Consider the following 115,343-nt stretch of genomic DNA (forward strand, 5'->3'; position numbering starts at 1 on the left):
ACACTACTTGTAAAATTAGCCTCTGCTTTATTTATGAAACTTTCACAGTAAGTTTCTGGAGTAACAGTGGCTTCAAAGCCTTCTACTTTTATATGTGAAGCATAACAATAACCAGTTTTATTATAAGCACAATTTGAAACAAGGCAATTTAAATTGCTATTCATAATGTACCTCCTTCATAATATTTACTTTACTATTATTATTATGATATTTTTTATAAATTTAATACAAATATGATAATTTAAGATATTTTATAATTAAAATAAAGTTAATTACAAAAAGAATTAACTAAATAGTATAATAAGATTCCTTCAGAAAATTTTGCCTATGTAAGAATATTAATAAAAAATAAAATACATGGAATACTAAAAATGTCCAGTAAGAAAGCTGCAACTAATGGAACTACTAAGTAGGCACTTTGACTATAGCCATATTTGTTTGTTACTGAACCCATATTAGCAAGGGCATTAGGCGTTGCTCCAAGGCCGTGACCTAACATACCACTTATCATTACTGCAGCATCGTAATCTTTTCCAAGTGCCCTAAAAGCAAGTGTAGTAGTAAATATAACAATAAATATTACTTGGCAAATTACTATAAAAACAATAGGACCAAATAAACTAGATAAACTAAAAAAGTCAATACTCATAAGAGCCATAGTCAAAAACATTCCAAGGGATAAATCTTGTAGAAAATTTAGTAGTTTAAAATCCATTATCATAATTTTAGCTTTATCATTAAAATTTCTAAATAATACTGCAATAAAAATACATCCAACAATACTTGGTACCACTATATGAAAATATACATTAACAATGTTTGCTAAAGCACTACCAACACTCATGGAAACCAAAACAATTAAAATTTGTTCAAAGAACAAAGTGTCATTAATATTTAAAATAGAAGTATTACTTTTTAAAATAGAAGATTTATTTTTTTTATGTATATTTGAAGACTTTAAATGATATTTTTCAATTAAAATCTTGGCAACAGGACCTCCAATTATTCCACCCATAATTAGACCTAAAGTAGCAGAGGCAAATCCTACACTACAAGCATTAGAAACACCTAAAGATTCTAAAGTCCTTCCAAAAGCTAAAGAATAACCATGTCCACCTTCCATGGATACACTGCCACACATTAAACCTAAAAGGGGATTTATATCTAAAAGCTTTGATGAAATAATGGTTATTATATTTTGAGAAAATCCTAAAAGGGCACATAATAGCCAATAAATAATTAATACTTTTCCTCCTTTTTTTAGTAGCTTAAAACTCACATTTAATCCTACTATTGTGAAGAAAAATGACATGAAATATGGCATAAGAAGAGTATTCATGGATACATTTACTAACTTAAAATATTCTAATATAAAAACGAATAATGAAAATGTGAGACCACCTACAACGGGAGATGGAATACATAATTTATTAAGTATGTAGATTTTATTAGTAAGAAAATTACCAAATAAATATAAGACCATGGATAGTATTAAAGTACCTACTATATTTAAATCCAGGTTATACATCTTTTCACCTACCTTTACATATGAAATTATTTAAAGACGCTGATAAATCAACGTCTTTAAATTTAAATAATATAATTAAAAGGAAATATTTATAGATTATATTCTAAAGAGAATACTAATATACTTGATTTTTAATAGAAACAATTTCTTTTCTATAAGCTGATGGAGTTTGATTTGTTATTTTTTTAAAGACGATTGTATAATAGTTTTGATTATTAAAACCAACTTCCAAAGCAACGTCTAATAAAGATAGTTTAGGATCTTCTAGTAACTTTTTACTCTTTTCAACTCTGAAATAATTTAAAAAGTTAGAAAATGTTTGACTAGTTGATTTTTTGAATAAGTTGCAAAAATATGATTTATTTATATTTAATTTTTCACATAAATCATCTATGGATATATCTTCGTTGTAATACTTATGTATATGATGTATTGCCTTTCTAACATATATATTATAAGAACGACTGTTAACGTCATAAATAAGATTATTTTCAATTATTTTACATAGTACATACTCTATATATTCAAAACAAGTAGCTGGTTTATAACAAACTAACTTATTAGAACTATTTGTTGATATGGGACCTAGGATGAAAATAACATTACAAGCATCTGTAATAATATAGTGAATATCGTTATCAATAGATAGAGTATAAATATCTTTGTTACTATTCATTTCATTTAATATAAAGTCATTTATTTTATTCTTTGGATATAATTCATCTAAATAATTGTTGTATCCATATTTATAAATTTCATCATATTCTTTAGATATTGCTTTAATTGGAATATTACAGCAATTATAAAATGTTTCTGAGATATAATTTATATTTAACATCTTATTTTACTCCTTAATTTCTAGTATAAATTTAATGCCAATATATTAATAAGTAAAAAATACGGACATAATAGAATGTTGTTATCAATTATAATTAATTTACAAATGAGAATAACTATCATATATAATATTAAATAAAAATAGTAAATTTGTCAATGGAAATAGGTTATAAAAGACGAAGTAAATATACCATACATTTTTTATCTGTAATCTATTTTACTAATACTAATGCAATATGATAAGATAAGTTTATATATTATGACAAAATGAGGTGTAAGATGAATAAAATAATTGGTATTTTAGCTCATGTTGATAGTGGAAAAACTACTTTATGTGAGCAAATACTTTATCATACAAATTCCATAAGAAAAAGGGGAAGGGTGGATCATAAAGATTCATACTTTGATAACAATCATATAGAAAGACAAAGAGGTATTACGGTATTTTCTAAGGAAGGCTACTTTAACTACAAAGACTCAAATTACTACTTAATAGATACTCCTGGGCATGTGGATTTTAGTCCTGAAATGGAGAGAAGTCTGAAAATCTTAGACTATGCTATTTTAATAGTAAGTGGTGTAGAAAAAGTTCAGTCCCATAGTGAAACCATATTTAATTATTTGAGAGAACATAATATTCCAACTATTATTTTCGTAAATAAAATGGACAGAGATATATCTAATAAAGATGAGATAAATATAAGTTTAAAAGAAAATTTATCTAAGGATATTTTTGATTTTACAAAAGAACTAAGCAATAATATGAGTGAAGAGTTAATAGAATTTATTGCAGAAAAAGATGAAGAATTATTAGAAAGATTTTTAGATGATAATTTTGATTATGATCTATGGTTTGAAAAAATTAAGTCATTATTTAATAGTTGTAATATTTATCCTTGTGTATTTGGTTCAGCTTTATTTGACGAAAACGTAGACAGCCTTTTAGAAACGTTGGATTGTTTAAGTGTAAAAAATTATGATGAAAATAAAAGTTTTACTGGAAAAGTATATAAAATAAAAAGTGAAGAAAACAAACAAAGATTAACATTTATAAAAGTTATGTCAGGTAAGTTAAAAATTAAAGATGAATTATGCTATATGGGGCAAAAAAATATATTAAGAGAGAAAGTAAATGAGATAAGAATTTATAAGGGTGATAAATTTATAAATAGAGAGGAAGCTTTTGCTGGAGAAATAGTAGCCATAAAAGGACCAAGTGAAACATATCCTTCAAATTTTATAGTGTCAAGTAAAGAAGAGGATATACTTTCTAAATTAAACACTGAAGATAATAATTTTATTGTGCCAATGCTTGCTACAAAAGTATTATTTGATGAAAGTGTAAATATTAAAGATGTTTACTCATATTTTAAAATTTTAGGTGAAGAAGAAATTTCACTAAATCCTATATATAGCGAAGAACTTAGAGAAATAAAGATTAATATAATGGGTAAAATTCAATTGGAAGTTTTAAAAGAAATATTTTTAGAACGATTTAATATAAATGTGGATTTTGGTCCTTGTGAAATTCTATATAAAGAAACTATAAAGGATAAAACCATAGGAATAGGTCACTTTGAGCCGCTAAGACATTATGCAGAGGTTGTGCTAAAAATCGAACCAGATAAAAGAAATAGTGGTATAAGTTTTGAAAGCTTAGCTCATGTGGATAATATTACAATTGGTCATCAAAATTTAGTAAATACTCATATATTTGAAAGAAGTCATAGAGGCATACTTGGTGGATATGAAGTTACAGATGTAAAAATAACTCTTTTAACTGGAAAAGAACACAATAAGCATACTGAAGGCGGAGACTTTAGACAAGCTACCTTTAGAGCTTTAAGACAAGGTCTAGAACAAGTAGAAAATATTTTACTAGAACCTTATTATAAATTTAAAATAGAAATAGATAATGATTATATGGGAAGGGTAATTTCAGATATACAGAAAATGAGTGGAAGTTTTAATATTAAAGATTCTAGCGATAATAAGCCAATAATAAGTGGAAGAGGTCCTGTAAGTGAGTTTATGGATTATCCATTAGAGCTAATATCATTTACAAAGGGAAGAGGGCGAATCACATTTAATTATGATGGATATGATGAATGCCACAATAGTGAAGAAGTTCTAAATAATAGAAATTATGATAAAAATAGTGATAAGCTTTATACATCCAATTCTATATTTTGTTCAAAAGGACAAGGTTATACTGTAAAAGGTGAAGATGTGAGAAATTACATGCATTGTGAGATAAATATATAGCTTGGGAGATAAAAATGAAAGAAGAATATAAAGTACTTTTAGATAATAAAAATAACTCCATTAGTTTTTTATATAAGGAAGAAAATATAGGAGTTAAAGTTGAATATAGAAAAAGAAAAAATATTTCAATTAGGATAATTCCTAAAAATACTATAGAAATAATTAGTCCAAGATCTGTATCTATTTCATTTTTAAAAAAAGTACTTGAGGAAAAATCATCTTGGATAATGAAGACTTTAGATAAATTTGAAAATATGGATGAAAGCTTTAAGGAAAGAAAATATGTAAATGATGAAATTTTCTATTACTTAGGAGAGGAATATAAACTAAAAATAGTTGAAGATAAAAACACTGAAAATAATAAAAAGAATTATTGTCATATAGATATAAAGGATAAGAACTTAATTATTACTACTAATAATAATGAAGGTGAGTATATTAAAAATGAACTTAAAAAATGGTACAAAATAGAAAGTGAAAAAATAGTTTTAAAAAGGCTTGAAGTATTAAAAAAAGAAAAGCCTATGATGAATAAACTGATACCTAATATAATTAAAATTAAAGAACAAAAGAAAAGATGGGGAAGTTGTACGTCTAAAAAAACTATTTATATTAATTCAAGGATTTCCATGGCAAAAGTTCATGTAATAGATTATATTATTGTTCATGAATTTTCACACTTGGCTCAGATGAATCACTCAAAGGACTTTTATAATCTTGTAGAAGAAATATTACCTGATTTTAGAAAAAGTGAAAAATGGCTTAAAGAAAACTCCTACAAACTTACGTTGTAATTTTTATATTTGTAATAAAGCAATAATCGTATTATAGAGGAGGATTACAGATTGAAAAAAGAAAAAATAAATTTGGACAAAGTAATAGATTTTAAAAAATGGCAAACTCTTCAAGATAATTTATCTTTAGTTACAAACATGGCTATTATAACAGTTGATTATAAGGGAAATCCCATAAGTAAACATAGTAAATGTTCTAGGTTTTGTGAATCTGTAAGAAATCATCCTCAAATGGTGAAGTATTGCCAAAAATGTGACTCCAGAGGTGGACTTGAAGCTGTTAGGTCAAATGAACCTTATATTTATCTATGTCACTACAATATAGTAGATGTGGCAGTTCCTATAATTATTGATGGCAGATATATGGGTGCAATAATGGCAGGTCAAGTTAAATTAAGTGATAATTATACTGAAGATATGGAGAAAATAGTAGATACTTCTAACAACTCAGTGTCTATTGAGGTTTTGGAAGAATTTAAGGAATATTATGAGCAGCTACCCTTACTTACTTATAAAGAAGTGCAAAATATAGCTAATATGTTGTCTTCTCTTTGTAATTATCTAGTGGAGGAAGCATTAGATAAAAATTTAATTTTAGAAATGTATAAAAAGTCTATAGGTAATAATAAAGAATTAGATGAAGATTTTTTCCAAGGTTATAGTGTAGATAATATTGAGAAACTAAAAAAGGGACTATCTAATGCTGTGATTGATGCTTATGTATCACAGTATGGATGTGATAAAAAGGTTAGTTCAACTTTAAAGCCAGCAATTGATTATATATACAAAAATAAAAGTGAAAATATTACTGTGGAAAGTATGGCGAAAGTTTGTCATATAAGCCAAAGTTATTTTAGTAGATTATTTTCAAAGGAAATGGGAGATAGTTTTTCTAATTATATATCAAAATTGAAAATTAATTGGGCTAAAGAACTTTTGGAAGACAGTGATATGAGTGTAAGCCAAATAAGTGATGAACTTGGATTTAATGAACCTGGTTACTTTATTAAAATTTTTAAAAAATATGAAGGAGTAACACCTTCTGTTTATAGAAAATATTATAAAAACATGTAAAAATGAATGATTTCACAAGAAATTTTATATGTAAGTTTCATCTATAAATAAAAGATTAACAATTTAATGAGAATATTAAGAAAGCTATAAATAGAAAAGAGTTCATCTCTTTTTATTTATAGCTTTTTTAGTAATAATTTACCTAAATATTAGGTAAACTTAAGGTTTACATTGTGAAAAATAATAAATTTTTATGTTTAAAAAATAGTTAAGTACTTAACGAAAAGTAGAAATAGTACAATTTTCTTATTTTAGTTCATAAAAATACGATTATAAATTGTAATTTTATGACATGTAAGCCTAATGATTAAATAGGAAAACGATATTATAATTAAAATATAAAATTTCAACAAAATAAAATTAAAATAGATGGGAGTAATTAAAAGATGAGAAAAGCATTTATATGTCCAACAAAATATGTTCAAGGTGAAGATGAATTATTAAATTTAGGTTATTTCGTAAAAACTTTTGGAAAATCAGCACTACTTATAGCACACCCAGATGATGTAAATCGTGTGAAAGATAAGTTAGACAAAACTTGTGAGAAGTTTAATATTACTTTAGTAGAAAGTGGATTTACAGGAGAGTGCTCAAGACAAGAAGTAACAAGATTACAAGAAGTAGCAAGAGAAAACAACTGTGATTGTACAATAGGTCTTGGTGGAGGTAAAGCAATAGATACTGCAAAATGTGTTGCTGAAGGTGAAGCTTTAATAATAGTTCCAACAATAGCAGCAACAGATGCACCTACTAGCCATTCAGCAGTATTATACACTCCAGATGGATCTTTTGATGATTACGCATATTTTAAACAAAGTCCAAGTGTAGTACTAATAGATACAACTGTAATAGCTAAAGCACCCACTAGATTTTTAGTATCTGGAATGGGCGATGCCTTATCAACTTATTTTGAAGCTAGAGCAACAAAAGCATCATACTCAAATGTAAATGCTGGTCTTCCTTGTGGAGCAAGAGAAAATTTAACAGCTCCAGCAAAAGGTACTAATACTGCTTTTGCTCTTGCAAAATTATGTTACGAAACTTTACTTGCTGATGGATCTAAGGCAAAAGTATCTTGTGATTGTAACTTAGTTACTCCAGCTCTTGAAAATATAATAGAGGCAAACATCCTTTTATCAGGACTTGGTTTTGAAAGTGGAGGACTTGCAGCAGCACATGCTATACATGATGGACTTACTATATTAGAAGGAACTCATAAGTATTTCCATGGTGAAAAAGTTGCATTTGGTACTTTAGCTCAGTTAGTACTAGAAAATGCATCTGAAGAAGAAATAAATCAAGTATTAGACTTCTGTATGGAAGTAGGTTTACCAGTTTGCTTAGAAGATATAGGTGTAAATGAAATAAGCGAAGAAGAATTAATGGAAGTTGCAGCAAAATCTTGTATACAAGAAGAATCAGTACATTCTATGCCATTCCCTATAAGCGTAGAAGCTGTGGCAGCTTCAATTATAACTGCTGATAGACTTGGAAGAAACTATAAGAATAATAAATAAATTATAAAAATTTCATAAAAAGAAATTATAGTATTTTAAATTTAAAATATAACTTATGAGGTGGAATAGATGAAAAAAATCATAAATAAACCAGAAAATGTTGTTATGGAAATGTGTAACGGAATAGCCTTAGCTCACCCTGAGTTAGAGTTCGTAAAAAAATATAAAATAATAAAGAAAAAAGAAATAAATAAAGACAAGGTAAGCTTAATAAGTGGTGGAGGTAGTGGCCATGAGCCAGCACATGCAGGTTTTATAGGAAAAGGAATGTTAGATGGGGCTATATGTGGAGATGTATTTGCATCCCCTTCTCAAATTCAAGTTTATCAAGGAATAAAAGCTACTGCAAGTGAAAAAGGTACTTTACTTATAATCAAAAACTATAGTGGAGATATGATGAATTTCAAAAATGCTGCTCATTTAGCAAGTGAAGATAAAATAACTGTAGATTATGTTAAAGTAGATGATGATATAGCTGTGGAAGATAGCTTATATACAGTAGGAAGACGTGGTGTTGCGGGAACTGTATTTGTTCATAAAATAGCAGGTGCAGCAGCAGAGAGAGGAATGTCTTTAGAAGAAGTAAAAAAAGTAGCACAAAAGGCTGCTGACAATGTTAGAAGTTTAGGATTTGGGTTAACTTCTTGTACAGTACCAGCAAAAGGAACTCCAACATTTGAAATAGCAGAAGACGAGATGGAATTTGGTGTTGGTATACATGGTGAGCCAGGTATAAAAAGAGAAAAAATTACTACAGCAGATGAATTAGCTAGTAGAATAGTAGATGCCTTGTCAAATGATATGAAATTAAATGAAAATGATGAAATAGCTTTATTAATAAATGGATTTGGCGGAACACCTTTACAAGAGTTATATTTGTTTAATAACTCTGTTGCTGGTGAATTATCAAAGAAAAATATAAAAATAAACAGAACTTTTGTAGGAAATTACATGACAAGTATAGATATGGCAGGAGCATCTGTGTCTATAATGAAACTTGATGAAGAGTTAAAAGAATTATTATCATGTGAAAGTGATACTCCAGCTTTTAAAGTAAGTGGACCAGTCGACTCTGCAAAATACTCTTCTTTAGAAGTGCCTGATGAACTTGTACTTACATCTTTTGAAGTTGAGTCAAAAGAAGAGATGGCATGCATAGTAGATGAAAAAATAACACTAGATAATATGATATATATAGTTGATAAAATGAGTGAAGTAATAATAAAAAATGAAGTTCCATTTTGTGAGCTAGATTCTTTTGCAGGTGATGGGGACTTTGGTATGAGTGTCGCAAAAGGATTTAAGCAATTAAAAAGAGAGTGGAAGGAAATATTATTACAAGATAACTTAACTATAAGCAAGTTCCTAGATGATTGTTCTATGGTTATAATGGAGCATTGTGGAGGAGCATCTGGGCCTATATGGGGCTCTGCTTTTAGAACGGCTTCTAGAGCGGTAGTAAATAAACAAGAGTTAGACATAGAGGATTTTGCAAATATGATTCAAGGTGCAGTTAAAGGAATTCAAGCTACAGGGGAGAGATCATTTGGACGTGGTGCAGTCGTGGGAGATAAGACTCTTATAGATGCATTAGTTCCCTGTGCAGATGCTTGGACTAAAAGTGCAAAGGAAAATAATACTTTAAAAGAAGCTTTTGAGCTTGGTGCAAAAGCTGCTGTAGATGGTGCCAAATCTACAGAAGAAATAGTAGCACGTATGGGACGCGCAGGAACAGTTGGAGATAGAAGTTTAGGTCATCCAGATGCAGGAGCATACGGACTTGGCGTAATTTTTACAGAAGTATCTAATTGCATAAAGTAAGATAATAAGTAAAAGAGTATTAAAATTATCATTTTAATACTCTTAAAAACATATTTAGATGAGGGAAAAGTAATGAAGTGTAAAGAATTTTATTTTGAAGGAAAAGAAGATTTAAATATACATGTTTATAAATATACAAGTGAAAATATAAAACCAAAAGCAGTAATACAAATAGCTCATGGTATGTCAGAAACAGCAATTAGATATAAAGAATTTGCACAAAAACTAACTGAAAATGGTTATATTGTTTATATAAATGATCATAGAGGGCACGGTATAACAGCTAAAACTATGGATAATGTGGGATATTTAGCTGAAAAAGAAGGATTTACATGTTTAGTAGAAGACATGAGTATTCTTACAAACATAATTAAAGAGGAAAATCCTGATTTGCCAATATATTTATTTGGACACAGTATGGGTTCTTTTGCTAGCCAAAGATATATAATGGAATATGGTAATAATTTAGCAGGTCTAATATTATCTGGCTCAAACGGTAGACATGGTAAAATCTTAAAAGTAGCTGAATTAGTATCAAAATCTGAAATAAAAAAGCATGGAAGAAGACATAGAAGTAACAAGTTAGATAGTTTAATATTTGGCGGAAATAATAAAGGATTTAAACCATCTAAAACTGACTTTGATTGGCTAAGTAGAGATGAAAAAGAGGTACAAAAGTATATAGATGATCCTTTCTGTGGTGTGCTATTTACTTGTGGATTCTTCTATGATTTTATAAAAGGATTGCAAGAAGTGGAAGATAAATATAACTTAAAGAAAGTTCCTTTAGATTTACCTATTTATATAATGTCTGGAGATAGAGATCCAGTTGGTAAAAATGGAAAAGGTGTTCTTAGACTTAAAAATACATATGCGAATTTAGGTGTTAAGAACGTTTCATGCAAGTTATATGAAGGTGGCAGACATGAGATGTTAAATGAAATAAATAAAGATGAAGTTATTAAAGATATAATTTATTGGCTTGATGAAAGAGAAAAAGAATGGGTTAATGCTTAAAATGTATATAAATAAAGTGGGATCAGAAATGATACCCACTTTATTTTGTTATACTACTTCAAAAAGAAGCTTTATAAAAAATATAGATAAAACTACAATCATAAGAGGTTTTACAATTTTAACTCCCTTATCTGTAAATAGATTAGTGCCAACATAATTTCCCGCAATTCCAAAGAAACCTGCAATAAGCCCTACACTTAACATTACTTTTCCATTTAAAAGGAAAACACATAAACTAGTTATATTAGTAGTTAAATTAATAACTTTAGTAATACCAGCAGACTCATTTAAAGTCATATGGGCAAAACTAGTTAAGGCTATCATTAAAAAAGTTCCAGTACCAGGGCCATAAAAGCCATCGTAAAAACCTATAAACAAAGCAACAATCATACCTATAATCAAAGTTTTCTTATATGAAAAATCATCCTCATCATATTCTTTTTTATTTTTCTCTAAACTTTTATTAAAAATAACATATAAGCCTGTTATAGGTAAAATCACAAGCATAATTAACTTGAAAATTTTATCATCAATCAATAAGGCTGTTTTTGCACCCATCATAGATCCAATTAAGGCACAAACAGCACAGTATATGGCTGTTTTTAAATTAATATATCCTTTTTTTGCAAATCTATATGTAGCTAGGGAAGTTCCCATGGCTGAGCTTAATTTGTTTGTTCCAATTGCCATATGAACAGGTAAACCAGACATCATATAAGCAGGAAGTGAAATAAATCCCCCACCGCCAGCAATTGAATCAACAAATCCACCAAGAAAGACAAGGGGACAAACGATTAGATAAATAGTAAGTGACTCCAATATGTATTCCTCCAATTAGTAATTAATTCTTTGTATTTAATTATAATTATAGTTTATAAATTTGAGAATAGGAAGTATAGCATTTAATACTGCACACAAAACATAAGACAAATAAGTTCAATATTTTTATAATGATTTTTTGGAATAGAAAAAACTATTATAAAAATATTGCACAAACATGACATCTGTTATATATTATATATAACAGATAGAAAAACTATAAAATATATAAAGAGGGAGATAAAATGTTAAAAATAATAAATTTAACTAAGTCATATAAAAATAAAAAGGCCATAGACAATATATCTATGGAAGTTAAAGAAGGAGAAATATTTGGATTCATAGGACATAATGGAGCAGGTAAAACAACTACAATTAAGTCCATAGTTGGAATACACAATTTCGAAGAGGGAGAAATATTAATTAACTCAAAATCTATAAAAAAATATCCAATAGAATGTAAAAAAGAAATAGCATATATTCCTGATAACCCAGATTTATATGAATCACTTACTGGAATAGGATATCTAAACTTTATTGCAGATATATTTAGAGTAGAAAAAAAAGAAAGAGAAGAAAAAATAAGATATTACTCAAAGGAATTTGAAATAGATAAGGCTTTAGGAGATTTAATTTCATCTTATTCTCATGGAATGAAACAAAAGTTAGCCATTATATCGGCATTAATACACAGTCCTAAAATATTAGTATTAGATGAGCCTTTTGTAGGACTAGATCCTAAAGCAGCATTTACTTTAAAAGAAATTATGAAAGAATTTTGCAACAATGGTGGTTGTATATTTTTCTCTACACATGTATTAGAAGTAGCAGAAAAAATCTGTGATAAAATTGCCATAATTAAAGATGGAAAATTAGTAACTTATGGAGAAACTCAAAAGGTAAAAGGTGATAAATCACTTGAGAATATATTTATGGAGATGATTGATAATGAGTAATTTAGCTTTGTTAATGAAAAATAACTTAATAAATGAAAGTGGAATTAATAAATTAAAATATGCTGATAAAAAAGAAAAATCAAAAGCTTTTGGAATGGCTTTATTAATAATTTTTACCATAGCCATGCTATCTGATTATGGATTTATAGCATGTTTTTATTTATCAGATTTCTTAATAAAAGTAAATCAAATGGAGTTACTTCTTATATTAGGAATTATGGGATGTACTTTAACAACATTTTTTACTTCATTATATAAGTCATCTTCATATATTTTTCAAAGTAAAGATTATGAGATGTTATCAAGTTTGCCAATAAAAGAAACTACAATTTTAAGTAGTAAAATATTAACTCTTATTATAGGCAATTATTTATTTGCAGCAGCATTTTTAATAGTGCCTGGAATTGTATATTTTATTAAAGTTGAAACTAGTGTATTATATTTTCCATTTTTAATAATTTTAACTTTAGTAGCGCCTTTAATACCAATTACATTGTCTTCTATAGTTGCATTTTTTATTACTGATATTTCAACAAAAAGTAAAAAAAGTAATTTAATGTCAATCATATTAAACTTATTATTAGTAGTAATTGTACTAATTTTATCTTTTAATTTACAAAATGTAATGACTACTATAATGCAAAATAGTACTTCTATTATAGATGCGACGCAGAAATTATATCCTCCAGCATATTATTTTGTAGATGCACTAAAAAGCGCAAATATAGTATCTTTGTTAATATTTTTATTAGTTTCAGCCATACCAATAAGTTTACTAGTATTTTTATTTGCTAAGAATTTTAATAAAATCAATAGCAAATTAAGTGAAACTTATAAAGCTAATAATTATAAGTTTAAAGAATTAAAATCATCTAGTCCTGTAAAATCATTACTTAATAAAGAAACAAAAAGATTTTTCTCATCAAATATTTATGTGATGAATTCATCTATAGGCATGATAATGTTGCCTATTTTTACAATAGCAATACTATTTGTTGGATATGACAAAATAGCTCAAATACTAGAACTAAATCTAGTTAAAGATATGATATTGCTTCAAACTCTAGGGATTACATTATTTTGCTTAATAATGACTAATACAACATGTGTATCAATTTCTTTAGAAGGAAAAAATTTATGGATATTAAAATCTTCTCCTATAGAAGAAATGGATATTTTTAAAAGTAAAATTTTATTAAATATAATCTTAACTATACCTATATCAGTTATTTCATTTATAGCTTTATCTTTTAAATTAGATTTTGCTTTAAAAACTACTGTACTTATAATAGTTGCTATTATATTACTTGCCATATTTAGTGCAACATTAGGAATAATAATAAATTTATTATATCCAAAACTTGAATTCACAAGTGATGTGGCAGTAGTAAAAAGAGGAGCAAGTGTAATAATCACTATGATTTCAAATGTATTATATTTAGCAGCTCTTTGTGGTATAGGGTATATATTCAAAATAAATGATATTAATTTATTTTTAATTATAGGAGATGTAATAACATTTATAGGAGTTTTCGTATTATATGGATTATTAAAAACTAAAGGTGTTAACATGTTTAGAAATCTTTAATCAATATAAGGATGAAAGAGGGGAGTATTTTGGAAAAGAAAATAATGATAAATAAAAGTTTGAATAAAAAGGACCTTAAAATAAGTTTTATTTTAACTTTATTATGCTCTATCGGCACTATATTTGTATTATTATATCAAAGTAATTTAATACCAAGTGAAATAAATGGAATGTCTAGAAATGCTATACTTCTTATAAGTTTTATACAATCAGTTGCACTAATTTTTATAACTAGTTTCTTAGGTTTAAAACTAGCAAGAGCAACTAATTTTAATAAAGGGATTTTAGGGTGGGCTTATTCACAGGAAAAAAACAGATATAAAATTAATAAAAAGAGTTTAGTAATTGCAATAGGTATATCATTTTTATGTGCTACATTAATGATGATAAGTGAGAAATTTTTATGGTCAGTGTATATACCAGAAATTAATGGTTCTATGTATAAATTTAACATAATCTATTTATTATCAGGAATAATTTATGGAGGAATTGCAGAAGAAGTATTACTTAGATTATTTACTTTATCTTTAATAGTATTTATATTATATAAGATTTTTGCAAGAAAAAAAGATAAAACTAATATACCAAATAGCATTTATTTAATATCTATATTTATAGCAGCAATTTTGTTTGCCCTTGGACATTTACCTATTACTATATCAACTTTTAATATTGTTGACATGGCAGTAATACTTAGAATGTTAATTTTAAACGGAATACCTGGAATTTTCTTTGGATATTTATATTGGAAAAATGGATTAGAATATGCAATAATTTCTCATATGTTTATTCATATATTTATGCAACTATTTTGGTCTCCCATATTATTTTGATTATAGATTTATATATTTTAATAATTAAGAAACGACAAAATATAAAAAATGGAGTAGTGTAAATTTATTTTACATTACTCCATATTTATTACATCTTAAATGCTATAAAAAGCACAAATATTAATATTATAAAAGGAGAAATAAATAATATTTTTCCTTTAGTATTTCCTATATTTACAGTCCATCCAACACCAAATCTTTTTTGTACAAATAAAGACGGATCATTAGGATTATTATAAAAAGTACCTAATAACCAGTTATTATCATCATCATCTACTGAATAGACAGCAGACTTAGATTTACTAGGTGATTTATAATATAAATACATTTGGTATACTGCAGCTAAAATTAGTGAAATTGTACAAGTACACATTACAAAAACATTAACTCCACTTGCATTAGCAGTAGCAATTAATATAGTAATAAATAAAACCTGACAAGATAAATTTAACACGAAAAAAGTAAGTGCAAATTTCTTTAAGTAATTTAAATGAAGTTTTTTACTCTCTAAAATATTATCAGTATTTAATTTACCTCTAGTTTTTAGAGAGTATATAGCACTAATACAAATAATAATTCCAATACCAACACTCATAATTATGGGGCCTAGTACAGTTACAAAAGATTTCTTTGAAAAAGCATCAGCCTCACCAGTTATACCCCAATGAGTAGGTATGATATCAGGCATAGAATTATATTGAGTAAGAGTATAAATTCCCATTAGTACAGTAACAACTACAGGAATTATAAATAGTATGGAATATTTTTTTATAATTCTATTTTTTTCATTAATAAAATCCGTGTCTAATACTAGACGAGTTCTTTCTAATTCTAAATCTTTTATTTCTATTGATAGTTCCTTTTTCAAAGCTTTTACCTTGTTATGGATATACACAAATACACCAAACTGATATAAACAAAAAGCTAATATGGGAAAAATAGAAGAAAATTCATAAGCTTTAAATACATAAATACATACTAATGTAATTATTGCAAATAGAATAAATCCTAGGCTAACAAGTAATTTAAATTTCTTGTCTAAAGCTTTAAATTCACTTTTAGTAAAATAATCACTATTTAAACTAACGCCATAAAACTGTCTTTTTCCACTTAAAGCTTGAGTGAAATATATCATTATATACAATAAAAATAATGTTGGAATATTTATAATAACTGCCATGGTACTATTCATAATTTTTCACCTCATAATCGTCAAAGAATTTATTGCTAAAATCTATAAATTCCTCTTTGGATATACCTAAAAGGTAGCTTTCTGCAGTTAAAAGTTCAAGCATAGATTTTATTTTTTCTGTATTATCTTCTTTTTTAGGTAATGGCAATGTATTTACCATAGCACCTTTTCTTCTATCAATATTAATATAGCCTTCATCTTTAAGTAAATTATAAGATTTATTTACTGTATGAAGGTTTACTCCAATTTCTTCAGCCATATTTCTAACAGAAGGTAGAGATTCGTTTATTTTCAAATCACCACTGGCAATTGATTTTATTATTTCTTCTTTAATCTGTGTATATATGGGAACATCACTGTTAAAATCCAAATTCAATATCATTTTATCACTCCAAGCTATAATATATTTGTTCTATATATTATATAACATAAAACAAATATATTACAACTAAATTAAAAATAAAATTTGACTATTTAGTTGTATAGAGATATAATGATTACATTAAATAACGGAGGTGATCAGGTAAAGTGAGAAAATAATCTTATTCAAAATATATAGTTTAATAGGTTTTTTAGAGTGTTTACAAATACTCTATTTATTGAGCCTAAACTACTTTAAATTGAGGATAAGATTAATACTAAAGTACTCTAATTACCTGAAACACAAGCTAAAAATAGCTCTATTTCTGTGCGTAAATACTTAGAAGAATTATGTCTTTCTTGATTTAAGGTAGAAAAATACTTAAATTTGAGGAAGATTTTTTTATGCAAATTAATTTTCCTTGTGATAGGAGATGATCGTTATAGCACAAATAAATATTAATAATTTGAGTTTTCAATATGATACACATGGAGAAGATATATTCAAAAATGTATCATTTAGTATAGATACTGATTGGAAGCTAGGTTTAATTGGTAGAAATGGTAGAGGAAAAACAACCTTTTTAAAACTTCTAATGGGAGAATATGAATATAGTGGAATAATTAGTAGCACGGTTAAATTTGAATACTTTCCAATTAAAGGGGGTAACAAAAATGATACGGCCTTGGAAGTTGTAAGAAATTCTATAGCCCCATTTTCTAAATATGAAGAAGATATGGAAAAGTATTGCAATTTACAAGATAAGCTAGATATTTACGGAGAAATTTTAGAAAAATATATTTATAATGATGGATATATAATAAACGAATTAATTGAAAAGGAAGTAAACTTAATTGGTTTAGATAAAAGTATACTTACTAGAGACTTTGCTACACTAAGTTCAGGTGAGCAGACAAAGCTACTTTTAGCAGGTTTATTTTTAAGAAAAAATCATTTTTTATTAATAGATGAGCCAACAAACCATTTAGATGTAGACGGAAGAGAAATTGTAGCAAAATACTTAGCTAGTAAAAAAGGATTTATAGTAGTATCTCATGACAGGACTTTTTTAGATATAGTAGCTGATCATATACTTTCTATTAACAAAGCAAATATAGAAATACAAAAAGGCAACTTTTCAACTTATCAATTTAATAAAGATAGAGAAGATGAATTTGAGAAAGCTCAAAATGAAAAGCTACAAAAAGATATACAAAGATTACAAAAGACAGCAAAACAAAAATCAAATTGGTCTTATGAAATTGAATCTACAAAGAAGGGCAATGGGCCTTGTGATAGAGGATTTATAGGACATAAATCAGCAAAAATGATGAAAAGAGCCAAGTGTATAGAAACAAGGCAAAATAAAGCCATAGAAGAAAAATCAAAACTACTGAAAAATTTAGATGTGGCTGAAAAGTTAGACTTATCGAAATCAAAGTCATCAAATATAGATTTATTAGAAGTTCATAACTTAAAAGTTAAATATGGAGGAGAGGACATATTTAAGGATGTAAGTTTTAATATAAAACCTGGAGAAAGAGTTTGGTTATGTGGAAAAAATGGTTCTGGTAAATCAAGCATTATTAAATTAATAATGGGTGAAAATATTCCACATGATGGATATATAAAAAAAGTAGATGATATATCATATATTTCTCAAGATACATCTTATTTAAAAGGTAACCTTAATGATTTTGCAAAATCCTTAAATATAGATGCAGAGTCTATTAAAAGAACTTTGGTGAAATTAGGATTTAGTAATATTCAATTTGAAAAAGATATTAATGAGTGGAGTGAGGGGCAAAAGAAAAAACTGCTTATAAGCAAAAGTTTATGTGAAAAAGCAGAGTTATATATCTGGGATGAGCCACTAAACTTTATAGATGTTATTTCTCGCATGCAAATAGAAGCTTTAATACTTAGTGAAAATCCAACAATGTTATTTGTAGAGCATGACACTTCCTTCGGAGAAAAAATAGCAACAAAAATAGTAAATATATAAATTATAAATAAAAGAAAGGCGTATTTAATAAAATATGCCTTTCTTTTATTTATAACTATAATATCCTAAACTTGCCTAAAGTAAGGGAATTAAAGAACCTAGATCAATAAGTTTTTCTTCCTTAAGAGAAAGTATTTTTTTACTTCGACTAGAAACAAAGTTTTTAATATCTTGAAAATTTGGATGATTTTCTATGTTTCCAAAGAAAACAAGAGTATCATCACTTATTAAGCCACTACATCCTCCAATAAAACCATAATTTAATTCGAACAAATCTATATGCCCCTTATCAATTAATAGACAATCAATATTGTGCTTAATAACCTCATTATAAATTCCTTCATCGGAAGTAATAATTGAATTTTCGTCAACTATGCATGTGGAACACTTACAATATCCTTGTTTGACATTAATTTTCTCCATGTTATTTTTCTCTATATAATCTAGTAGGATACTATCTGTATATTTAAAATTATGAATTACTTTATTTTCTAACATAACAAGGTTATATTGAATATTATTAGGATATTTACTACCTATAGGTAAGTTACCCTTAATTACGTTAAATCCCAATGGGGCTAAATTTTCATTGTAATAATCATAAACATTTGGAGCTACTAAAATATTATTATCATTTAATTTAACAACACATATATCAGGATGGCAACTTATGGCATTATAAGTTTCATCACATTTTACACTTTTAATTACATTTATATTAAGTTTATTTAGATTATTAATAATATCTTCACCTGCTCTATTATCAATTAATGCTAAACTTATTTTCTTATTTGGAATAAATGATGATTTTATAAATTTCATTATGGATTCTCCTTGATTTATTTCTAGTTATAATATAAAACAAATAAAAAAAATAATCCATTAAATATTAATTAATGAATTATTTTTAAAAATTAAACTATGTAGCTTTATTTATACATTTTATCGTCATTATCTAAAATTTTGTCAGCATCAATTTTTTTCTCGATGGCTATTTTTACAGCATCCTCAATTGTTCTTCCAGAAGCCATTAAACTTGTTGTATTATAATTGATTTTATCTAGTGTTCCAAAGCAAAACTTACATCCTGATGTAAAACAAAGAAGAGTGAAGTGACCATCATATTTTTCTTTTGAGATATAATCTGCTACTGCCATTGCATGACTTAAATCCATGTGATCCATATTGCTTACAAATTTAATATCATGCTTTGAAACTATACTTTTTTCCTTTTTATCATCTAGTTTTATTAATACTTCTACTTGGTTTAGCTCTTTTATAAAAACGCCTTTTGAGATATTACTATCGTTTTTATACAATACTCTATCTCCAAAATTCATAAAAACACCCCCTATAAATATTATAGTAGATAATTATATAAAATGCATAAATCATAAAAAGAAAAACATAAAAAAACTATGCATATAAAAATGCATAGTTTTTTATTATTTGAAGTCAACTTTATTGTTTTCTAATGTAGTCTTAAATCCTTCTAAGAAAGATTTATATCCTTCTTCTTTGTTTTTACCAAGTGGATTGTCATTTTCTAAAGCGTCGTATGTTTCTCTACAATAGCTTGATGATGATGTAGAAATATTTTGACCTATATATTCTATTGCAGCATTTACTCCTGCATCATATATTTGACTTTTTACAGCCTCTGATAACTCTAAGTATTCAGGATAAGTATCATCTGAATTATTATTGTTATTATTATTGCTATTGTTATTGCTATTATTACTATTGTTATTATCAACCACTGGTTTATTTGTTTCTGGTTTTGTAACATTTTCAGTTGTGTCATTTTTAGCTTCATCACTGCTTGAAGGCTTCTCAATTGAAGTTATTATTTTAGAAATAAATGAATCATTGTAAGCATTTTTATAAATATTTGCAATAGTATATTCTTTTATTGTTGTCATTTTAACTTCATTTTCAAAATCATCATCTTTTGATGAAGAAGAAGCTGACAATTTGTCTTTATAGTATATGTAGAAATCATTAATGTCGTAGTATTTCTTAGTAGCATTTAAAGTTGCTTTATAAAGTCTAGTTGAAATCTCATGCATTCCATTACTATCTAAAGTAACGTCTTGAGAGTTTCCACTTTGATTCCCATATTTTTCAAAACATGATTTGACAAGATCAAGACTTCCGTCTTGTGAGCTAGAATAAGATTTTAATAGCTCTACTAATGCCTCTTTATCTTCCTTAGAAGTGATTTCTTTTACAATAGTTTCAAACTCTTTTTGTAAATATTCATCAGAATAGTTTTCTGTTGAATAAAAAGCATCTTTATAAGTTTTTGCGCTGTACTCAACACTTCCATCTAAAGCTTTAGTATCTTCAGTCATTACAAATTCCTCATCTTTAGATTTATTACATCCAACTAAAAAAGCTAATGGAAGACTTAGAGCAATTATAAAACTAAGTATTTTTTTATTCATATTTCTCTCCTTTTATTTAAACAAAGAATTTAATAATAAATATTTTAGAATTTATTATAAATGATATTCTATCATATTTTGTCAATTTAGAACACTATTTGTAAGAATAATTAAGAAAAAACATGATAAATACTTGTATAAAATGTAATAGGATCTAATTGAGGATAAAAATATATAAATAAAGGGGGAAAGTATTTATGGAAAAAATATGTATATTAAATTTCAACAATACTTATAAAAGTCAAGACTTTTACAAAAATAAAAATTACGAAATAGTTGATTTAAGTGACTTAAAAAATGTTAGTAGATATTGTGACGAAAGGTCCTTAGAAATGATACGGAAAAGACTTAGTAAATTTTATCATTCAAAGATAAAGTTTATTGATTCTGGTAATTATCATTATGTTTCTTATTTAATACTGGAAAAAATTAATCAACCATTTATTTTAGTTTTGTTTGATCATCATACAGATATGCAACCTTCATTTTTTAAGGAGTTAATGTCTTGTGGTTGTTGGGTGAAAAAGACATTAGACGAAAATAAATATATTCAAAAAGTGATAATTATAGGAGCTAAGGAAAAACAAATTAATTTAATTGAGGAAAAATATAGAGATAAAATAATTTGTTTTAGTGAAGAGTTCATTGAAGAAAAATATAATTGGGAGGAGTTTTCCAAAAAATATATTAATTATCCAATATATATTTCCATTGATAAAGATATTATAAATCCTAAAGAAGCTAAAACTGATTGGGATCAAGGAAATCTTACATTAAATGAATTAAAGGAAATTTATATGGGCATATGCAAAAAACATGAAATAATAGGTATTGATATTTGCGGTGATTCCTCTTATGATAATAAACTATTACTCAACAATTACAATAAAATAAATAATAAAAGTAATAAAGAGATATTACATATAATAGAAGAAGAGTTTACAGATGAGTTAGAAGTAAATGTATAGATAAAGGGCTAAATATATTAAATTATTAATATGTTTAGCTTTTTTGTATATATATTAATAAAAATGATAATGGAGATATGAAGCCAAGTTCTTCTCATGTAAACGTAGAAATAAAGCCAGGAGATAAAATAGGTATTCTTGGTGAAAGTGTATGTGGTAAGTCTACATTCTTAAAATTATTAATGAGATTTTGGGACGTTAATGAAGGCAGTATATCTTTAGACAATAAAAATCTTAAAAATATGCCAACTAAAACCCTTAGAAGATCGCAGTCTTTAGTTACACAAGAGACTTTCTTATTTAATGATAGTATAGAAAATAATATAAAGATAGGTAAAAAATATGCCAGTGAAGAAGAAGTAATAGCAGCTTGTAAAAAAGCATCTATTCATGAGTTTATAAAAACACTACCACAAGGTTACAAAACTAATGCAGGTGAACTTGGTTCAAACTTCTCATCAGGAGAAAAGCAAAGGATAGGAATAGCTAGAGCTTTCTTACATGATGCAGATATACTAATACTAGACGAGCCAACAAGTAATTTAGATACTTTAAATGAAGCTGAAATTTTAAAATCAATAAATAATGAATGTAGAGATAAATCCATAGTAATGGTTTCTCATAGAAAATCAAGTGTATCAATTTGTGATAAAAAGATTTACGTGAGAAACAATACGCTAAATTTAGCTTAAGAAGGTAATGAAAATGGGAAGAATAGAAAAAGAGAAAAAAACAATAGGTCTTATGATAAATCTTTATTGTAAGAAAAAACATAAACATAAAGATGGATTATGTGAGGAATGCCAAGAACTATTAGAATATGCTCATAATAGGCTGGATCTTTGTAAATTTGGTGAAGAAAAAAGCTTTTGCAGCAAATGTCCCATACATTGCTACAAAAAGGATATGAAAGCTAAAGTAAAAGATGTTATGAAATTTTCAGGACCGAGGCTTATAATTTACAGTCCAATTCAATTTATAAAACATATATTTGAATAATAAAAATAAAGCCTGCTTTTTAGCAGGTTTTTCTTTTTTACAAGTTTAGTTGCTTCAACGAAGCAAATTTTTTATATAAAAAAATGTTTAATCTGGAAGAACTTTGCTATAATTTAGATAGATAGTTAACAAATAATTCTAAAGGCATAAGGGGGAAAGTAACTATGTCATACAATATAGCAGTTGCAGGTAAAGGTGGTACAGGGAAAACAAGTTTAACAGGGATACTTATTGATTATCTTACTAAAGAAAAAAAGGGTGAAACTTTAGTAGTTGACGCAGATGCAAACTCTAATATAAATGATGTATTAGGAATGGAATTAAGTGGTACAATAGGAGAAATAAAAGAAAAAGCAAACCAAATGGAACAAAAAAGAGAGCAATATCCAGGGGGAATGACTAAATCTCAATATTTGGAATATGAATTAAATTCTATTGTCGAAGAGGGAAATGGATATGATTTACTTGTAATGGGTAGATCAGAAGGTGAAGGTTGTTATTGTTTTGTCAATTCAATATTAAAAAGACAAATGCAATTAATGTCTAATCACTATGATTATGTAGTTATGGACAATGAAGCTGGTATGGAACATTTAAGCAGAAAAACACTTAGAGAAATAGATGATCTATTATTAATAAGTGATTGTTCAGCTAGAAGTATAGAAGCCGTTGCAAGAATAAGAGATTTAGCTAAAGAAATGGGAATAAGAGTTGGAAGAACATCTTTAATAGTAAACAAAGCACCTAATGGAGAACTAAATGATGGTGTAAAAAGAGAAATTGAAAGATTTAACTTAGATTTACTTGGAGTAGTTCCTATGGACGAAATGATATTTGAATATGACTGCAATAGAAAACCATTAGTTGAAATGCCAGAGACTTCTAAAGCTAGAATAGCCATGAAAGAGATTTTTGAAAAATTAAATGTTTAATATAAAAGAAACAGTATAAATTTATTTTATGCTGTTTTTCCATTTAATATTATAATTCATTAGTTCTAAAAATAAGTTTTTAGTTATAACTAGTTGCAAAATGAATTATAGTTACATATAATTAAATAATATAATTTATTTAAGGAGGATATTAAAATGAAAACTTGTTGTTGCTGTTGTTTGAAAAACTTAAAAAATTTCAAGAAACAGCATACCTGTGTTTATTTTAATATTTAATCTTAACTCATATTGTAAATAATTAATAATATTAAACTGCAGGTGTATCTGGAGTTTTTCTTTTTGTAGAAAAGTTTCATATTACTTGCAGTTTTTTTATTTAAGGAGAATTTATTATGGATTTAAAACTGTATAACACATTAAGTAGAAATGTAGAAAAATTTATACCTATTGAAGAAAAGAAAGTTAAAATGTATACTTGTGGACCAACAGTATACAACTATGCCCACATAGGGAATTTAAGAACTTATATATTTGAAGATGTATTAAAAAGAACTCTTAAATACAATGGATATGAAGTTAATCATGCAATGAATATAACAGATGTGGGGCATTTACAATCAGATGGAGATACTGGTGAAGATAAAATGGAAATGGGTGCTAAAAGAGAAAATAAAAGTGTGCTAGATATAGCAAGATTTTATGAAGGCGAGTTTCTAAAAGACTTACAATTTTTAAATATTCAAGTAGCAAATCATATTCCTAGGGCAACTGATCATGTAAAAGAAATGATAGAGCTAATAGAAAAATTAGAAAAAAGAGGATACACATATATAGCTAATAATAATGTATATTTTTCTATTGATAAATTTGAAGATTATAACAAACTGGCAAATTTAAGCTTAGAAGAAATGAACGCTGGAAATCGAGTGGAAGTAGATATTTATAAAAAGAATCCTCTTGATTTTGTTTTATGGTTTACTAATTCGAAATATGAAAATCATATATTACAGTGGGATTCTCCATGGGGTGTAGGATTTCCTGGTTGGCATGTTGAATGTTCAGCAATGGCAATAAAATATTTAGGTGAATATATGGATATTCATTGTGGAGGAATAGATCATATACCAGTGCATCACACTAATGAAATCGCACAATCAGAAGGAACCCTTGGACACAAGTGGGTAAATTACTGGTTACATGGTGAGTTTTTAATTCTTGATAAAGGAAAAATGTCAAAATCTAGTGGGTCATTTATTACATTAAATAATTTAATAGAAAATAATGTGGACCCATTAGTATATAGATATTATGTTTTACAATCAAAATACAGAAAACCTTTAGTATTTAGCTATGATAGATTAAAAGATGCATCTAATTCTTTTGAAATATTGAAAAATAAAGTAAGATTAATAAATGAAAATATTAATGATGAAATGTTAACAAATGCAAATATAATAGAAGAATACAAAAATAGATTTTTAAAATATATAAATGATGATTTAAATATAGCAAATGGTTTTACTTTGCTTCATGAAGTAATAAAAAGTGAAAAATTAAATAATAAAGATAAGAAAATGATAATAGATGATTTTGATAAAGTATTTGGTTTGAAACTAAATGAAATAAGTGATGATAAAGAAAAGCTTAATAAAGATTTTGTTAACAAGATTAATTTATTAATAGCAGAAAGAGAAGCTGCTAGAAAAAATAAAGACTATAAAAAGTCTGATGAAATTAGAGACTATTTATTTGAGAATAATATTGAAATAATGGATAATAAAGATGAAACAACTTGGAAATTAAGAATATAATTATAAAAACAAAAGTCCTATTAACTAGATGAAGTCTAGAATAGGACTTTTTTTATAGTTTTTTAGCACATTCAGGACATATGCCTGTAAACTCCAAATTATGACTAGTGATTGTAAATCCTGTTTCCCCACATAAATCATTTTCAAATTTTTTTAAAGGACAACAATTTACTAATACAACTTTATTGCATAAAGAACATATTAATTGATGTTTATGTTCTCTATTATTAATTTGATAATATGTTTTTCCATCATTACTCAATTGTTTTAATAAGATATTTTTTTCAGTTAGAGTATTTAAAGCCCTATAAACAGTAGATAGATTTATATTAACTTCCCTTGAAGCTTGCTCTAATATATCCTCAGACGTAAGAGGACTATCAGAGTTATTTAATACGGAAAGTATCATCATTCTTTTTTTAGTAGTTTTTAGATTGGCTGCTTTTAAAATATTATCTTCATTATTCATACTTTTCACATCCTTAAAAAATAAAAAATAATATGTTTCTTATAGTAATACTAAGAAAAGGATAAACTTATTATATGACTTTGTCAATAAAATATAAATGCATATGATTTGCACTTGACTAATATATATATAAGTAGTATTATTTATTTAGCAATGCGAATGAGAGGTGTTATCATTTAAAAACTTATTAAATATATAAATTAAAAAGGAGTCGAAAATTAATATGAAAAAAATAATATCCTTACTATTAGTTATACCTATGTTGTTTACAATAGGTTGTAGTAAAGAAAACAAAACTGATGAAAGTTCAGATGGAAAGATAAAAATATATACTAGTATATATCCTTTGTACGATTTTGCTAAAAAAGTTGGAGGAGATAAAGTCGATGTAACGAATTTAGTGCCTGCAGGAACGGAACCTCATGACTGGGAAATATCAACAAGTGATATTGTAAATTTAGAAAAAGCAGATATGCTTATTTATAATGGAGCAGGTATTGAAAACTGGACGGATAAAGTTATAGATACCTTAGAAAACAAAGATATAGTATATGTAAAAACTAGTGAAGGATTAGACATACATAAGGCAGGAGAAAAAGCTAGTAGCAATAAAGATGATGGACATAGCCACGGAAATTTTGACCCACACACATGGCTAAGTATAAAAAATGCCAAAAAGGAAATGGAAAATATTAAGGATGCTTTAGTAAAGCATGATCCTGAAAATGCTAAATATTATGAAGACAATTATGAAAGATATGCTAAAAAATTTGATGAGCTGGACAAAAAATATTCTGATACTTTAAATCCAATTAAAAATAAAACAATTATAGTTGCTCATGAAGCTTTTGGATATTTATGTTCAGACTATAATATAAACCAAGAGGGAATAGAAGGATTAACACCTGATAGCGAACCAGATCCTGCAAGAATGAGGGAAATAATTAAATTTGCAAAAGAAAATAATGTAAAAACAATATTCTTTGAAGAACTTGTAAGTCCAAAAGTTGCTGAGACAATAGCAAAAGAAATAAATGCTAAAATAGAAGTATTAAATCCATTAGAAGGCTTAAGTGAAGCACAAATTAATAATGGTGAAGATTATTTTAGTGTAATGGAAAAGAATTTAGAAGTATTGTATGAATCAATGAAATAATTCATACTAAATTTGGGAGGTATATATGAAAAATATAATATCTATTGAAAATGTATCCTTTGCTTATAATAAGGAAAATGTGTTGCAAGATATTATTTTATCCATAGATGAAGGCGATTTTGTCGGTATTATTGGTTGTAATGGTGGTGGGAAAAGTACACTTATGAAGCTTCTAATAGGACAATTAAATCCATCAAAAGGAAAAATTAAATTATTTAATGAAGACTTAGATAAAAGCAATAATTTAAATAAAATAGGATATGTACCACAAATATCACTATCTAGTGGAGCAAACTTTCCAGCTACGGTAGAAGAAATTGTTATGGCAAATTTATATTCCAAAGTTGGTTTTATGAAATTTCCTAAAAAGGAACATAAACAAAAAGTAAAAGAAGCCCTAAAAATTGTGAATATGGAAGACTATTCAAAAAGGTTAATAGGTAACTTATCTGGAGGTCAACAACAAAGGGTAATGATTGCAAAAGCTTTAGTTAGTGAACCTAAAATTATAATTTTAGATGAACCTACAACAGGTATTGATGCTACTTCAGAAGAGCAACTTTATACTCTTCTTGAAAAATTAAATAAAGAGTCTAAAATAACAATAGTTATAGTTAGTCATGACTTTGCAAAAATATCTAAATATACAAATAAAATATTTGTTGTCGAAAATAATAAGGTATCTTTAATGGGTAAGGAGAATGAGGTGTAAACATGATTTTTGAATATGATTTTATGAGGAGGGCATTTATAGTAGGAATATTACTTGCTATTATTGTACCTTGTATAGGTATTATAGTAGTATTAAAAAGATTATCTATGATAGGGGATGCACTATCTCACTCATCTCTTGCTGGTATTGCAGCAGGCTTAGTTTTTAATATTAATCCTGTACTTGGAGCTGTAATAGCATCTTTGGCATCTGCTTTTAGTATAGAATTTATAAGAAAAAAAATACCAAAGTACTCTGAAATGTCCATAGCAATTATTATGTCGGCTGGAGTTGGTTTAGCCGGTGTATTATCTGGATTTGTAAAAGATTCAGCATCATTTAATAGTTTTTTATTTGGTAGTATTGTAGCAATAACGGATTTTGAATTATTTATGGTAATAGGAATAAGCTTACTAGTTATTATTGCATTTATATTATTATATAAAGAACTAATGTACATTGCTTTTGATGAAGAAGGAGCAAGACTTGTGGGTATACCAATAAAGACTGTTAACTTTATTTTCACCATATTAACAGCTTTTACAGTGTCTATAGCAGCTAGAACAGTAGGTGCATTAATAGTTTCATCTATGATGGTGGTACCAGTTGCTTGTGCAATGAAATTTGGAAAAAGTTATAAACATACAGTATTGCTATCAATATTGTTTGCTGTGATTTTTACAATTATAGGACTAACAATATCATATTACATAGGGTTAAAGCCTGGTGGTACTATTGTTTTAACTGGAGTTTTATTCCTTATATTGACAATAATAATTAAAAGAGATTAAAGCAAGTGAATACTTCACTTGCTTTTTATTTCTACATGAATAGAAAAAATCTATTTACGTATTATTATGTAATTTACTTATATAATAAGAAGAAAAAAATAATAATATGTAGTAGATTTCTTGAAAAATATATGTGTTGGAAGAAATTTATGGTACAATTATAAAAAAAGGAATATGACGGAGGCAATTATGAATTCTAAAGACAGAATAGAATTATTTCTAAAATATCAAAATCAAAATATGTCCTTTGAAGATATTTCTAAAGAGTTAGAAATAAAACCTGCTACGCTTAGAAGAAGTTTAAATAAAAGTGGATACAAATCAGAAAAGGGAATATATGTAAAATCTTTTGATGAGTCACAATTATCATTTGATAGTGCAGATAATACAAAAAAAAGTTCTAAAAGCAAGTTAAAGACCAATGATGCGAAAGAAAAAACTAAAAATAAAGAAACTATAAAAACTAAAGAAAAGGTAAATAAAAAGAAATCAACTATGCCTAAGAAGGATAAAAAAATAAATATAAATCAAGATGACATAGATAAATTATGTGAAGTTTATGATTGGTACATAGAAGTAAAAGACAATAAGATTTTTAGACCTAAGAAAGTATCTAATAAAAAAGACATTATATTAGATAATGAAGAAATTAGTGATTTAAAATCAGTTAATATTAGAGTTGATAAACAGACTTGGGAAGATTTTGATAGACTATGTAGCAACTCATCTTACAATAAGAAAGAAATTTTAACACAGGCGTTAAAAGATTTTATGAAAGCATATAAGAACCTTCTTTAAGAAATGACCTATTAGAATGAAAATGAGGTGCAAGTATATGAATAACATTATGAAAAAATCAATTTTACTTATTCTTATATTAATAATTTTAATAATAGGTATAAATATTATTACAAGTGTTAAAGAAACAAAATATAGTGAATTCGAAACAGGTACTATAAATAGTGGTAATGCAAAAACATTACAAATTGATAATAATAAAATCACTAATTTATCAGATAGAACTGGAAATGATGTTACTGCTATGACTAAGATAAAAAATATATCTAAATTGAATTTAAGTCAAATAGTATTATTTTATGATGAACTGGATAAGAATGATAATGTTATATCTAAGTCTAAAATTGATATTGATATAACATTGAGTCCAAATGATACTATGCAGGTGCAATTTACACCAAAAGATTATACGGACTCCATCGAAATTACAGGTTATACATATTTAGCAGAAGATTGTAGCGTGGTTGTAAATTTAAAGGATAATGAAATAAAAACATATGAGAATAATAAGTATTTAGAAAATAGTAAAAACTATGATGTAATGTCAATAAATAAAGACAATAATAGATCTAAACAAGATGATTTAAATTTCACTATAGAAATTGAGAATATATCAGATAAAAATTTAGGAAATATTGTTTTGAAAGTTGCAGAAATAGACCAAAATAAAGAAATAGTAAGAGTTGATCATATAATATATAACTCTATTTTAAAACCAGAACAAAAAGATAAAATAGTAAGTTCTTTATATGATTCTAATTACGATATTAAAATTTTAGGTTACACATATGATGATATGGAAAATAAGAGTAATGTAGATATTGATTTAATTACAAAGAAAGTAAATATAGTTGAGAATGGACAATAATAATTAGGAATATTTCAAATCTTATTTTGGGGTATTCCTTTTGTTTATATAAAAGAAATCATAAGTAATAATAGGAGAAAAAAATGAAGATATTGGTAGTAGAAGATAATAAAAAGTTATTACAAACTATTGAAAAGGAACTAAAAAAACACTTTGAAGTTGAATGTTGTGAAGATGGAGAAGAAGCACTTTACCTTATAAAACAAGGTATATATGATTTAGTAGTACTAGATTTGATGTTACCAAGTTTAGGTGGAATAGATATTCTAAAAGATACAAGAAATAATCATATAGATACACCTGTACTTATTTTAACAGCGAAAGAAAGCCTTGATGAAAAAGTTGAAGCCTTTTCTATTGGAGCTAATGATTATCTAACAAAGCCATTTTATATGGAAGAATTAGTTGCAAGAATATATGCAATGCTTAGGACAACAGGAAAATTACAAACAAAAAATACATTGGATTTTTATGACTTACATCTCGATTTGAGTAGAAGAAGAGTATTTTATAAAAACGAAGAAATAGAATTACAAAACAAACAGTTTAACTTACTAGAGTATTTCTTATTAAATAAAGGTACCATATTATTAAAGGAACAAATATATGACAGAATATGGGGGATGGAATCAGACGCAACTATAGAAATTGTGGAAGTATATATAAGTAATTTGAGAAAAATATTAAGCAAATTTGGATATGATAAATGCATAAAAACTAAGCGTAAGGTTGGGTATATGTTTGATGATAAATAAAAAAGTTTTTAATGATACTAAAGATAAACTGATTAAAATAAATATTTTAGTAGTATCTAGTTTTTTAATTATTTTTTCTCTTTTTACATTTTTTTATTTTCGAAGCATAACTTATAATAGCATAGATAATAAGTTAAAAGAAGAATGTGAATACATTAGTATGCAAGTAAATAGGAGCTCATATTTAAATCCAATAGTTTTAAATGATCCTAGGGACTTAGTATATATTTATAAAAATAATAGGCTTATATACTATACAAAAAGTGATTATTTTAATGAATATGCACCTTTAGAGGAAAGCAATCAGACAAATGCATGTTTTACTTATAAAAAAGGAAATTACACATTTAGAGAATTATCAATAACAATAAACAATATGAAAATTAGGATAATACGAAATATTGATTCTGAGCTTTCATCATTAAAGCAACTACTTTTTGTTATAGGAATAGGAATAGTATTTTCTATTATTATTACATACTTTGTTGCTCTATATTTAACAAGAAAGGCTTTGTCGCCAATAGAAAATGCTTGGTATACACAAGCTAAATTTATTCAAGACGCCTCACACGAGCTAAGAACTCCAATTACCATAGTATCATCCAAATTACAAAGTCTTTTAACTGTTCCTAATAATACAATAAGTGATGAGGTAGAAACTATAGCAGATGCGATGAATGAAACTAGAAGACTAAAAAAGATGATTAAAGACTTATTATCACTTTCAAAAGAAGATTCTATAATAAAATTGAAGATTGAAGAAATTAATATGGTAGACCTTGTTGAAGAAATATATAGGGATTATATTGATATAGCGAATATTCAAAATAAAGTTTTAAAATACGAAAATAATCTTAAAAATCCGTTGGTTTTAAGTGATAAGAATAAGCTTAAACAATTATTATTAATATTTATAGATAATGCGTTTAAATACACAGATACAAATGGTGAGATAAGTTTTAAACTAGACGAAAAAGATAATAAAATAATTTGTACAATTTTAGATACAGGTATTGGAATTAAGGAAAGTGATTTAAAACATATTTTTGATAGATTTTTTAGAAGCGATAATGTGAGAAATCAAGATATTGATGGGTCAGGTATTGGTTTATCTATTGCAAAAATGATAAGTATAAATCTTAATTGTAAAATAAAGCCTTATTCTGTAGTAAACGAAGGATCTAAATTTGAAATAACAATACCTAGAGAAATTTCTTAAATAAATTTTTTGTCATTATAAAATATGCATAAATTAAATATAATATACATATCTATCCATATAATGTTAACCTTTATTGAAAAAAATTAATATTATATAGTGATACATTAGGGGGAGAAATAATGCCAAATATATTAAATAATTCTCAATTTTATAATAAAGTTAGAACGTCAGAAAAATTAGTAGTAATGGATTTTTTTGCAACATGGTGTGGACCTTGTAAAATGTTAGCACCAATATTTGAATCTTTAAGTAATGAAATGTATGATAAAGTTGACTTTGCTAAAATTGATATCGACAGAAGCTTTGAAGTTGTGGAAGAATATAAAATAGTTTCTGTTCCAACAATGATAATATTTAAAAATGGAAAAGAAGTTCAAAGAATAGTGGGGTTCGCTCCAAAGGAACAAATAAAATCTAAAATAAAGGCTCATTTATAAGAGCCGTGAATTGTGGTGAATAATAATGAGATATGATATAGCAATAGTAGGAAGTGGGCCAGCTGGCCTTTCAGCGGCAATAAACGCAAGAATTAGAAACAAAAATATAATAGTATTTGGAAATGAAAATCTAAGTAACAAACTAGAAAAAGCTCCAGAAATAAACAACTATTTAGGGTTTCATGAAATTAGTGGAGAAGACTTGAAAAATAAATTTAAACACCATATAGATAGCATGGGAATTAAGGTTTCCAATAATAGAATTACAAATATTTATGCTATGGGAGATTACTTTGCTTTAATGAGTGGTGAAAATATGTTTGAAGCTACTACTGTTATATTAGCAACAGGCGTTCAATATGGAAAACCAATTAAAGGTGAAGAAGAGTATTTAGGTAGAGGAGTGGGCTATTGTGCTACATGTGATGCTCCTTTATATAGAGAAAAAACTGTAGCTATTATAGGGTACAATAAAGAATCTGAAGAAGAAGCAAATTTCTTAAATGAAATAGCATCCAAAACATATTTTATACCGATGTATAAAAATGAAAGTCTTATGAGAGGAAATGATTTAGATACTGGTATAGAAGTTATAAATGAAAGACCAGTTGAGATAAAGGGAGAAATGTTGGTAAATCAAGTATCATTTAAAAATAGTGCTATAGATGTGGATGGAGTTTTTGTAATAAAAGATAGTGCATCGCCAAAAACTTTAGTACCAGGACTTGAGGTTGATGGCTCACATGTTAAAGTTGATATAGATATGAATACTAATATTGCTGGATGCTTCGCATGTGGAGATATAGCTGGTAAGCCTTATTCTTATATTAAATCAGCAGGCCAAGGTCAAATAGCAGCAATTAATGCAGTGTCATATATAGACCAATTAAAAATAAAAGAAAAAAATATTAAATAAAATTTTCAGAGTTAATATTAATGATTTTTAATTCATAATATATTAACTCTTTTTTATTGCAAAAATAAATATAAAGTTAATATTATAACTTTGCGTAAATATTTATTATATAAAAAATAATAAAAAAGTACTTGATAAAACTAATTAAGTGTACTATTATTTAGTTAAGTAAGTACTTAAATAAAAAGAGGTATCCATGGAAACTTTAGTAAAGGTGTTTAAAGCACTAAGTGATGAAACTAGATTGAAAATTTTAATGATTATATCTAGTAAAGTTATGTGCCAAAAAGGCATATCAAAGCATTTACAGATTTCAGACTCAGCAGTTTCTCAGCATATTAAAATATTAAAAGAAGCAAATATTTTAACAGGATTTAAAGAAGGATATTATGTTTTTTATAAAATCAATGAAGAAGTTTTTAATGAATGTATATCTTTTATGAAATTTATAAATGATGATGATCAAAATTTTATACATATGACAAATATTGAAACTAGTAAAAACTGTTGTGGAAATACCTGTAAAGGCAAGTCAAAATGTTGTAGGAAAAGGGAGGATTTAAGATGAAAATTTGTATACCAGTAGTAGAAAATAAAGGGATGGAAAGTACTCCATATAATCACTTTGGGTCAGCTCCAAAATTTTTAGTTGTAAGTTCAGATGGAGAAGAAGTTGAAGTAATAGATAATGGTGATTTAAATCACGAGCACGGAAAATGTCAACCTATGAAGGCTTTAGCTAACAAAGCTGTAGATGTTGTTATAGTAAGAGGAATAGGTGCTGGAGCAATATCTAAATTAAATAGTATGGGAACAAAAGTATTTAGAGGTATTGAAGGAAACGTAAAAGAAAACCTTGAATTATTAAAAGAAAATAAATTAGTTGAGTTTACTGCAAACAATGGTTGTGATCACCATGATTGTGGAAATCACTAGAAAGTAAAAAACATCTTGAAGCTAATGTTAGCTTCAAGATGTTTTTACTTATTATTCTATATTATTAATATTTTTTTTACATTCCTCGATTTTGTCTGAAAATGCATTTAGAGTTTCTTCTAGTTGACTAATATCAACGTCAGAGATATCGTAGTTTAAGAATAAATTTTCTACATCTGTTGTTAAAGAAGTTATTGTATTATTCAAGTTTAAAAAATTATTAAAATTATCAAGTTTTTTAGCTTTTTTAAATTTACTTAAATCTTTTTGTATAAATGAAACTATTTCAATTTCTTTATCAAATATACCTTTGCCCAGTGGATAAGGCTCAATTCTTTGTAAAAAATATTGATTTTTATGATTTATATTGTATGTATATGTAATATCTAGGTCATCAATTTTAAATTTAATAAAATATAAAAATCCTCTAACATGGGTTATTTTAGTAGCTCCAATTTGTCTAAGTAGTATTTCAATAGAATCTCCTTTTGTGCTATATGTATCTATGATTTTCATTATATCACCATCCTAGTTAATATTTTAATAATAAATATATGGTCGAAATAAAAACTGTCAGTAACATGACTGGGAAGCCAAGTTTAAAGTATTTTTTAAAAGAAATATCATATCCGTGCTTTTCACCAATATTTGCTAAAACAACATTGGCTGAAGCTCCTATTAATGTTCCATTTCCACCAAGACAAGCACCTAGAGACGTTGCCCACCAAAGTGGCATAACATTCATTCCTTGAGATTCCATAGTAAGTATTAATGGAATTAAAGTGGCTACAAATGGTATGTTATCAAGGAAAGAAGATATTATAGCTGAAATCCATAATATGAGACACATTGTATATGTAGTATTTCCTTTTGTTAAATCTATTAAAAATTGTGCAAGGCTATTTATAACACCTGATTCAGAAAGTCCACCTACAACTATAAATAAGCCTACAAAAAATAATATTGTACTCCACTCAACACTACTTATTATTTCATTTGTATCTTGTTTTCCTATTATAAGCATAATACATGCTCCAGATAAAGCAATCATAGAAGATTCTACATTTAAACTACTATGAAAAATAAATCCAAGCAAAATCAAGAATAAAACACAGATACTTTTATAAAGTAGAGGTTTGTCTTGTATAGCTTTTTTCTCATCTAAAGATGTAATACATGCCTCGTTAGCCATATTAGAAAGATCTTTTTTATATATGACTTTAAAACATATAATTACAGCAATTAAAATAACCACAACAACTGGCCCAACATTAACAATAAAATCAGAAAAACTTAAATTTGCTGCACTACCAATCATTATATTTGGTGGGTCTCCTATTAAAGTAGATGTACCTCCAACATTAGACGCGATTATTTCTGTCATAAGAAATGGAATTGGATTAACATTAAGAATCTGACATATTACAATGGTCATAGGACCTACTAGCAATACAGTTGTTACGTTATCCAACAATGCAGATAATACAGCTGTAATAATAATAAAATAAACCATTATTTTCCAAGGATTTCCTTTAGATTTCTTTGCTGAATAAATAGCAATATATTCAAATAAGCCAGAATTTTTAACTATTGATACTACAATCATCATACCCATAAGTACCCCAATAGTATTAAAGTCTATATGTGAAATAGCTTTCTCTAAAGTTAAAACATTGGTAATTATCATAAGGACAGCACCACTAATAGCAGCCACAGTTCTATCTATTTTTTCTGTTACAATAAATAGTATTACCGCAGCGAAGATTAAAACTGATATAATTTGATTGCTCATAAAATCACCTCCATAGTCATTGAATAATTAGAAAGACTAGCCACATTATTAATATTAACATATATTTCCAAAAAGGGAATGGTAAAACGGATTTTTCATTGTTAATATATTAATTAAAGAAAAAATGAAAAAGTGCTATGAGAATACATTCACTTTTTATAAAGGTATTTTAAAATTAAAATAATAAACTTGTATTAAGGAAGTGAATTAGGATATAATTATTAACAAACACAAGTTCGTATATAGGAGATGAAATATGTATAAAAAACCTATAGAAATATTGGAAAAGTATTTTGGATACAAAGAATTTAGAAAAGGTCAAGAAGAGATAATTAATTCTATACTGAATAAAAAAGATGTGGTAGCCATAATGCCTACAGGTGGTGGAAAGTCATTATGTTACCAAATTCCAGCCCTGATATTAGATGGCATTACCATAGTTATATCACCACTAATATCATTAATGAAAGATCAAGTAGACACTTTAAATTCAATGAATATTAAATCATCATATATAAATAGTTCTTTATCAGACAATGAAATAAAAAATATACTAAATGGTGTATATAATGAGGAATATAAGATTATATATGTTGCCCCAGAAAGATTAGATAATTATGACTTTATTAATGTTATTAAAAGAACGAATATAAGTCAAATTGCTGTAGATGAGGCTCACTGTATTTCACAGTGGGGTCATGATTTTAGAAAAAGTTATACTAAAATATCACATTTTATTTGTGATTTAGAAGAAAGACCTATAGTTACTTCTTTTACTGCAACTGCATCTACTAAAGTAAAAGAAGATATAATAAAGAATTTAAGGTTACAAGACTATAAGGAATATATTACAGGATTTAATAGAGATAATTTGGAGATTGATATAGTTAAAAACTGTAATAAGAAAGAATATATACTAAACTATATTGAAAAGAATAAAGATAATAGTGGAATAGTATATGCTGCTACGAGAAAATCTGTTGAAGCAATATATGAAAGCCTAAAGAAAAGAAATTATTCTGTTGTAAAATACCATGGTGGACTAAATAATGAAGAGAGGCAGCGCTATCAAGAGTTATTTGTAAAGGATGAAAAGAATATAATGATAGCAACAAATGCCTTTGGAATGGGTATAGATAAAAGTAATATAAGGTGGATTCTTCATTATAACATGCCCCAAAGTATAGAAAACTATTATCAAGAAATAGGTAGAGCTGGAAGAGATGGAGAAAAAAGTAGGTGTACTTTATTGTTTTCACCACAAGATATTCAGACGCAAAAATTACTTATTGATTCAGGTATATCCAATATGGAAAGAAAACAAAGTCAGTATACTAAATTACAGCAGATAATAGATTTAGTTTATAGCAATGATTGTTATAGAAAAAATATCTTAAATTACTTTGGAGAAGAGTTTGAAAATAAATGTGACAACTGTAGTAATTGTTTAAATAGAGGCATTATGGTTGATAAGAGTGAAGATGCCATGAAGGTAATATCATGTATTATCAGAATGAAAAGAAGCTATGGAATAAATATGATTGTGGATGTACTTAGAGGATCTAAGAATAAGAAGGTAATTAATTTAGGTTTTAATAGTTTATCTACATATGGTATTATGAAAAACTATAAAAGTGAAGATTTAAAAATATTTATTAATACTTTAATATCCCATGGTTACTTAGATATGGTAGAAAGTGTTTCAAATAATAATTCTTTTGCAACTATAAGAATTAACAACATGTCAAAAGAAGTAATTAAGGAAAATAAAAAAGTAATGCTATATGAAATTTCTTCACAAGAAGATGAAAAAGATGTTAACCATCTATATGATAAACTGAAAGAGATAAGATTTATTGTAGCTAAGACAAATAATATTGCACCATATATGGTATTTTCTGATTCCACTCTTATGGAGATGAGTAAGAAGTATCCTACAAATAAACTAGAAATGCTAGAAATATCTGGTGTTGGAGAAGTTAAATTTGATAAATATGGTGAGAAATTTATTGAAGAAATAATAAAATATACAAGTGAAAATAATATAAAAATAAGTGACATAAGTGAAGAAAATAATAATTTAAAACAATACGATGAATTTTTATATGTAAATAGTAATAAAGAACTTTATGACAGACTTAAAGAACTTAGAGCTTTTTATGCTCAAAAAGAAAATACCATTTTCTATAAAATATTATCTAAAAATACATTAAAAGAGATTAGTGGAAGATATCCAGTAAGTGAGAAGGAATTATTAGATATTAGTGGTATAGGTCCAGTGAAATTTAATAAATATGGTGAAGATATTGTCAAGATAGTAAAGGAATACTTAGAAGAAAAAAATATTAATCCTGTTTGGCAAGAAAAAAAGAAGCTTAATATAGTTATAGATGGAGATAACCGTAAAAATAACGAAATAGCTTTAGATTTACTTAATCAAGGTAAAGAATTGAATGATGTAAGTTTAGAAGTAGAAGTATCTCCAGCAACTTTACTAACTTATGTTAATGACTATATTATAGACGGAAATGCTTTAAATTTTGATTTAGAATTAAGTGAATATTATAATGAAAGTGAAAAGAATAAAATCTTAAAAGCTATGGATGAGTGTAAAAGTCAAAACTTAAATTTAATCAAAAAAATACTTCCATCTAATATAAAATATGAAAGTATTATGGCGGTAATAATTGAAAATAATTTGAATTTGTCAAATAAAAAGAAGGAATTATGTTAGACATTATAGAATAAGTTATTTAATTATACTTATTGGTGGGGGCTTAATATGGATAGATGGAAAAGACTCAATGTTCTTGTAAGCTTAGGAGGTTTAGCATTTTTTATAATAAGTTTATTATTTGTTAAATACAATCCTTTAATTCTTTGTTTAGCAGCATTTGGATTAGGTGTTGCGTGGAAAGGTTTTAAGAATATTTATAAAAATGTAGATCCACCTAATATGGAAAAAGTATCAAATCCTTATGATAAAAACATAGCAAAAAAGAAAAAGAAGAAAAGAAAAAGATAATTATTCATAAAGCCATAGTATATTATTACTATGGCTTTATATTTTAAATATTATTAAGTTTCATATAAAAAAATATATATGTATTTCTTGGGAAATACATATTGCATATATAAATAACAAGAATAAAATTAGTATGTGCTTTTAATGAGGAGGTTTATATGGATGATTATATGATTGATGCAAAAGTCCAACATAAACTATGGAAAAGAGAAATGAAAAAGAAGGTATCCTTAATAAATAAGATAGCATCAAAAACACAAAAAAAGTTTAATAGTATGTTGCCCCAAAAATACCATGAAATATTAACTAATGCAGTTAAAGCCATGGTAAAGACAGTATTATTTGGATATAAATATATTACTAAAGAGCCTTATAAGCATCTTTCCATAGAAGAAAGAGAAAAAATTGTTAAAAGTAAAATAGATTTCTATAAAAAAACTGCTATGGCAGAAGGGTTTGCAACAGGAGCTGGGGGATTTATATTAGGAATGACTGATTTTCCATTACTTCTTAGTATAAAGGTAAAACTATTATATGATATTGCTGCAATTTATGGATTTGATGTAAGAGATTACAAAGAAAGATTATACATACTTAATATTATTCAGTTAGCTTTTTCTTCTCAGAGCTATGGTAAAGATGTTTTTAATAAAATGGAAAATTGGGATGAGTATTCCTATCATTTACCAGGTAATATTAATGATTTTGATTGGGAGTCATTTCAACAAGAATATAGGGACTATTTAGATTTAGCTAAGTTACTTCAATTAATGCCAGTAATAGGTGCAGCAGTTGGTTTTTATGTTAATGGTAAGTTACTTGATAAATTAGGAGATGTAGCAATAAATTCATATCGCATGAGATTAGAAGAATTTAAATAAGTAATATAATATAAAAGATATAAATTTAAGTAAAAATCGTCAAACATAGTGTAATTAAACAATGTTTGACGATTTAATCATATGAATATTATTTAAATTTCTTTAAGTGAAATAATTGAGTTATTAGGTAAATAATAAGTATTTTCCTTGTCATAATTACTTTTGTGATAGTCAGAACCTGAATTTGATAATGTTGGAGCTATAGTAACTGAATTTTCGTCAGAATCAATTACCTCTCCAACTATAGGAACTGAACTTAAATAAGTATTTACTTCAACAGGTTTTTGTAAAAAGTTATTATATGAATTATTATTATCCATTATTTTCACTCCTTTTAAGTAATAAAATGTAGATATAGTAATATTATTAAATTTTTCTGACAATATATTCACCATAAAAGAAAAAATAAATAAAAGAAGCTATTAGAAATAAATTGGTATCTATTGTTAAAAGATAAGGAGATTATAGTATAATTAAATTAATTAGAAATACTAGATGTATATATGCAAATTAATTTATTAAATAAACGTATACAAAAGACGTTTTAATTGGATAAGGAACTTATTGCAGGATGTTAATTTAGTGTTACCATTATCTGTACAAATTTTGAGATTTAAATATGGTGAAATAAGAGTAAAAAATGAAATTTAAAGCTAGTGATGAAGTTTTCAACAAGTTGGAAGATGTGTGTTTTGGAGTTGTTGTAGCAAAAAAAATTGATAATAATTGCTATGAAAGAAGAAATAAATAACTTATTAAATGATAATATTAAAAGAGTTGAAGAATACTATTTAAATAAAAAGTAAAAGAAAGCAAAGAATTCTACTCTATAGAGAAGCTTTTAGGCAGCTAGATATTAACCCTAATAAATATACTAGTTCCATTAGGAGCCTATGATATTGATGACAAAAGAGATGATATATATGTAAGATTTTCAAAATAAGATGATGTATTTACACCTTTTGCTTCTACAGATGAGGAAAGTGTAGATAAAGGTGAAATCGTATATGCAATAGGAAATTCAATAAAAACTAGGAGATGGATTTACAAGAAGCAACTTAGAAAGCGTTATAAAAGCAATATATGAATTGTCAAATTTGTTTAAAGAATTTTTTGATTGTGAAGTAATAGTTGGTTTTATTGACAAAGAAAATAAAGAAATGAATTTTTAATTTACTTAATAGGAGGTAATTATGGGCAGAATAAAAAATATTACATCATTGGTAGAAACAAAATTTATAAGTTTATACAATGTTAAATATTTAAATAAAAATAACAAAGAGAAAAACTGGACAGTTGCGTCAAGAAAGAAAAAAGAGGTGCTAGAAGACGTTTATCTTCAAAATGAAAAGGATAAAGTAGATGCAGTAATAATATGTGCATATCACAAAGAAAGTGAAAAGTTAGTTATAATAAAAGAATTTAGAGTTCCAATAAATAAACATATTTATGAATTGCCAGCAGGACTTGTAGATAGTGATGATGAAAGTTTTGAAAGTGCTGTAATCAGAGAGTTAAAGGAAGAGACTGGGTTAGATGTTACTGAGATAAAGAAGGATCTTAGTTGTAATCAAGTATATTTATCACCAGGAATGACAGATGAGTCTGCAGCATTTGTTTATTGTATATGTGAAGGTGAGATAAGCAGTGAATTTTTAGAAGAGGATGAAGATATTGAAGCTGTTTTAGTTTCAAAGGAAGAAGCTAAAGAGATAATAAAAAACAATAACACTTCTTTAGATATTAGAGTTTATTTAGCTTTACAGTCATTTTCTATTTTGGGAGAAAAAATGTTTGTATAATTTATCAAAGAATTCATAATCCCTCTATATTTTTAATATATAAGAATATGGAGGGATTATTGTGCCTTATGATAAAAAAATAGCCATTGTGTATAAAACTAAATATGGATGTACTATGAAGTATGCTGGATGGTTAGCTATAAAACTAAATGCAGATTTATATGAAATATCTGATGTTGGAAGATGGGATTTGTTAAAATATAAAACAATTATATTTGGTAGCCCCATATATAATTCTAAAATATATTTAGGAGATTATTTAGAAGAAAAATACCATATAATAAAAAATAAAAACATAGTTCTATTTTGTGTTAGTATGAATTTACAAAGTAAAGAAGATATAGTTGAATACAATTTTGAGGATGAAGAAATTAAAAAAAAAATAAAGCTCTTTTTCCTACAAGGGTGTATTAATTTCAATGATTTAAGTAGAATAGATAAAGCAAAATTTAAAAAGAATATAAATAAAAATAAATCTTTTGAAATGGTGAATTTAGAAAAATGTGTGAATATTGATAGAAATAATAAACGTACTATAACACCAATAATTAATTATGTTTTAAACAAAACCTACTAGAAATATATACAGTCTAATGTATTATTTTATTGTAAACTGATAATAATATATACGATATTGAAATTTATATTTGGAGGTAAGAAATGAAAGCATATGTAGATAAAGACTTATGTATAGGATGTGGTGTTTGTCCATCTGTATGTCCAGAAGTATTTGAAATGGGCGAAGATGGTTTATCTCATGTAATAGTTGACGCTGTTCCAGCAGACGCTGAAGATGATGCAAAGGACGCAGAACAAAGTTGTCCAGTAGATGCAATTAAAGTTGAATAGTACTTATTTAAGAGTTATCAAATTTTGATAACTCTTTTTAATTATAGTTTGTTTTTGACTGTGTTTATAGAGTATAATTGATAGTATAAAATTACTGGGGGAGATACATGTGCTATACATATATAATTAGATGCAAAAATAATACTTTATATACAGGTTATACTACGGATATAATAAGGCGTATGGAAGAACATAAGCAAGGTATTAATTCAAAATACACGAGGGCTAATGGTTTTGATAAATTAGAAGTATTTTTTGAAAGTGATAATAAAAGTCAAGCTATGAAATTAGAATATTATATTAAAAAACTAAGTAAATCTAAAAAATTATGGATAATAAATAATCCAGAATTGTTTATAGATGAAGTTAATGATAAATTTCAAATAAGGATAGGAAAAATAAATAAAAGTTGACAATTTTTATAAAAGTATTATAATGAAGTTGAAAGTAAATAAATTGCTAGGGGCGCCATTGGCTGAGAGGTTTATACCAACCCTTGTACCTGATCTGGATAATGCCAGCGTAGGAAAGCACCATGAATTTTATAACCATACAAGGGTTTTAAATTTGTTTATATTATGCTATGCCTACGGGTATAGCATTTTTTTATGCTCAGAAATTATATAACATTAAAAAAATAGAGGGAGTGGAGATATGAAAAATTACAAAATACCAACCTTAACAATTGCAGGCTCAGACTCATCTGGCGGAGCAGGAATACAAGCAGATTTAAAAACATTTTCTGCCATAGGAACATATGGAATGAGTGTAATTACAGCTATTACAGCTCAAAATACACAGGGTGTTTTTTATGTGGAAGAGCTTAGTTCAAAAATAATTAAGGAACAAATAAAAGCTGTATGTGAAGATATACCCCCAAAAGCAATAAAAGTAGGAATGGTATCTTCTCCGGAGATAATTAAAGATATAGTTGAATCATTGGAAAAATATCCTTGTGAATATTTAATTGTAGATCCAGTTATGATTTCTAAAAGTGGATATTCACTTCTTAGACCAGAGGCTAAAGATAATCTAATTAAATATCTTATACCTAAGGCCTACATAGTAACACCAAATGTTCCTGAAGCTGAAGAAATAAGTAATATAAAAATAAATACAGTGGAAGATATGAAAAAAGCAGGTAAAGCAATTCTTGATCTAGGACCTAAATTTGTGCTTATGAAGGGTGGTCATTTAGATGGAGATTGTGTGGATGTATTAATAGGAGAAGACACTTTTGAAATGTATAAATGTGAAAGAATCAATAAGAAAAATACTCATGGAACTGGGTGTACTATATCTTCTGCGATTACATCTCATTTAGCTTTAGGATATGACATTAAAGAATCAGTAAAACTTAGTAAAGAATATATTACAGAAGCCATAAAGCATAGCTTTGATATAGGCCAAGGAGTAGGACCGGTACATCATTTTTATAAATTTGATTAAACATAGGGGGATATATTATGTATAAATTATTAGAAAAAGTTAAAGAAATAAATCCACTTGTATTACATTATACAAATAACGTTACTATAACAGATTGTGCTAACACAACGCTATCTATAGGGGCAAGTCCACTAATGAGTTTTTCTTATGAAGAAGTTGATGACATAGTTAAAGTTGCTAGTAGTGTAGTTATCAATATTGGTACCATGAATAGTGAGCTACTAGATTTATTTGTATTAGCAGGAAAAACTGCAAATAAGTACAATAAGCCAGTTATATTAGATCCAGTAGGAGTATTTGCTACAAAGGCTAGAACTGATTTAACTAATAAATTATTAAATGAAGTTAAATTTGATGTAATAAGAGGGAATATATCTGAAATTCAGTTTATAGGTGGGCTAGATGTAAAAGGAAAAGGTGTAGATTCTTTTGATGATGGAAGCGATGTATCATTTATTGTTAAGGAGGTAGCTAAAAAACTTGAGTGTGTTGTAGTTGCTTCAGGAAAAACTGATGTAATAAGTGATGGAGATAAAATTTATAAAATAAGTAATGGAACACCAAAACTTAAATTTATAACAGGTACAGGATGTATGAGCACATCTTTAATAGGCAGTTTCTTACCATGTACAGAAAATAAAATAGATGCAGCAGTAATGGGAACTTTAGTAATGTCTCTTTGTGGAGAATTAGCTAATAGGGAAAATCCATCAATAGGAAGTTTCAAAACAAGACTATTTGATGAAATATTTATTTTGAAAGAAGATACTTGCAAGAAATATGGAAAAATTGAGTTAGCACAACTTAATAGTTCATTATAATAGAAAGGGAGAAGCTATGTTATTATCAGATTATTTATTTAATGAAAGTAAGAAAATATGGGATGAATATTTAAAACAACCTTTTATAGTAGAAATGGGAGAAGGAACTTTAGATAAAGAAAAATTTAGAGATTATTTAGTTCAAGATTATTTATATCTTCTAGATTATGCTAAAGTTTATGCCATGGGACTTATAAAAAGTGATGATGTAAAACATATGAAGTTTTTTAAAGATAGTATAAATGGAATTATGGAAGATGAAAGTGCTACACATATAGATTATTTAAAAGAGCTAGGTGAAGATATCATAACACTTCAAAGACATAATATAAAATGGGAAAATAAAAACTATACTAATTTTATGAAAAGCATCGCATTAACAGGAGATATTCAAGATTTAATAATAGCAGTGCTTCCATGTGCGTGGAGTTATTATTATATAGCTAAAGAAATGAAAGAAATATATAAGGATAAGTTAGAAAATAATTATTACGCTGCATGGATCGAGTCATATTCTTGTGAAGAATATAGAATGTGTGCCAAGGAAAATATAGATTTTTCAAATGAACTTTGTAAAAATATAGACGACGATAAAAAAGAAAAGCTAAAAGATATTTTTATAAAAGGAAGTTTATATGAAATGGCATTTTGGGATATGGCTTACAAGGAGATGAGATAATGTTAAATTCATTTATATTAGGTTTATGTTTAATACCTATAATTTATTATATTTTTAAACTTAAGGACTTTAAATTAAATACAAAAACAATGGTGATAATAGCTTTGTTTGCAGGTGTTCATTTTGTTTTATCAAAAATACAATTTGTTCAATATCCCCAAGGTGGAGGATTTAATTTACTGGCATCCTTACCAATACTACTAGTAGGTGTCTTATATGGACCTACAATAGGTATGACTTGTGGTTTAGTGTCAGGAGTAATAACTTTAATAGGTGGAGAGTTATTTATAGTACATCCAGCACAATTTTTATTAGACTATATACTTCCAACAATGTTATTAGGTATAAGTGGAATATGTGGCTCAGAAAAGAGAAGTAAGATATTTTTAGGATGTTTAATAGCAGTAGCCCTTAAAGTCACAGTTCATGTAATATCTGGGTGTGTGTACTTTTATGAATATGCACCTGTTGGATGGAGTCCTTTAATATATTCTTTAGTATATAATTTAACAGGAGAAGGAATAGAAGCATTTTTAAGTTCTGTAGCTATAACAATAATTCCTATAGGAAAGATTGTGAAAATGGCGAATATAACTACACTAAATAAGGCAAGTTAAGGAGATTATTATGATAGATAAGAACAAGTTGAAAAAATCACTTAAATTATATTTAGTAACAGATTCAGATTTGTTAAAAGGAAGAGATTTTTATAAATGCATAGAAGAGGCTATTAAAGCTGGAGTTACTATGGTACAGCTTAGAGAAAAAAATGCTGATGGTAAGGAGTTTTTGGAAAAAGCAATAAAGCTTAGAGAACTTACTAAAAAATATAATGTTTCATTTATTATTAATGATAGAATAGATATTGCGTTGCTAGTTGATGCTGATGGTGTTCATGTTGGTCAAAGTGATATAGATGCTGTATCTGCAAGAAGATTAATAGGTGAAAATAAAATTATAGGAGTATCAGCTAGAACTGTTGAAGAGGCTACACAAGCTAAAAAGGATGGAGCTGACTACTTAGGTATTGGATCAATGTTTTCAACAAGTACAAAGTTAGATGCTAAAAATGTTTCTTTCAACACCTTAAATGAAATAATAAAGGAAGTTAATCTGCCATTTGTTTTAATTGGAGGAATAAGTTTGGAAAATGTACATGAACTGAAATCATTTAAGCCAGATGGATATGCTCTTGTTTCAGGTATATTGGCAGCAACAGACATAGATGCTAGAGTGAAGCTATGGAATGATAAAATATAGATATAAGGAAATGACCTAGAAATAGGTCGTTTCTTTATGTTATAATGAACTTGAAAAAGGATGTATGTTTTAGTAATAAGTTATAAAGGGGAAAGTAAATGGATCAATTAAACTCAACAAAAAATAGAATATCTTCTGTTGCATGGAAATTATTTTATGAACAGGGATATGAAGCAACAACAGTGGATCAAATTATAAATGAATGTGGAATATCAAAAGGAAATTTTTATCATTACTTTAGTGCAAAAGATGATTTATTGAATACCTTATCAGATATATTTGATGATGAATACACAAAAATAATGAGTATATTAGATGATGATATGAATAGCTTTGATAAGCTTATAGAAACGAGCAAGTATTTATTTCGTTTTATAGAAGAAAGTGTACCTGTAGAATTATTATCTATTTTATATTCATCACAAATTGTTAAGAAAGGGAAAAAGCACCTACTAGATCAACAAAGGGTATATTATAAAGTTTTACAACAAATAATAAGTGAAGGCCAAAGAAGAAATCAAATAAGAAATGATAAATCATTTTGGGAGTTAGCTAAAATATATGCTATACAGGAAAGAGCAGTTTTATACGATTGGTGTATTTGCGAAGGAAATTATCCTTTATCTTCTTATGGTATTGAACTTTTAGAAATGTTTTTAAAAGACATTAAAATAGATTAACAAGGATGGTAAATATGAGTAATATTAGTATTAAACTTACTAGAGATGACTTTAATTTTAAATTTAAACAATATGAAGGCATGTATTTTCATGCTGAATTAAATGATAATAGTGAAGTTGTAAGATATAAAATTACTAAAGATAAAGATTGTAATGAGTTAAAGGAATTTGGTAATACTCACTTAAAGGATGACATGATTTATATTCCTCAAATTGAGGCTTATATCAAAATTAAATAGAAAATATGATAGAAGAGTATAACTCGCTATAAAAAGCACTTACTAAATAAAATAGTAGGTGTTTTTTATATGCTTAAACATGATAATAGGTTTATCTATGTTTAAGCTGGCCAACATTTAAAAACTAATTAGAGCAGCGTTATTGTTAGATTTAAATTAAAAAAGAGAGAACATGTTCTCTCTTTTTTAATTTAAATCTACAGTTATTTCTGAAATTACATTTTCAGGGTTTTTTATAACAAATTGAGGCAATACTTCGTAGTATTCACGATCTATAAATCTTTCTATTTCCTCAATTTGTTCCACTTCTTTTTCAGTTACAAATAATACTATATTTGAATTTTGTATAATATCATCAGATAATTTATTTATTATACCTTTTTCATTTTGGATTTCATAATTTACAATTATTCCAAGTTTAGTTCCAGCTTCTTTAAGAAGTCTTCCACTTATTTCACTATTACATATTGCCGCTATTTTTATATTCATTAATTTATACCTCTTTTTTATAAAGTAAATATAATTATAATATATTGCTAATAAATTACAAGTCTTGTATTTGTATAAATTTATGCACTTATAGGAGAGAATCCTTCTCCGAATACTTCGTGCACATCACTAACTATAATAAAGGCATTTTTGTCTACTTTTTTAATTAATTTTTTTAGATGAACTTCTTGATTTTTATTTACAACAACTATTAGCACACTTTTAGTACTATCAGTATAACCACCTTTTCCATCAAGAATTGTTATACCTCTATTCATGTCATTTACAATAGCATTTTTTAGAGCTTCCTCTTCATTTGTTATTATCATAAAGCTCTTAGAATAATCAAATCCTGCAACAATAAAGTCTACCATCTTTACTATAACATATAAGCTAATTGCAGAATATAAAGCTGTTTCTAAGTTTTTATTAACTATACCAGATGATAGTACAACAAGTCCGTCTAAAAATACTAAGCATTTTGATATTGGAATGCTTGGTATTGCTCTGTTAATCATTAAGGCTATTAAATCTGTTCCCCCAGTGGAACCATCAACTCTAAATATAATTCCAAGTCCAAGACCGTTAAGTATACCTCCTGTTATTGCTGATAATAAAACATCATTTGTTACTGAAATTTGAGAAAATGAAGATGTTATTTCTATACATCCAGATAGTAGTAACATGCCGAATAAAGTTTTTAAAGAATCCCTTTTCCCTAAGATCTTAACTGAAAACACTATTAGAGGTATACCTAAGATTAACATTATTGTCGACACAGATAAACCACTAACTTTACTTAAAACTACAGATAGACCGCTTAGGCCACCTGGTGCAATAGTATGAGGACCTAAGAATATGTTTATACCACAACTTAGTAGTATACATCCTACAATCATACCTAAAACTTCTGTAATCATATTTTTTAAATTATTTTTCATTTATATCCCTCCATAAGGTCTATTATAACAAGTAAAATAGAATTTTACTAATGGTTTGAAATAATATGTAATATTAACTTTATTCTGAAAATAAAAACAAATACAAAAAATATAAGATACATATTATGATATTAAATTTACAAAAATTTACATAAATACTTAAAGTTTTCAGTTATAATGATATTTAAGTATAAAATTTAAGGGGAGAAATAATATGAAAAAGTACATTGCAGGATTTAGGAGCAATAATTCTAAGAAGAAAAAGAAAGCTAGTATATATTATTTTTTAACTACATTGCTTTTTCTTTTAGGGACATCCAAAGATATAAGTGATATATCGCTTTATTTACTTCTTTTGATGACACCATCATTAGTTTGTAATTTTAAAGCTTTTATTAAAAAAATAAAAAACAAAAAGAAAAAAGAAATATTTCTACGCACTTTAATATGTTATTTAATAACTTTGTGTGTTTTCATAACCTCAACACCTAACTTAAATGAAGCAATAGCTGACTCACAGTTATTATCAGAAACAATTAATAAAATTTCTTTAAGTGCAAATATAAAAGAAAAAAAATCAAGTGAAGAAAAAGACGAAGATGTAATATCTAATGTTTATGAAGCACAACTACATTTTATAAATACGGGAAATTCAGACGCCATAATTATTAGACAAGGGGGAGAAGCAGCTCTTATTGATGGAGGAGACAATGATGATGAAGAGGCTGTTGTCAATTATTTAAAAGATATAGGAGTAAAAGAACTAAAATATATTATAGCTACACACCCAGATGCTGATCATATAGGAGGCTTAGATGCGGTGATTAATTCAATACCTGTAGAAACTGTTTATGTGAGTAATGGTGATGCTAATACAAAGACTTATTCAGACTTTATTAATGCAATGTCTAGTAAGAATTCATATCCTAGTGTACCTTTATTGGGTGCAGAGTTTTATTTAGGAACATCAAAGTTCAAGGTATTATCAGCAGCAAATTTAAGTAATCCTAATGATAATTCAATTGTTTTAGAATACGTAAATGGAAATGACAAAATATTACTTATGGGGGATGCTGGTACGGATATTGAGAGGATTATAGATGTAAAAGAAGTTGATTTAATTAAAATAGGCCATCATGGTTCTAATACTAGTTCTGACAGGAATTTTATAAAGAAGATCAATCCTGAATATGCAGTACTAACTGTTGGAAAAAATAATAGATATGGCCACCCTAACAAAGAAACTATGCAAACTTTAAAAAAAGAAAACATAGAAGTTCATAGAAGTGATGAATGCGGTAATATTTTATTTAAATCAACGGGAAACGGCTTAGTAATTAATTGTGAAAAAGGAAGTTATAATTATGGTCGTTAATAATATACGTTACACAATATTTTAGAAAAATAATATGATAAAGTAATAATGTTGTCTTTGATGTTAATTAGGTTTATTAAATTCCCTAAAACAATGTTAAAGGAACTTAGGAATCCAGTTATGGGAACATTTTATCCTACATTTGGCATGGTAACTTGGTTAGTATCTGCTTATTTCTATCCTCATGCACCAAGACTTTGTTCAGCTTTATGGTTAGGGGCAGCAATCTATCATTATTCTATAGCAATTTACTATACAATAATAAGAATTAAAGAAAGAGACTTTAGCAATGTAATGCCTACATGTTTTATTATATATACAGGTATGATAACAGGAAGTGTTGCCAGCGTTGGCATGGGTGGAATAATACCTTCTATAGCTCATTTTATGTCAATGTTTGGATTTACATTTTATACAATATTATTACCAGTAGTTTTATATATTGTACTTAAAAGTGAAATATTAGACGATAAAAAACTTCCTACTGTAGGTATTGTTTGTTCACCAGCACCATTAGGCATAGTTGGGATATTAGCAATAGAATCACACCCAAATATGTATATGTTAATATGGTTAATAGTAACAGGACTAATACTTCTAGGTGTTGTTTATGGATATATTATCAAACTATTTAAAGATGGATTTAAGCCATCCTATGTAGTATTTACTTTCCCTTTAGCGATTGCAACTTTAGCAGCGTATAAATTATCTACTTTCTTTATATCAACAGGACATGTATTTGGTGTATTAGGTAATGTGGAAATATTTATTGCAACATATGTGGTTTTCTTCATTTTATTAAATTTTATTAATATGTTTATTAAAGCTATAAATCCTAAAGTAGGAAAATTTATTGAAGATGAAGAAAAAATACTAGGCAAAGCTATTTATAATAATGAAGTTAATGAAATATAATAATAAATATTTAAATAAACCTCTTAAGACTTAATTTATAAAAATAAGTCTTAAGAGATTTTTTATAGTTAAAATAGGTTGAAAAATTTAAACACCAATAAACATACCAAAACAAATAATGCTACTTTAAAAATCATAGATGTGAAAACTTTTAATAGTTTAAAGCCAATTCCTATGACAACTACTAAAAGACAAATTTTTAATAATAAATTTAAATCCATATTTATTCCTCCTGTAATATAGAATATTATATTGTCAATGTATATATAATATATTTTTTTTACTAATTAATCAAGTTTTTCATTTTTTGCATAATAAAACTAATTATAAAAATAATATAATAGATGGATAATGCAAACATAAAATTACATCTTTATTACAATTTTAAAAAATTATTCATGAAGCATACACAATGTAATATAATATCTATTATTGGAATTATTATATTAAAATAAATAGGAGTAAGAAAGATGATGAGTTCAAAATTTTCTTTTGGAAAAATTAAAGATTTACCTAAAGAATCTGGATTAGCACATAAAAAGGCTGTTATTTTAGAAAAGATGGGAAAAGTAGATGAAGCAATTGAATCATATAAAGTCTCAGCAGAAGAAGGAAATGTAAAATCACAATATTCATTAGGTAAAATATTTTTAAACAAAAAGCAATACCATGAAGCAGAAAGATGGTTTTCTATGGCATTTAAAAATGGCCATGAGAATGCTGCTTATGATTTAGGTAATATGTATTATGATTTAGAAGGATATGAATATGCATTATATTGGTATGAAAAAGTTGCAATGGAAGGAAATGTAAATGCACAAAATAATCTTGGGGTAGTGCATTATAAACTTGGTGATTATTCAAGAAGTGAAAAATGGTTAAAAATCGCAGTAGATGATAATTTGGGTAGTGCATGCTTCAATCTAGGTATTTTGTATCTTCGTTTAGAAAAAGAAGAAGAAGCTATAGAATACTTTAAAAAAGGATCTGTGTTACTTTCTGATGACTGTAAATATAATTTAGCTGTTTTGCATAGAAAAAACGATAATGAAAAGAATGCTATTTCTATGTATAAGCAATTATATCGTTCAGCTCATGCAAAGGGATGTTATAATATGGGTTTAATAATGGAAATGAATAAGGATGAAAGTGAATCAGAAAGATATTATCTAAAAAGCTGTAAAAATGAATTTGCTAAATCGCAATATAGATTAGGATATTTATATGATAGACAAGACAAAAGAGATGATGCAATTGAATATTACGAAAAAGGTATTGAGCATGATAATCCTTTATGTAAATTTAGATTAGCTAATTTATGTAATAGAGAAAATGAAATAGAAAGAGCTAAAATGTATTATGATTTAGCTTCTAATGATATGGTAGAGGCTAAAAATAACTTGGCTGGACTGTATTTTGAGGAGAAAAATTACGATAAAGCTATAGTAAACTATGATGAAGCAATAGTAGATGGATGTAAAATAGCTATAGAGAATATTGGTGATTTGTATGATCAAATTGGAGATGTAGAAAAAGCTATTTCTTATTATCAACGAAATTCTACTCTTATATCTTGTCAAATAAAACTGGGGGATATTTTCAGAAGAATTGATAATGTTGATGAAGCTATAGTATGGTATAAAAAAGCATTTGAAAATAATGATATTTATTCTGCTTATTCTTTAGGATTAATATATGAGGAGTTAGAAGATTATGAAGAAGCTAAAAAATATTTTATTTTTGCTGTTGAAAATAATCATTTAAATAGTCGTATACATTTAGGAAGAATATATTATAATGAAGGAAGTTACGAAGAAGCTAAGAATATGTTTGACATAAGTGCAAATGAAAACAATACATATTCTCAACACATGCTAGGTTTGATCTATGAAAATCATTACAATGATTATACAAACGCAAAATATTGGTATGAAAAGTCTAAAGAACAAGAATGTGTTGAATCAATTTACAATTTAGGTCAGCTTTCTCTTAAGCTGGGGGAAATAGAGGAAAGTGAAAAATACTTTATGGAAGGTTTAAAAAAAGAAGACAAAAATTGTGAATATATGTTAGCTTATTTATATTATGAAAAAAGTAAAAGTATTTTTAAAGAGTTAAGTGAAGGTGAATATGGAAATAGTGAAAAAATCTATAATGAACTTTTAGAGCTAGATGTAGATAAAAATAAAAGACTAGTTGCAGCCTTTGAAGAGGTATTGGAGGAAGAGGAAGAAGAATATATACCTCAGTATATTTTAGAAGTAAGTGAAAACCTAGAAAATGAATTTGAAGATATTGAGTACGAAATGAAAATAGAATATTAAAAATAAAAGGTGCTTAAATGAAAATTCATATAAGCACCTTTTTATATTACAAATAAATTATTATACACTGTTATATATTTAAGTTAAGAAATTAATACCAAAAGTATGTTTACAGTAGTTTGTTTTTAGATAATAGTATTGATAATATTAAACAAATAATTGCTGAGATAAATAGTATTATCCAAAATCCATTTGGATCATCTGAAAATGGAAGATCCTCTACATTCATACCAAAATACCCTGAAATCATTGTAGGTATTGATAAAATTAGAGTTACAACAGTTAGTAGTTGCATTACATTATTTTGATTATTATTAACGATAGCACTAAAAGCATCCATGATTCTACTAAGAATATCACCATAAATAGATGCCATTTCAAGGGCCTGTCTATTTTCTATAATAACATCTTCCAATAAATCCTCATCTTCAGAATACTTTTTTATGGTAGAGGTACGAAGCATCTTGTTTAAAACTAGTTCAATTGCTTTTAATGATGTAGAAAAGTATACTAAGGATTTTTCCAGTTCTAATAATTGAACAAGTTCTTTATTTTTCATAGACTTGTGTATTTCACGCTCTATTGCTATTGTCATTCTATTAATTCTTCTAAGATATAATAGATAATAAGTAGCATTTTTGCGCAAAATTTGAAGTATAAAACGAGGCTTCATATAAGTATAAAATTCTTTTATATGACCCGCAATAAAGTCATTTAAAATCTTACTCTGAGCAGTACACACTGTAATTATAGAATTGCTAGTTAGTATTATTCCAAGAGGAATAGTAGAGTAGTGAGCAGAGTCAGAGTCAGACTCATCTACGGGAATATCTATTAAAATTAATGTATGATTATCCTCCACATCTATTCTCGAGCGTTCCTCTTCATCAAGAGCAGCATTGATACTATCAATATCTATATCAAATCTATCTGAAATATATCTTATTTCTTCATGACTTGGTTCAACAAGATTTATCCAACAACCTTCTTCAAAGTCGTTAAGTTTTTCTAATTTTGTCTCAATTGTTTTGTAATATCTTATCATGGCAACACATCCTTTATTCAGTTTTATATATTGGCACTTAATGATATCTATTAAAAGACCAATATATAAAAAGGGTATTAGTCATAAATAGATATTATTAAGTGATTAAAAAGTCTTACAGTCCGAAACAAGAGTATCGGAATACTGTCCATTTTTCATCACTCTCCTTTATTATTGAAACATCTATTATATAGTAATAATTTTTTCAAAATAAATCAATACTTGAAAAAAATTATGATTAAAAATAATAGAACTATCTTATATTATAAACCTTTTAAAAAAAATATAAAATCCTTTTTATAAAAATTTATTATTTGACAAAATAAATTTGCTTAGATAGAAAAAGATATAATCTTAAAAAATTATATCTTTTAATAGATAAAGGTATGCACAAAAATGTGTAGGCCTTTAAATTACATATTAAGATGAACTATTCTATTATATTTATAACTACACCTTCAAAATCACAATGTAAATCTTTAATTTGCCATTTGTTTTCTAAAGTTTCTAAATAGGATTTCATTTCAGGTAAAAAAATTTTATCATCATCAGAAGTTAGAGATATTATAGTTGGTCCTGCACCACTTAAAAATGTACCCAAGCAATTTAATTTATTTGAATGACTAACAATTTTATCATAGTCATTTATTAAAGGACTTCTATATTCTTGATGAAACTTATCTTTACATGCTACTTTTAGTAACTCTAGATTATTATTCATAAAGGCTGTAACTAAAAGAGTTGCTCTTGATACATTAAAAACTCCATCATTATGTTCTATTACTTTTGGAAGCACAGATCTAGCTTTCTCTGTTGAAAGTTTAAAATCTGGTATAAGAGCACAAAATCTTATGAGTTTAGGAACTTTGATAGTATCATAGTATATTTTTTCTTTTTCCATAAATGATACAATCATATTTCCATATATAGCAGGAGCGACGTTATCAGGATGACCTTCAATTTCTGTTGCTAATTTTAATATTTCTTCTTTATTTAAATTTGATTTGCTAAGATAATTGGCCCCCACAAGTCCTGCTACAATACACGTTGCGCTACTTCCTAAACCTCTGCATATAGGTATTTCATCTACAATTTTTATTTTAATACCTTTTGGTATAATACTAGGTTTAACTTTTTCAAAAAAATACTGCATTGATTTGTATACCATATTATCTTGATTAATATATTCTTTCTCTTTTTCCTCGATTATAATACCTTCGTCTATTTCTTCAAAATAAAATTTATTATATAAACTTAAAGCTACTCCGAGGCAATCATATCCTGGACCAATATTTGCACTAGTAGCTGGAACTATTACTTCTAACATATTATCACCTACACCTTTAAAATATTTTCAATTTCTTTCTTTAATTCATACTTCTCGCAATTTCTATTGTGTAAAATTTTAGCAGTTTTTAAATTTTTTATTGGTAATGGAATATTTGTATTAGTTTCTAAACTAAGATTTTCTAAAACATGAAACTCATCTAGATTTTCAATATTTTTATCTAAAGAAGATAATACGTCCTTGCTAAATTTATAAGGGCTTGCAGTAGAAACTATTACAGTAGCTATATCCTCAAAATTGTTTTTTCTGTATTTTTCATAGGCAGTATAAGCCACACACGTATGTGTATCTATTAAATAATTGTTTTCTTTGAAAACTTTATTAATGTTTTCTTTTATCTCATACTGTGTAGCAAATTCTCCATGGAAAGTATTTAAGTTAAATCTCATATTATTATCTATTTCATAAAAGCCTTTATTATTTAAGTCGTTTATTAGAGAATTCACTTTATTATAATTTCGTTTAGTAACTTCAAATAGAAGTCTTTCTAAATTACTAGATATTAATATATCCATAGAAGGAGACGTTGTTAGATGAAGAACCCTATTTCTATCGTATTTACCAGTGTCAAAAAAGTCATAAAGGACATTATTTTCATTAGAAGCACAAATTAATTTATTGACTGGCAATCCCATAAGCTTAGAGTAATAAGCTGCTAAAATATTACCGAAATTACCTGTAGGTACTACGAAATTTATCTTATCACCTAGCTTAATATGTTTATCTTTTACTAAATTTAAGTAAGAATAAAAATAATAAACAACTTGAGGTAATAATCGACCAATATTTATAGAGTTGGCAGAAGATAGTATATAATTATTTTTCAATAATAATTTATTAAATTCTTCATCATTAAATATATTTTTTACTCCAGATTGGGCATCATCAAAATTGCCATTTATTGAAACCACATAAGTATTATTTCCTTCTTGAGTTCTCATTTGAAGTTTTTGGATATTACTTACACCATCTTCAGGGAAAAAAACAATTATTTTAATTTGATCCAAGTTTTTGAAGCCTTCCAAAGCAGCCTTACCTGTATCACCTGATGTTGCTGTCAAAATAACTATTTCTTCTTTAATCTTATTTTTTTTTAGTGATTTTTCTAGAAGATGTGGCATTAGTGTCAAAGCCATATCTTTAAATGCACATGTAGGTCCATGATATAATTCTAAAAAATAATGATTATTAATTTTTTTAGTAGGTGCAATTAGTTTTGTGTCAAATTTATCATTATAAGCCTTATTAATACATGACTTTAATTCTTCTTCAGTGAAGTCATCTAAAAATAGTTTTAAAATTTCTAAGCATAGTTCTTTATAGGTAAGCCCAATAAATTTATTAAGTCTATCTTCTAAGTTGGGAAACTCTGTTGGCACATATAATCCACCATCTGAGCAAAGTCCGTTTACTATAGCTTTTGATCCCTTTATTTTTTCACTACATCCCCTTGTACTTATAAAGTGCATATTTGTACCTCCTCATAAAATTATGTTTTTTGCAATAAAAAAACTCCCATCCCTAAAAAAGGGACGAGAGTATATTCCCGCGGTTCCACCCAAATTGATTAAAAAATCCACTTGTTACATATAACGTATGTAAATCGTCTATTCTTACTAAAATCAAAAGATAACTTCAGAATGAAGCTCCTAGGTAGTTTTCAATATTTCTAATTAAGGAAATCTTTCAGCCGATGAATTTCCCTCTCTGGTAATCGATTAAAATTTACTCTTCCTAATCACAGCTTATTTATATTAAATTATTATAAATTCTAACTAAAGTATTTAAGTATGTCAAGAAAAATTATGAAATATATGGAAAATAATACTATTTAGACTAGAATGTTACAAAGTCTTAACTCTTTATAAAGTGAAAATATGGTATTATATTATTATCTTTAAAAGAAATCAACTAGTATTTTAATATAAAAAGAATTAGAATTCCTATTAAATTCATAAATTATTCATATTGGGGTATTATAATATTAAAAAAGGAGGAATTAATATGGCAATTGTACTTATTACAGCAGTATTAGTAGTTATAATGCTTGGATTATCATTTTTATCATACTTATCAGAGTCAAGTTTAATAGAAGAATAACTCTGAGCATAAAAAAAATAAAATAGTTTTATCTATTTAAATATATGTAAAAAGATTGATTTTTAATCAATCTTTTTTTAGTATTACGGATTACAATATATTTTACTTAAATAATAAATAATATAAAATATATAATCAAATTAAAAAGTTTTGAAATTAGACACAAGGGTATTAATGTTATATAAAATATATAATATAAGGAGAATAAAAATGAGTAAGTTAGTAAGAGTATGCCCTTCTTGTTCAAATGTTGATGTTGATAAATTAAAAAAAATAATTGGTGAGGAGAATGTAAAAATAGGTTGTGTAGGCGCTTGTAGAAAGGAAAAAGTACATTTTTTTGGTAGAATTAATGGAGCTTACGTTATGACAAAAAATGAAGAAGAGTTTTTTGACCAATGTAAATAAACTAGAGAAGTGGGATGATTTTTATCATCCCACTTTAAATATCTAAAGGTTTTGAACCTTGAAATTTAGGTTGTTGGCATATGTTTACTTTAATTAGACCCTTATCAATCATAGCATTAGTAGTAGGAATATTATCGAAAGAAATGCTTGTAACATTATTTTCTATACAGTCTTTAAATCCAGCTATACGTTCACTATGACACATTACATTTTTAGAACCACTTATAATACCTAAATTAACATCTCCATAAGTTATTATATTTAAAAGGCCAGCGGCTGTTTTTCCTGAATTGTAATAATTACTCCCTACATATGCAAGTCTTTTAGAATCTTTAATATCAGAGTTAAAAGTTACAATAGGGATACTCATATCATAAAGTTCATCGATTTCTATAATAACACGTTCATCATTAACACGTAAATGATGAACGTATTTATGATATTGTAAAGGAAATGGAAGAAGAACTTGGAGAGTGTAATAAAAAACCTGAAATACTAGAAAAGCTAGCGCAATATGAACGTACATTACTGAATTGGGTTGAAGAGCATAAGAGATCTCGTGAATTTGTTGCCATAGCAGGAAAGTGCTGGCCTGCATTTCAAACTCAATTTGCCTTTGTTCCTTGTTATGTTAATAGTCGTTTCACAGCCAAGGGAATTCCAATTTCTTGTGAAGTTGATATATACGGTGCTCTTAGTGAATTCATAGGCACAGTAGTAAGTAATGACACAGTTACTTTGCTAGATATAAATAACACAGTACCAAGTGACATGTATACTGAAGAAATAAAACCTATATATGAATATACATTAAAAGATACATTTATGTGATTCCACTGTGGGAATACTGCATCTAATAAATTACCTTTTTGTGAAATGAAATATCAAAAAATAATGGCCCGTTCCCTTCCAGAGGAAGTTATTCAAGGCACTTTAGAAGGGGATATAGTTCCTGGAGATATAACATTTTTCCGTTTAGAAAGTACATCAGATGCTATGCTTAGTGCCTATATAGCTCAAGGTGAAGTATTACCAGTAGCAAGTAGATTATTTGGATCAATAGGAGTATTTGCTATACCAGAAATGGGCAGATTCTACCGTTATGTGCTAATTGAAAAAAATTATCCTCATCACGGTGCAGTTGCTTTTGGTCACTTTGGAAAAATTTTATATGAAGTATTCAAATATTTAGGTGTTTGTGCAGAAGAAATAGATTATAACCAACCTAAAGGTGTTTGTTATAAAACGGAAAATCCATTTTGTTAGTTAAAAATGGGGAAGATTAATATTAAATTTTTTATATATACTGCAAATGTGGAAGATATTAAAAAGCAAATGATGCTGGAGTTATATGAGGTGTAACAACAAATCCATCTTTGTTTGCAGTAATATAACAAATGGTTAAACATCCGCTTACGGATAAAGAAATTGAAAGTTTCGAGAACACTATAAGAAAGTCTTTTGGAATAGTGAGATAAAAAAACAGAGATTAAATATAATCTCTGTTTTTTACTTATTATTGTCCTGAAGATCTTCTTCTCTTATTGTATTGAAGTCTTTCATGTTCGTTTAAATATTTCTTTCTAAGTCTTATAGAATCTGGAGTTACTTCAACTAATTCATCATCATCTATAAACTCTAATGCTTCTTCAAGAGTAAATGTTCTTGCAGCATTTAATTTTATGGCATCATCAGAACCAGAAGCACGAACGTTAGTTAACTTTTTGTTTTTAGTTGGGTTAACTATCATATCATCTTTTCTAGAGTTCATACCTATTATCATACCTTCGTATACATCTACACCTGGATCTACGAACATAGTAGCTCTTTCGCTTAAAGCAGCTAATCCGTAAGCCATAGTAGAACCGTTAGTTTGAGATATTAGCACACCGTTAGCTCTTGATGGTATTTCACCTTTATGCTCTTCATATCTAGCAAATGAACGAACCATATTACCTTCGCCACGAGTATCATTTATAAATTCAGATCTGTATCCTAAAAGTCCACGAGTTGGAGCAGAGAATTCTATTTTAACGAAATCTCCTTCTATAGACATGGCTTCCATCATGCCTTTTCTTAAGTTCATTTTGTTTATAACAGTACCAGAGTAAACTTCTGGACAGTTTATTATAACTTTTTCAATTGGTTCTACTAATTTTCCGTTTTCATCTCTGTGCATTAAAACTTCTGGTTTAGAAACACCTATTTCATAACCTTCACGTCTCATGTTTTCAAGAAGTATAGATAAGTGAAGTTCACCTCTACCTGATACTCTGTATCCGTCAGTTGTATCCATTGGTTCTACTTTTAAACCAACGTTAACTTCTAATTCTTTGTCTAATCTATCTTTTAAGTGTCTTGTAGTAACGAATTTACCGCTCTTACCAGCAAATGGAGAATCATTAACTAAGAAGTTCATAGAAAGAGTAGGTTCTTCTATATGTATCATTTCCATTGGTAAGTGATGACCAACTTCACAAATTGTTTCACCTATAGATATATCAGGTATACCTGCTATTACTACGATATCTCCTGAGTGAGCTTCGTCAACGTCAATTTGCTTTAATCCTTCATAAACAGAAAGTTTAGATATTTTTCCTCTAGTTACAACTTCTCCTGCTTTACAAACTGAAACTTGCTCTCCACTTTTTACAGTTCCTTTGTAAACTCTACCGATTCCAAGTCTTCCTACAAAGTTATCGTATGCAAGTGCAGAAATTTGTAACTGAAGGTGTTTATCATCGTAATTTGGGTAAGCTGAAGCATGTTCAACTATAGTTTCAAATAAAGGAGATAAGTCAGTAGAATCATCATCCATTTCTCTCTTAGCTATACCTTGCTTAGCTATACCATATATGATAGGGAATTCGCATTGTTCATCAGTAGCATTTAAGTCAACAAATAAATCGAATACTTCATCAACAACTTCTTCAGCTCTTTGATCTGACTTATCTATTTTGTTTATAAATAGTATTGGTCTTAAACCTAATTCTAAAGATTTTTGTAATACGAATCTTGTTTGAGGCATTGGTCCTTCAGATGCATCAACTAGTAATACAACAGTATCAACAGTTTTAATAACACGCTCAACTTCAGAAGAGAAGTCACTATGTCCTGGTGTATCTACTATATTTATTTTATAATCTTTATAGTTTATAGAACAGTTTTTAGAATATATTGTTATACCTCTCTCTGCTTCAAGGTCATTACTATCCATAACACAGTCTTTAACTACTTCGTTTGCTCTAAATACACCACTTTGAGATAAGAAAGCATCAACTAAAGTTGATTTTCCAGCATCAACGTGGGCAATAACAGCTATATTGATAATTTTATGTTTTGTTGTCATTTATTTAATTTTCCTTTCTAAAAAATAACTTACATAGTATATCATACCACAGTAAAAAAGTAAAATAAATTAAAGTCAAATTCTTACATCCTTATTAGTATTAACTTAATTCAAAAAAGAAAATCATAATTAAGTAATAATTATTATACATTTATGAAAACATGTACAGCCGATAAATGTATTATATTTAAAAAAGGTATTCTTTATGTAGTTTCCAAGTATTATCTTCCCATTTATATATGCAAATATTATCAAAGTCACAATAAAATTTAAAAGGAAATTGATTTACATAATTCCATAAATCAGTATATATATTTTTGATTTTCTTAGAACTTACAGTTACATGAAAAATTTTATTTTTTCCGTCCTTTTCGTTAAAGTTAATATAGTTAATTTTACTTAGTTCATCAATTAATTTATCATGTAACCTTTTACCATCATCACTCATATTTACTTTCATAAAAATTACTCTGTCATCAAAGTGATCATATCCATTTAAAATATAATTAGCTTTATTATTATTTTTAACAAAAGTTTCTAAGACATCTTCAACCTCTTTAATATTTTCTTCTTCAAAAGGAGACTTAATAGTAAAATGTGCTGGCAATTTTGAAGATTTTGCCTTGAATATTTCATAAACTTCTTTTCTTAGATTATTATTAAAATCTCCACACTCTCCCTTTACAACACTAACAATTACGTATCTCAATTTCATACCTCCAGAACTTTTTATTATTATAATATAAGATTTTGTAAAGATTATACAGTTATTTAAAGATAAAAAGTAGAATTGAAACAAATTTATGTTTGAAGTCATTATTAAAGTGATTTAAGAATACTTTGAATTATTTAATAATTAATAGCTTATTAGTTATTTGTATATATTAAAGTAAAGTAATATATTTATATGAATAATATTCACTGATTTGGGGGATTTCAATGGACGTAAAAATTGAAAAAGCTGCGATGAATTTGAGCAAACTAATCAAAATTGAATCTTTGTTAAAAATAAAGCGTATTATTGAATAAAAATTTCATCATAAATTCACATATGTATTATAATATAAAAGTAAAAATATTTATATTTTTTAACAATAAAATATAAATGATAGGTATTTAAGGTATATAAAATTATAGGAGTGATTAAATGAATACATCTATTTTGGTTATGGAAGATGATGTGAATATACAAGAATTAATAGTAGAGTTTTTAAAAGCAGAGGGCTATGATGTTGATTATGCCAGTGACGGTATAGAAGGAATACAATTATTTAAAAAAAAGGAATATGATTTAGTATTATTAGATATAATGATGCCAAATTTAGATGGTTATTCTGTATGTAAAATGATTAGAAAGAGTTCTAATGTGCCAATAATATTTTTAACTGCAATGAATGAAGAAAGTAATCAACTCAAGGGATTTGAATTAGAATGTGATGATTATATAACGAAGCCCTTTTCATTTAATGTTTTAATTCAGAGGGTAAAAGCAGTTTTAAGGCGTGGTAAAAGTAATTTAAGTAATGATTTTTTAACCTTTGAAAAAATAAAGTTAGATCTGAATACTTACTCAGTACAATTAGATGATAATAATATAGAATTGACTTTAAAAGAATTCAATATTTTAAAAACGTTAATAGAAAAATATCCTCAAGTAATAACAAGAGAGAGTTTATTAGATAGTATTTGGGGATACGATTATTATGGTGATACAAGAATAGTTGATGCTCATATAAAAAATCTTAGAAAAAAAATAAGCCTGCCATATATTAAAACTGTAAAAGGAATAGGTTATACTCTTGAAAAAGATATTGAAGTTTTGGAATAGTTTAAATATAAAATATAAGTTATTTACTATTACTTCAGGGCTTCTTATATTCTTAGCATTTATAGTTTATTTAACTTTATATTTTTTTATGCCAGCATATTATCACCAATATAAAATTGAACTATTAAAAAATAGTGTCAATTCCATTGTAGAAGACTCTAAGTTTTATGACTTGGAAGAGTTACAACAAAGGCTTTATTTTTTAGGGAAAAAACAAAATGTTGCAATGATATTAACAGATGATAAAGGATTTATTATTTTTGGCAAAAATGAACAACATATTACTAATAAGTATGCTGGAGACATTCCAATGTCTAATCAGATAAAGGAATATACAATAAGGGCGACTATAAAATTAAAAGATAGCCCTGACTTATATCATCTTGAGATTGCAATGCCACTTCAACCAATAGATGAGGCAAATACAGTACTTAGAAATATTTTGCCATTTATAATAATCTCAGCCTTTTTTATAGCTCTACTTGGAGCATATATTTACTCTAAGACAATAACAAAACCATTAATTGAAATTATTAATAAAGAAAGAGAAGAAGAACAAAAAAGAAAAGAGTTTATTGCAACTATTTCTCACGAATTGAAAACACCAATAACAATAATAAGTGGTCAATTAGAGGGAATGATATATAACGTAGGTAAATATAAAGACAGAGAAACCTACTTGCAAAAATCTTATGAATCTACTCAAGAACTAAAAGTATTAGTAGATGAAATGATGGAAATATCAAAGAATGAACTACAAGAAAAAGATTTAAAAATAGAGGTCATTAATTTAAGTGAAATGTTAGGTCAATTAGTAAACAGACAAAGTTATTTAATTGAAAATAAGAACTTAAACCTTGTGTATAAAGTGGAGGATAAATTATTTATAAAAGCGGATAAAGAAAAAATCATAAAAGTTTTAAATAACTTAATCAATAACGCTATTAAATATTCTCCTCAAAACGAAAAAATAATTGTGAAAGCATTCAAATCAAAAGCCAGTAAAACAGTAGTTCTAGAAATAGAAAATACGGGAGTTACAATTGAACAGAAATATTTAAGCGAAGTATTTAATCCTTTCTATAGAGTGGAAAAATCTAGGAATAGAAAAACAGGCGGCAGTGGATTAGGTCTTTATATAGTAAGTAAAATACTAAAAAGTCATAACCTTTATTACAAAATGGAAAGTAAGAAAAACTCTGTTTTATTTACTATTTATTTTTAGATAAATAATTTTCATAAATCAAGGGAAAATATATCTAAGAAATAAATAGGAGGCATGAATATGAATCTAAGAAATGATATGGAAAATATGAAAGGTGATTTGAAGAAAGGTTTAGATAAAGTAGGAGATGGAATGAAAAATACTGTTAGTAATATAGGTCAAGCAGCTGGAAAAATTACTAATGCAGTAAAACATACTACTATGGAACTTAAGGATGATATGACTGGAATGATGTCTGATGTTACTGATAAAGCTGACGGCATAAAAGACAAAATAGACGATGGAATGAAAAAATAATAAAAAGGAACCTTTTAAGGTTCCTTTTTATTATTTTGAAATAATTGTACTAATACAATGTAGGAATGATATGTATAATTATAATAAATATATAAAAGTGTATTATAATTATCTTGATAGAGTATAGAATTTGGAGGAGAGATAATGGAAAATACAAAACAACAAAAAACAAATGTATCATCTAAAACTAGAACATTGGTATCGGCAGCTTTATTTGCAGGAATTATATGTATTACAATAGCTTATTTTCTTCATATACCAATAGGAGGTAATGGTGGATTTGTTCATGTAGGTGATGCTTTTATATATTTGGCAGCAGTGCTTCTTCCTACACCATATGCAGCTTGTTCAGCAACAATAGGTGCTGGTATGGCGGATATACTTACAGGGTCAGCTAATTGGGCCTTAGCAACAATAATAATAAAACCAATACTTGTTTTATTTTTTACAAATAAAAGTAAAAAAATTATTAATACAAGAAATGTATGTGCAGCAATTATAGCAGGAATAGTAGGAACAGTTTTATATATGATAGCAGAAGGAATAATGTATGGAAGTTTTGTTAGTGCCTTTGTTTTATCACTGGTAGGGCTTGTTCAACCAATAGGAAGCTTTATAGTATTTGTAGTTATAGGTTTAGTATTTGATAAATTAAAAATAAAAGAAATGATAAAATAAACATAAAAATGGGGGAATTAAAAAATGACAATTTTATATGATTACAAAGAAAGTCTTTATGTTAATATAACAAACCAATGTCCATGTTCTTGTGTTTTTTGCATAAGAAAAGAAACGGATCATGTGGGAAACAGTGATAGTTTGTGGCTAAATCATGAACCTACAGTAGAAGAAGTAAAAGAGGAATTTAAAAAATTTAATTTAGAAAAGTATGATGAAATAGTATTTTGTGGATATGGTGAACCACTAGTAAGAATAAATGAAGTTATAGAAATTGCCAAATATATTAGAAGTATTTCTGATTTGAAAATAAGAATAAATACTAATGGTCTATCTGATTTGATTCACAATAAAAAAACAGCCATGTTATTAAAAGACAATATAGACTCTGTATCTATTAGCTTAAATGCACCTAATAAAACTAAATACAATGAAGTTACAAGACCTAAATTTGGTGAAAAATCCTTTGATGCATTACTAGATTTTGCTGCAGATTGCAAAGAGTATTTTGAAGAAGTAAACTTTTCTGTAGTTGATGAAATTAGTAGTGAAGAAATTGAAGAAGCACGAAAATTGGCGGATAAAATGAATATAGTCCTTAGAGTAAGACATAAAAACTAGATTAAAAATAGCTTATTGAAAAATAAGCTATTTTTTTATTGTAAAATATTATTTATTTGAAAAAATTACGAATTATTATTTGGTTTTGATAAAATATATTCGTAATTGTGTTGACATTATGATTTTTATATTTTAGAATTATACTTATAAAATGGTATTATATGGAAAAGATTATCTCTGTTTATATAATTGCTATTTCATATGAATATCAGAGTATAAAATTTGGGGATCAATTTATTATTAAATTACGGAGGTGTTTTGATTAATGCAAGTGGCGAAACAGGAATCAAATACTATGACAAAATTATTTCCTATTCTTGAAAATCAGGGAGTAGATATGAAAAAGGAGATAATGGCAGGGGTTACAACATTTTTAACTATGGCATATATTATAGCTGTTAACCCAAGTATATTATCAGAAGCTGGTATGCCTGCAGGAGCATTGGTAACAGGAACATGTTTAGCGGCAGCAATAGGATGTTTCTTAATGGGAATTATTGCAAATCTACCATTTGCCTTAGCATCTGGAATGGGTCTTAATGCATATTTTGCTTACACAGTAGTTTTAGGTATGGGAGTATCTTGGGAAGTTGCTTTAGCTGCAGTTTTCGTAGAAGGTATTATTTTTATAATTTTATCATTATGTAAAGTGCGTGAAGCAGTAGTAAATGCAATTCCAGTGAATATGAAATTAGCAGTATCTGGAGGTATAGGTTTATTTATAGCAATTATAGGTTTTATCAACTGTGGTCTTGTTGTGAAGAGTGATGCAACATTAATTGCTATGGGACATTTTACTCCAGCAGTTTTAATAAGTTGTGTTGGAATTATAATAATAGCAGTATTATCAAAGAGAAATGTTAAAGGTTCAATATTAATAGGCATAGTTGTTTGCTCATTAGTTGCTTGGGGTTATGCACTATCTAATCCAACAGCTGCAGCAGACCTTAAAATCTATTTACCTAGTGGAGTATTCAAGTTTGAAAGCTTAGCACCAATAGCAGGTAAATTAGATTTTAGCTATGCTACAAATCCAGCAAATTTAACTAACTTTATTTTAGTGCTTTGTACTTTCTTATTTGTTGACTTTTTTGATACAGTAGGTACTATAGTTGGTGTTGCTTCTAAGGCAAATATGATAGATGAAGATGGTAATGTACCTCATGTAGGTAGAGCGTTGCTTGCAGATGCACTTGCAACTACTATAGGTGCAGGACTTGGAGTTTCAACAGTTACTACTTATGTTGAAAGTTCAACAGGTGTAATTGAAGGTGGTAGAACAGGATATACTGCCATAACAGTAGGCGTATTATTCCTTGTAGCTATGTTTTTATCACCGATATTTATAGCAATACCTTCATGCGCTACTTCACCAGCATTAATATATGTTGGATATTTGATGCTTAGTACAGTGAAAAATATAGATTTTTCTGATATAACAGAAGGTGTTCCAGCGTTCATAACAATAGGCGCTATGGCATTTACTTATTCGATAGGTGATGGTTTAACACTTGGCGTTTTATCATATGTAGTGATTAATATGCTATATAATTTAATTGCACCAAAAGAAGAAAGAAAAAAAGTTTCGGCAGTAATGGTAGTCCTTGCAGTATTGTTTGTTTTAAAGCTTATTTACTTATAATATAAACAAAAAAGAAGTTAGTTGAAGAACTAATTTCTTTTTATTTATTAGATTTTGATATTAAATAATAAAAGCGTAATATATATGAGTATATTGACAATATAATTCACTATATATACACTTAAATTAATGGGTATTATAACTATACAATAGTTAAAAATACCCATTATTTATTAAATAATGGTTGTTTATGCAACTATTATAACTATGAAAGGAGGAGATTAGATATATGTCAAGTGAAAATATAATTCAAGAAAATAAAATGGGTACTATGCCTGTAAATAAATTAATTATAACAATGTCACTTCCAATGATTATATCCATGCTAGTTCAAGCACTATATAATGTTGTAGATAGTATTTTTGTTTCTCAAATTAGTGAAAATGCTTTAGCAGCCGTGTCATTAGCTTTTCCAGTTCAAAATTTTATGATAGCTGTTGGGGTAGGAACAGGTGTAGGTATAAATGCACTACTATCTAGATCTTTAGGTGAAAAAAAATTTGAAGAAGCAAATAATGCAGCAAACAATGGAATATTCTTGGCAGTCTTAAGTTATTTAGCTTTTTTAGTTATAGGCATATTATTTAGTAAATCTTTTTTTCAGTGGCAAACAGACATAAAAGAAATTGTAGAAGGTGGATATGATTATTTAATTATTTGTACCACTTGTTCTTTTGGTTTATATGGTCAATTAGTATTTGAAAAACTAATGCAATCTACAGGAAAAACAGTATATTCAATGATGACTCAGTTAGCTGGTGCAATAATAAATATAATATTAGATCCTATACTAATTTTTGGATTATTTGGTTTTCCTAAGATGGGTATAACTGGAGCAGCCATTGCCACAGTAATAGGTCAAATTAGTGGAATGAGTTTAGGTATTTATCTAAATAGTACAAAAAATAAAGAAATAAAAGTTAAGATTAAAGGCTTCAGGCCTAATCTTAAAACAATAAAAGATATTTATTCTGTAGGTATACCTTCAATCGTAATGGCATCTATAGGATCAGTTATGACTTTTGGTATAAATAAGATTTTACTTGTATTTACTTCCACAGCAACTGCAGTATTTGGAGTATACTTTAAATTACAAAGTTTTATATTTATGCCTGTACTTGGTATTAATAACGGTATGGTTCCAATTGTATCATATAATTATGGAGCCAAGCATAAAGATAGGTTGATGAAAACTGTAAAAATAAGTATTATTTATGCAATAATAATAATGATTATTGGTTTATGTATATTTCAAATTTTCCCAAAACAATTATTAAGTTTATTTAATGCATCAGAAGAAATGATAAATATTGGTATTCCAGCCCTTAGAATAATTAGCCTTAGTTTTTTATTTGCAGGATACTGCATAGTTGTATCTTCTATGTTTCAAGCTCTTGGCAATGGAGTAATGAGTTTAATTGTATCAATAGGCAGACAGTTAGTTGTATTACTTCCTGTAGCATATTTGCTATCTAAAACAAACAATTTAAATCTTGTATGGTGGGCTTTTCCTATTGCAGAGTTAGCATCTGTGCTTTTAAGTATTATAGGGTTTAAATATGTATATAAAAAGGAAATACTGCCATTAGTTAAAAGTGAAGAAAATTTAAATGAGGAAAATAATAAAGTTAGAATTATAGAATGTACAAATGAAAATTAATATTTAAATGAGTAGTAATATTTTTATATTATTGCTCTTTTTTTATTATAAGAAGGTTATATATATTAGGTTAATATGCTTAAAAATAATTTCTAAGGGTAATTTTAATTTATATGCAAGATATTGTGGTATAATAAGTATGGAAAAGTTCAAATAGAACATATTTATAATATCTTAATTTAATAATTAAAATATATTAATTGTATATATTACTAGAAATATATAAAAACAAAGGAGACAAAATGAGAGAAATAGAATTATTAGCCCCCGCTGGTGATTTAGAAAAACTAAAAATAGCGTTTGAATATGGAGCAGATGCTGTTTATATAGGTGGAGAAATTTTTGGAATGAGATCTGCAGCAAAAAACTTCACTAAAGAGAATATGATAGAAGGTGTGAACTTTGCTCACGAAAAAGGTAAAAAAGTTTTTGTTACTTGTAATATAATACCAAGAAGTGAAGACTTACAAGTACTTAAAGACTATTTATTAGAATTAGAAGAAATTGGAGTAGATGCTGTAATAGTATCAGATCCTGGTGTATTCAAAATAGTAAGAGAAACTATACCTAACATGGAAATTCATATAAGTACTCAAGCAAGTACAACAAACTATGTGGCTGCCAAGTTTTGGTATAATAAAGGTGCTCAAAGAATAGTAACGGCAAGAGAGTTGTCCTTTGAGGAAACGAAAGAAATAAGAGAACATATTCCAGAGGATATGGATATAGAAGCCTTTGTTCATGGTGCAATGTGTATGTCTTATTCAGGAAAATGTACAATAAGTAACTACACAACAGGAAGAGATGCCAATAAAGGTTCATGTGCTCAATCTTGTAGATGGAAATATACCTTAATGGAAGAAAATAAGGGTGAATATACTCCTGTTGTAGAAGATATTGATCCAGAATTCTTCTTCAATACAAAAGATTTATGTATGATAAAATATATACCACAAATTTTTGAAAGTGGAATAACTTCATTAAAAATAGAAGGAAGAATGAAAACAGCTTATTATGTAGCAACAACAGTTAGAGCTTATAGAATGGCAATAGATGAGTATTACAAAGATCCAGAAAATTGGAAGTTTAATCCTATTTGGCTAGAAGAACTAAAAAAAGGAAGTCATAGAGATTATTCTACAGGATTTTTCTTAAATAGACCCGATGAAAATTCTAATAACTATGAATCAGCTTCTTACATAAGAAATTATGATTTTATAGGATTAGTTAAAGGTTATGAGGAAGAAACAGGATTATATATAGTTGAACAGAGAAATAAAATGTATGTAGGAGATAAAATTGAAGTTATAGGACCTTTTAAAGACACTATGTTTACTACAATAGAAGAAATGTATGATGAAGAAGGAAGTCCAATAGAGTCTGCTCCTCATGCAAGGCAAATAGTTAAAATGAAGGTTGGAATAAAGTTAGAGAAAAACTATATATTAAGAAAGCCTACAGAAAAAGCAAGAATATTATAGATATATATTAAGGAAGTGAGAGTATAAATGATTATAGGAAGAAATGATAAATGCTGGTGTGGTAGTGGTGAGAAGTATAAAAAGTGCCATATGAATTTTGATGAAAAAATAAAAGAATTTAAGTCAAAAGGTTATGAGGTGCCACATAGAAGTTTAATAAAAACTCCTGAGCAAATAGAAAAAATAAAAGAAAGTGCCAAAATAAATAATGAAATTTTGAATTTAGTGGGGCAAAAAATTAAAGCAGGTATGACTACTGAAGAAGTTGACCAAATAGTACATGACTACACAATATCACAAGGAGCTATACCAGCACCACTTGGATACAGTGGGTTCCCTAAAAGTTGTTGCACATCAGTGAATGACCAAATATGTCATGGTATACCAGATGGATATGTTTTAAAAGATGGCGATATAATAAATGTTGATGTTTCTACTATATTGAATGGATACTATTCAGATGCATCTAGAATGTATATAATAGGCGAAGTTCCTGAAAATGCTAAGAAATTAGTAGAGGTAACAAAAGAATGTCTGATAAAAGGTATAGAAGCTGTTAAACCTTGGACTAGACTAGGAAATGTTGCATATACAATAGAACAACATGCAAAAGCAAATGGTTATTCTGTAGTTAGAGAGTTTGGTGGTCATGGTATAGGATTAGAGTTCCATGAAGATCCATTTGTATTCCATTATGGAACTAGAAATGAAGGAATGCTTATGGTACCTGGAATGATATTTACTATAGAACCAATGATAAATGAAGGTCATCATGAATTATATATAGATGCAGATAATGGATGGACTTCATATACAGAAGATGGAAAACTTTCTGCACAATGGGAAAACATGATACTTGTAACCGAAGATGGATACGAAATTTTAGCATATTAATAAAAAGAACACCTAAAAAGGTGTTTTTTTATATTTCAAATAATTAAATATTATAAGTATAACGAAGAAAATTTAATTGTGTAATGAATTAAATAGATGTAAATATAAATAATATATAATAAATATATATTGATGTCAATAAAAGTTAATATATATAATATATTTGACAAAATATAACAGACTTCAGGAGGGACAATATGAAAAAGAATAAAGTAGTTATAGTTGGAGCTGGTATGGTAGGTATGAGTTATGCCTACTCAATGGTAAACCAGGGAACATGTGAAGAATTGGTTTTAATAGACATAGATAAAAATAGAACTATTGGTGAGGCATTAGATTTAAATCACGGATTAAGTTATGCACCTAGAAAAATGAAAATTTATTCTGGCTATTATAGTGACTGTAGCGATGCCAACATAATTTGTATAACAGCAGGAGCTACTCAAGTACCGGGGGAAACAAGACTTGATTTATTACATAAAAACACTAAAATAATGAAATCAATAGTTGGAGAAATAAAAAAGACTAGCTTTGATGGAATAATTATAGTTGCATCAAACCCAGTAGATATTATGACTTATGTTGTTTGGAAAGCGTCAGGATATGATAAATCAAAAATAATGGGATCAGGAACTACACTTGATACAGCAAGGCTTAGATTTGGTTTAGGTGAAAGACTGGGAGTTACCCCAAAATCTATACATGCTTATGTAATGGGAGAACATGGAGATTCTCAATTTGTAGCATGGAGTTATGCATTAATGGGAGTTCAACCAATATATCAAGTAGCTTCTAAAAAAGATGCAAAGGTTAAATTTGAAGATTTAGAATTAATAGAAGATGAAGTACGAAACATAGCTTATAAAATAATAGATTGTAAAAAATCAACTTATTATGGAATAGGTATGGCTTTAGCTAGAATTACACAAGCTATACTAGAAAATGAAAATAGTATATTAACAGTATCATCTTACTTAGACAACAAATACGGACATGATGATGTATTTATAGCTGTTCCAAGTGTTGTAAATGAAACTGGTGTTAGAGAAGTGATAGAGCTTCCTTTAGAGAAAGAAGAAAAGGATAAGCTTGATGATTCAATAGAAATAATGAAAGAAAATATAGCAAAATTAGATATATAATAATTAAGAAGTAAGCAATTAAAATTTTTATTAAGACATATTTTACTTTTTTTGTTATATATGATAGAACTTGTAAATAATACATACAAAGTACATGGTTAATTCATATATAATTCATATGTATTTGGTAATATTTTATCATAGAAAAAACTTAAAAGGAGATATTTAAATGAAAAAAGAAAATAAAAAAGCTATTATACCAATAGTATTATATGTGGTTGCTGCCCTTATAGCAGTGTATTCTATATTTACAATATATACTTCACATACATATATTTCTAGTCTTGTAGCAGCAGGTAGTATAGTTATAAAAGACCAATTAGTAGACATTATTAGCTACTATGTAAGTACATCAATGCCTTATGTATTTTATGCAATAGTAGTTTGGGCAATAGGATATATAATTAATAAATTAAATAACTTAAGTCCTTCTACTATCAATAAAGAAGATGATAAGTCAAAAGAAGAAAAAATAGACTAAAAATAAAAATAGCTATCACATTAAATTTGTGAATAGCTATTTTTATTATATGATATGTAATTCCTTAAATGTTTTTATACATAAGGACGAAAGTATTATAGAGGTTAAGCTGCTTATCAAGATGCAAAGCCTAGATATACCTATAAGTTCTATATTGTCAATATAAGCAACTTCTGAAACAAATATTGACATTGTAAAACCAATACTAGAAATTAGAGATACAATAAATATAGATGTCCAGTTTAGTTCCTTAGGTTTTTTTGATAATCCTACTAAATTGCTAATATAGGTAAAAAGCATTATTCCAAGTGGCTTACCTATTAAAAGGCCTAAATATATACCTAAAAATATAGTGGGGTATTTGGACAAATTTAAACTAGAATCAATACTTACTCCTGTATTAGCAAATGCAAACAATGGAATTATAATAAAATTATTAAAAATATTAAAAAATTTCCTTATATAATGAGATATTGAATATTTTCTTTTATATGATGTTGTGGGAATGCTTATTGCTAAAAGTATTCCGCTTAAAGTTGAATGAATACCACTAAGATGAATAAAATACCATAAAAATAGTCCTATTAGTAGATAGAAAAATATACTTTCAACTTTAAAAACTTTATTTCCAATATAAATTACAATTAAACAAATAAAAGCTAAAATAAAAAAAGATAAATTAATTTTTGATGAATAAACTGTACCTATCAATATTATGGACACTAAATCATCTACTACAGCTAAAGACAATAAAAACATTTTTATTGAAGGATTTAAATATTTACTAAATAAAAAATAAATACCCATAGAAAAGGCAATATCAGTAGATATGGGTATGCAAATTCCATTAATATAATTTGTATTTAAATTAAAATATGTAAAAATTACTGCTGGCATTATTACACCACCAATAGATGCAATTACAGGAAAAGACGCCTTTTTAAAAGAAGACAAGCTTCCGTATAAAACTTCTTCTTTTATTTCTAATCCTGCTAATAAAAAGAATATGGACATTAAAAAGTCATTAACAAAACTATGTAAATTAAAGTTATTTATAATATAAGTGTCATAAAAAAAGTTATCATATAAGTATTTATAGGGGCTATTGCACATATAGAGAGCAAAAATTGTAGATAAGATAAGCAATACGCTTGTAATAGGCTCTATATCAACTTTAAACAATGCTCTATGTTTTTTTATCATATTATCACCTCATATTTAAAACTAATCTTTTGTTACTATCTAAATTTAATAGTAAAAAGAAGTAAAAAGTAAAATTACTTATATATGTATATGATTAATAATTAAAATAAATATTAAATCTTAGTAATTATCTTATTGAGATATTTATTGATTTATAATATAATCGTTCATGTTACATAATAATTAAAAGAAGTATGACTTATGCTTAGGAGGGAAGTATGACAAATAAAAATAGAAAAATTGCTATAGTTGGATTAATAGCAGCCCTTTATGCTGTAATAACCTTAGCACTTGGATTTATTAGTTATGGACAAATTCAATTTAGAATTTCAGAAATATTAATGTTTTTACCTCTATTTGGTAAAGAATACATAATAGCCTTAACACTAGGATGTTTTTTAGCAAATGTAGTAGGGCCATTTGGAGTTCCGGATATAATATTTGGTACATTGGCAACTTTAATAAGCTCTATTTTAGTGTACTATACACCGAAGCTTATAAAGAATAATAATTATACATTATTCATTGCGTCCCTTTGGCCAACAATAATAAATGCTTTAATAATAGGATGGGAATTATATAAATTCTTTGGAGTACCATTTGTACTAGGATTTCTTCAAGTTGGATTTGGAGAATTTGTAGTTATAACTATTGTAGGTTTACCAGTATTTAAAATGGTTAATAATAAATATGGTAATAGAATAAAAAATTTAAAATAATTAATTTTGCAAGGAGGCAACTTATGGAGGAGAAATATTCTAAGTTTATAGGAGTAGGTAATGAGGGGATAAAAACTCTGAATTCATTTAAAAATAAATTAGAAAAGAACTTTAGTCTTGAAGAAATAAATTTAAATCAAGATGTTGATAAAGAATATGTCAGAGCTTTATTAGATGGTATAGAAATTTTATTTATATCTTATAACAGTGAGGAAGCAAAAGTAAAAGATATAGTAAAAGCTATTTCTTTTATGGCAAATGAAAGAAGAGTAATTTGTATAGGATTAGACAACTCATTAAAAGAAAATAAAGATGGTATGGGTCTAGACAAAGAAATAAAAATAAATAAATACAATAGTGAAAAAGTGCAAGACTTAATGAACATAGTAGTAGAAGCTGTTGATGAAAATTTATTTTTAGCTATAGATTACACTGATTTAAAAGAAGTTTTTTCTAAAGATTCAGCTATATCTTATTCTATAGAAGAATTTGAAAAAGAAGCAACTATTGATGAAATAGCTAAACTACTTACAGAAGAAACTTACACTACTGTAGGAGAAGAGGTAAAAAAGAAAGCTTTAGTATTTTATGAAATGCCTCAAAACTTAATAGAAAATAATTTAATGTTTATAAATGATGTTAATATGAAAATAAATGAAATACTAGGTAACACTTATGATATTATGTTTTCATATAATGCTACTAACCATAACAATGACAAAGTTAAAATATGTTTAATAAGTAAATAATATTGAAAGTTTAAGTAATATTAATAAGATTGCAAGCAAATAAATTTGTTTGCAATTTTTATATTTTAATAAAATTTTATGATAATTAAATTTGTATAGTTATTTTAGAAAAAAATATTATATATTCTAGTTATAGACTTATTGACTAAAGTGATTATTTATTATAAGATTAGAATGTTGTGTTTTATAAATGACTATAAGAGAAAGGATTGATATATATGTTACAAGTTACTAATATTGGACTTAGATTCGGTGATAAAGAATTATATAAAGATGTTAACTTAAAATTTACTAAAGGGAATTGCTACGGGATAATAGGAGCAAATGGAGCAGGGAAGACTACTTTCCTTAAAATATTATCTGGTGATATAGAGCCAAACACTGGATCTATAAGTATAACAGAAAAAGAAAGAATGTCTGTTTTAAGACAGGACCACTTCAAATACGATGAAGAAACTGTTTTAGATGTTGTTATAATGGGACATGAAAGATTATACCAAATTATGAAAGAGAAAGATGCTTTATACATGAAAGAAGATTTCTCAGAAGAAGATGGTATAAAGGCTGCAGAACTTGAAGGAGAGTTTGCTGAACTTGACGGATGGGATGCAGAAACAAATGCAGAAAAAATATTAATGGGCCTTGGAATAGATAAAGACTTACATTACAAGCAATTAAAAGAATTAGAAGGTGGAGAAAAAGTTAAGGTATTATTAGCAAAAGCTTTATTTGGTAAGCCAGAAATATTATTACTAGATGAGCCTACTAACCACTTAGACTTCCAATCTATAAACTGGTTAAATAACTTTATAATGGATTTAGAAGATTCTATCGTAATAGTTGTATCACATGATAGACACTTCTTAAACCAAATATGTACAAATATAGTTGACGTTGACTTTGGTAAAATACAAATGTATGTAGGTAACTACGATTTCTGGTATGAATCAAGTCAATTAGCTCTACAATTACAAAAAGATCAAAATAAAAAGACTGAAGAAAAAATAGCTCAATTAAAAGAATTTATCGCTAGATTTAGTTCAAATGCTTCTAAAGCAAAACAAGCGACTTCGAGAAAGAAACAATTAGACAAATTACAAGTTGAAGATATACAACCATCAAGAAGAAGATATCCTTATGTTGGATTTACTCCAGAAAGAGAAATAGGAAACGAAGTTCTTGAAGTTGAAGGATTAACTAAAACTGTAGATGGTGTTAAAGTTCTTGATAATGTGTCTTTCAGATTAGATAAAGAAGATAAAGTTGCTTTCATGGGAGATGAAATAGCTATAACTACTTTATTCAATATATTAATGGGAGAAGACACTGCAGATGCTGGTACATTCAAATGGGGTGTAACTACTTCTCAATCTTATCTTCCAAAGAACCACAATAACTTCTTTGAAGGATGCGAATACTCATTAGTTGACTGGTTAAGACAATTCTCAGAAGAAAAATCAGAATCATTTATAAGAGGATTCTTAGGAAGAATGTTATTTAGTGGAGAAGAAGCTTTAAAGGAATCCCACGTATTATCAGGGGGAGAAAAAGTTAGATGTATGTTATCTAAATTAATGCTTTCAAACTCAAACGTATTAGTATTAGACGACCCAACTAACCACTTAGACTTAGAGTCTATAACTTCTGTAAATAAAGGTCTAGAAAAATTCTCTGGAGTTATGTTATTTAGTTCTCATGACCACGAGATGATACAAACTCTTGCTAATAGAATAATAGAAATTACTCCTGGAGGAATAATGGATAGAAAAACTACTTTAGAAGAGTATTTAGAAAATAAAGATATACAAAAACAATTAAAAGAAATGTATGCTGTTGAAAGATAGTTTTTAATGAAAAGAACAAACTATAACATATTAGTTTGTTCTTTTTTTTATAAAAAAAATGTTTTTTTTAGAAAAAATATATTTGATTTATATAAATAATAAAATATCAATATATGTAAGATTATGAAAAATAGATACAATTTATATTATGTGCTATAAGTGTTATATAAACTATATTTATTTATAGAAAAACAAAATATATGAAGTCTAAATATAGAGATAATTGAATGATACACAAAATGTAATCCCATAATGTAAAAAATTTTGAAAAATTAAAATTTATTCGCAATTTAAACATATTTTAATATATTTGCAAATTCAACAAATTATCGGTATACTTACTGGTAAATGTTAAATTTTTATAAATTTTAGAGGGGGAAACATCTAAATGGAAGTTGTATCGAAAAATGAACTAAATCAAAAGAAAGTAAAAAATGTAAGCCTGGAAACTTTCGTATTCTTAGCTATATTAATAGGAGGATTTGGATATGTAGGTAGTATCATGGGTGCAGGAACTATGTTTAAAGTAATTATGGCCACTGCTCATGACTTGCTTTTAAACACAGTATTCTTAATCATGTCTATGGCAGTACTAGCAGGAGCTCTAAGTGCACTTTTATCTGAGTTTGGAGTTATATCTTTATTAAATAAGATATTTGCAATATTTATGAAACCTTTATATGGTTTGCCAGGAGCTAGTATAGCGGGAGCTATTACTACTTACTTATCTGACAACCCAGCTATAATTGCTTTTGCAAAAGATAAGTCTTTCACAAAATATTTTAAAGATTATCAAATACCTGCATTATGTAATATAGGTACAGCATTTGGAATGGGTCTTATAGTTACAACGTTTATGATTTCACAAGGAAGTGAATTTGTTCTACCAGCACTTGTAGGTAACTTAGGTGCAATAGTAGGAAGTATTGTAAGTGTTAGAATAATGCTTCACTTTACAAAAAAACACTACAATTATGATGGAACAAAAGATGCTTTACATAAAAGTGAAAAAATAGAAGAAGTACGTCAAATTAGATCAGGAAATGTATTCCAAAGATCATTAGAAGCAATGCTTGAAGGTGGAAAAAATGGTGTAGAACTTGGTATGGCAATAATTCCAGGAGTATTAATTGTATGTACTTTAGTTATGATTTTAACATTTGGACCATCAACTGATCCAGAAACAGGAAAAGCTATTTATACAGGAGTTGCTTATGAAGGTATAGGATTACTTCCTATGTTAGGAGATAAATTAAGCTTCATATTAGAACCTTTATTTGGATTTACTTCTCCAGAAGCTATAGCATTCCCTATAACATCTTTAGGTGCAGTTGGAGCAGCAATGAGTTTAGTTCCTAAATTTATAACAGATGGTATAGTAACACCAAATGATATTGCAGTATTTACAGCAATGGGAATGTGTTGGAGTGGATATTTAAGTACACATGTTGGTATGATGGATGCATTAGATGCAAGACCTTTAACTGGGAAAGCGATTCTTTCGCATACAATAGGTGGGCTTTGTGCAGGTATATCAGCACACTTTATATTTATGCTTCTTGCTTAGTAATAAATATTAAAAATTAATATAAAATAAAAGCTGACTTCTAAAAAAATTAGGAGTCAGTTTTTATTTTACACATTTAAGATAATATTTTATTTAGTTACATGGATAATTAACTTTTTGATGTTTCATCATTAATAGAATTTTTTCTCTCTTTTAAAACTGTTTTGGCAAAATTTAATGACATATAGACTAATACTAAAGATACAATCCAAGTAAGAATAGTAGTAGGCATTGATTTTACGAAGAAGTATGCAATAAGCACTCCTATAATACCTGTTACTGAAGCTACAGCTGCAGCAGGTCTATTATATTTACCTGTCTTTACAAACTGAATACTTGCAGGAGGCATTAAAAATGCACAAGATCCCATCATAATTGGAAAAGCTGCAGTAATATCCATTCCAAGTAAAGCAACTAAGGCCATACATGGAGCATAAAGACCTACACCTACTGTCATAAGTGCACCTAAAATAAAATTAACTACTATACCTATTATTAATTTAGAACCAGTTAAAGCGGTAGCAGTTCCCACAATTGCAAATGGTCCTACACCAAGTAATCTTGCTATTAAAAGCATTGCAACGAATAATAGAGTGACGGATAGAATTGATCTTAAAGTATTTATTGGTAGTTTGGTTACAACTCTAGCACCTAAAGTAGCACCAATAATTGAAGCGATTAACATTGAAATTAAAGTTACAGGGTCTACTTCTACTATATTTAGAAAAAGGATGAATTCAGCGGCAACAGGAACAGCAAAAACAACATTACCATTTCCAGGAAGTTCATCATCAGGACTAAGTTTTGTAAACTTGAAAAATGCCATTTGAGTTGCATTACTTCCAACACCTAAAGTATCAAGAAAGTTCAATACAGCCCCCATTATTCCATAAGTAACAAGATGCCCTTTTTTAAAATCTTCTTTGTGATTTATACAATCCTTAATTAAATAGAATATAAATATACTACACCATACTACGATGGCTACACGTAGAAATAAAACCATAGATTTATCCTCCTAAAATTAGTTTGGGGAGCTACATATTAGGAGTAGTAGTAACCTTTGGTAACTACATAGTATCTTCTTTAAATTCATATGTCAATAAAAATAAAGTAAAACAATAAAAATCTAAATAATAAATAAAAATTTATTATTTTTATTGACAAAATAATAACAGATAAATACAATAGTTACTAAAGGGAGCTACTAAAAGGAGTTTTAAAATTAAAAATGGAGGTATGAGATGTTATTATTATCAAGAAAAGACATAAAGAAAGTGTTTACTATGAAGGATGCCATAGAAACAAATAAAGAATGTTTCAAATTATTTTCACAAGGTAAAAGCGAGGTGCCTTTAAGAACTACTATACAAGCACCAAATCATAATGGAGTATTTTTATTTATGCCATCTTATGTTGAAGAATTAGATGCAGCAGGATTAAAAGTAGTTAATATATTCCCTGAAAATGTTAAGGAAAATTTACCTACAGCTCCAGCGCAGGTATTATTAATAGATGGAAAAACTGGAATAGTAAGTTCTATATTAGATGGAACATACGTTACACAATTACGTACTGGAGCATCTTCAGGAGCTGCATTTGATTTATTTGCAATAAAAGATGCTAAAATAGGTGCCTTAATAGGAACTGGTGGTCAAGCAGCTACACAATTAGAGGCTATGATGGTAGCTAGAGACTTAGATGAGGTTAGAATATTTGACTTAGACCCAAATAGAAGACAAACTTTTGTAAATAAAATGCAAGAAGAACTTAAATGTTATAATACTAAAATAGTGGAAGCTACATCTTCAGATAATGCCATAGAAAATGCAGATATAATAGTTACAGTAACACCTTCAAGTAAACCTGTATTTGATGGAACAAAAGTTAAAAAAGGTGCAACAGTAAGCTGTGTAGGAGCATATCAACATCATATGCAAGAAATGGATCCAGCAATATTACCAAGAGCATCAAAAATATACTTTGATTCAGAAGAAGCAGTTTTATCAGAATCAGGAGATATATTAATACCTTTAGAACAAGGGATAATAACAAAAGAAGATTTTACAGGCGATATAGGTGATGTATTGCTTGGAAAAGTTGTTGGACGTGAAAATGATGATGAAATTATTGTTTATGAAAACGTTGGCATAGGTGTTTTAGATTTGATGACAGCAAGAGCTATATATTTAAAAGCTGTAGAAGATGAAGTAGGAACTAATTGGGAATAATAAATTATAATAGGGGGAATGAAACATGCCACATATTAATATTAAAATGTATCCAGGTAGAAGTGAAGAAGTAAAAGCTAAATTAGCTAAACATACTAAAGAGTTCATGGTTAAGGAACTAGAAATGGATGAAAAGTTTATTTCTGTTTCTGTTGAAGAAATAGATAAAGAAAATTGGCAATCTGAAGTTATGGATAAAATCAAAGAGGAAGAATTATACGAAAGACCAAATTTCTAGGAGGGGTAAAATGAGCAAAAGTTATTGGAATGGGAAAGATGCCGCACACAGAAGAGTTATGATGAAAGCAGCTGGTTATTCAGATGAGGATATAAAAAATAAACCACATATAGGTGTGGCAAATTCATTTATGGAGGGTTCTCCTGGAACTGCACATTTAAGACAAGTTACTGAAATGGTAAAACAAGGCATATGGGCAGCTGGTGGTGTTCCTGTAGAATTTGGAATACCTGCTACTTGTGGTAATATTGCAAACGGTGCAGAAGAATTAAAATATGAACAAGTAGGAAGAGATATAGTTGCTATGTCTGTTGAATTTGTTACAAAAGTTCATAATTTTGATGGCTTAGTTATGGTTGCATCTTGTGACAATATAATAGCGGGTTGTTATTTAGCAGCTGCAAGAGTTGATATTCCTTCTCTTGTTGTAACTGGTGGATCAATGCAAGCAGGGCATTATAAAGGAAATACAGTTGTGGAAGCTGATTTAGATGCAGCAAGATTTTCTGGAGCAGAAGAAGATGAATTGGACTATATGGAAGAATGTGTATGTCCAACATGTGGTGCTTGCCCATCAATGGGTACGGCAAATACAATGCAAATGCTTGGTGAAATATTTAACTTAGTTTTACCTGGTACATCGACAGTTCCAGCATCTGAATCAACAAGAATGAGAGAAGCTCGTATTGCAGGAAAATATGCAGTAGAATTAACTAAATCAGGAAGAAAACCTTCTGATGTAATAACGAAAGAAGTTCTTTTAAACTCTATAATGTTTGATATGGCAGTGGCAGGTTCAACAAATGCCGTTCTTCATATATTAGCAATGTCTTATGAACTAGGTCTTGGTATTACTATAGAAGATTTTGAAAAATATGCAAATGAAATACCTTGTATAAATGCAGTTATACCAAGTGGACCATTTACAGTAGTAGACTTCCATTATGCAGGTGGAGTTCCTAATGTTATGAAAATGTTAGAGAGTAAGTTATTTTTAGATGCTCCTATGATGACAGGAAAAACATGGGGAGAATATTTAGAAGCTATAAAAGCTAGTGAAAATGAAGTTATTCATTCACTAGAGAAACCGCTACTTAATGAACCTGGATTAAAAATATTAAAAGGTAATTTATCTCCTAAAGGAGCTATAGTTAGACCAACAGCTGTACCTGAAGAAGTTAAATATATGAAGGGTAAAGCTAAGGTTTACGAAACAGATAGAGATGCATTTAATGCAATAATGGCAGGAAAAATAGTACCTGGAGATATAATAGTAATAAGATACGAAGGATGTAAAGGTGCACCTGGTATGAAGGAATTAATGTTAAGTATAGATGCATTAATAGGACTTGGATTACATAAGAGTGTTGGGCTAATATCTGATGCTAGATTCTCAGGATTTAACTTTGGAGCTATTGTAGGTCACGTTTCTCCTGAAGCTTATGATGGTGGAGTTATAGCTGTTGTAGAAAATGGTGATGAAATAGTTATAGATATACCAAATGGAGAAGTTTCTTTATTAGTTGATGACGAAGAGATAAAAGATAGACTAGACAAATGGGTACAACCACCTTTAAAAGAAACTAAGGGATGTCTAAATATATTTGCTAAAAATTGTAGACCAGCAGAAGAAGGCGGAGCAATGCAACCTTGGTAATAGTATAATAGTAAGTATAAAGTGCAAAGGATTTTCCTTTGCACTTTTTGATTAATATAGACTGTTAAGTATATGGATATGGTTATGATTTACAATTAAATATGTTTATGATAAAATACGAACTATCGAAAACATAGAGGTGAAATTTTTATAATATTAATATAGAAGGGATTTACAATGGATAATGAATTAAATTTATTAAATAAAATAGGACTAACAGATGCTGAAGCAAAGGTATATTTAACTTTATCTCAAAATGGAAGCTTAACAGGTTATGAAGCTAGTAAAATAGCCAATGTTCCTAGATCAAAAATATATAATACCTTACAATCATTAATAGATAAGGGATTTGCATTATACACTCAATATGAAAGTAACAATAAATATGTTGCAGTTCCTATGAGTGAAGTATCAAATAAAATAAAAATGGAAACATCAAATAACTTAGGACAATTGGAAGAAAGCTTTAGTATTTTTCCTTTAAGAACTAATATGGATAACATATGGCATATAAAAAATTATGATAATATTTTTGAAAAATGTAGGAATATAATAAAAAATAGTGCTAAAGAAATTCTTATTCAAATATGGTATGAAGACTTAAATAATATTTTAGATGAAATAGTTGAATTCCAAAAGAAAAGTAATAATATTGCAGTTGTTATATTTGGAGCCCCTAAAGATATGGAAATACCAGAGTTGAAAAATTTATATTTTCATGGTATGGGGGAAGAAAAAAAGAAGGAAATGGGTGGAAGATGGATTACACTTGTTTCTGACTCTAAGGAAGTTGTTTTTGGACAAATTATTAGTAAATCCATTGCTGAAGTTATTTGGACAGAAAGTAAGCCAATGGTAATGTTAGCATCTGAATATGTTAGACATGATGTTTACTTCTACAAGAGTGCTAATACATTGCCAAATGAAATGAAGCAAAAATTTGGTGATGATTTAGAAAAAATAAGAGAAATATTTTAGATAAAAACTGATAAGAGTACAATAACTAGTTTAGTGGATGAATTTCAAAGATCTTATAAAGGTAAAAATAATAAGTTTAAAAATGATAAAAATCAGGCTAATACCTGATATTTATCATTTTTTTATGGGAAATCATATTATTCCAAATAGAATAAATCCAATAGTATTTATGGCAAAATTTGCGAACATATGTACAAACCAAGAATTGTAAATATTATTATTTTTATCATCTAAATAGTTAAAAAATATGCCTGCAATAAAAAGTGATAAAATCAGTAATAACAATAATAATATATCAAACCAAGTAGACATCATTGCAACGTGATAGATGGAGAATGAAATAGAACTAAAAATATAAGCAAATTTTTTGCTTGAAATATTTTTTAATGTTATAAATGCAAATCCTCTAAAAAATACCTCTTCTAATAATGAATTTATAAAAGATATGTATAATGCTACAAATATAAAGTTACTACTATTTACGCCTATATTATTTTCTAAAGACTTTGTAACACTAGAAAAATTAAATAGATTGCCTATGGTAAAATAAGCTAATAAAATTAAAATATATACAACTATACCCAAGGCAAGTGATTTTATAATATAATCTTTGTTTATCTTAAATAAACTTTTTAAACTTATTGTAGAATAACTTTTAGAATAATATAAATATGGGAGTAACAAAAAAATAACTAATTTAAAAATTGATTTTGTCATATAATTTGGAGAAAGAACTCCATCCACAAAGGACATGGTAAGACATCCTAGAATTACTAGGGTAATTAAAAATATCTTATTAACTTTGGACTCTACTGCTTTATTTTTCATATTAATTAATATTTCCTTTCGGTTTCAATAAACATTTATTTAAATTATACCATATGAAAATTTATTGTATAAATAAATATATGTAATTTGAAAAATATAATAAAAATTTAGTATTAAAGAAATTCTTAATTGAAATAATATAAAGAGGTAATTATTTATAAAAGGAGACTTATGTAATGGCAAATTATTCAGGTACAGTTAAGTGGTTCAATGTGGAAAAAGGATATGGTTTTATTAGTAGCGAAAATGGAGAAGATGTTTTTGTACATTTTTCTAATGTAAAAGAAGAAGGAAATAATAAAGATTTACATGAAGGGGAAAGTGTTACATTTGATATTGCTAAGGCGGATAGAGGACCTTCAGCCATAAATGTTAGAAAATTTTAATAAAAATAATAATAATAAATCATCTTGATAAATACAAGGTGATTTTTTTATTTTCCCTTAATTATAATATGATTATTAGATGATGAAATAAAACTTGCAAAAACAAAATAATTTTGGAAGAAAAACATTGACTATTGAAATTTAATGAACATATAATTTATATATAAGCAAATATATTTACAAAAAATATAAAATATAGTAAATATTAACAAATGTATTTTCTTATTATCTTCAAAGCAATTTAAAATAAACAAGAAGGGTGGGTTGAGATGCCAGTTGACTATGTGGTTAGAAATCATTTTTATAGTGTTTTTTTTGCCCCTAGGGGTAGGGTTAGAATGTATGAAATTGGAATTAAAATAGCGCAACAATATTTAACTCCCACAGATAGACTTATAGGAGTAATAGGAGAGCCGGGATCTGGAAAAAGCATGATAATTAGAGGTATGTTTCCAGGTCTGGAACTAACTAATGATGATGATGGACTTAACGTAAGACCGTTGCCAATTATGGATGTAGATGATGAAGGTTTTTTTTCTCCACATACTTATCATATTGACATAAGGTTTGAATCAGCATTTTATCAAATGTATGAACTAGTTAATGCAATAAATAAAGCTATTGAATATGGAAGAAGAGTCATAGTAGAACATTTCGAGCTTATTTATCCTTTAATGAATAAAAATGCAGACTTACTAATTGGTGTTGGTGGAGAGATTATTGTTACAAGACCTACAATTTTTGGGCCAGAACCTGGAGATATTGCAAAAAGAGTATTTCACTCCATAAGTGTAAGAAAGATGGCTCATTCAGCAGAAGATTTAGTTGAACATTTTTTACCTGAAGATATTGGCTTAAATTGTGAGCATGGAGATGTTTTAAATGGATTTTTAATATTATTTCATTCAAAACCTAATTTTGATATCAAAATCTTAGAAGAAGAAGTTAACAAAATGATAGAAAAAGACATACCAATTCAATATTATGATGAGAAGCACGTGAAAATAGGTGAATATATACATCCTTGTAGTGGACCAAGAATACATGTAGAAAGTACAGCTAAAATTGAGAACTTTAAATTATTATCAGAGCTTTACTATGATTCCACAAAAAAAGTATATATGTTAGTAGGACTTGTAGGTGATAATATGGATCAAAGTTACAAGGATTTAAATAAAATTTAAAAGGAGAGTTGATATGGAGAAGAAAACATTAGTTATTGGTGTTATAGGAGCTGATGTGCATGCAATAGGTAATAAAATTCTATATCATTGCTTTGTAGAGGCAGGATTTAATGTGATTAATCTTGGAGTAATGGTTTCTCAGGAAGAATATGTGGAAGCAGCTATAGAATCTAATGCAGATGCAATTTTAGTTTCTTCTTTATATGGTCATGGGGAAATTGATTGCAGAGGGCTGAGAGAAAGATGTGAAGAATGGGGGTTAAGAAATATATTATTATATGTGGGAGGAAATATTGTTGTAGGTAAACAACCATTTGAGGAAGTTGAAAAAAGATTTAAGCAAATGGGGTTTGATAGAGTATTTCCACCAGGAACAGATCCAGATGCTACAATAGCTTGCTTAAAGCAAGATTTGAAACTTGGTGAAGAAAATGCAAGTAGTTTTACTAATTGATTTTGGTAGCACTTACACAAAGATAACTGCTGTTGATGTTGAAAAAGAAGTTATTATAGGAACTGCATCTGGTTTCACAACTATAAATACAGACATAAATGAGGGACTTAATAAAGCTATAAAATCTTTAGAAAAACTAACAGGAAAGTTAGAATATAGTCAGTACTTAGCCTGTTCTTCAGCAGCAGGAGGATTAAAAATGATAGCTAGTGGTTTAGTTCCTGGTGTTACGGCTACTGCAGCAAAAGAAGCTTGTTTAGGTGCCGGAGCTAAGGTTATAAAGGTGTACTCCTTTGAAATGACTGAAGAAGATATAGAGGAAATAGAAAAAAATAAGCCAGAAATATTTTTACTTGCAGGAGGCACTAATGGTGGAGATAAAAGATGTATATTGCATAATGCAAAAATGTTATCAAACTGTAATATAGATTTTCCCATAATAATAGCCGGTAATAAAGAAGTAAGTCATAAGTGTAAAAGTATATTGAATAATAAAGAAACATATATTGTGGAAAACGTAATGCCTGTATTTGGTGAATTGAATATAGTTCCAGCACAAAATAAAATAAGAGAAATATTTTTACAAAAGATTATAAATGCAAAAGGTATTACTAAAGCAAGTGAATTAATATCAGAAATAATAATGCCAACGCCATCAGCAGTAATGAGTGGTATTGAACTTTTATCAAGTGGTTATGAAGATGAAAAAGGTATAGGAGAACTTATAGCCATTGATTTAGGTGGAGCAACTACTGATGTATATTCTGCTTCAGATGGAAGTCCAAAAGAGTCAAATGTCATATATAAAGGAATTGAAGAGCCCTATATAAAAAGAACAGTGGAAGGCGATATTGGAATGAGATATAGCATTGGTGGAATTATTGATGAAGTGGGAATTGAGGATATTGCCCAAATATCTAATCTGAGTGAGGAAAGAGTAAGAGAGATAATTGAGTATATTAAAGTTAATCCACAGACATTACCAAATGAAAAAAACATTGAAAATCTAGATTTTACACTTGCTGCTAAAGCAGTTGAAATAGCAATAACTAGACATTGTGGTAAAAGAGAAAAAATATACACATCCAATGGAATCGCATATTTACAAAAAGGTAAAGATCTAACTCATGTAAAAAAAATTATTTTAACTGGAGGTGCTCTGATTAACTTACACTGTTTAGGGAATATTTCAGAGTACGTATGTTTTAATGAAAAAAGTCAGGAATCTATGAAACCTAAAAATGCTGAAATTTTAGTAGATAAAAAATATATCTTACAAGCAATGGGTCTGTTATCAAAATCATATCCAAAGATTGCAATTCGAATTATGAAAAAGGAGTTAAAATATGGTGGAAATTAGAAATAAAAAGATTTCTAAGGAGGAATTTAATCATATTAGAGAAGAAGTTCTTTCCTTATGGCCAACAGGAAAAGAAGTTAACTTAGAAGAATCATTTGAATTTCATAAATCTCTTCCGGAAAATAAGATTTTCTCAGTTAAACTTATAAAAGCAAAAGAAGAAGGAATAACATTAATACAACCAAGAGCAGGTGTAGCTTTAGTGGATGATCAAATTAAATTATTAACTTATTTACAAAATGTAGGCCAAGCAGATTTACTACCTACAACCATAGATAGTTATACAAGACAAAATTGTTATGAGGATGCGCAAAAAGGAATTGTTGAATCTATTAAAAATAATAAATCCATGCTAAATGGCTTTCCAGCTGTTAATCATGGAGTAGAAAGTTGCCGTAGAATTATAAATGCCCTAGATACACCAGTACAAGTAAGACATGGAACACCGGATGCTAGGCTTTTAAGTGAAATAACTTATGCTGGAGGGTTCACTAGTTATGAAGGTGGAGGTATTTCTTACAATATACCTTACGCAAAAAACGTATCTTTAGAAACGACTATTAGAGACTGGCAATATGTTGATAGATTAACTGGTTTATATGAAGAAGAAGGAATTTCCATAAATCGTGAACCATATGGACCTTTGACTGGAACTTTAGTACCTCCGTGTATATCTCACTCAGTTGCAATTATAGAAAGTTTGCTAGCTGCAGAGCAAGGTGTAAAAAATATCTCTGTAGGGTATGGACAATGTGGAAACTTTATTCAAGATATTGCAGCAATTAGGGCATTAGAAGAGCTTACTAATGAATACTTAATAAAATCAGGGCATGATGATGTTATTGTAACAACAGTACTTCATCAATGGATGGGGAGTTTTCCTCAAGATGAAGCAAAAGCATTTAGTGTAATTTCCCTAGGAAGTACTCTAGCTTCTCTTTCTAAAGCAACTAAAGTTATTGTAAAAACACCACACGAAGCACTAGGTGTACCAACAATGCAAGCAAATGCACAGGGATTACTTTGTACAAAACAAATTTTAGCCATGTTAAAAGATCAAGAGTTTAAAACAAATGAAGTTGATATTGAAAAAGAAATTATAAAAAGAGAAACTCGTTGTATAATAGACAAGTGTTTTGAAATAGGTGAAAATGACATTGCTGTAGGTACTATTAGAGCTTTCAAAAGTGGTATTTTAGATATTCCTTTTGCACCGTCTATTCATACTTTAGGCAAATTGTTACCAGCAAGAGATAATCATGGAGCTATTAGAATTCTTAACCCTGGAAGACTACCATTTACACCTGAAATACTAGACTTTAATAATAAGAAAATAGAAGAACGTGCTAAGTTTGAAAATAGAGAAAAATCTTTCCAAATGGTAATAGATGACGTTTATGCCATAAGTAAAGGAACACTTATTGGTCGTCCTAGAAATAAATAAATTTACAAAAGTAAAACAAGGGGGATATTTCAATGAAAATAAAAGATGTAGTTTGCTCAGCAGGTCGTACGGGTTTTTACTTTGATGATCAACGTGCAATAAAAAATGGAGCGATAAATGATGGCTCAACTTATATTGGAAAGCCTGTCACAGAAGGATTTACTAGAGTAAGACAAAGTGGAGAATCCATATCTGTAATGATAATTTTGGAAGATAATCAAATTGCCCTTGGTGATTGTGCAGCAGTACAATACAGTGGTGCAGGAGGACGTGACCCTCTCTTTTTAGCTAAAGATTTTATTCCAATTATAGATAAAGTAGTAGCACCAAAATTAATAGGAAGAGAAATAACAAGTTTTAAAGAACTTTGTGATTTAATAGAGAATATAATGGTTGATAATAAAAAGCTTCATACAGCTATTAGATATGGAGTGACACAAGCACTACTTGATACAGTGGCAAAATCAAATAATATATTAATGTGTCAAGTTATTGCAAAAGAATATAATACTCAAGTTTTAGACAAAATTGTGCCAATATTCACACAAAGCGGAGATAATCGCTATGAAAATGCTGATAAAATGATTATAAAAGGAGCACAAGTTCTTCCACATGCCTTAATTAATAATGTAAGTGAAAAGTTAGGTTATAATGGAGAAAAATTAGAAGAATATGTGGCTTGGCTTAGAGATAGGATAATAAATTTAAGAGACGACAATTCTTATAATCCTATTATTCATATAGATGTGTACGGAACTTTAGGTGTTGCATTTGGTAATGATAATTACGAAAAAATAGTAAGTTATATGGAAAAATTATGTCATATAGCTAAACCATTTAAACTTCGTATAGAAGGTCCAGTAGATGTGGAAGACAGAGAAAAGCAAATGTTGGCATTAAGAGAAATTAGAAAATTAATAGATGAAAGAAATATTAATGTGGAAATTGTAGCTGATGAATGGTGTAATACACTGGAAGATATTAAATATTTTGCTGATAATAAAGCAGGTCATATTATTCAGATTAAAACTCCAGATTTGGGAGGTATAAATAATGTAGTTGAGGCTGTTTTATATTGCAAAGATAAAAATATAGGAGCTTATCAAGGTGGTACATGCAACGAAACAGATAACTCAGCTAAAACTTGTGCTCATATTGCCATGGCAAGTGGACCTGACCAAATTTTAGCAAAACCAGGTATGGGTGTGGATGAAGGCTACATGATTGTTTACAATGAAATGCAAAGGATTTTAGCTTTAAATAAAGTAATAAAAAATTAAGGGGATGGATAATAAGATGAAAGAAGAATTTAAAATACTATCTTCTACAGCTATACTTGGATATGGTTTTCCAGAAGAATCTTTTTTAGAAGGAATGAAAAGAAAGCCCCATGTTATTGCCGTGGATGCAGGTTCCACAGATCCAGGTCCCTATTATCTTGGAGCAGGAGAATCATTTACTGATAGAGATGCTGTAAAAAGAGATTTGGAGATAATGATTAAAAGTGGATTAAGTAATAAAATTCCTGTTATTATTGGGACAGCAGGAGGTAGTGGAGGAGAAGTTCATTTAAATTGGTGTAAAGAAATAATTTATGAAATAGCAAAAGAAAATAACTATAATTTTAAACTAGCTCTAATACATTCAGAAATAGAAAAAGATAAGGTAAAAGAAGCGTTAAAAAATAATAAAATTTCACCACTTGGACCAGTGCCTCAAATAAGTGAAGCAGATATAGAAGAAACTACAAGAATTGTAGGTCAAATGGGCATTGAACCTTTTATAGAAGTATTAAATGAAGGTGCTAATGTAATTCTAGCTGGTAGAACTTATGACCCATCTGTTTTTGCTGCTCCAGCTATAAAAGCAGGTTATGATAAAGGTCTTGCTCTTCATCTTGGTAAAATTCTAGAGTGTGCTGCAATATGTTCAACACCAGGAAGCGGTTCAGATTGTATGTTTGGGTATTTAGGAGAAAATTATTTTAGACTAGAGCCATTAAATCCTATAAGAAAATGTACTACAGTTTCTGTAGCAGCTCATACGTTATATGAAAAAACAAATCCGTATATTTTACCTGGTCCTGGAGGACATTTAGATCTAACAGAGTGTGAATTTACTCAAGACAGTGAAAATATTGTGAAAGTCTCAGGCAGTAAATTTATTGAATCATCTAAATATACGGTGAAATTAGAAGGTGCCAAATTAATAGGTTACAGAACAGTATCCATTGCAGGGGCTAGAGATCCTATTATGATTGAAAAAATTGATGAGATAATTGAAGGTGTAAAAGAAAGAGTTGAAGACAATTTTAAATCCAAACAGTGGGAGTACTACCTTAATATTGCTATATATGGTAAAAATGGTGTAATGGGAAATATTGAACCTAATCCTACTACAGAAAATTCTCACGAAATAGGAGTAGTAATTGAAGCAGTAGCTAAGGATCAAAAAAAAGCAGATACAATATGTGCCTTTGCCCGTTCATCTATGCTTCATTTTGGATATGAAAATAGAAAAGCTACAGCAGGAAATTTAGCTTTTCCATACTCTCCAAGCGATTTTCATGCAGGAAAAGTATACAATTTTAGTGTTTATCACTTGATGGAAGTTGATAATGGATGCGATTTATTTACTATAGACTATGAAGAATTATAAAAATGGAGATGATGATTAATGACTAAGTTAGTTGATATTACAAATATTATTCGTAGCAAAAACTCTGGACCTTATGAATTGACTATGGATATAATGTTTAAAACTTTAGAAGACTATGAAAATGTATGTAGTAATAAAATAATTAATGAGAAGTTAATTTGTGAATTATATAAAATAAGCAAGGAAGATATTATTAATATTATAGAATTTAAACCAGCTAATGCAATAAAAATAACGATAAAAAGACCTATTGCATCAGGTGACCTAGGAGAAACGGATGTTTATGGTGCTCAGCAACATGCACCACTTTTAAGCATAGAACTTTAATTAAAATAAAGACAATTATTTATAGATTATAAGTAATTGTCTTTATTTTTATATTAAAGATGCAAATTGATAATTTTATACATATATGCTAACATTTACATATAAGCTGACTCTAAAGACATGGTCTAAAGGGAAAGGGATTAGTGTTAAATATCTCTAATTTCTTAAGTATTTTCTTATGAAAAGGCATCTAAAATGTCAATATTTATCAGCTGAATAAATATTATTGGGGGTAAATTTATGAAAAAAATTTTTGCAGTACTTATGTCATTATTAATTACGTTAAGTCTTGCTGTAGGGTGCAGTTCTAAGAATAATGAAAAAGAGGTCAAAGAACCAGTTACAGTGAATGTGGGAGCACCAGATGGACTACCAGCCATAGCAATTGCAAAACTATCACAAGAAAATCCTGAAGTAAAAGAAGGTTATAAAGTTAAATACACTCTTGAAGCAACTTCTGATGCTTTATCAACTGATGTAATGAAGGAAGCTCTAGATATTGCCATAGTACCATCAAATATGGCTTCAATTGCTTACAATAAAACATCGAATTATCAGATTGCTGGAACAGTAGGGATGGGATCTTTTTATCTAGTAAGTAGTGATAAAGATGTAAATGGATTAAACTCATCATTAAAAGGAAAAGAAGTAGGAAATATAGGTAAAGGATTAACTCCAGATATAACAGTTCAAGCATTATTAAAAGAACAAAAAGTTGATTCATCAACTATTAAATATAATTATTCTAACGAAGCTAGTGATTTAGTATCATTATTAGCAACAAATAAATTATCAACAGGTATAGTACCAGAACCAGCACTTAGTGGATTACTTACAAAAAATACTGACTTAAAAGTTATATGTGGTGTTAATGATACTTGGAAAGATGTATTTAAAAATGAAAATGGATATCCACAGTCAACTTTAATTGTTAAATCATCTTTTGCAAAAGAGAATCCTGAATTTGTCTCAAGTTTTATTAAAACTTTAGATGAAAATATAAAATATACAAATGAAAATCCTAAAGAAGCAGGAGAATCTGCTGTGAAATTTGGTGTAAATATAAAAGCACCTTTATTAGTAAAAGCTATAGATAGAACGAATCTAAAATTTATACCTATAGGTGATTGTAAAGATGACTATACTAATTATTACAATAGTTTACTATCATTTAATTCTAAGGTATTAGGCGGAAAAGTACCAGATGAAAATATATATTATGCAGAAAAATAAATAGATTTTAAATTCCTTACTAATATTTTAGTAAGGAATTTTTTTATAATTTTTAATCTATTGATTGGAGAGGATGAGTCGACAAAAGCTAAATTATATGGAATATTGTGTCAAAAAACATAAAAAACAATATATTAATATAGGAGGTGTTAATATGGGTAAAAAATATCTTATTGCCCTAGATGATGGTCATGGCATGGAAACACCAGGAAAGCGAACTCCACCACTAAAAAAAGATTTGTATATAGATGGAAAGTTAATAAGAAAAAAAGGTGAAGTCATTAAAGAAAATGAGTTTAATAGAGCTGTTGTTGAATATTTGGAAAAAGCTTTAAAAAGATGTGGCTTTGATGTATTGCTAGTTGCATCAGGAGATAGTGATGTGCCTTTGATAACTAGAGTTAGTAGAGCAAACTCAGCTGGTGCAGATGCTTACATTAGCAAACATTATAACGCAGTGGGAGAGAAATGGCAGAGTAAGGTGAAAGGACCTGTAACAATAATACATTACAATTCCTCAATTAAGTCAAAAGAATTGGCTAAAAATGTGCATGAAGAACTTTGGAAGCTTCACAAAAGTCATAAGTGTAAAAATTTTGGAGTTGGAAAAGACACAGATGTTTCTGGATTTAGTTTGTATGTACTAAGAAACACAAAAATGCCTGCAATTCTTACTGAATCTGGATTTATGGATAATATGACTGAAGCCGTGGAAATGTTAGATCCTAAATTTCAAAAAGCAGATGCAGAAGGAACTTGTAAAGGAATATGTAAAACCTTTGGAGTAGAATACATTGACCCAAGTAATGAACAAAATGAAGACAAAAAAGAGTATGAAAAAAATAATGAAGAAGATACAGCTGTTAAGTATATAAAGGTTAAGGTAAATGAATTGAACATAAGAAATTCAGCATCCTGGGAAAAAGATGCAATAAGTGGAATTGTGAAAAAAGATGAAGTATTTACTGTAGTAAAAAAAACTAAAGCAGGAAACAGTTATATGTATAAGCTAAAATCAGGATACTTTATTTCTGCAGATCCAAAATATGTTGAAAGTATTGTAAAGTAGCGATTTTAAATAAGCATTTATCTATGAATAGATGCTTATTTTAGTGTGAAAAGGAATATATTAATTGTATATTAAATAATTTACTTGGGTATTGGGGAAAATAATTACAATACAATAAACTTGAGGTGATGAGATGAATAATAATATGATTAATTTAAATCATAAATCAGATTCTTATTTGATGAAAAATTATGAAGATAATTTTAGTAATAATGAGTGGAATAATGATGATATTGCGATGTTTGATGACTATGTGCCAATTAATGATGACTATAAAAATGAATATAGTAAAAAGTACTCATTTCCACAAAAAAAAGGATTTACCTTTAAGTAGAATAAATATAAATAATATATAGGTTATTAAATAAATACTTTGTTGACTTCAATAAAGTATTTTTAAATTGCCTTATATTAATATAGTGATTTGTGCTAAAATAATAATGAAAATAAGAATAGGGAGATTGTTTGAAATGAATGAAAATGTACAATGGGTAAATGAAAAAAAAATAGAAAAAACTATAAATAATTTAGAAAAAAATAATATTAAAGGTTATCATGCAAAAAGTAATGAAGAACTTATAAATATTATTAAAGATATAGCTAAAGAAGGTGAAATGGTATCTGTTGGCGGGTCTATGACTCTTTTTGAAACAAAAGTAATAGATTTACTTAGAAGTGGAAGATATAATTTTTTAGATAGATATGAAGAAAACCTTACACCTACTGATATGAAAGAAATCTATAGAAAATCTTTTTATGCTGATACATATTTTTCATCTACAAATGCTATTACAGAAGAAGGTGAAATTTTCAATGTAGATGGAAATGGCAATAGAGTTGCAGCAATGTTATATGGGCCAGATAAAGTTATACTAGTAGTTGGGGTAAATAAAATAGTAAAAAATATAGATGAAGCTATAAATCGTAATAAAAATTTAAGTGGTCCTGCAAATGCGAAAAGATTAAATACTGCCACTCCTTGTGCAAAAGTAGGATATTGTATGGACTGTAAAAGTGATGATAGGATATGCTGTGAATATACAGTTATAAAAAGACAAAGAACTAAAAATAGAATGTATGTAATATTTGTAAATGATGTCTTAGGATTTTAACTGGAGGAAATATGAAAAAAGTTAAGTTTATTTATAACCCCAATTCAGGAGAACGAAGAATTTCTCATGAACTTGATAAGATAATAAAAGTATATCAACATTACGGTTATGTTGTAGTACCTTTTAGGCTTTGCAAAAACAGATCAGTAAACGATGCTTTTTTTGACATAGAATCTAATTATGACCACATATTAATTTCTGGTGGGGATGGAACAGTAGATTTAATTTTAAATGCTATAAAAGCTTTAAATATAAACATTCCTATAGGAATCTTACCATGTGGAACTGCAAATGATTTTGCAAAAGCCGTAAATCTTCCTTTTGATGTAAAGGATGCAATTGAAAGAATTGTTAATACAAGACCTAAAAAAATTGATATTGGTAAAATTAATGATAAATATTTCATTAATGTTGCAAGTGCAGGAATGTTTACAGATGTATCTCAAAAAATTAATCAAGACTTTAAAAACTCTATAGGAAAAGTTTCATATTACTTAAAAGGTATTGAAGAAGCTTTGTATATGAGAAAATTTAGTATTGAAGTGAAATCAAATGAAGTAGAGTACGATGGAGACATGTACTTAATGTTAATTTTCAATGGAAAAACTGCTGGAAATATTAATCTTGCATATAAAGCTAAAGTAGACGATGGATTATTAGATGTAATTATAGTTAAGGATGTTTTGTTTCCAAATATTTTACCATTGCTTAGAAGTATTTTAAAAGGTGAGCATCTTGAAGGATATAATAAAGATGAAATATTGTATTTTAAAACAAATAAGTTAAAAATAGATTGCAAAGATAACTTGATTACTGATATTGACGGAGAAAAGGGCCCAGATTTTCCTTTAGAAATTGAGTGTATCAAAGATGGAATCCAATTATTGGGTTACTAAAATTTAAGCAAAGTTGTTTTGACAAAATGCATAATTATTAAGAAAAAGGTTAATATATATGTAAGGATTGATGAATGTCGATCCAACTTAACCTAATCATAAATGTGTGTGTTTGTGATTTCCTTGGGAGTTTAAGTATATCTGATATTTTTTAATATCCATCAAATATAATGAAGATACTAGATTCCTCAGCTACTATCGTGCAGATAGTTATGATTCAATACCCAGGGATTGGAAATGTGACTAGTTTGCAAACTATGTTTGATGAAATAATTGAGGGAAGGGCTAAGTGAAAACTTTTGTCCTGGGAAAAGCACTGATTTGGAGACTATAATCCCCAAAATAGTGCTTTTTTCTTTTGTCTGTAAAATTTAATTAATATATTAATTAAAATATGTAATATATTAATTAAAAAAAGACTATGAAAATCATAGTCTTATTATATTAAATTATTTTCCTGGTTTGAAAGAACTCTTAAGAGGAACTATTCTATTGAATACATGTTTCTCTGGAGTAGTATATTTAGTATCTACTGAGAAAAATCCATTTCTAACAAATTGGAATTTGTCTAAAGGTTTAGCATCCTTTATTGCAGTTGGTTCTACAAAACCTTGTAGCACTGTAAGTGAATTAGGATTTATTTGGTCTAAGAAGTGTTTACCTTCATTTTCTGGAGCATCATCTAATATTAATGGCTCGAACAATCTAAATTCAGCAGGAATGGCAGTTTTAGCGTCTACCCAATGAACTGTACCTTTAACTTTACGTCCAGTAAATCCGGAGCCTGATTTTGTTTCTTGGTCGTAAGTACCATGGATTTCTACTACATTACCATTTTCATCTTTTATAACGTCAGTACATTTAACAAAGTATGCACCTTTTAATCTAACTTCATTTCCTGGGAAGAATCTTCTATATTTTGGTATAGGTTCTTCCATAAAGTCATCTCTCTCTATGTAAAGTTCTCTACTAAATGGAACTTCTCTTGTACCAGCTTCTTCGTTTTTAGCTATATTTTCAAGTTCTATCATTTCACTTTGACCTTCTGGATAGTTTGTTATAACTAATTTTAGAGGATTTAATATTCCCATAGCAAGTTGAGCCTTTGGTTGTAAGTCCTCTCTTAAGAAGTGGTCAAATAATCTACTATCAACTTTAGAATCAGCTTTTGATACACCTATTTCAGCACAGAAGTTACGGATACATTCTGGAGTATATCCTCTTCTTCTAACACCTGATATAGTAGGAAGACGAGGGTCATCCCATCCATCAGCAATTCCTTCATCAACTAATAATTTTAACTTTCTTTTACTCATTACTGTATTTGTTAGGTTAAGTCTAGCAAACTCGATTTGTCTTGGAATTCTTTCCATTTCGCATTCTCTAACAACCCAGTCGTATAAAGGTCTTTGATCTTCAAATTCTAGAGTACATATAGAGTGAGTTATTCCTTCTATAGCATCTTCAAGTGGATGAGCAAATGAGTACATTGGGTATATGCACCATTTATCTCCAGTGTTGTGATGAGATGCATGAGAAATTCTATATATAACAGGGTCTCTAAAGTTTATATTAGGAGAAGACATATCTATCTTAGCTCTTAAAACTTTCTCTCCATTTTCAAATTCACCATTTTTCATTCTTTCGAATAAATCTAAGTTCTCTTCTATAGATCTATTTCTATATGGACTATCAAACCCTGGCTCTGTTAAAGTACCACGAGTTTCCCTTATTTCATCAGCAGATAAATCGTCCACGTATGCTTTACCTTTTTTTATTAAGATGATAGCTCTTTTATACATTTCATCAAAATAATCAGATGCAAAGTATAAGTTGTTCCAATTAAATCCTAACCACATTACATCTTCTTTAATTGAATTAACATATTCATCATCTTCTTTTAGTGGATTTGTATCATCAAATCTCATATTAACTGTTCCCTTTAATTCCTTAGCTAATCCAAAGTTTAAACAAATACTTTTAGCATGCCCAATATGTAAATATCCATTTGGCTCTGGAGGGAAACGAGTAATTATATAATCGTGTTTTCCTGATTCTAAATCGTCAACTATTATGTTTTTTATAAAATTATTTGAAATTGTTTCGTTTGACATATTTTTACCTCTCTATTCATTTTATTAATTATTAATATGTAATAAGTTCTATCATAATCATATTATTAATTTTAATTCAATATGGAAAAAAAATAAAGTATATTTATATATTTTGGTAGCTAATAACTATTATATTTAACATTATTAAACAAAATCAATATTTTTATTAGGATTATATAAAAAAAGTTATATAATATTTCCAATTTTTCTTAAAGTATGTATAAAAGTATATATATTTTGTCCATTAATAATAATAAAGCTAAATATGAATTGAATGAATTTGAATATTATGATAAAATCAGTAGGTAAGAAAATTGGGGGTGCAGAAATGAGAAAAATTTATATAGTAACAACTTATACGGGAACTCTTCTATCTTATTTAATAAGAAAAGTTAGTAAAAGTCCCTATGCTCATATTTCTTTATCTTTAAATGAAGATTTATCACCCATGTATTCATTTGGGAGACTTAATCCTAAAACACCTATATTTGCAGGTTTTGTAGAAGAAAATATAAATGAAGGCTTATATGAAATAAAGCAAAATGCACTTTGCCGAGTATATTCATTAGATGTTGATTATTCTAGTTATGGAAAATTAGTAAAAAATATAATGAAAGTAAATAGCAATAAAAATAGATATAATTATGATGTTAAAGCTTTAGTATATTTATCATTTAATAAATCAAGAGAAAAAGAATATAGATATGTATGTTCACACTTTGTAGCAGATATGCTTTATAAAAGTGGAATTAATATATTTGATAAGTCGCCATCACTAGTGAAGCCGGAGGACTTTTATAATAACTCAAATCTTAATTTAGAATACGAAGGATTATTATGTAATTATAATATAAAAAACGGAAGAAATATGCTAAGTCACATGACTTGTTAAAAATTACCATATATTACTATGGTAATTTTTTATTTTCTATTATATATTATTTATTAATCTAAGAATGTAAAAAAAAGGTTATAATAGTAATAAGAGGTATAATGGAAAGGAGAAAAAATGAAAAAAATATTTAAATCTTATGGGATAGCGTTGTTAATAGTGGCTATTTATGCATTTGTGAAACTACCAGTACTGAGGTTTGATTTCACATCAGGATTTACAATGCTAATTTTATTCTTTGTTTTAGCTGGTGTTCTTGATATGATGTTTGATAGAGGAGAGAGAACATCTAAAAGTGCAAAAAATAACTTCTTAATAGCAGGGGTTTTGTTAGTTGTAATTATTATTATTCCATTCTTTGTAACATCTCCTATATTTAGGGCTAGTTCTTATAAAGACTTACTTGGTAAAGTAGAGGAAAGTGTTTTTACAGAGGATGTAAGTCCGGTAAGTGTGGATAAAATAAGAATAGTAGACAAAGATATGGCAATAAAATTAGGAGAAAAAAAACTTGGGGAAATACCAGCAATAGGAAGTATATCTAAAGTTGGTGACTACTCAATACAAAGTGTGAAGGGTGAATTATATTGGATAGCACCTCTTGTGCATAGAGATATTATAAAATGGATAACTAATTTAGAGGGTACTAATGGTTATATTATGGTATCAGCAAGTAATCCACAAGATGTAAGACTAGTTCAAAATCTTGATGGAAAACAACTTAAAATAGTATATCAAGAAGAAGCATATTTCTTACAAGATTTACATAGACATGTATATCTAAATGGTGGTATGAAATATGGTATGACTGATTTTAATTTTGAAATTGATGACAATGGAAAGCCTTATTGGGTTGTAACTTTGTATGAACATGCTGTTGGATATGGAGGATCAAATGCTGTTGGAACAGCTATTGTCGATGCTCAAAGTGGAGAGGTTAAAATATACTCAATTAAAGATACACCTAAGTGGGTAGATAGAATACAACCAGAAAGCTTTATAGTGGATCAAATAAATAACTGGGGATTATATGTTAAAGGATTTATAAACTCAGTAATATCTGAAGAAGGTGTATTACTACCATCAGAAGGAACTTCATTAGTATATGGAGAAGATGGAAAATCATATTGGTATACAGGAATTACTTCAGCAGGAGGAGATGAATCAACAGTAGGATTTATGTTAGTTGACTCAAGAACAAAGGAATCAAAACTGTATATGCAAACTGGAGCAACAGAAACTGCAGCTATGACAACTGCAGAAGGAAAAGTACAAGAAAAAAATTATAAAGCAACTTTCCCAGTTATGTATAATATTCTTGGAAAGCCAACATATGTGTTAGGATTAAAAGATAAAGCAGATCTTGTAAAAATGGTAGCATTTGTATCTGTTGAAGATTATAGCATAATAGGAATGGGAGATACAAAAGAGGATGCCTATAGAAATTACAAAGAAGCATTAGAATCTAAAGGAAATGATATAGATTTCAACACAAGTGAAAACTTACAAAAAGTAGAAGGAACTGTATCTAGAATAAACCAAGATGTAAAAAGTGGAAACACAATATATTATATTACATTAAAAGATAAAAAAGAATTAATATTTACAGGAACATCAAAAATATCTTCAGAACTACCTTTAACAATAGTAGGGGACAAGGTAAGTATATCTTACGATAAAACAGATTCAAATATAATAAGCATTGCAGAGTTTGATAATACTAATATTGGAAAAATAGAAAAAACTACAAAAAAAGAAAAAAATAGTGAAAAATCAGATAATAATGAAAAAACTGAGTAACATAAAATAAAATTTACACATAAAAAAAGGAAGAAAATTTTAATCTTCCTTTTTTTATGTGTAAATTTTATTGAGTGATTTTAATATAATATAGTACAACTTGGTAAAAATAGCTTCAAGGAGATTGACTATGGTGGGATTAGAAAAAGATATTTTGTATTTGGTTAGTAGAGTAAGATGCGTCACAGAAAATCAAGTGGGAAAAGTATTTAATAGTAAAAAAAGAAGTGGAAAAAAATCCCTAAAGAGGACATTGAGAAAAATGTGTAATGATTATACTTTGAGAAAGTTTCCATGTAATGTTGACTATACGAATTTTAAAGATAACTCAGGAGTTTATTATCTAAATGGGAGTAATATCGAAAAAGGAAAGAGTTTAACAAAAATGTTACTAGGTTCTGAAATTGCAATTAGATTAAATAGTGCAGGATATGAGGCTGTTAGATTTTATAGAAATGCAAAAGTAGGAGATCAAACTTATGATATATTTATAGAATATATAAATCCCTGTGACAAAAGGCTACAAGTATTAATAGATATTGAACTGGATGAAAGCTTAAGATGGTCAAAGTATAGTAATATTTCTAATGATATTGACAACTCAACCATACCATTTTTTATGGTACCAAAAGTTATTGTTATATCTTCTAGAGAACAAAAGCATAATAAATGTAATATTAATGAACATATATATATTTTAGATACATCTTTGAATAAATTATTTAATTATTTGTAAAATATATAAATAGTTTTATGATTTTTATTGCATCTTGAAGTATGTTATGCTATTAATATATTATTAATAAAAAAAGATAAAAACCTAAGGTAGAGGTGCTGTACTTAATAGTACTAACATATAGCTGGCAAGCAATTATATGTTAGGAAAGGAATTACAGCCGAAGGTAGCTTATAGGCATATAAGTTATCTGGACTTGTGCAGAATATGTATAAGGCTGTCACTTTTATTCGCAGAATAAATTTAGCAACAGACCTGTTTTCCAGGTTGTTGGCTACATGAGCAAAGCGAATTTTTTATAAGTGTTGAGCTACAAGGTTTACTATGGCTAATTTTAACGTCCAAAGTATACCTTTGGGCGTTTTATTTTTTTATGTAAATTCATAATTTAAGGGGTGATAATAGTGAGCAAAGTAGTTGTTCAAAAGTATGGTGGTAGTTCTGTATCTAATACTGAAAAAATAAAGCTTATTGCAAGCAAATTAATAGAAAGAAAAAGGAAAAATCCTAAAATTGTGGTTGTAGTCTCAGCTATGGGGGATACGACAGATGATTTTATAAGTTTGGCCAAAGACATAACTAAATCTCCAGACAAAAGAGAGCTTGATGTATTAATGTCTACTGGTGAAATGATATCTGCATCTTTATTATCAATGGGTCTAAATTCTTTAGGATGTGAAGCAGTAAGTTACAACGCTTATCAATTAAATATTAAAACTAGTGGGATTCATGGTAAATCATTAATAGATGATATTGATGTTAGTAAAATAAATGAGAGTTTAGATAGTGGTAAGATTGTAATAGTAACAGGATTTCAAGGTTTAAATGATGAAGGAGATATAACTACTTTAGGAAGGGGGGGATCAGACACTTCAGCTGTAGCTTTAGCTGTAAAACTAGAAGGTATATGCGAAATATATACTGATGTGGATGGGATCTATTTTACAGATCCAAGAAAATATAGTGAAGCTAAAAAAATAAAAGAAATCGAATATGAAGAAATGTTGGAATTAGCAAGTTTAGGTGCTCAGGTAATGCATTCAAGAAGTGTGGAATTAGCGCAAAAATATGATGTGGAGCTTTATGTAGGCTTATCTTGCAGTGACATTGAAGGAACGTATATAAGGGGGAGCAGAGAAATGAAATTAGAGGATAAAGTTATTACTGGCCTTGCGACTTGTGACGAAGATGCAGCCATAACAATTGTAGATATAAATATGGAAGATGTATCTAAATTATTTGAAAAAATAGCTGTAGATGGAGTTAGTATTGATATGATAAGCCAGACAGCACCATTTAATGGAAAAGTAAATGTATCATTCACTATACCAAAGGATGATTTAATGGAATGCGAACGAATTGTTAGTTGCTTTGTATCAAGGGAAAGTATAGTTATAGATGAAGAAATAACAAAGTTTTCTTTAGTAGGTCTTGGAATGAAAAATACTAGTGGTGTCGCTTCAAAAGTATTTAAAATATTTAGTGATAATAATATAGCTGTAAAATTAATTACAACATCTGAAATAAGAATTACATGTGCAATAAACTCTTCTTCTAAAGAAGTGGCAATAAGAGAAATAGCTAAAGAATTTAATTTATAAAATAGGAGGATAATATGAAACTTCATGGCACAATGGGAATAAAAGATAATACTTTATACATAGGTGGGGTAAATGCACTAGATTTAGCAAAAAAATACGATACACCTCTTTATGTATTTGATGAGGAGTTAATTAGAAATAATTGCAAAGAATATAATAAGTATTTTAAGGTTAAAGAAAATAACAATAAAGTTGCATATGCAGGGAAAGCTTTTTTACCTAAGTATATGTGTAATCTAATAGATGAAGAGGGATTATATTTAGATGTAGTGTCTGGAGGAGAATTATTTACAGCCTATAAAGCTAATTTTCCTATGAAGAAAATATTATTTCATGGAAATAACAAAACAATAGATGAGATTAAAATGGGTATTGACTTAGGTGTAGGAGTATTTGTAGTAGACAATTTCTATGAATTAGATATATTAGAAAAGTTTTGTAAAGAAAAAAATATGATACAAGATATATATTTTAGAGTTACACCTGGAATTGATGCACATACTCACAAATATATTAGAACTGGTCAAATAGACTCTAAATTTGGTTTTGCATTGACAAATGGTGATTTTTATGTGGCAGTAGAAAGATTAAAAGAATATAAAAATGTAAAATTAATTGGTATTCATGCTCATATTGGTTCACAAATATTTGAGGTAGAACCTTATGAAGAAGAAGTTGATGTTATGTTTAACTTAGTAAAAAAATTAAAAGAAGATTATGATATAGAAATAAAAGAAGTGGATTTTGGTGGAGGTATAGGTGTTTACTATACTAAAGAAGATAAACCAAGAAGCATTAAGGAATTTTGTGAGAAAATTATAAATAAATGCAATGAAAAATGCAAACAACTAAATATAAATATGCCTACTCTTATATTAGAACCAGGTAGATCTTTAGTTGCTAATGCTGGAAGTACTTTATATTCTATTGGATCAATTAAAAATATTAAAGATGTAAGAACTTATGTAAGTGTAGATGGTGGAATGACAGATAATATAAGACCTTCTTTATATCAAGCAGGATATGAATGTGCTATAGTAAATAAAATGAATAATGAAAAATCTGAACATAAGGTAACTATTGCTGGAAAATGTTGTGAAAGTGGGGATATTTTAATATCAAATACTAGTGTTTTAGATATAGAAAGCGAAGATATATTAATAACAACATCCACAGGTGCTTATGGATACTCTATGGCATCAAACTATAATAAAATACCTAAAAACCCAGTTGTATTTGTAAATAAGGGGAATGATAAGTTAGTATGTAAAAGACAAAGTTATGAAGATTTATTGTCTCTAGAGTTATAGAATAAAAAAGTTCTTTACTATTAAAAAAGTAAGGAACTTTTTTATATTAAAAATAAAATTGTATAAATACTCACCAATGTATAAATATAATTATATAAAATTTTATAATGTGCAAACTTAGGGTTTATGATAAACTATATTATACAACAGGGAGGATTTTCATGAAAAAGAAATTATTATTAATATTAGTTTTAATAACTGCTTTAACAAGTGGATGTAGTAAAGTAGCTGTAAATAGTTCTTTAATAAAAGGACAAGAAAAGCTTGAAAGTCATAAATATGATGAAGCCTTAACTTTATTATCTCAAGTTTTAAATGAAGATTCAGAAAATGAGTCAGCTAGAGCTATGTATATGCAGGCAAGAAAGATGCAAAGTGCGGAGAACTACGAAAAAAAGCATGATTACGAGAAAGCAATAAAAGAACTAGATTCAATTGTAAATATAAATGAAGGTTCTAAACAAATTAAGAGAGAATCAATAAATAAAAAAGCAGAACTTGAAAAATTACAAGAAACTGCTGAAAAAGAAGCTTTAGAGAGAAGAGAAAATGCAAAAGAAGCGTCTGAAAAAGACATGAATAAATTAGAATCAGAAATAATTTATAATAATAAGAAAAAAGAAGAACAGAAAAAACAAGAAACAGAGGAAAGCAACAAAGAGGAATCAATAAAAGAGCCTATAAAAGAAGAAAAAACTGAAGATGAAGAAGATAATCCACAAACAAGTACAGATGTACAATTAAAAGATACAAGTGAGAATGAATAAGTCAATAAAGCTAATTATAAATAAACTGCCATATGCAGTTTATTTTTTTATTTTATAGGAAATATAAATAATAAATAAAAATATCTTGTGAAAATTTGTCACATATATTAGTATTTACTATGGACAAAAAAATAATTAAAGGAGTAAATATGAGAATAAACAAATATATAGCTTCTTGTGGAGTAGCATCTAGAAGAAAAGCTGAAGAACTTATTTTAAATAAAAAAGTAAAAGTAAACGGAAAATTAATAGAAGAATTATCTTTTCAAGTTGATGAACAAAAAGATAGTGTGGAAGTTGATGGAGTAAAAATATCTCTTGACGAAAATTTAGTATATATATTATTAAATAAACCAGAAGGGTACATAACAACAGTTAAAGACCAATTTGACAGAAAAAGTGTAATAGACTTATTAAGTGATATAAAAGAAAGAGTATTTCCTGTGGGAAGGTTAGATTATGAAACAAGTGGTCTTTTATTACTTACTAATGATGGTGATTTAACGTACAAATTAACTCATCCTAAACACGAAATTGATAAAACTTATATTGCTATGGTGAAAGGTCAGTTAAGTGAAGAAGAAATTAAAAACTTTAAATCTGGTCTATATATAGATGATTATAAAACAGCACCAGCGAAGATTAAAGTTGTATATTATGATAAAAATAAAGATATATCTAAGTTAGAAATAAAAATACATGAAGGTAAAAATAGACAAGTAAGAAAAATGTGTAAAGCTATAAATCACCCTGTACTTAGACTTAAAAGGGTAGCCATGGGTAAAATCACTTTAAATGACTGTAAAATAGGGGAATACAGACATTTAACTGAAGAAGAAGTAAATTATCTTAAAAGTATATAGAGGTAAATTATGTTAAGAGCAAAATATATAAATAAAATAACTGAAGTAAACAAAATATTTTTAGAAAAAATTATTGAAAAAGGCCATGTTGTAATTGATGCTACCATGGGAAATGGGTATGACACAGTATACCTAGGAAACCTAGTAGGAGAAACTGGTAAAGTATATGCATTTGATGTTCAAGAAGAAGCGCTAACTTCCACAAGAAAAAAAGTTATAAGAGATAATATGGAGGATAGAGTTGAACTAATTCTTGATGGTCATGAAAACTTAGATAAATATGTAAAAGAAGAAGTCAGTTGTGTTGTATTTAACTTAGGGTACTTACCAAGGGCAAAACATATGGTTATCACTAAACCGGATACAACTTTGGAAGCCGTCAAAAAAAGTTTAGAATTATTAAAGCAAAATGGAGTAATAAGTATAGCTACATATATAGGACATGAAGGTGGCCTTGATGAAAAAAATTACATATGTGAATACTTAGACAATTTAGATCAAAAACAATATAATGTATTGCATATGGAGTTTACAAATCAAATAAATAATCCACCGCAGCTTATTCTAGTAGAAAAAAAAGGTTAAAAAATATATAATTTTGCTACCTTATAAAAAATATATTGAACAATGAAAAAATAAAATAATAATTTATAACTTAATATAAACAGTGGTATAATTAAGTTATAAGTATGAATAATTTACAAATACTTCATATTTTTCACAAAAGAAAGAGGAGCATATTATGGAATTTACAAATAATATAAATGATAGTAAACAATTAATTTCAATTATACAATCTCGTTATCCTAAAATGAGTAAGGGGCAAAAACTTATAGCCCAATATATTATTAAAAATTATGATAAAGTAGCATTTATGACTGCAAGCAAACTTGGGGAAACTGTAGGTGTTAGTGAGTCTACTGTGGTAAGGTTTGCTAATGCTTTAGGATATCCAGGGTACCCTAAATTACAAGATGCATTACAAGAGTTAATAAAAAATAAATTAACAACAGTACAAAGGGTCGAAATGGCCAATAATGATTATTCTGATGATGCAACAATACTTAGTAAGGTTCTAAAAAGTGATATAGATAATATAAGGGGAACTTTAGAAGAAATAGATGCAAAAGCTTTTAAGGATGCTTCAGAAGAAATATTAAAAGCTAGAAAAATATATATTTTGGGTATGAGAAGTTCTCATGTGATAGCTCAGTATCTAGGATTTTATTTAGATTTAATATTAGATAATGTTCATGTAATAAGACTAGACATGGGAGATGTTTTTGAACAAATAGTTAGAATAAACGAAGAAGATGTAATAATAGCATTTAGTTTTCCTAGATATTCTAAAAAATCATATCAAGTTGTTGACTATGCTAAAAATAAAGGAGCTCATATAATATCAATTACGGATAGTTATTTTGCGCCAGTAGCATGTTTATCTGATAATACTCTTTTAGTTAAGAGTAATATGGCGTCATTTGTTGACTCTTTAGTTCCTGCTATGACTGTAGCCAACGCACTTGCCATATCTGTTGGCATGAAAGAGAAAGAAGAAATAAAAAAATACTTTGATGATTTGGAAAAAATTTGGGAGCAGTATTCTATTTATGAATAATATTATTAATAAATATATGATAAATTTAGTGAAGAAGAGAGTAAGATAAATTAAATTAATAGAGAGCTGAGGTTGGTGGAAGCTTGGCAAGGATATTTATTCTGAAAAGAGATTTGGAGAAGGTTATTAGAAAAGTAAGTTCAATAACCGGTTATCTGCCTTAAGGATTTGAGTGGTTAAGATATTCTTAACAATTAGAGTGGTAACACGGTAAAATATCGTCTCTTGGTATAAAAACCAAGAGACTTTTTTAGTTCTCAAAAATGTAATTATCATTATTACTTAAAAGAAATAAATGTCTTAATAATTAGAGTGGTACCGCGGATATTCGCCTCTTAGTTTATAACTAAGGGGCTTTTTATTTTATTTAAAAGGGGGAAGTGTAATGAATAAAATTAGCTTAAAGGGAAGAAACTTTTTATCCTTAAAAGATTTCACAAAGGAAGAAATAAAATATTTATTAACTTTATCTAGTTATTTAAAAATAAAAAAGAAGGTGGGAGTTAAAGGGAATTTACTTGAAGGAAAAAATATTGCGTTGATATTTGAAAAAAATTCAACAAGAACTAGATGTTCTTTTGAAGTTGCAGCTATAGATATGACTGTGGGACAAAAATAATATTTATGAAGGATAATAATTTTTATTATCCTTTTTTGACATTTAAATTGAAGTGATATTTAGTGAACTTAGATAAGAGATACTGTTTATAATAATTAGAAAAGTTACTGTATATTAAAATAAATAAAGTGAATTAAAAAATCAAAGATGAAATACTTTGATTTTTAATTAATTATGCAAGATTGAAAAAAAATAATGCAAAAAACAGAAAATCGTATTATAATTAAATTAAATTCAAATGACTGATAATCTGTAAATAAAGAAAAGTTATTGGGAAATAATTTTGTGTTATTTTATAAAATTGAAAAAAATGAAATAAATCATGCAAATACAATTAAAAGGGGGAACCAAATATGTGTGTGATAGATAAGATAAAAGAAAAAGAAATAAAAATTGTAGATACTACTCTTAGAGATGGTGAACAAACTGCTGGAGTTGCTTTTGCTAATCATGAAAAAGTGACTATAGCTCAAACTTTAAGTGATATGGGAATTGATCAATTAGAAGTTGGAATACCTACAATGGGTGGTGATGAAAAGGAAACAATAAAGGCAATATGCAAGAGAGATTTAAATTCTAGTATTATGGCTTGGAATAGAGCAGTTATTACAGACATAGAACAGTCAATTGACTGTGGTGTTGATGCAGTAGCCATATCTTTATCTGTTTCAGATATTCATATTGAGCATAAACTTAAAAAATCTAGGGAATGGGTTTTAGATAATATGTATAATGCAGTAACTTATGCAAAAAAAAATGGGTTATATATATCTGTTAATGGAGAAGATGCTTCTAGAGCTGATACAGATTTTTTAATTGAATTTATTAATTTAGCAAAAGAAGCAGGAGCAGATAGATTTAGATATTGTGATACAGTGGGAGTTATGGAACCTTTTACAATAAGAGAAACAATAGAAAAAATACACAAGTCTACAAACTTTGATATAGAAATGCATACACATAATGACTTTGGCATGGCTACAGCTAATGCTATAGCAGGAATTGTAGGAGGGGCAAATCACATAGGAGTAACAGTTAATGGTTTAGGAGAAAGAGCAGGAAATGCTGCCTTGGAAGAAGTTATTATGGCCCTAAAATTTGTTTATGGGTATGAAACTGATATTGATACTATAAGATTTAGAGAAATTTCAAAATATGTTTCTCAAGCCTCTGGCAGACAGCTACCTGATTGGAAAGCTATAGTTGGAACAAATATGTTTAGACATGAATCAGGAATACATGCTGATGGTGCAATGAAAAACCCTAAAAACTATGAAGCTTTTGATCCAAGTGAGGTAGGTTTAGAAAGACAAATTGTAATAGGAAAACATTCAGGCAAAGCTGCCGTAGTTAATAAGTTTAAAGAATATGAGATAGAGCTTTCTAAAGAAGAATCAGAAGTTATGCTAGAACTTATAAGACAAACTTCTGTTAGAATGAAGAGAAATTTATTTGATAAAGAACTTGTGGAAATATATAAAGATTTAAAAAATAATAGAAGTGTTATTTAAGTTTAATGAATTTTATTAGTGAATATGGGAGGATATACAGTGGGAGATAATTTAACGTATAAAATATTAAAAAAGCACTTAGCAGAAGGAGATTTAATACCAGGAAATTTTGTATCAATAAAAATAGATCAAACTTTAACTCAAGATTCAACAGGTACAATGGCTTATTTGCAATTAGAAGCTATGGATATTGATACGGTAAAAACTAAAAGAAGTGTGGCCTTTGTGGATCATAATATGTTACAACAAGGATTCGAGAATGCTGATGATCATAAGTATATTCAAACAGTTGCCAAAAAACATGGAATATATTTTTCTAAACCAGGTAACGGAATATGTCATCAAGTCTTCTTAGAAAGATTTTCCACACCAGGAGATACATTATTAGGATCAGATAGTCATACACCAACGGCAGGCGGTGTGGGTATGATTGCCATTGGAGCTGGTGGATTAGACGTAGCCATTGCTATGGCAGGTAATGCTTATAATATTAAGGCGCCAAAAGTGGTGAAGGTAAACTTAATTGGAAGACTTCCATACATGACTTCATCTAAAGACATTATATTAGAAGTATTAAGACAATGTAGTGTAAAAGGCGGAGTAGGAAAAGTATTTGAATACAGTGGTGAGGGAGTAAAATACTTATCTGTTCCACAAAGGGCTACAATAACAAATATGGGTGCAGAACTTGGTGCTACTACTTCAGTTTTCCCAAGTGATGAAAAAACTTTTGAATTTTTTAAAGCACAAGGAAGAGAAGGTGATTATAAAGAATTAGGTCCTGATGAAGATGCTACATATGATGAAGAGATTACAATAAATTTAAGTGAGTTAGAGCCATTAGCTGCTATTCCTCATTCTCCAGATAATGTAAAAAAAGTAAAAGATTTGGGAAAAATACAAGTGGATCAAGTAGCAATAGGAAGTTGTACTAATTCATCTTATGAAGATTTAATGAAGGTATCACAAATTCTAAAAGGTAAAAAAGTTCATGAAGAAGTAAGTTTAGTTATAGCACCTGGTTCTAGACAAGTAATGGAGATGTTATCTAGAAATGGAGCTTTAGGAGATATAATTAGTGCTGGGGCAAGAATACTGGAAAACTCATGTGGGCCATGTATAGGTATGGGTCAATCCCCAGGAACAAATAGTGTATCTCTAAGAACATTTAATAGAAACTTTTATGGAAGAAGTGGAACTCTATCATCTGATATATATTTAGTTAGTCCTGAAGTAGCGGCAGTATCAGCTATAAAGGGTGTGCTTACAGATCCAAGAGAAATGAAAGTTGATTTTAAAGATTTAGATATTAAGAAGTTTATAATAGATGATTCAATGATAATTAGTCCTGTGGAAGATTTTGATAAGGTGGAGGTAGTAAGAGGACCAAATATAAAACCTTTCCCTTTAAACACTGCTTTAGGAGAAGTAGCAAATGGAAAGGTAGTATTAAAAGTTGAAGATAATATAACAACTGACCACATTATGCCATCAAATGCAAAATTATTACCATACAGAAGTAATATACCTTATTTATCTAATTATTGTTTTAATACTGTAGATGAAGAATTTCCTCAAAGAGCCATAAAAAATAATGGCGGCTTTATAGTTGGAGGAGATAATTACGGTCAAGGTTCTTCAAGAGAACATGCAGCACTAGCTCCTTTATATTTAGGTATAAAAGGAGTATTAGCAAAAAGTTTTGCAAGAATCCACAAAGCTAACTTAATCAATAGTGGAATAATACCGATGGTATTTGAATGTGACGAAGATTACGAAAAAATAAGCTTAAAAGATGAGTTGGAGATATGTGATTTATATAATGGTTTAATAGAAAATAGAGTGAAAATAATAAATCATAGTAAAAATGAAAGTTTTTATGCAAGAGCTGAATTATCATCAAAGGAAGTGGAAGTTGTAAAAGCTGGAGGAAAATTAAACTATACTAAAAATTTACTTGAAAAAGAAACTTGCTAAAATAATAATTTTATATAAAGAAAAAACCTTAATTATATGAATGAGAGGAATTTTACTGGAGGAGATAGTAAAATGTATAAAGTAACGTTAATACCAGGAGATGGAATAGGTCCAGAAGTTACAAAAGCCATGGTTAAGGTTGTAGAAGCTTCAGGCGTTAAAATAGAGTGGGAGGAAGTAGAAGCTGGTGAAGCTCTTATTGAAAAATATAATACTGCCATTCCAAATCATGTTATAGAATCAATAAAAAAAAATAAAATTGCAATAAAAGGTCCAATCACAACACCTATAGGGAAAGGGTTCAAAAGTGTAAATGTTACTCTAAGACAAAGCCTTGATTTATATGTAAACTTAAGACCTATAAAAAGTTTTAAAGGCATAAAATCAAGATACGAAGATGTAGATTTAGTGATTGTAAGAGAAAATACAGAAGATTTATATGCAGGAATCGAGCATAAAATAGGAGACTATGGAGCAGAAAGTATAAAACTAATAACAAAGCCAGCATGTGAAAGAATTTGTGAATTTGCTTTTCAATATGCGAAAAACAATAATAGGGAAAAAGTAACAGGTGTTCATAAAGCAAATATAATGAAGCTTAGCGATGGATTATTTGTAAATACTTTTAAAGAAGTTAGTGAAAAATATGATGTAAGTGCAGATGATTTAATTGTAGATGCAGCTGCTATGAATCTTGTTTTAAATCCAGAAAAATATGATGTAATGGTAATGCCTAATTTATATGGTGATATACTATCTGATTTGTGCTCAGGTTTAGTCGGTGGACTTGGAATAATTCCTGGTGCAAATATAGGTAAAGATTATGCAATCTTTGAAGCGGTACATGGCTCTGCACCACAAATTGCAAATCAAAATATAGCTAACCCTACAGC

116 protein-coding genes, 1 pseudogene, 2 riboswitches and 2 other annotated features (2 of these 121 cut by a window edge) are annotated in these 115,343 nt (G+C 27.8%); of the genes and pseudogenes, 91 read left to right on the top strand and 26 right to left on the bottom strand.

Annotated elements, in window-relative coordinates; translation table 11 throughout:
• From K0039_RS08950 to K0039_RS08960, 3 genes are all read right to left on the bottom strand, one after another.
• Positions 1 to 164, bottom strand: the 5' portion of a protein-coding gene (locus K0039_RS08950; protein ID WP_228104710.1) for a DUF1540 domain-containing protein. It extends 145 nt beyond the left edge of the window; 164 of the gene's 309 nt are visible here — the first part of the coding sequence; its start codon is at positions 162 to 164; its stop codon lies off the left edge, out of view.
• Positions 165 to 325: 161 nt separating this feature from the next.
• Positions 326 to 1,528, bottom strand: coding sequence for a sodium/glutamate symporter (locus K0039_RS08955; protein ID WP_228104711.1), 1,203 nt, complete (start codon positions 1,526 to 1,528; stop codon positions 326 to 328).
• A gap of 115 nt (positions 1,529 to 1,643) precedes the next feature.
• Positions 1,644 to 2,366 carry a helix-turn-helix domain-containing protein gene (locus K0039_RS08960; RefSeq protein WP_228104712.1) on the bottom strand — a complete coding sequence of 241 codons (723 nt, stop codon included), beginning with the start codon at positions 2,364 to 2,366 and terminating at the stop codon, positions 1,644 to 1,646.
• A gap of 278 nt (positions 2,367 to 2,644) precedes the next feature.
• Here K0039_RS08960 and K0039_RS08965 point away from each other — a divergent pair, with 278 nt between their 5' ends.
• The 6 genes from K0039_RS08965 (at position 2,645) to K0039_RS08990 (ending at position 10,853) form a co-directional block, all read left to right on the top strand.
• Positions 2,645 to 4,630 carry a GTP-binding protein gene (locus K0039_RS08965; RefSeq protein ID WP_228104713.1) on the top strand — a complete coding sequence of 662 codons (1,986 nt, stop codon included), beginning with the start codon at positions 2,645 to 2,647 and terminating at the stop codon, positions 4,628 to 4,630.
• A gap of 14 nt (positions 4,631 to 4,644) precedes the next feature.
• A complete protein-coding gene (locus K0039_RS08970; protein ID WP_228104714.1) occupies positions 4,645 to 5,424 on the top strand; it encodes a M48 family metallopeptidase in 780 nt (259 codons plus the stop codon).
• Between the two features lie 51 nt (positions 5,425 to 5,475).
• Positions 5,476 to 6,498, top strand: coding sequence for a PocR ligand-binding domain-containing protein (locus K0039_RS08975; RefSeq protein WP_228104715.1), 1,023 nt, complete (start codon positions 5,476 to 5,478; stop codon positions 6,496 to 6,498).
• Between the two features lie 386 nt (positions 6,499 to 6,884).
• The gene (locus K0039_RS08980; protein ID WP_228104716.1) at positions 6,885 to 8,015 is read left to right on the top strand and encodes a glycerol dehydrogenase; all 1,131 of its coding nucleotides are present in this window, start codon (positions 6,885 to 6,887) and stop codon (positions 8,013 to 8,015) included.
• A 69-nt stretch (positions 8,016 to 8,084) separates the two neighbouring features.
• The gene (dhaK, locus tag K0039_RS08985; RefSeq protein WP_228104717.1) at positions 8,085 to 9,836 is read left to right on the top strand and encodes a dihydroxyacetone kinase subunit DhaK; all 1,752 of its coding nucleotides are present in this window, start codon (positions 8,085 to 8,087) and stop codon (positions 9,834 to 9,836) included.
• Positions 9,837 to 9,908: 72 nt separating this feature from the next.
• Positions 9,909 to 10,853: an alpha/beta hydrolase gene (locus tag K0039_RS08990; RefSeq protein WP_228104718.1), complete on the top strand. Its 945-nt coding sequence runs from the start codon at positions 9,909 to 9,911 to the stop codon at positions 10,851 to 10,853.
• Between the two features lie 48 nt (positions 10,854 to 10,901).
• Here K0039_RS08990 and K0039_RS08995 read toward each other — a convergent pair whose 3' ends face one another.
• Positions 10,902 to 11,672 carry a sulfite exporter TauE/SafE family protein gene (locus tag K0039_RS08995; protein ID WP_228104719.1) on the bottom strand — a complete coding sequence of 257 codons (771 nt, stop codon included), beginning with the start codon at positions 11,670 to 11,672 and terminating at the stop codon, positions 10,902 to 10,904.
• A 245-nt stretch (positions 11,673 to 11,917) separates the two neighbouring features.
• Here K0039_RS08995 and K0039_RS09000 point away from each other — a divergent pair, with 245 nt between their 5' ends.
• The 3 genes from K0039_RS09000 to K0039_RS09010 are packed head-to-tail and all read left to right on the top strand — an operon-like array spanning position 11,918 to position 15,049.
• Positions 11,918 to 12,628, top strand: coding sequence for an ABC transporter ATP-binding protein (locus tag K0039_RS09000; RefSeq protein ID WP_228104720.1), 711 nt, complete (start codon positions 11,918 to 11,920; stop codon positions 12,626 to 12,628).
• Entirely contained in the window at positions 12,621 to 14,216 is a 1,596-nt protein-coding gene (locus tag K0039_RS09005) for a putative ABC transporter permease subunit (RefSeq protein ID WP_228104721.1), read from the top strand. Before K0039_RS09000 ends, K0039_RS09005 begins: the two co-directional genes overlap by 8 nt.
• Positions 14,217 to 14,245: 29 nt before the next feature.
• Positions 14,246 to 15,049: a CPBP family intramembrane glutamic endopeptidase gene (locus K0039_RS09010; RefSeq protein WP_228104722.1), complete on the top strand. Its 804-nt coding sequence runs from the start codon at positions 14,246 to 14,248 to the stop codon at positions 15,047 to 15,049.
• Between the two features lie 88 nt (positions 15,050 to 15,137).
• Here K0039_RS09010 and K0039_RS09015 read toward each other — a convergent pair whose 3' ends face one another.
• On the bottom strand, positions 15,138 to 16,241 hold the full coding sequence (locus K0039_RS09015; RefSeq protein ID WP_228104723.1) for a DUF1648 domain-containing protein: 1,104 nt from the start codon (positions 16,239 to 16,241) through the stop codon (positions 15,138 to 15,140).
• Positions 16,234 to 16,623 carry a GntR family transcriptional regulator gene (locus K0039_RS09020; protein WP_228104724.1) on the bottom strand — a complete coding sequence of 130 codons (390 nt, stop codon included), beginning with the start codon at positions 16,621 to 16,623 and terminating at the stop codon, positions 16,234 to 16,236. Before K0039_RS09020 ends, K0039_RS09015 begins: the two co-directional genes overlap by 8 nt.
• Before the next feature lie 445 nt (positions 16,624 to 17,068).
• Here K0039_RS09020 and abc-f point away from each other — a divergent pair, with 445 nt between their 5' ends.
• Entirely contained in the window at positions 17,069 to 18,607 is a 1,539-nt protein-coding gene (abc-f, locus tag K0039_RS09025; protein WP_331476734.1) for a ribosomal protection-like ABC-F family protein, read from the top strand.
• A 75-nt stretch (positions 18,608 to 18,682) separates the two neighbouring features.
• On the opposite strand, the gene K0039_RS09030 is transcribed toward abc-f, so the two are convergent.
• The 3 genes from K0039_RS09030 to K0039_RS09040 form a co-directional block, all read right to left on the bottom strand.
• Entirely contained in the window at positions 18,683 to 19,429 is a 747-nt protein-coding gene (locus K0039_RS09030; protein WP_228104725.1) for a DUF6873 family GME fold protein, read from the bottom strand.
• A 107-nt stretch (positions 19,430 to 19,536) separates the two neighbouring features.
• A complete protein-coding gene (locus tag K0039_RS09035; RefSeq protein WP_228104726.1) occupies positions 19,537 to 19,947 on the bottom strand; it encodes a hypothetical protein in 411 nt (136 codons plus the stop codon).
• 105 nt (positions 19,948 to 20,052) lie between these two features.
• Positions 20,053 to 21,054 (bottom strand): hypothetical protein, encoded by a 1,002-nt coding sequence (locus K0039_RS09040; RefSeq protein WP_228104727.1) that lies wholly within the window; start codon positions 21,052 to 21,054, stop codon positions 20,053 to 20,055.
• Positions 21,055 to 21,251: 197 nt separating this feature from the next.
• Here K0039_RS09040 and K0039_RS09045 point away from each other — a divergent pair, with 197 nt between their 5' ends.
• The 5 genes from K0039_RS09045 (at position 21,252) to cysS (ending at position 25,725) form a co-directional block, all read left to right on the top strand.
• Entirely contained in the window at positions 21,252 to 22,022 is a 771-nt protein-coding gene (locus K0039_RS09045; protein ID WP_228104728.1) for an arginase family protein, read from the top strand.
• 77 nt (positions 22,023 to 22,099) lie between these two features.
• Positions 22,100 to 22,714 (top strand): ATP-binding cassette domain-containing protein, encoded by a 615-nt coding sequence (locus tag K0039_RS09050; protein WP_331476735.1) that lies wholly within the window; start codon positions 22,100 to 22,102, stop codon positions 22,712 to 22,714.
• 13 nt (positions 22,715 to 22,727) lie between these two features.
• Positions 22,728 to 23,021, top strand: coding sequence for a nitrous oxide-stimulated promoter family protein (locus tag K0039_RS09055; RefSeq protein ID WP_228104729.1), 294 nt, complete (start codon positions 22,728 to 22,730; stop codon positions 23,019 to 23,021).
• 164 nt (positions 23,022 to 23,185) lie between these two features.
• Positions 23,186 to 23,953, top strand: coding sequence for an ATP-binding protein (locus K0039_RS09060; protein ID WP_228104730.1), 768 nt, complete (start codon positions 23,186 to 23,188; stop codon positions 23,951 to 23,953).
• Positions 23,954 to 24,306: 353 nt separating this feature from the next.
• Positions 24,307 to 25,725 (top strand): cysteine--tRNA ligase, encoded by a 1,419-nt coding sequence (gene cysS, locus K0039_RS09065; protein WP_228104731.1) that lies wholly within the window; start codon positions 24,307 to 24,309, stop codon positions 25,723 to 25,725.
• A gap of 52 nt (positions 25,726 to 25,777) precedes the next feature.
• Here cysS and K0039_RS09070 read toward each other — a convergent pair whose 3' ends face one another.
• On the bottom strand, positions 25,778 to 26,194 hold the full coding sequence (locus K0039_RS09070) for a Fur family transcriptional regulator (RefSeq protein WP_228104732.1): 417 nt from the start codon (positions 26,192 to 26,194) through the stop codon (positions 25,778 to 25,780).
• A gap of 223 nt (positions 26,195 to 26,417) precedes the next feature.
• Here K0039_RS09070 and K0039_RS09075 point away from each other — a divergent pair, with 223 nt between their 5' ends.
• From K0039_RS09075 to K0039_RS09125, 11 genes are all read left to right on the top strand, one after another.
• Complete coding sequence (locus tag K0039_RS09075) at positions 26,418 to 27,350, top strand: metal ABC transporter substrate-binding protein (RefSeq protein WP_228104733.1); 933 nt, start codon at positions 26,418 to 26,420, stop codon at positions 27,348 to 27,350.
• Positions 27,351 to 27,375: 25 nt separating this feature from the next.
• Complete coding sequence (locus K0039_RS09080) at positions 27,376 to 28,062, top strand: metal ABC transporter ATP-binding protein (protein WP_228104734.1); 687 nt, start codon at positions 27,376 to 27,378, stop codon at positions 28,060 to 28,062.
• A gap of 2 nt (positions 28,063 to 28,064) precedes the next feature.
• Positions 28,065 to 28,853 carry a metal ABC transporter permease gene (locus K0039_RS09085; RefSeq protein ID WP_228104735.1) on the top strand — a complete coding sequence of 263 codons (789 nt, stop codon included), beginning with the start codon at positions 28,065 to 28,067 and terminating at the stop codon, positions 28,851 to 28,853.
• A gap of 189 nt (positions 28,854 to 29,042) precedes the next feature.
• A complete protein-coding gene (locus K0039_RS09090) occupies positions 29,043 to 29,651 on the top strand; it encodes a DNA-binding protein (RefSeq protein WP_228104736.1) in 609 nt (202 codons plus the stop codon).
• Between the two features lie 37 nt (positions 29,652 to 29,688).
• Positions 29,689 to 30,519: a hypothetical protein gene (locus tag K0039_RS09095; protein WP_228104737.1), complete on the top strand. Its 831-nt coding sequence runs from the start codon at positions 29,689 to 29,691 to the stop codon at positions 30,517 to 30,519.
• A gap of 83 nt (positions 30,520 to 30,602) precedes the next feature.
• Complete coding sequence (locus K0039_RS09100; protein ID WP_228104738.1) at positions 30,603 to 31,274, top strand: response regulator transcription factor; 672 nt, start codon at positions 30,603 to 30,605, stop codon at positions 31,272 to 31,274.
• Positions 31,264 to 32,493, top strand: coding sequence for a sensor histidine kinase (locus K0039_RS09105; protein WP_228104739.1), 1,230 nt, complete (start codon positions 31,264 to 31,266; stop codon positions 32,491 to 32,493). Before K0039_RS09100 ends, K0039_RS09105 begins: the two co-directional genes overlap by 11 nt.
• 122 nt (positions 32,494 to 32,615) lie before the next feature.
• Positions 32,616 to 32,933 carry a thioredoxin gene (gene trxA, locus K0039_RS09110; protein WP_228104740.1) on the top strand — a complete coding sequence of 106 codons (318 nt, stop codon included), beginning with the start codon at positions 32,616 to 32,618 and terminating at the stop codon, positions 32,931 to 32,933.
• Positions 32,934 to 32,958: 25 nt separating this feature from the next.
• Positions 32,959 to 33,849, top strand: a complete 891-nt coding sequence (locus K0039_RS09115; protein ID WP_228104741.1) for an NAD(P)/FAD-dependent oxidoreductase — start codon at positions 32,959 to 32,961, stop codon at positions 33,847 to 33,849.
• Between the two features lie 196 nt (positions 33,850 to 34,045).
• Entirely contained in the window at positions 34,046 to 34,417 is a 372-nt protein-coding gene (locus tag K0039_RS09120; RefSeq protein ID WP_228104742.1) for an ArsR/SmtB family transcription factor, read from the top strand.
• Positions 34,414 to 34,785, top strand: coding sequence for a NifB/NifX family molybdenum-iron cluster-binding protein (locus K0039_RS09125; protein ID WP_228104743.1), 372 nt, complete (start codon positions 34,414 to 34,416; stop codon positions 34,783 to 34,785). The genes K0039_RS09120 and K0039_RS09125 overlap by 4 nt, the downstream gene beginning before the upstream one ends.
• A gap of 51 nt (positions 34,786 to 34,836) precedes the next feature.
• On the opposite strand, the gene K0039_RS09130 is transcribed toward K0039_RS09125, so the two are convergent.
• Together K0039_RS09130 and K0039_RS09135 are read right to left on the bottom strand one after the other, a co-directional pair.
• Entirely contained in the window at positions 34,837 to 35,301 is a 465-nt protein-coding gene (locus K0039_RS09130; protein WP_228104744.1) for a hypothetical protein, read from the bottom strand.
• Between the two features lie 16 nt (positions 35,302 to 35,317).
• Positions 35,318 to 36,577 (bottom strand): ArsB/NhaD family transporter, encoded by a 1,260-nt coding sequence (locus tag K0039_RS09135; RefSeq protein WP_228104745.1) that lies wholly within the window; start codon positions 36,575 to 36,577, stop codon positions 35,318 to 35,320.
• A gap of 256 nt (positions 36,578 to 36,833) precedes the next feature.
• On the opposite strand from K0039_RS09135, the gene recQ reads away from it, so the two are divergent.
• The 3 genes from recQ to K0039_RS09150 all read left to right on the top strand — a co-directional run bounded on the left by recQ (position 36,834) and on the right by K0039_RS09150 (position 40,483).
• Positions 36,834 to 39,311, top strand: coding sequence for a DNA helicase RecQ (gene recQ, locus K0039_RS09140; RefSeq protein ID WP_228104746.1), 2,478 nt, complete (start codon positions 36,834 to 36,836; stop codon positions 39,309 to 39,311).
• Between the two features lie 48 nt (positions 39,312 to 39,359).
• The gene (locus K0039_RS09145; protein WP_228104747.1) at positions 39,360 to 39,602 is read left to right on the top strand and encodes a hypothetical protein; all 243 of its coding nucleotides are present in this window, start codon (positions 39,360 to 39,362) and stop codon (positions 39,600 to 39,602) included.
• Between the two features lie 158 nt (positions 39,603 to 39,760).
• The gene (locus tag K0039_RS09150; protein WP_228104748.1) at positions 39,761 to 40,483 is read left to right on the top strand and encodes an EcsC family protein; all 723 of its coding nucleotides are present in this window, start codon (positions 39,761 to 39,763) and stop codon (positions 40,481 to 40,483) included.
• A gap of 92 nt (positions 40,484 to 40,575) precedes the next feature.
• Here K0039_RS09150 and K0039_RS09155 read toward each other — a convergent pair whose 3' ends face one another.
• Entirely contained in the window at positions 40,576 to 40,803 is a 228-nt protein-coding gene (locus K0039_RS09155; protein ID WP_228104749.1) for a hypothetical protein, read from the bottom strand.
• 873 nt (positions 40,804 to 41,676) lie between these two features.
• Here K0039_RS09155 and K0039_RS09160 point away from each other — a divergent pair.
• From K0039_RS09160 to K0039_RS09210, 11 genes are all read left to right on the top strand, one after another.
• Positions 41,677 to 42,285, top strand: coding sequence for an NUDIX hydrolase (locus K0039_RS09160; protein ID WP_228104750.1), 609 nt, complete (start codon positions 41,677 to 41,679; stop codon positions 42,283 to 42,285).
• A gap of 61 nt (positions 42,286 to 42,346) precedes the next feature.
• A complete protein-coding gene (locus K0039_RS09165) occupies positions 42,347 to 42,862 on the top strand; it encodes a flavodoxin family protein (RefSeq protein ID WP_228104751.1) in 516 nt (171 codons plus the stop codon).
• Positions 42,863 to 42,945: 83 nt separating this feature from the next.
• Entirely contained in the window at positions 42,946 to 43,134 is a 189-nt protein-coding gene (locus K0039_RS09170) for a ferredoxin (protein ID WP_228104752.1), read from the top strand.
• A gap of 107 nt (positions 43,135 to 43,241) precedes the next feature.
• Positions 43,242 to 43,547, top strand: a complete 306-nt coding sequence (locus K0039_RS09175; protein ID WP_228104753.1) for a GIY-YIG nuclease family protein — start codon at positions 43,242 to 43,244, stop codon at positions 43,545 to 43,547.
• Positions 43,548 to 43,585: 38 nt separating this feature from the next.
• Positions 43,586 to 43,680: riboswitch (TPP riboswitch) on the top strand.
• Positions 43,681 to 43,788: 108 nt separating this feature from the next.
• Complete coding sequence (thiD, locus tag K0039_RS09180) at positions 43,789 to 44,583, top strand: bifunctional hydroxymethylpyrimidine kinase/phosphomethylpyrimidine kinase (protein WP_228104754.1); 795 nt, start codon at positions 43,789 to 43,791, stop codon at positions 44,581 to 44,583.
• 17 nt (positions 44,584 to 44,600) lie between these two features.
• Complete coding sequence (gene thiM / locus K0039_RS09185) at positions 44,601 to 45,404, top strand: hydroxyethylthiazole kinase (RefSeq protein ID WP_228104755.1); 804 nt, start codon at positions 44,601 to 44,603, stop codon at positions 45,402 to 45,404.
• A 16-nt stretch (positions 45,405 to 45,420) separates the two neighbouring features.
• Positions 45,421 to 46,083, top strand: coding sequence for a thiaminase II (tenA, locus tag K0039_RS09190; protein ID WP_228104756.1), 663 nt, complete (start codon positions 45,421 to 45,423; stop codon positions 46,081 to 46,083).
• Positions 46,083 to 46,700, top strand: a complete 618-nt coding sequence (gene thiT, locus K0039_RS09195; protein WP_228104757.1) for an energy-coupled thiamine transporter ThiT — start codon at positions 46,083 to 46,085, stop codon at positions 46,698 to 46,700. Before tenA ends, thiT begins: the two co-directional genes overlap by 1 nt.
• A 10-nt stretch (positions 46,701 to 46,710) precedes the next feature.
• Entirely contained in the window at positions 46,711 to 47,343 is a 633-nt protein-coding gene (thiE, locus tag K0039_RS09200) for a thiamine phosphate synthase (RefSeq protein WP_228104758.1), read from the top strand.
• 98 nt (positions 47,344 to 47,441) lie between these two features.
• On the top strand, positions 47,442 to 48,023 hold the full coding sequence (locus K0039_RS09205; RefSeq protein ID WP_228104759.1) for a TetR/AcrR family transcriptional regulator: 582 nt from the start codon (positions 47,442 to 47,444) through the stop codon (positions 48,021 to 48,023).
• Positions 48,024 to 48,046: 23 nt separating this feature from the next.
• The gene (locus K0039_RS09210) at positions 48,047 to 48,262 is read left to right on the top strand and encodes a hypothetical protein (protein ID WP_309165146.1); all 216 of its coding nucleotides are present in this window, start codon (positions 48,047 to 48,049) and stop codon (positions 48,260 to 48,262) included.
• Between the two features lie 186 nt (positions 48,263 to 48,448).
• Here the strand turns inward: K0039_RS09210 and K0039_RS09215 are convergent, their stop codons facing one another.
• Positions 48,449 to 48,751 carry a PTS sugar transporter subunit IIABC family protein gene (locus K0039_RS09215; RefSeq protein WP_228104761.1) on the bottom strand — a complete coding sequence of 101 codons (303 nt, stop codon included), beginning with the start codon at positions 48,749 to 48,751 and terminating at the stop codon, positions 48,449 to 48,451.
• A gap of 80 nt (positions 48,752 to 48,831) precedes the next feature.
• Positions 48,832 to 49,692 carry a YitT family protein gene (locus K0039_RS09220; protein WP_228104762.1) on the bottom strand — a complete coding sequence of 287 codons (861 nt, stop codon included), beginning with the start codon at positions 49,690 to 49,692 and terminating at the stop codon, positions 48,832 to 48,834.
• A gap of 214 nt (positions 49,693 to 49,906) precedes the next feature.
• Between K0039_RS09220 and K0039_RS09225 the strand changes: the two genes are divergently transcribed.
• Together K0039_RS09225 and K0039_RS09230 are read left to right on the top strand one after the other, a co-directional pair.
• Positions 49,907 to 51,067, top strand: coding sequence for a ComEC/Rec2 family competence protein (locus K0039_RS09225; RefSeq protein ID WP_228104763.1), 1,161 nt, complete (start codon positions 49,907 to 49,909; stop codon positions 51,065 to 51,067).
• A 48-nt stretch (positions 51,068 to 51,115) separates the two neighbouring features.
• Entirely contained in the window at positions 51,116 to 51,982 is an 867-nt protein-coding gene (locus K0039_RS09230) for a TDT family transporter (RefSeq protein WP_265589448.1), read from the top strand.
• A 68-nt stretch (positions 51,983 to 52,050) separates the two neighbouring features.
• On the opposite strand, the gene K0039_RS09235 is transcribed toward K0039_RS09230, so the two are convergent.
• Complete coding sequence (locus K0039_RS09235) at positions 52,051 to 52,203, bottom strand: hypothetical protein (RefSeq protein WP_018591077.1); 153 nt, start codon at positions 52,201 to 52,203, stop codon at positions 52,051 to 52,053.
• A 249-nt stretch (positions 52,204 to 52,452) separates the two neighbouring features.
• Here K0039_RS09235 and K0039_RS09240 point away from each other — a divergent pair, with 249 nt between their 5' ends.
• Positions 52,453 to 54,306 carry an SEL1-like repeat protein gene (locus K0039_RS09240; RefSeq protein WP_228104765.1) on the top strand — a complete coding sequence of 618 codons (1,854 nt, stop codon included), beginning with the start codon at positions 52,453 to 52,455 and terminating at the stop codon, positions 54,304 to 54,306.
• Positions 54,307 to 54,415: 109 nt separating this feature from the next.
• On the opposite strand, the gene K0039_RS09245 is transcribed toward K0039_RS09240, so the two are convergent.
• From K0039_RS09245 to thrC, 3 genes are all read right to left on the bottom strand, one after another.
• Positions 54,416 to 55,351: a magnesium transporter CorA family protein gene (locus K0039_RS09245; protein ID WP_228104766.1), complete on the bottom strand. Its 936-nt coding sequence runs from the start codon at positions 55,349 to 55,351 to the stop codon at positions 54,416 to 54,418.
• 430 nt (positions 55,352 to 55,781) lie between these two features.
• Positions 55,782 to 56,678, bottom strand: coding sequence for a homoserine kinase (gene thrB, locus K0039_RS09250; protein WP_228104767.1), 897 nt, complete (start codon positions 56,676 to 56,678; stop codon positions 55,782 to 55,784).
• An 8-nt stretch (positions 56,679 to 56,686) separates the two neighbouring features.
• Positions 56,687 to 58,168 carry a threonine synthase gene (gene thrC / locus K0039_RS09255; RefSeq protein WP_228104768.1) on the bottom strand — a complete coding sequence of 494 codons (1,482 nt, stop codon included), beginning with the start codon at positions 58,166 to 58,168 and terminating at the stop codon, positions 56,687 to 56,689.
• Between the two features lie 56 nt (positions 58,169 to 58,224).
• Positions 58,225 to 58,450 (bottom strand) — a binding site (T-box leader).
• Positions 58,451 to 59,009: 559 nt separating this feature from the next.
• Between thrC and K0039_RS09260 the strand changes: the two genes are divergently transcribed.
• A complete protein-coding gene (locus K0039_RS09260; RefSeq protein ID WP_228104769.1) occupies positions 59,010 to 59,207 on the top strand; it encodes a YuzB family protein in 198 nt (65 codons plus the stop codon).
• A 34-nt stretch (positions 59,208 to 59,241) separates the two neighbouring features.
• Here K0039_RS09260 and K0039_RS09265 read toward each other — a convergent pair whose 3' ends face one another.
• Positions 59,242 to 59,733 (bottom strand): substrate-binding domain-containing protein, encoded by a 492-nt coding sequence (locus tag K0039_RS09265; RefSeq protein ID WP_228104770.1) that lies wholly within the window; start codon positions 59,731 to 59,733, stop codon positions 59,242 to 59,244.
• Here K0039_RS09265 and K0039_RS22440 point away from each other — a divergent pair.
• Together K0039_RS22440 and K0039_RS22445 are read left to right on the top strand one after the other, a co-directional pair.
• Positions 59,661 to 60,038: a hypothetical protein gene (locus K0039_RS22440; RefSeq protein WP_331476736.1), complete on the top strand. Its 378-nt coding sequence runs from the start codon at positions 59,661 to 59,663 to the stop codon at positions 60,036 to 60,038. The two genes, K0039_RS09265 and K0039_RS22440, sit on opposite strands and share 73 nt — an antisense overlap.
• Positions 60,039 to 60,050: 12 nt before the next feature.
• Positions 60,051 to 60,473: pseudogene (locus K0039_RS22445) on the top strand (hypothetical protein); the annotation flags it as partial.
• A 250-nt stretch (positions 60,474 to 60,723) separates the two neighbouring features.
• Here K0039_RS22445 and typA read toward each other — a convergent pair.
• Together typA and K0039_RS09280 are read right to left on the bottom strand one after the other, a co-directional pair.
• Entirely contained in the window at positions 60,724 to 62,556 is a 1,833-nt protein-coding gene (gene typA / locus K0039_RS09275; protein ID WP_228104771.1) for a translational GTPase TypA, read from the bottom strand.
• A 187-nt stretch (positions 62,557 to 62,743) separates the two neighbouring features.
• A complete protein-coding gene (locus K0039_RS09280) occupies positions 62,744 to 63,271 on the bottom strand; it encodes a 2'-5' RNA ligase family protein (RefSeq protein ID WP_334302532.1) in 528 nt (175 codons plus the stop codon).
• A gap of 432 nt (positions 63,272 to 63,703) precedes the next feature.
• Between K0039_RS09280 and K0039_RS09285 the strand changes: the two genes are divergently transcribed.
• From K0039_RS09285 to K0039_RS09335, 11 genes are all read left to right on the top strand, one after another.
• A complete protein-coding gene (locus K0039_RS09285; protein ID WP_228104773.1) occupies positions 63,704 to 64,384 on the top strand; it encodes a response regulator transcription factor in 681 nt (226 codons plus the stop codon).
• Positions 64,368 to 65,609, top strand: a complete 1,242-nt coding sequence (locus K0039_RS09290; protein ID WP_228104774.1) for a sensor histidine kinase — start codon at positions 64,368 to 64,370, stop codon at positions 65,607 to 65,609. The genes K0039_RS09285 and K0039_RS09290 overlap by 17 nt, the downstream gene beginning before the upstream one ends.
• Before the next feature lie 60 nt (positions 65,610 to 65,669).
• Positions 65,670 to 65,906 carry a hypothetical protein gene (locus tag K0039_RS09295; RefSeq protein WP_228104775.1) on the top strand — a complete coding sequence of 79 codons (237 nt, stop codon included), beginning with the start codon at positions 65,670 to 65,672 and terminating at the stop codon, positions 65,904 to 65,906.
• Between the two features lie 144 nt (positions 65,907 to 66,050).
• Positions 66,051 to 66,584, top strand: coding sequence for a TIGR04002 family protein (locus tag K0039_RS09300; RefSeq protein ID WP_228104776.1), 534 nt, complete (start codon positions 66,051 to 66,053; stop codon positions 66,582 to 66,584).
• 24 nt (positions 66,585 to 66,608) lie between these two features.
• Positions 66,609 to 67,205, top strand: a complete 597-nt coding sequence (locus K0039_RS09305; RefSeq protein WP_228104777.1) for a TIGR04100 family radical SAM protein — start codon at positions 66,609 to 66,611, stop codon at positions 67,203 to 67,205.
• A gap of 265 nt (positions 67,206 to 67,470) precedes the next feature.
• Positions 67,471 to 68,847, top strand: coding sequence for an NCS2 family permease (locus tag K0039_RS09310; protein WP_228104778.1), 1,377 nt, complete (start codon positions 67,471 to 67,473; stop codon positions 68,845 to 68,847).
• A 229-nt stretch (positions 68,848 to 69,076) separates the two neighbouring features.
• Positions 69,077 to 70,507, top strand: a complete 1,431-nt coding sequence (locus tag K0039_RS09315; protein ID WP_228104779.1) for an MATE family efflux transporter — start codon at positions 69,077 to 69,079, stop codon at positions 70,505 to 70,507.
• Positions 70,508 to 70,749: 242 nt separating this feature from the next.
• Positions 70,750 to 71,988: a peptidase U32 family protein gene (locus K0039_RS09320; RefSeq protein WP_228104780.1), complete on the top strand. Its 1,239-nt coding sequence runs from the start codon at positions 70,750 to 70,752 to the stop codon at positions 71,986 to 71,988.
• Positions 71,989 to 72,015: 27 nt separating this feature from the next.
• Complete coding sequence (locus K0039_RS09325; RefSeq protein ID WP_228104781.1) at positions 72,016 to 72,882, top strand: methionyl aminopeptidase; 867 nt, start codon at positions 72,016 to 72,018, stop codon at positions 72,880 to 72,882.
• Between the two features lie 197 nt (positions 72,883 to 73,079).
• The gene (locus K0039_RS09330) at positions 73,080 to 74,024 is read left to right on the top strand and encodes an L-lactate dehydrogenase (RefSeq protein WP_228104782.1); all 945 of its coding nucleotides are present in this window, start codon (positions 73,080 to 73,082) and stop codon (positions 74,022 to 74,024) included.
• A 169-nt stretch (positions 74,025 to 74,193) separates the two neighbouring features.
• On the top strand, positions 74,194 to 74,505 hold the full coding sequence (locus K0039_RS09335; protein WP_228104783.1) for a hypothetical protein: 312 nt from the start codon (positions 74,194 to 74,196) through the stop codon (positions 74,503 to 74,505).
• Between the two features lie 45 nt (positions 74,506 to 74,550).
• On the opposite strand, the gene nhaA is transcribed toward K0039_RS09335, so the two are convergent.
• Entirely contained in the window at positions 74,551 to 75,708 is a 1,158-nt protein-coding gene (nhaA, locus tag K0039_RS09340; protein WP_228104784.1) for a Na+/H+ antiporter NhaA, read from the bottom strand.
• Positions 75,709 to 75,926: 218 nt separating this feature from the next.
• Here nhaA and K0039_RS09345 point away from each other — a divergent pair, with 218 nt between their 5' ends.
• The 4 genes from K0039_RS09345 to K0039_RS09360 all read left to right on the top strand — a co-directional run bounded on the left by K0039_RS09345 (position 75,927) and on the right by K0039_RS09360 (position 80,587).
• On the top strand, positions 75,927 to 76,427 hold the full coding sequence (locus K0039_RS09345) for a QueT transporter family protein (protein WP_228104785.1): 501 nt from the start codon (positions 75,927 to 75,929) through the stop codon (positions 76,425 to 76,427).
• A 23-nt stretch (positions 76,428 to 76,450) separates the two neighbouring features.
• Positions 76,451 to 77,176: a cell division protein gene (locus K0039_RS09350; RefSeq protein WP_228104786.1), complete on the top strand. Its 726-nt coding sequence runs from the start codon at positions 76,451 to 76,453 to the stop codon at positions 77,174 to 77,176.
• Positions 77,177 to 77,394: 218 nt separating this feature from the next.
• Positions 77,395 to 79,020, top strand: a complete 1,626-nt coding sequence (locus K0039_RS09355) for an ABC-F family ATP-binding cassette domain-containing protein (protein WP_228104787.1) — start codon at positions 77,395 to 77,397, stop codon at positions 79,018 to 79,020.
• 388 nt (positions 79,021 to 79,408) lie between these two features.
• The gene (locus K0039_RS09360) at positions 79,409 to 80,587 is read left to right on the top strand and encodes a CD0519/CD1768 family membrane protein (RefSeq protein ID WP_228104788.1); all 1,179 of its coding nucleotides are present in this window, start codon (positions 79,409 to 79,411) and stop codon (positions 80,585 to 80,587) included.
• 109 nt (positions 80,588 to 80,696) lie between these two features.
• On the opposite strand, the gene K0039_RS09365 is transcribed toward K0039_RS09360, so the two are convergent.
• Complete coding sequence (locus K0039_RS09365; protein ID WP_228104789.1) at positions 80,697 to 81,593, bottom strand: sulfite exporter TauE/SafE family protein; 897 nt, start codon at positions 81,591 to 81,593, stop codon at positions 80,697 to 80,699.
• A gap of 238 nt (positions 81,594 to 81,831) precedes the next feature.
• On the opposite strand from K0039_RS09365, the gene K0039_RS09370 reads away from it, so the two are divergent.
• From K0039_RS09370 to K0039_RS09385, 4 genes are all read left to right on the top strand, one after another.
• Complete coding sequence (locus K0039_RS09370; RefSeq protein ID WP_228104790.1) at positions 81,832 to 82,818, top strand: ornithine cyclodeaminase family protein; 987 nt, start codon at positions 81,832 to 81,834, stop codon at positions 82,816 to 82,818.
• Positions 82,819 to 82,843: 25 nt separating this feature from the next.
• Complete coding sequence (locus K0039_RS09375) at positions 82,844 to 83,056, top strand: tautomerase family protein (protein ID WP_228104791.1); 213 nt, start codon at positions 82,844 to 82,846, stop codon at positions 83,054 to 83,056.
• A gap of 10 nt (positions 83,057 to 83,066) precedes the next feature.
• Entirely contained in the window at positions 83,067 to 84,713 is a 1,647-nt protein-coding gene (ilvD, locus tag K0039_RS09380) for a dihydroxy-acid dehydratase (protein ID WP_228104792.1), read from the top strand.
• A gap of 177 nt (positions 84,714 to 84,890) precedes the next feature.
• A complete protein-coding gene (locus K0039_RS09385) occupies positions 84,891 to 85,691 on the top strand; it encodes a TrmB family transcriptional regulator (RefSeq protein WP_228104793.1) in 801 nt (266 codons plus the stop codon).
• A 132-nt stretch (positions 85,692 to 85,823) separates the two neighbouring features.
• Here K0039_RS09385 and K0039_RS09390 read toward each other — a convergent pair whose 3' ends face one another.
• Positions 85,824 to 86,519 carry a CPBP family intramembrane glutamic endopeptidase gene (locus K0039_RS09390; RefSeq protein WP_228104794.1) on the bottom strand — a complete coding sequence of 232 codons (696 nt, stop codon included), beginning with the start codon at positions 86,517 to 86,519 and terminating at the stop codon, positions 85,824 to 85,826.
• A 176-nt stretch (positions 86,520 to 86,695) separates the two neighbouring features.
• Between K0039_RS09390 and K0039_RS09395 the strand changes: the two genes are divergently transcribed.
• From K0039_RS09395 to K0039_RS09455, 13 genes are all read left to right on the top strand, one after another.
• On the top strand, positions 86,696 to 86,905 hold the full coding sequence (locus K0039_RS09395; protein ID WP_228104795.1) for a cold-shock protein: 210 nt from the start codon (positions 86,696 to 86,698) through the stop codon (positions 86,903 to 86,905).
• Positions 86,906 to 87,243: 338 nt separating this feature from the next.
• On the top strand, positions 87,244 to 88,089 hold the full coding sequence (locus K0039_RS09400) for an alanine-tRNA synthetase second additional domain-containing protein (RefSeq protein WP_228104796.1): 846 nt from the start codon (positions 87,244 to 87,246) through the stop codon (positions 88,087 to 88,089).
• Positions 88,090 to 88,102: 13 nt separating this feature from the next.
• Positions 88,103 to 88,543, top strand: a complete 441-nt coding sequence (gene glmS / locus K0039_RS09405) for a methylaspartate mutase subunit S (protein WP_228104797.1) — start codon at positions 88,103 to 88,105, stop codon at positions 88,541 to 88,543.
• Entirely contained in the window at positions 88,521 to 89,903 is a 1,383-nt protein-coding gene (gene glmL / locus K0039_RS09410) for a methylaspartate mutase accessory protein GlmL (protein WP_228104798.1), read from the top strand. Before glmS ends, glmL begins: the two co-directional genes overlap by 23 nt.
• Complete coding sequence (locus tag K0039_RS09415; RefSeq protein WP_265589450.1) at positions 89,890 to 91,347, top strand: methylaspartate mutase subunit E; 1,458 nt, start codon at positions 89,890 to 89,892, stop codon at positions 91,345 to 91,347. The genes glmL and K0039_RS09415 overlap by 14 nt, the downstream gene beginning before the upstream one ends.
• Before the next feature lie 32 nt (positions 91,348 to 91,379).
• A complete protein-coding gene (locus K0039_RS09420; RefSeq protein ID WP_228104799.1) occupies positions 91,380 to 92,627 on the top strand; it encodes a methylaspartate ammonia-lyase in 1,248 nt (415 codons plus the stop codon).
• Between the two features lie 4 nt (positions 92,628 to 92,631).
• Positions 92,632 to 94,005, top strand: a complete 1,374-nt coding sequence (locus tag K0039_RS09425) for an acyclic terpene utilization AtuA family protein (RefSeq protein ID WP_228104800.1) — start codon at positions 92,632 to 92,634, stop codon at positions 94,003 to 94,005.
• Positions 94,006 to 94,023: 18 nt separating this feature from the next.
• The gene (locus K0039_RS09430) at positions 94,024 to 94,332 is read left to right on the top strand and encodes a DUF4387 domain-containing protein (RefSeq protein ID WP_228104801.1); all 309 of its coding nucleotides are present in this window, start codon (positions 94,024 to 94,026) and stop codon (positions 94,330 to 94,332) included.
• Between the two features lie 240 nt (positions 94,333 to 94,572).
• Positions 94,573 to 95,565, top strand: a complete 993-nt coding sequence (locus K0039_RS09435; RefSeq protein WP_228104802.1) for an ABC transporter substrate-binding protein — start codon at positions 94,573 to 94,575, stop codon at positions 95,563 to 95,565.
• 154 nt (positions 95,566 to 95,719) lie between these two features.
• Positions 95,720 to 96,634, top strand: coding sequence for an N-acetylmuramoyl-L-alanine amidase (locus K0039_RS09440; RefSeq protein WP_228104803.1), 915 nt, complete (start codon positions 95,720 to 95,722; stop codon positions 96,632 to 96,634).
• A 133-nt stretch (positions 96,635 to 96,767) separates the two neighbouring features.
• The gene (locus tag K0039_RS09445; protein WP_228104804.1) at positions 96,768 to 96,968 is read left to right on the top strand and encodes a hypothetical protein; all 201 of its coding nucleotides are present in this window, start codon (positions 96,768 to 96,770) and stop codon (positions 96,966 to 96,968) included.
• A 136-nt stretch (positions 96,969 to 97,104) separates the two neighbouring features.
• Positions 97,105 to 97,746: a lactate utilization protein gene (locus tag K0039_RS09450; protein ID WP_228104805.1), complete on the top strand. Its 642-nt coding sequence runs from the start codon at positions 97,105 to 97,107 to the stop codon at positions 97,744 to 97,746.
• A gap of 11 nt (positions 97,747 to 97,757) precedes the next feature.
• Entirely contained in the window at positions 97,758 to 98,642 is an 885-nt protein-coding gene (locus tag K0039_RS09455; protein ID WP_228104806.1) for a YegS/Rv2252/BmrU family lipid kinase, read from the top strand.
• 449 nt (positions 98,643 to 99,091) lie between these two features.
• On the opposite strand, the gene K0039_RS09460 is transcribed toward K0039_RS09455, so the two are convergent.
• On the bottom strand, positions 99,092 to 100,756 hold the full coding sequence (locus tag K0039_RS09460) for a glutamine--tRNA ligase/YqeY domain fusion protein (protein WP_228104807.1): 1,665 nt from the start codon (positions 100,754 to 100,756) through the stop codon (positions 99,092 to 99,094).
• 328 nt (positions 100,757 to 101,084) lie between these two features.
• Between K0039_RS09460 and K0039_RS09465 the strand changes: the two genes are divergently transcribed.
• The 13 genes from K0039_RS09465 to K0039_RS09525 all read left to right on the top strand — a co-directional run.
• Complete coding sequence (locus tag K0039_RS09465) at positions 101,085 to 101,648, top strand: hypothetical protein (RefSeq protein WP_228104808.1); 564 nt, start codon at positions 101,085 to 101,087, stop codon at positions 101,646 to 101,648.
• Positions 101,649 to 101,765: 117 nt separating this feature from the next.
• Positions 101,766 to 103,448 (top strand): hypothetical protein, encoded by a 1,683-nt coding sequence (locus tag K0039_RS09470; RefSeq protein ID WP_228104809.1) that lies wholly within the window; start codon positions 101,766 to 101,768, stop codon positions 103,446 to 103,448.
• A gap of 130 nt (positions 103,449 to 103,578) precedes the next feature.
• Complete coding sequence (locus tag K0039_RS09475; protein ID WP_228104810.1) at positions 103,579 to 104,184, top strand: hypothetical protein; 606 nt, start codon at positions 103,579 to 103,581, stop codon at positions 104,182 to 104,184.
• Between the two features lie 82 nt (positions 104,185 to 104,266).
• Positions 104,267 to 104,505: riboswitch (Lysine riboswitch) on the top strand.
• 83 nt (positions 104,506 to 104,588) lie between these two features.
• Positions 104,589 to 105,785, top strand: coding sequence for an aspartate kinase (locus K0039_RS09480; protein WP_228104811.1), 1,197 nt, complete (start codon positions 104,589 to 104,591; stop codon positions 105,783 to 105,785).
• Positions 105,786 to 105,799: 14 nt separating this feature from the next.
• Positions 105,800 to 107,095 carry a diaminopimelate decarboxylase gene (gene lysA / locus K0039_RS09485; RefSeq protein ID WP_228104812.1) on the top strand — a complete coding sequence of 432 codons (1,296 nt, stop codon included), beginning with the start codon at positions 105,800 to 105,802 and terminating at the stop codon, positions 107,093 to 107,095.
• A gap of 161 nt (positions 107,096 to 107,256) precedes the next feature.
• Positions 107,257 to 107,862, top strand: a complete 606-nt coding sequence (locus K0039_RS09490) for a tetratricopeptide repeat protein (RefSeq protein WP_228104813.1) — start codon at positions 107,257 to 107,259, stop codon at positions 107,860 to 107,862.
• A 149-nt stretch (positions 107,863 to 108,011) separates the two neighbouring features.
• A complete protein-coding gene (locus tag K0039_RS09495) occupies positions 108,012 to 108,725 on the top strand; it encodes a pseudouridine synthase (protein ID WP_228104814.1) in 714 nt (237 codons plus the stop codon).
• Positions 108,726 to 108,734: 9 nt separating this feature from the next.
• Positions 108,735 to 109,310: a tRNA 5-(aminomethyl)-2-thiouridylate-methyltransferase MnmM gene (mnmM, locus tag K0039_RS09500; protein ID WP_228104815.1), complete on the top strand. Its 576-nt coding sequence runs from the start codon at positions 108,735 to 108,737 to the stop codon at positions 109,308 to 109,310.
• A gap of 157 nt (positions 109,311 to 109,467) precedes the next feature.
• Positions 109,468 to 110,343, top strand: coding sequence for a MurR/RpiR family transcriptional regulator (locus tag K0039_RS09505; protein WP_228104816.1), 876 nt, complete (start codon positions 109,468 to 109,470; stop codon positions 110,341 to 110,343).
• 19 nt (positions 110,344 to 110,362) lie between these two features.
• Positions 110,363 to 110,572: a binding site (T-box leader), on the top strand.
• Positions 110,573 to 110,728: 156 nt separating this feature from the next.
• Complete coding sequence (locus K0039_RS09510; protein WP_228104817.1) at positions 110,729 to 110,962, top strand: Rossmann-fold NAD(P)-binding domain-containing protein; 234 nt, start codon at positions 110,729 to 110,731, stop codon at positions 110,960 to 110,962.
• Between the two features lie 353 nt (positions 110,963 to 111,315).
• On the top strand, positions 111,316 to 112,473 hold the full coding sequence (gene nifV / locus K0039_RS09515; RefSeq protein WP_228104818.1) for a homocitrate synthase: 1,158 nt from the start codon (positions 111,316 to 111,318) through the stop codon (positions 112,471 to 112,473).
• Positions 112,474 to 112,512: 39 nt separating this feature from the next.
• Positions 112,513 to 114,450, top strand: coding sequence for an aconitate hydratase (locus K0039_RS09520; RefSeq protein WP_228104819.1), 1,938 nt, complete (start codon positions 112,513 to 112,515; stop codon positions 114,448 to 114,450).
• Between the two features lie 72 nt (positions 114,451 to 114,522).
• Positions 114,523 to 115,343: the 5' portion of an isocitrate dehydrogenase (NAD(+)) gene (locus K0039_RS09525; protein WP_228104820.1), read on the top strand. The gene runs 172 nt beyond the window's last position; the window shows 821 of its 993 coding nt (coding positions 1-821); its start codon is at positions 114,523 to 114,525; its stop codon lies beyond the right edge, outside the window.

Origin of the sequence: Terrisporobacter mayombei, from assembly GCF_020748465.1 — a bacterium.
Taxonomy (GTDB): Bacteria; Bacillota; Clostridia; order Peptostreptococcales; family Peptostreptococcaceae; genus Terrisporobacter; species Terrisporobacter mayombei.

What these genes read in the sequence shown, in the direction of transcription:
- K0039_RS08955 (WP_228104711.1), bottom strand. Translation starts at nt 1,528, where the DNA reads ATGTATAACCTGGATTTAAATATAGTAGGTACTTTAATACTATCCATG.
- K0039_RS08960 (WP_228104712.1), bottom strand. Translation starts at nt 2,366, where the DNA reads ATGTTAAATATAAATTATATCTCAGAAACATTTTATAATTGCTGTAAT.
- K0039_RS08965 (WP_228104713.1), top strand. Translation starts at nt 2,645, where the DNA reads ATGAATAAAATAATTGGTATTTTAGCTCATGTTGATAGTGGAAAAACT.
- K0039_RS08970 (WP_228104714.1), top strand. Translation starts at nt 4,645, where the DNA reads ATGAAAGAAGAATATAAAGTACTTTTAGATAATAAAAATAACTCCATT.
- K0039_RS08980 (WP_228104716.1), top strand. Translation starts at nt 6,885, where the DNA reads ATGAGAAAAGCATTTATATGTCCAACAAAATATGTTCAAGGTGAAGAT.
- dhaK (WP_228104717.1), top strand. Translation starts at nt 8,085, where the DNA reads ATGAAAAAAATCATAAATAAACCAGAAAATGTTGTTATGGAAATGTGT.
- K0039_RS08990 (WP_228104718.1), top strand. Translation starts at nt 9,909, where the DNA reads ATGAAGTGTAAAGAATTTTATTTTGAAGGAAAAGAAGATTTAAATATA.
- K0039_RS09000 (WP_228104720.1), top strand. Translation starts at nt 11,918, where the DNA reads ATGTTAAAAATAATAAATTTAACTAAGTCATATAAAAATAAAAAGGCC.
- K0039_RS09005 (WP_228104721.1), top strand. Translation starts at nt 12,621, where the DNA reads ATGAGTAATTTAGCTTTGTTAATGAAAAATAACTTAATAAATGAAAGT.
- K0039_RS09015 (WP_228104723.1), bottom strand. Translation starts at nt 16,241, where the DNA reads ATGAATAGTACCATGGCAGTTATTATAAATATTCCAACATTATTTTTA.
- K0039_RS09020 (WP_228104724.1), bottom strand. Translation starts at nt 16,623, where the DNA reads ATGATATTGAATTTGGATTTTAACAGTGATGTTCCCATATATACACAG.
- K0039_RS09030 (WP_228104725.1), bottom strand. Translation starts at nt 19,429, where the DNA reads ATGAAATTTATAAAATCATCATTTATTCCAAATAAGAAAATAAGTTTA.
- K0039_RS09035 (WP_228104726.1), bottom strand. Translation starts at nt 19,947, where the DNA reads ATGAATTTTGGAGATAGAGTATTGTATAAAAACGATAGTAATATCTCA.
- K0039_RS09040 (WP_228104727.1), bottom strand. Translation starts at nt 21,054, where the DNA reads ATGAATAAAAAAATACTTAGTTTTATAATTGCTCTAAGTCTTCCATTA.
- K0039_RS09045 (WP_228104728.1), top strand. Translation starts at nt 21,252, where the DNA reads ATGGAAAAAATATGTATATTAAATTTCAACAATACTTATAAAAGTCAA.
- K0039_RS09050 (WP_331476735.1), top strand. Translation starts at nt 22,100, where the DNA reads ATGAAGCCAAGTTCTTCTCATGTAAACGTAGAAATAAAGCCAGGAGAT.
- K0039_RS09055 (WP_228104729.1), top strand. Translation starts at nt 22,728, where the DNA reads ATGGGAAGAATAGAAAAAGAGAAAAAAACAATAGGTCTTATGATAAAT.
- K0039_RS09060 (WP_228104730.1), top strand. Translation starts at nt 23,186, where the DNA reads ATGTCATACAATATAGCAGTTGCAGGTAAAGGTGGTACAGGGAAAACA.
- cysS (WP_228104731.1), top strand. Translation starts at nt 24,307, where the DNA reads ATGGATTTAAAACTGTATAACACATTAAGTAGAAATGTAGAAAAATTT.
- K0039_RS09070 (WP_228104732.1), bottom strand. Translation starts at nt 26,194, where the DNA reads ATGAATAATGAAGATAATATTTTAAAAGCAGCCAATCTAAAAACTACT.
- K0039_RS09075 (WP_228104733.1), top strand. Translation starts at nt 26,418, where the DNA reads ATGAAAAAAATAATATCCTTACTATTAGTTATACCTATGTTGTTTACA.
- K0039_RS09080 (WP_228104734.1), top strand. Translation starts at nt 27,376, where the DNA reads ATGAAAAATATAATATCTATTGAAAATGTATCCTTTGCTTATAATAAG.
- K0039_RS09085 (WP_228104735.1), top strand. Translation starts at nt 28,065, where the DNA reads ATGATTTTTGAATATGATTTTATGAGGAGGGCATTTATAGTAGGAATA.
- K0039_RS09090 (WP_228104736.1), top strand. Translation starts at nt 29,043, where the DNA reads ATGAATTCTAAAGACAGAATAGAATTATTTCTAAAATATCAAAATCAA.
- K0039_RS09095 (WP_228104737.1), top strand. Translation starts at nt 29,689, where the DNA reads ATGAATAACATTATGAAAAAATCAATTTTACTTATTCTTATATTAATA.
- K0039_RS09100 (WP_228104738.1), top strand. Translation starts at nt 30,603, where the DNA reads ATGAAGATATTGGTAGTAGAAGATAATAAAAAGTTATTACAAACTATT.
- K0039_RS09105 (WP_228104739.1), top strand. Translation starts at nt 31,264, where the DNA reads ATGATAAATAAAAAAGTTTTTAATGATACTAAAGATAAACTGATTAAA.
- trxA (WP_228104740.1), top strand. Translation starts at nt 32,616, where the DNA reads ATGCCAAATATATTAAATAATTCTCAATTTTATAATAAAGTTAGAACG.
- K0039_RS09115 (WP_228104741.1), top strand. Translation starts at nt 32,959, where the DNA reads ATGAGATATGATATAGCAATAGTAGGAAGTGGGCCAGCTGGCCTTTCA.
- K0039_RS09120 (WP_228104742.1), top strand. Translation starts at nt 34,046, where the DNA reads ATGGAAACTTTAGTAAAGGTGTTTAAAGCACTAAGTGATGAAACTAGA.
- K0039_RS09125 (WP_228104743.1), top strand. Translation starts at nt 34,414, where the DNA reads ATGAAAATTTGTATACCAGTAGTAGAAAATAAAGGGATGGAAAGTACT.
- K0039_RS09130 (WP_228104744.1), bottom strand. Translation starts at nt 35,301, where the DNA reads ATGAAAATCATAGATACATATAGCACAAAAGGAGATTCTATTGAAATA.
- K0039_RS09135 (WP_228104745.1), bottom strand. Translation starts at nt 36,577, where the DNA reads ATGAGCAATCAAATTATATCAGTTTTAATCTTCGCTGCGGTAATACTA.
- recQ (WP_228104746.1), top strand. Translation starts at nt 36,834, where the DNA reads ATGTATAAAAAACCTATAGAAATATTGGAAAAGTATTTTGGATACAAA.
- K0039_RS09145 (WP_228104747.1), top strand. Translation starts at nt 39,360, where the DNA reads ATGGATAGATGGAAAAGACTCAATGTTCTTGTAAGCTTAGGAGGTTTA.
- K0039_RS09150 (WP_228104748.1), top strand. Translation starts at nt 39,761, where the DNA reads ATGGATGATTATATGATTGATGCAAAAGTCCAACATAAACTATGGAAA.
- K0039_RS09155 (WP_228104749.1), bottom strand. Translation starts at nt 40,803, where the DNA reads ATGGATAATAATAATTCATATAATAACTTTTTACAAAAACCTGTTGAA.
- K0039_RS09160 (WP_228104750.1), top strand. Translation starts at nt 41,677, where the DNA reads ATGGGCAGAATAAAAAATATTACATCATTGGTAGAAACAAAATTTATA.
- K0039_RS09170 (WP_228104752.1), top strand. Translation starts at nt 42,946, where the DNA reads ATGAAAGCATATGTAGATAAAGACTTATGTATAGGATGTGGTGTTTGT.
- K0039_RS09175 (WP_228104753.1), top strand. Translation starts at nt 43,242, where the DNA reads ATGTGCTATACATATATAATTAGATGCAAAAATAATACTTTATATACA.
- thiD (WP_228104754.1), top strand. Translation starts at nt 43,789, where the DNA reads ATGAAAAATTACAAAATACCAACCTTAACAATTGCAGGCTCAGACTCA.
- thiM (WP_228104755.1), top strand. Translation starts at nt 44,601, where the DNA reads ATGTATAAATTATTAGAAAAAGTTAAAGAAATAAATCCACTTGTATTA.
- tenA (WP_228104756.1), top strand. Translation starts at nt 45,421, where the DNA reads ATGTTATTATCAGATTATTTATTTAATGAAAGTAAGAAAATATGGGAT.
- thiT (WP_228104757.1), top strand. Translation starts at nt 46,083, where the DNA reads ATGTTAAATTCATTTATATTAGGTTTATGTTTAATACCTATAATTTAT.
- thiE (WP_228104758.1), top strand. Translation starts at nt 46,711, where the DNA reads ATGATAGATAAGAACAAGTTGAAAAAATCACTTAAATTATATTTAGTA.
- K0039_RS09205 (WP_228104759.1), top strand. Translation starts at nt 47,442, where the DNA reads ATGGATCAATTAAACTCAACAAAAAATAGAATATCTTCTGTTGCATGG.
- K0039_RS09215 (WP_228104761.1), bottom strand. Translation starts at nt 48,751, where the DNA reads ATGAATATAAAAATAGCGGCAATATGTAATAGTGAAATAAGTGGAAGA.
- K0039_RS09220 (WP_228104762.1), bottom strand. Translation starts at nt 49,692, where the DNA reads ATGAAAAATAATTTAAAAAATATGATTACAGAAGTTTTAGGTATGATT.
- K0039_RS09225 (WP_228104763.1), top strand. Translation starts at nt 49,907, where the DNA reads ATGAAAAAGTACATTGCAGGATTTAGGAGCAATAATTCTAAGAAGAAA.
- K0039_RS09230 (WP_265589448.1), top strand. Translation starts at nt 51,116, where the DNA reads ATGTTGTCTTTGATGTTAATTAGGTTTATTAAATTCCCTAAAACAATG.
- K0039_RS09235 (WP_018591077.1), bottom strand. Translation starts at nt 52,203, where the DNA reads ATGGATTTAAATTTATTATTAAAAATTTGTCTTTTAGTAGTTGTCATA.
- K0039_RS09240 (WP_228104765.1), top strand. Translation starts at nt 52,453, where the DNA reads ATGATGAGTTCAAAATTTTCTTTTGGAAAAATTAAAGATTTACCTAAA.
- K0039_RS09245 (WP_228104766.1), bottom strand. Translation starts at nt 55,351, where the DNA reads ATGATAAGATATTACAAAACAATTGAGACAAAATTAGAAAAACTTAAC.
- thrB (WP_228104767.1), bottom strand. Translation starts at nt 56,678, where the DNA reads ATGTTAGAAGTAATAGTTCCAGCTACTAGTGCAAATATTGGTCCAGGA.
- thrC (WP_228104768.1), bottom strand. Translation starts at nt 58,168, where the DNA reads ATGCACTTTATAAGTACAAGGGGATGTAGTGAAAAAATAAAGGGATCA.
- K0039_RS09260 (WP_228104769.1), top strand. Translation starts at nt 59,010, where the DNA reads ATGAGTAAGTTAGTAAGAGTATGCCCTTCTTGTTCAAATGTTGATGTT.
- K0039_RS22440 (WP_331476736.1), top strand. Translation starts at nt 59,661, where the DNA reads ATGGAAGAAGAACTTGGAGAGTGTAATAAAAAACCTGAAATACTAGAA.
- K0039_RS09265 (WP_228104770.1), bottom strand. Translation starts at nt 59,733, where the DNA reads ATGTACGTTCATATTGCGCTAGCTTTTCTAGTATTTCAGGTTTTTTAT.
- typA (WP_228104771.1), bottom strand. Translation starts at nt 62,556, where the DNA reads ATGACAACAAAACATAAAATTATCAATATAGCTGTTATTGCCCACGTT.
- K0039_RS09280 (WP_334302532.1), bottom strand. Translation starts at nt 63,271, where the DNA reads ATGAAATTGAGATACGTAATTGTTAGTGTTGTAAAGGGAGAGTGTGGA.
- K0039_RS09285 (WP_228104773.1), top strand. Translation starts at nt 63,704, where the DNA reads ATGAATACATCTATTTTGGTTATGGAAGATGATGTGAATATACAAGAA.
- K0039_RS09295 (WP_228104775.1), top strand. Translation starts at nt 65,670, where the DNA reads ATGAATCTAAGAAATGATATGGAAAATATGAAAGGTGATTTGAAGAAA.
- K0039_RS09300 (WP_228104776.1), top strand. Translation starts at nt 66,051, where the DNA reads ATGGAAAATACAAAACAACAAAAAACAAATGTATCATCTAAAACTAGA.
- K0039_RS09305 (WP_228104777.1), top strand. Translation starts at nt 66,609, where the DNA reads ATGACAATTTTATATGATTACAAAGAAAGTCTTTATGTTAATATAACA.
- K0039_RS09310 (WP_228104778.1), top strand. Translation starts at nt 67,471, where the DNA reads ATGCAAGTGGCGAAACAGGAATCAAATACTATGACAAAATTATTTCCT.
- K0039_RS09315 (WP_228104779.1), top strand. Translation starts at nt 69,077, where the DNA reads ATGTCAAGTGAAAATATAATTCAAGAAAATAAAATGGGTACTATGCCT.
- K0039_RS09320 (WP_228104780.1), top strand. Translation starts at nt 70,750, where the DNA reads ATGAGAGAAATAGAATTATTAGCCCCCGCTGGTGATTTAGAAAAACTA.
- K0039_RS09325 (WP_228104781.1), top strand. Translation starts at nt 72,016, where the DNA reads ATGATTATAGGAAGAAATGATAAATGCTGGTGTGGTAGTGGTGAGAAG.
- K0039_RS09330 (WP_228104782.1), top strand. Translation starts at nt 73,080, where the DNA reads ATGAAAAAGAATAAAGTAGTTATAGTTGGAGCTGGTATGGTAGGTATG.
- K0039_RS09335 (WP_228104783.1), top strand. Translation starts at nt 74,194, where the DNA reads ATGAAAAAAGAAAATAAAAAAGCTATTATACCAATAGTATTATATGTG.
- nhaA (WP_228104784.1), bottom strand. Translation starts at nt 75,708, where the DNA reads ATGATAAAAAAACATAGAGCATTGTTTAAAGTTGATATAGAGCCTATT.
- K0039_RS09345 (WP_228104785.1), top strand. Translation starts at nt 75,927, where the DNA reads ATGACAAATAAAAATAGAAAAATTGCTATAGTTGGATTAATAGCAGCC.
- K0039_RS09350 (WP_228104786.1), top strand. Translation starts at nt 76,451, where the DNA reads ATGGAGGAGAAATATTCTAAGTTTATAGGAGTAGGTAATGAGGGGATA.
- K0039_RS09355 (WP_228104787.1), top strand. Translation starts at nt 77,395, where the DNA reads ATGTTACAAGTTACTAATATTGGACTTAGATTCGGTGATAAAGAATTA.
- K0039_RS09360 (WP_228104788.1), top strand. Translation starts at nt 79,409, where the DNA reads ATGGAAGTTGTATCGAAAAATGAACTAAATCAAAAGAAAGTAAAAAAT.
- K0039_RS09365 (WP_228104789.1), bottom strand. Translation starts at nt 81,593, where the DNA reads ATGGTTTTATTTCTACGTGTAGCCATCGTAGTATGGTGTAGTATATTT.
- K0039_RS09370 (WP_228104790.1), top strand. Translation starts at nt 81,832, where the DNA reads ATGTTATTATTATCAAGAAAAGACATAAAGAAAGTGTTTACTATGAAG.
- K0039_RS09375 (WP_228104791.1), top strand. Translation starts at nt 82,844, where the DNA reads ATGCCACATATTAATATTAAAATGTATCCAGGTAGAAGTGAAGAAGTA.
- ilvD (WP_228104792.1), top strand. Translation starts at nt 83,067, where the DNA reads ATGAGCAAAAGTTATTGGAATGGGAAAGATGCCGCACACAGAAGAGTT.
- K0039_RS09385 (WP_228104793.1), top strand. Translation starts at nt 84,891, where the DNA reads ATGGATAATGAATTAAATTTATTAAATAAAATAGGACTAACAGATGCT.
- K0039_RS09390 (WP_228104794.1), bottom strand. Translation starts at nt 86,519, where the DNA reads ATGAAAAATAAAGCAGTAGAGTCCAAAGTTAATAAGATATTTTTAATT.
- K0039_RS09395 (WP_228104795.1), top strand. Translation starts at nt 86,696, where the DNA reads ATGGCAAATTATTCAGGTACAGTTAAGTGGTTCAATGTGGAAAAAGGA.
- K0039_RS09400 (WP_228104796.1), top strand. Translation starts at nt 87,244, where the DNA reads ATGTATGAAATTGGAATTAAAATAGCGCAACAATATTTAACTCCCACA.
- glmS (WP_228104797.1), top strand. Translation starts at nt 88,103, where the DNA reads ATGGAGAAGAAAACATTAGTTATTGGTGTTATAGGAGCTGATGTGCAT.
- glmL (WP_228104798.1), top strand. Translation starts at nt 88,521, where the DNA reads ATGCAAGTAGTTTTACTAATTGATTTTGGTAGCACTTACACAAAGATA.
- K0039_RS09415 (WP_265589450.1), top strand. Translation starts at nt 89,890, where the DNA reads ATGGTGGAAATTAGAAATAAAAAGATTTCTAAGGAGGAATTTAATCAT.
- K0039_RS09420 (WP_228104799.1), top strand. Translation starts at nt 91,380, where the DNA reads ATGAAAATAAAAGATGTAGTTTGCTCAGCAGGTCGTACGGGTTTTTAC.
- K0039_RS09425 (WP_228104800.1), top strand. Translation starts at nt 92,632, where the DNA reads ATGGATAATAAGATGAAAGAAGAATTTAAAATACTATCTTCTACAGCT.
- K0039_RS09430 (WP_228104801.1), top strand. Translation starts at nt 94,024, where the DNA reads ATGACTAAGTTAGTTGATATTACAAATATTATTCGTAGCAAAAACTCT.
- K0039_RS09435 (WP_228104802.1), top strand. Translation starts at nt 94,573, where the DNA reads ATGAAAAAAATTTTTGCAGTACTTATGTCATTATTAATTACGTTAAGT.
- K0039_RS09440 (WP_228104803.1), top strand. Translation starts at nt 95,720, where the DNA reads ATGGGTAAAAAATATCTTATTGCCCTAGATGATGGTCATGGCATGGAA.
- K0039_RS09445 (WP_228104804.1), top strand. Translation starts at nt 96,768, where the DNA reads ATGAATAATAATATGATTAATTTAAATCATAAATCAGATTCTTATTTG.
- K0039_RS09450 (WP_228104805.1), top strand. Translation starts at nt 97,105, where the DNA reads ATGAATGAAAATGTACAATGGGTAAATGAAAAAAAAATAGAAAAAACT.
- K0039_RS09455 (WP_228104806.1), top strand. Translation starts at nt 97,758, where the DNA reads ATGAAAAAAGTTAAGTTTATTTATAACCCCAATTCAGGAGAACGAAGA.
- K0039_RS09460 (WP_228104807.1), bottom strand. Translation starts at nt 100,756, where the DNA reads ATGTCAAACGAAACAATTTCAAATAATTTTATAAAAAACATAATAGTT.
- K0039_RS09465 (WP_228104808.1), top strand. Translation starts at nt 101,085, where the DNA reads ATGAGAAAAATTTATATAGTAACAACTTATACGGGAACTCTTCTATCT.
- K0039_RS09470 (WP_228104809.1), top strand. Translation starts at nt 101,766, where the DNA reads ATGAAAAAAATATTTAAATCTTATGGGATAGCGTTGTTAATAGTGGCT.
- K0039_RS09475 (WP_228104810.1), top strand. Translation starts at nt 103,579, where the DNA reads ATGGTGGGATTAGAAAAAGATATTTTGTATTTGGTTAGTAGAGTAAGA.
- lysA (WP_228104812.1), top strand. Translation starts at nt 105,800, where the DNA reads ATGAAACTTCATGGCACAATGGGAATAAAAGATAATACTTTATACATA.
- K0039_RS09490 (WP_228104813.1), top strand. Translation starts at nt 107,257, where the DNA reads ATGAAAAAGAAATTATTATTAATATTAGTTTTAATAACTGCTTTAACA.
- K0039_RS09495 (WP_228104814.1), top strand. Translation starts at nt 108,012, where the DNA reads ATGAGAATAAACAAATATATAGCTTCTTGTGGAGTAGCATCTAGAAGA.
- mnmM (WP_228104815.1), top strand. Translation starts at nt 108,735, where the DNA reads ATGTTAAGAGCAAAATATATAAATAAAATAACTGAAGTAAACAAAATA.
- K0039_RS09505 (WP_228104816.1), top strand. Translation starts at nt 109,468, where the DNA reads ATGGAATTTACAAATAATATAAATGATAGTAAACAATTAATTTCAATT.
- K0039_RS09510 (WP_228104817.1), top strand. Translation starts at nt 110,729, where the DNA reads ATGAATAAAATTAGCTTAAAGGGAAGAAACTTTTTATCCTTAAAAGAT.
- nifV (WP_228104818.1), top strand. Translation starts at nt 111,316, where the DNA reads ATGTGTGTGATAGATAAGATAAAAGAAAAAGAAATAAAAATTGTAGAT.